Origin of the sequence: Aestuariimicrobium sp. T2.26MG-19.2B (genome assembly GCF_950101875.1) — a bacterium.
Classification (GTDB): domain Bacteria; phylum Actinomycetota; class Actinomycetes; order Propionibacteriales; family Propionibacteriaceae; genus Aestuariimicrobium; species Aestuariimicrobium kwangyangense.
Genome location: NZ_CATNLW010000001.1, coordinates 1,202,748 through 1,318,090, shown reverse-complemented (window position 1 = coordinate 1,318,090; position 115,343 = coordinate 1,202,748). Strand labels below are relative to the sequence as shown.

Genomic DNA, 115,343 nt, shown 5'->3' with positions numbered 1-115,343 from the left:
TGACAAGCTTGAAGTCCAAGCGGATGGTGCCAAGCAACTCACTAGCGAGCTTGCATCCGCGCTTGACCCGCTGATCTCGCTCGCGTCATCCATGAGGGAGCTGGCAGGACAAGCAGGTGCCGAGTTCCTATCACGCGCACTCGTGACCGGATCGGCCCAGCGAGCCTTGGCCGACGCTGGCTCCCCGCGGCCCCGACCCAAGCAGACAAGTACCGAGCTGGAATAACCGGCTCGGAATTGCAGCAGGCTGTCTTGAACGAAGTGGCACGCAATCCCTTTCTCGCGGAGGCTGTGCATGGCTAGGCGATTCATTGGAACGCTTCTTCGGCGTATCCTACTAATCCTGTTGGGATGCCTGTGGGGGACGACCGTGTTGCACGTACTCCTGTCGTTGATCGGAGTCGGTAATTCGCTTCTCTACCACGCAGATCCATTTCTGTGGCCCCAATGGCGTGGTGTCTTCCATCCAGCGACTTGGCTGCTGTGGGTGGCGGCTCTCGTGTTGAGCGTCTGGCTCTGGGTCGTGGTTGGCTGGCATCGGAAGGTGCTTGCGCCCGCCCTACTGTTGTGGGTGCTCGCGTTTGTGCCGATGGTTCGCGTGGAACCGGCACCGGGGGCGATGTACTTCCAGAACACCGCGGAGTATCAGCGAGCAGTCGCCCTCGTCCAGGAGTCCGGCGCGACCGAAGATACCCACGTGCCTATTCCCGCTGGGTTGTCCCGGCTATCCGGCGACGGCACGCTGGACGTGGACAAGGTGGGGTACTTCTTTCCGACGCTGACGGACTGGCGCGACGAAGATGCTCAAGGGGTGTGGTACTCGCGGGATGGGTCACCACCACTGGGGGGAGGCATGCGCACCGTCGCGTGTAGGTACCCAGTTCACCTCCGAGGGCACTGGTGGTACTGCTCGTGGTAACAGCGTGATCCATAGAGTTCCACAGGGGAGGCATGGATCGCGATTGAGTAAAAGACCGTAGGACAGCAGGTTTCGACATGGAAGGCCTGGCCGCTATCGGAATGAACTTCACTCATAGGCCGGGACGGCAGGATCAAAGACCCCCTCGCACACACAAACAGTGAGGGCAGCCATCAGCGAAGTTCCATACCCCTGGGGGTATGTCCGATAACCTCTATTATGTCACATCGGCGCCCGTCCGCCCGCTCGAGCGGGGACCACTCTCCTCTGAAGCAGAACGAGTGACGCGACCAGGCCCAGCCGCAGCCAGCACGGGATCGGCCGGATTCAGGAGTCACCCGATATCCGCCTCAGCATGCTCGCAAGCGAGATCACCACTTCGGTTGTGATCCCCGCTCGCATGCTGTCTGCGCTAGGCGGGTTGCTTGACCTTGTCGGCCGCAGCGGAGGCCTTCTTGGCCAGCCCGCGGACCGGGGCCAGCGCGACGTCGTCGTCAAGCTCGACACCGGCGGTGGCAAGACTGTGCTGGGCCTGATCATCGCCAGGAGTTGGCTGGCCGAGGGCAAGGGCCCGCTTGCCTACCTCGTGCCCAACAAGTACGTGGTCGACCAAGGCGGAGTGTCTTGCGGGCCGGGCTGATGCGTTCATTCTCGCTGCCCTCGACCCGGTCTCTCCAAGCATGCGTGGCACTAGATGGCTGCTGCAACTGATCCGGTGCGCCAACGCAGCCAATGGATAAGCGTCCGACCCCGCTCTTCTGAGCCTCCTGGCTCACGTATGGATTACCAAATAGTCCAACACCATGAGCGGCCCCTTCAGGAAATGCTCCTGGGCCTCCTCCGATGCCGGGCCACGCCGCTCTCGCTCGCGCCTATCTGCTCGTGAACCAAGGTTTTGACCTGGCAACGACATGAGTGGATACCAGCGATCCGCCTTCACTATCTTTCGAATCTTGCCAATGATTTTCACCGCGCCGTCGAACTCGTGGTTCCCCGAGATCCATCTTGGCTCTAGGGAGCCAACCACTTTCCACTCAGTCTCATCGTTCTCACCCACCACGACCGGCACCACGTCAAGGGTCTCCAAGAAGCTCGCCGCCGCATCGATTTCCGCGAAATCTATGCCGTCGAGGTCCCCGAATCCTAAGACATCCGCCGCGGGGCGCAGCCTCTGTAATGCCCTCACTGCCTCACTGAAACCGCCATTATTGAGCATTGCTCGAATGACATCCGGTACGAAGATCTCACAATCCCATTCGATCATGGACCCGATAGACGCCATTGGAAACTCGATGGCTGGCTGTTGAATCTCTATCCAATCGAGTTCATCCGACCTTTCATGCCCTGCTGCTATGAGGCGCTTGAGTCGGGCCAAATCGTGATCCGTAGTGTTGATTCTCCTCGCCGTCTGCGATCCACGACCTCCCTCTGCCCTCGCGACCTTAACGTCGACCCCCGCGCGGGCGTCACGAACGTCAGTGACAGTCTCCTCTCCGGATTCGCGCACGCCATCCTCCAGGTTCGCCATGTACCGGAGAAGCGATTCACTATTCAAGTACTGCGGATTGATCAGCATGTCGCCATCATGTCACTGCGCCCCCTCATAACGACGCACGCAGACGGAGGTCCAGCGCTGTAGGGCTGGATCTATGCGAACCCAATGGAGCCACGCGCCGCTTCACGGATAACCCCGAGCGTATGGCCCAGATGCTCGATTATGGCGATTCGCTGGTTACGCCTCGGTGTCAGAGGAGCCTGGGGATCCGTGGGGCATGTCGATCGGCAGGACCGCCGCCCATCTCCTCCTCGATGCGATGAGCTTCGGCCCTCGTGCGACATGGCTTTTCGCCGCACTCACACGTCCCAGCATCACCGCCATGCAGCAACCACGCCGCCCGCACCTGGGCCCTGTAGTAGTTCAGGTCGCCGATCACGCGGTGAAGGTCTCGCTTGAGCCGATCGCTCTCCCGTCGCTCTGCGTCGCGCTCTCTCATCCCGCCCGCAAGAGCTACGTGCGCCCTCCTCGCATGATCAAGAGATCTGCGGGCATGACTCTCCGCCGCCTCAAGGCGCTGCTTGAGCGAGCCCTCCGCGTCGTGCCCACGACAATCCACGCAAGGCTTGACGATCAACGGCGTCTTGGGACCAGCCCTCTCGATGTACGGCAGGCCACAGCAAGGACAGACCATCTTTCGGTCGTATGCCTGCTGGCCAGAATCGCCGACCCCGTAGGGATTTGTTCTTCCCACCAGACACCTCCAAGCTAGATCCTCTGCCTCTAGGTGAGCACGCCGCACTGACAAACTCCGCGGCAGCCACCCTCCTCGCAGCCGCACCTCGCTCCTTTAGACCATGACTAGCGTTGTGGGGCGCGGCGGTGTAGTGTCTTGCATGCAGACCCCCCCGCGACACGCGGATCAGGGGGTCTAGCTGTTTGTGAGCTAGATCTCTCGTGGGCCGCGGTGCGGGTCGCGCTCTCCCAAGTGCGTTGAGTACCACTCCCATGCGAACTGGTTGCCCTCGTATCGGTCGATGTGCACGTTCGCAGTCCAGGCCACCAGATCAGCCATCTGCACCAGCTGCGACGTCCTTGAGTCCATGTGGATGGCATCTTCAACTACTCGCCGATCGGCCAGCCTTAGGTTTCGATGAGTCGCCCGGTAGGAGGTATCGCTACCGTTCCCGTCCATGAACACCAAGGCGAGGGATCCCGTCTCGGCAAGCTCCCCTTCGAACTGCTGGATCAACGCCGAGTACGCATCGCGCCTGGTATTGGCGACGCCACCGACCCCCCGCCGCCAAACAGCTCCAACCCTCAAGTTCTCCGTGCAACGGAGAGTCTCCAAACACGCGAGAGCAACCTCCCGCCCGAAGTCCTTCCAATGCTCTATCCCAGCGTGTACATGGCGCTCTGGGATCCTGTCGGAGATTCGCCCGCGACCGTTGATGTAGTCGGTCGCATGCAACTCTTGGGTGATGGGCACTCCGAATTCCCGCCATAGCCGCTTCCGAGTGTCTAGCCAAGCTTGGAGCACCGATGACCAGCGGTCTGGTCGAAACTCCACCCACCCGTACACGACCAGCCCCGACTGCGGGTGACCAGAGTCATCGACGTACACCAAACGATCGAGATGATTCGGGCTCACCGAGACGAGCTTACCGAGCCTCGGACAAGAGATCCCACGCGCGTGGCCAACTGTTGACCCCCGTTAGGAGACTGCGGGACATAAGGGGGAAGTCACATCTCTCAGGTGGCTGCATTCACCAAAGGCTCCTTCAGAGATAGTCAGCCAAGTCGACGACGCAGGGGGCGGCCCACAGTGCCTCGGCCTGCTTGTGCTCCCCGTTCTTGCAGGCCGCTAACGGGCCGTCGGTGCCGGTGATGATCGCCCAATGGGGGCCGAAGTGGTCGCGCCACCACACCGACGGTCCCAGGAGCCCGTCGTTGCGAAGGTGTTCCCACGCCCGCCACAGCGCCTCGATCCGGTTCACCGCCTCGGGATGGAGCCACCACCTCGAGCACCACCGGTACTTCAACTCACCCAACGGCGGCCGCCAGTTGGGAAGCATCCACTCCCGCAACCACTCATCAGCCGACCCGTAGACCAAGGCCGGCGCCGCGCTCTCCGGCTCGGGCGTGACTGTCTCGTCGCTGGTGTCGTCGACGTCGTCGAGGAAACTCATCGGGTCCTCCCCCGCTTCTGCCGACGGTCCGGCCTTGCCGAGGCACGGTTCCCGGCGTGGCGGCCGCGGTGACTCTCTGCGGCAGCCTCCTCCACGAGAGTGAACCCGGGCGCAGCCTTGCGGGCCACCTGATCGGCTTCCTCCACCTCGGCCGCGGTCACGGAGGCGACCACCACCTGCTCCTCGTCCGCAGCCTGAGAACCAGCCAAGTCACTGGCAGCAATCCCCTGCTCCCGCCGCGCCTGCTCCCTCAACATGACCACCTTGGGATCGTCCGGATCCAAACCGTCGGCCTCCGCCCGGTCAGCACGCGCGCCCGCCTCATGCTCCTGGCTTTGCGCAGCGAGGTCGAAGGCCTCATCGGCCAGACCACTGGTGCGACGGGCCAGCCCGTCGTCGAACGCGGCCTTCACGTCCAGCCCAAACCGGCGTTGGGTCTCCGCCTCGATCCGCTGCGCCACCTGGGCTGCCATCGGATCCAAACCGATCGTCACCCGCACATGCCCGTAGGCCTGGATCCAATCGTCCTGCGACGCAGCCTCCCGCCACCCATCATCCGCGACCACCCGATAGTGCGGGCGATGCTCGGCGACGACCTTCCCCACATCCAACTGCTCGGCCTCCCGACCGACACTCTCGGTGTGGACCGTGGCGGTGCGGTCCTGCCACAGATCGTGGGCCTCACGCAGGTTCACCCCGAACCGTTCCTGGTATTGCTGCTCGATCCGGTTCGCCGCGTGCACGGCCATCGGGTCGACGTCCCGCATCCCCCGCGCGATGGCGTAGACGTCGGCCCACTCAGATGGGGTGGCCTGGTCTTCCCAGTCAGCCCACCCGACCCGCCGGTAGACGTCCCGCTGGCCACGGACCAACTCCTTGAACTGAGCCTCATCGGCCCGACCGGCCCACATCGCCTGGTCCCGACCCAAGCGTTCCTTGTCAGCGCTGCCTGTGGGGGTGAGCGGCTCGGGCCACCTCGTGAGCGTTCATCATGGTGATCCCTCCTGGTGATGTCCGGGTCAGCGGTCTGCTGACCCGTCGGCGGGTGCATCGGTGCCGGGGCAGTGATCGGCGCGAACGCCGCCTGCTCGTGCACCTGCCGGGGCGCCCGGAGATCGTCCTCCGACAACAGGCCCAGCTCGCCGCGCAGCACCACCACTGTGGCGTCCAATCTGCGCTGCACCTCATGGCGAACTCGTTGTGCCGCGACCAGTTCTCGGGCCGCCTCATGCGCATCCGCGATCGCGGGACTCATCCGCCCCAGCTGGTCGATCACAGCCCTCCAGCAAGCGAAGCACGTGCCCGTCCCACCACCGCGTGAGCCCCCGGCCTCTTCGCTGAAAGCTCACATCTGAGATATTCGGCGGGTCCGCCAGCCTCGACCGGATAGACTGGCCCCTCCTCAGGCCGGACAACCGGTGCCACCGACCTTGAGAGGAACGCCCGTGCTGCTCGTCGTGACGATCTTCGCCCTCGTGGCCGTCGTCGCGACCTTGGCGAGCAGCCGCATCGGACGACTGGTCTTCCTCGCCCCCGCGCTCGTCAGCATCGCCTCGGCCGTCTGGTTCGCCCTGCAGGGGCCCACGGTGGCGCACGGACGAGTGGTCACCGAGCACCTCGAATGGATGCCGGCCCTGGGGGTGTCCATCGACCTGCGTCTGAACTCGGTGAGCTGGCTGCTGGCGATGGTGGTGACCGGCGTGGGAGGGCTGATCTTCGCCTACTCCGCTTGGTACTTCGACACCGAGACCCTCGCCTCACGCACGGTGGGCCTGCTCACCGGGTTCGCCGCGAGCATGCTGCTGCTGGTGCTGGCGGACGACCTGATCGTGCTGACCGTCGGGTGGGAACTCACCACTGTCTTCTCCTACCTGCTGGTGGGCCTCAACCACCACTCCGCCACCTCCCGCCGGGCCGCGATGACCGCGCTCGTGGTCACCACCGTGGGTGGACTGTCGATGTTGACGGGCGTCCTGCTGCTGCGCTCGGTGACCGGAACCACCTCGCTGTCGCAGACCCTCGACCTCGCGCCCACCGGCGTGGCGGCGGGTTGGGCCGCAGCGCTGCTGCTGGTCGGGGCCCTCACGAAGTCGGCCATCGTCCCGTTCCAGTTCTGGTTGCCGGGAGCGATGGCGGCCCCGACCCCCGTCTCGGCCTTCCTGCACGCCGCCGCCATGGTCAAGGCAGGCATCTTCCTGGTCGCCATGGTGACGCCGATCTTCGTCGACCTGCCGTGGTGGCGTCCGGTGCTGGTGGGGCTCGGCGTGGTGACGATGCTGCTGGGTGCCCTGCGGGCCCTGCGCCAGGTCGACATCAAGGTGCTGTTGGCGCACGGCACCGTCAGCCAGTTGGGGCTGTTGCTGACCACCCTCGGAGTCGGAACCCCTGCCGCGGTGCAGGCAGGCCTGGCCCTGCTGGCCGCGCACGCCGTCTTCAAGGCGACCCTGTTCATGGTGGTGGGCAGCATCGATCGCCACACGGGCACCCGTGACCTGCGACGACTGGGAGGACTCGTCCGCTCGTTGCCCGTCACGGCCGTGATAGCGATCATCGCGGCCGCCTCGATGTCGGGCATCCCGCCGACCTTCGGGTTCGTGGCCAAGGAGTCCGCCCTGGCCGCGGCGCTGGAGGCGGCCCAGGAGCCAGGTCTGACGAGTGTCGGATGGGTCGCCCTTGTCGGGATCGCCGCCGGGGCAGTGCTCACCTTCGCCTACTCGCTGCGGCTGGTGGTCGGGGTCTTCTTCGGCCGGGTGCGCACCGCCATCGACCACACCCACGGGCCCCTCGTGGCACCCGCTCTGGCCCTGACCGTGGCCACCCTCGTCCTCGCCTTCACCGGCGAGGGCCTGTCGAGCCTGCTGCACGCCCACGTGGCCCGGACCCCCGGCGCCGACGCTCCCCACCTCGCCCTCTGGCACGGGGTCTCCGTGCCGCTGCTGATCTCGACACTGGTGCTCGTCGTCGGCGTCGGCGTGCACCGGGCGCGCGGACGCGGCCTGGCAGAACCCGTCGGCGACGACCCCTTCGAGCAGGGCTACACCTTGGCGCTGCGAGCGCTCGACCGGTTGGCGGTCGAGGTCACCGGACGCGTGCAGACCGGTTCACTGCCCCTGCACATCGGCACGATCCTGGTGGTGGTCGTCGCGCTGCCCGGCATGGCCCTGCTGGTGGGCGGGCTCCGTCTGGGTCCCGTGCGGTGGTCCGACTCGCTCGCCCAGGCGGCCGTCGTGGTGCTGATCCTGGTCGCGGCCGTCTACGCGACCCTGGCGCGCGGCCGGCTCAAGACGTTCATGCTGCTGGCCATCACCGGCTATGGAACGGCGCTCCTCTTCCTGCTGCACGGTGCGCCAGATCTCGCCCTCACCCAGTCGCTGACTGAGACAGTCTTCCTGGTGCTGCTGGTCCTGGTGCTGCGCCGACTGCCGAAGTACTTCACCGATCGGCCCCTGAAGGCGAGCCGCTACCTGCGGGCCCTGGTCAGCATCGCCGTGGGCACCTTGGCTGCCGTGCTGGCGATGGTGGCACTGCAGGCGCGTGCCGCTCCCCCGGTGTCGGAGAGTTTCTACGAGGAGGCCTACGACTTCGGCTACGGCCACAACATCGTCAACGTCACCCTGGTCGACATCCGCGCCTGGGACACCTTGGGCGAGATCTCGGTGCTGCTGGCGGCCGCCACCGGAGTGGCGAGTCTGGTCTTCGTCCGCCGACGGGCCTCGTCGCAGACGCTGCAACCCGACACCGAACCCAGCGGACGCCGCACCTGGCTGCGCGGTGCGCAACTGCTGGACGAGCACCGGGCCAGCCCCCTGCTCGAGATGATGACCCGGTTGCTGTTCCCGGTGATGATGCTGGTCTCGGTGTACCTGCTGATGGTGGGGCACAACCTGCCCGGTGGTGGCTTCGCCGGTGCCCTGGTGGCGGGAATCGCGCTGGCGATCCGCTACCTCGCCGGGGGACGGGCTGAACTCGAGGAGGCCGTACCGCTCGACCCGGGCAAGCTGCTGGGCGGCGGCATGGTGGTGGCCGTGCTGGGCGTGGTCTGGCCGGTGTTGATCGGCGGACGGATCGGACAGTCCTACGCGTTCGAGATCGACCTCGGCCCGATCGGCGTGGTCAAACTCGTCACCACCCTGGTCTTCGACATCGGCGTCTGGATGCTCGTGATCGGGGCGATGCTCGACTTCGTCCGTTCGTTGGGCAGCGGCATCGACCTGCACTCGGAGAAGAACGTGGCCCCGGTGCCGCGGTTCTCCAGCGACCGCAGCGTGCCCGGCCTGACCCCGGAGGTGGAGCGATGACCCCCAGTCTGATGCTCGCCATCGCCGGTGGGGGCCTGCTCGCGGCGGGCGTCTACCTGCTGACCGAGCGCTCCTTGATGAGGATCCTGGCTGGCATCATGCTGGCCTCCAACGGCGTCAGCATGCTCTTCCTGGTGGTCTCGGGCCCGGCCGGGCTGGCCCCCATCGTCGGCGAGCCGAAGTACCGCATCTCCGACCCCCTGCCGCAGGCGATGGTGCTGACCGCCATCGTGATCACCCTGGCCACCAGCGCCTTCCTGTTGGCGATGTCGTACCGGTCATTCCAACTGGAGGGCCATGACGAGGTCGCCGATGACGTCGAGGACAGGATCGTGCGGCGTCGTGCCGACCGCGACCTGACGAGCGAGTCGTACACCCAGCACGAGGCCGACGAGGTTCCCACCGACACCGAGACCGGCGGACTCGAGGCAGCCGAGGACGAACCGGCCCACGCCACCACCGATCCCACCAGCGAACCCGACTCCGGCAAAATCTCCGGCGCCACCAGCCCGACCACCCCCACCCAGCCCGGGGAGGCCCCCTGATGGACCTGACCAATCTCGTCCCGATCCCGGTGATCCTGCCCTTGGTGGGTGCGGGGATCACCCTGGCCGCGGCCCGGCGTCCACGCGTGCAGAGGGTTGTCTCGGGCGTCGTGCTGGGGCTGGTCGTGGTGGTCGCCCTCACGCTGTGTTTCGCCGCCGACCGGGTCGGGCCGATCGTGTTGTGGGTGGGCTCCTGGGACTCGTTCCTGGGTATCGCCCTGGTGGCCGACCGGTTGTCGTCGCTGATGTTGCTGGTCTCGAGCATCGTCACTGCCCTGGTGGTGATCTTCCCGTCACGCCGGGAGGTGACCGACTCCCCCGACGGGGTTCCGGTCTCGATCTTCCACCCCACCTACCTGGTGTTGACGGCGGGCGTCTCGAACGCCTTCCTCGCCGGAGACCTGTTCAACCTGTTCGTCGGGTTCGAGATGCTGCTGTTCGCCTCCTACGTGCTGCTGATGCTGGGGGCCACCCGCGAGCGGGTGAGGGCGGGGGCGACCTACATGGTGATCGGCGTGCTCTCGTCCACCCTGTTCCTGATCGCGATCGCAGTGGTCTACGGCGCCACCGGCACCGTCAACCTGGCCCAACTCTCCCAGCGGCTGGCCGACCTGCCGGCCAGCCTGCAACTGACGATCCAGTTGCTGCTGCTCGTGGTCTTCGCCATCAAGGCGGCCATCTTCCCGCTGTCGACGTGGTTGCCGGACTCTTACCCGATCGCCCCCGCGAGCGTCACCGCCGTCTTCGCCGGGCTGCTCACCAAGGTCGGCGTTTACGCGATCATCCGGCTGCAGTCGTTGCTGTTCCCCGACAGCCACCTGACCCCGTTGTTGCTGGTGGCCGCCATCGGATCGCTGCTCGTCGGCATCCTGGGAGCGCTCGCGCAGGGAGAGATCAAGCGGTTGCTCTCGTTCACCCTGGTCAGTCACATCGGCTACATGCTGATCGGTGTCGCCCTCGGTACCGAGGCGGGCATGGCCGGTGCCATCTTCTACGTGGCCCACCACATCCTCATCCAGACAGCGCTGTTCATCGTCGTCGGACTGATCGAGCGCGTCGGCGGGTCGACCTCGATGCGCAAATTGGGAGGTCTCTCGGCCGTACCGGTGCTGGCGGTGCTCTACCTGGTGCCGGCGCTGAACCTCGGTGGCATGCCACCCTTCTCGGGCTTCATCGGCAAGGTGTCCCTCATCCAGGCTGCCTTCGCCCAGGGCTCACCCCTGGCCATCGTGGCGGTGGTCGCGTCGGTCGTGACCAGCCTGTTGACCCTGATCGCCGTGATGCGTGTCTGGAACCGGGTGTTCTGGCGTCCATTGCCCGAGGGCGCCGACACCGGACGAACCCCCAGCCTTCGCACCGTCCCACGCATCTGGATCGCCGCGACCTCGGTGCTGGTGCTGATCACCATGTCGCTCACCGTGCTCGCCGGACCACTGACGGCCTACGCCCAACGAGCCGCCGCCGACATGCACGGTGGCAGCTACGTCGCCGCGGTCAAGGAGTCCCTGAGATGACGGAGAAGGGGGCGATGACAGAGAAAGGGGCGATGAGGGAGCGGCCCCCGCTCAGGCATCGGGTGAACCTGTCGACCACCGTGGGCCTGACGGTCATCTGGGTGATGCTGTGGGGTAGCCTCAGCCTCGGCACCGTTGTGTTCGGGCTCCTCACCGCGGTCGTCATCCAGGTGACCTTCCCCCTGCCCGACGTGGACGAACTCGAGCACTTCCGCCCGCTCGCCTTCCTGGCACTGGCCGCGCACACGGCCAGCGGCCTGGTCACCTCGTCCATCTCGGTGGCAGCGAAGGTGTTGGCCTTCCGGACGCCCACCCGCAACGCCATGATCCGGGTGCCGCTGCGCACCACCAGCCAGTTCGTGAGCTCGATCACGGCGGAGCTCACGACGCTGGTTCCCGGGTCGATCGTGATCGACGTCGACGACGGTGACCTGGTGGTGCATGTCTTCGACGCCTCCACACCGGAGGCGATCGACCGGGCCCGTCTCTCGGTGCGGCGTACCGAGGCGAGGGTGATCCGTGCGTTCGGGTCGAACCAGGAACGCGCCGAACTGCGCGAGGAGGGAGGAGCCTGATGGTCGTGCTGTTGTGGATCTCGGGGGTGATGTTCACCCTGGCGGCGGTGCTGACGGTGGTGAGGATCGTCCGCGGCCCCGGGGCCGCCAATCGGGTCGTCGCCACTGACGTGCTGATCGCAACCGTGGTGGGCGGATTGGTGATCGAGGCCGCCGCCAACCGTCACGCGTACACCATCCCGATCGTGCTGGTGCTCGCCCTGGTGGCCTTCTCGGGCACGGTCTCGATGGCCCGCTTCGTCGCCGGCCGCCAGGAGGTCTTCGACGCCTCCCCCGACGCCGAGATCAGCAGGGAACGAGGCATCCGATGACCATTCTGGTGGGGTGGCCTGGGGTGCTCGACGTCACCGGCGCGGTGCTGATCCTGCTCGGTGCGCTGCTGTGCCTGGTCGCAGCCATCGGCCTCGTCCGGCTGCCCGACGTGCTCAATCGCATGCACGCCGCGTCGAAACCGCAGACCCTTGGCCTCGTGCTGCTCTGCATCGGCCTGGCCCTGATCCTGCGCACGACCCAGGCCTCGCTGATGCTCACCCTGGCGGGCATGTTGCAGTTGGTCACCGCACCGGTCGCGACCCAGGTGATGGGACGAAGCGCCTACCGTACCCGGCAGCACGAGCAGTCGCTCATCGTCCAGGACGAGACCTGAACGTGCCGTTCTGGCTGCGACCCGGATCAGTCGCGGGCGGCCCACGGTTGATCGGGGACCGACCTCGCGAAGGTCTCCAGCACCTGCGCGGCTCCGTCGAGGGCCGACACCCGGTGGGTGCTCAGACCTTCCTCCAGTGAGGACGCGAGCCGGCGGACCTCCGGATCGGCCTTGAGGGAGTCGAGCAGGGTGGCCTCGACCATCGACCACATCCAGCGCTTCTGCTGCCCCGACCGGAACCCCGCCAGACCGCCGGGTTGCGCCTCACGGTACGCACGGTGATCCATCACGGCGGCCCACACCTCGTCGAGACCGATGCGTTCAGCTGCCGAACAGGTCAGCACCGGCACCCGGCGCTTGTTCGCGTCACCCGAGATCAGCTTCATGGCGATCGACAGTTCGCGGGCCGTCACCCGGGCCTCACCGGCGTTCTCACCGTCGGCCTTGTTGACGGCGATGACGTCGGCCAACTCGAGGATGCCGCGTTTGATGCCCTGCAACTGGTCGCCTGACCGCGCCAGGGCAAGCATCAAAAAGGTGTCGACCATGTCTGCGACGGCCACCTCGGACTGTCCGACACCGACGGTCTCCACGATCACCACGTCGTACCCGGCCGCCTCGACCAGCAACATCGCCTCACGGGTCGCCCTGGCGACACCACCCAGGTGATTGGCCGTCGGTGAGGGGCGGACGAAGGCCGCCTCGTGCATCGTGAGCTCGCCCATCCGGGTGCGGTCACCGAGCACCGAACCACCCGTGGCGGGGGACGAGGGGTCGACGGCCAGCACCGCGACGCGGTGGCCCTGCTCGATCAGCCGCAGCCCCATCGCGTTGATGAACGTGGACTTGCCTGCCCCGGGCACGCCGGAGATGCCGACGCGGATGCTCGAGGGGATCAGGACACGGGGCTCGTCCCTCGCCCCTGCATGATCACCGTTCTCGCGTGCGGGGTGATCGGATGTGGGTTGACCTGTCTCGGTCACCCGCAGCAGCAACTCGCGGGCGAACTCACGGTGGGCGGGGAGTTTCGACTCCACCAGGGTGATGGCCCGGGCCAGGTGCGCGCGGGAACCCGCGCGCACCCCGGCCACCAGGCCGTCCAGATCGATTCGGCGAGCCAAGTCAGCTCACCCTCACGCCTGGCTGTCGAGCCGCTCCCGCAACTCGGTCAACAGACGCTCGGCCGACTCGGGGATCACCGTGCCGGGCGGGAAGATGTCGTCGGCACCCTTGGCGCGCAGTTCGGCGAAGTCCTGCTCGGGGATGACGCCGCCCACGACGATCATCATGTCGTCACGGCCGAGCTTGTCCAGCTCCTCACGGAGAGCCGGCACCAGGGTGAGGTGACCGGCCGCGAGCGAGGAGACACCCACGACGTGCACGTCGGACTCGACGGCCTGGCGGGCGACCTCCTCGGGGGTCTGGAACAGGGGGCCGACGTCGACGTCGAAGCCGAGATCGGCGAAGGCGGTGGCGATCACCTTCTGACCGCGGTCATGCCCGTCCTGGCCCATCTTGGCGACCAGGATGCGCGGACGACGTCCCTCCTCGGCCTCGAACTCCTCGACGGCGGCGCGGGTGCGGGTCACGGCGGGGGTGTCGGCGGCTTCCTTGGAGTACACACCGCTGATGGTACGGATCTGCGCCGTGTAGCGGTCGAACACCTTCTCCATGGCCGACGAGATCTCACCGACCGAGGCCTGGGCGCGGGCGGCGTCGATGGCCAGCTTCAACAGGTTGCGCTCGGGATCGGTCGAGTCGGGGTTGGCCGCTGCCCAGGTGATCTTCTCCAACGCCGCCTGGGTGGCAGCCTCGTCCCGCTCGGCACGCAGCTTCTGCAGCTTGGCGATCTGCGAGGCGCGAACCGTGGCGTTGTCGACCTTGAGCACCTCGAGTGGGTCCTCGGAGTCGAGCCGGTACTTGTTGACGCCGATCACGGGCTGACGGCCCGAGTCGATGCGGGCCTGGGTGCGAGCCGCCGCCTCCTCGATGCGCATCTTGGGGATGCCCGCCTCGATGGCCTTGGCCATGCCTCCGGCCGCCTCGACCTCCTCGATGTGGGCCCACGCCTTGCGGGCCAGGTCGAGGGTCAACTTCTCGACGTAGGCCGAACCCGCCCACGGGTCGATCACCTTGGTCGTGTTCGACTCCTGCTGCAGGAACAGCTGGGTGTTGCGGGCGATGCGGGCCGAGAAGTCGGTGGGCAGGGCGATGGCCTCGTCCAGGGCGTTGGTGTGCAGCGACTGGGTGTGCCCTTGGGTGGCGGCCATGGCCTCGACACAGGTGCGGACCACGTTGTTGTAGACGTCCTGGGCGGTCAGCGACCAGCCGGAGGTCTGCGAGTGGGTGCGCAGGCTCATCGACTTGGGGTTCTTGGGGTCGAACTGCTTCACCAGGCGGGCCCAGAGCATGCGCGCGGCACGCATCTTGGCGACCTCCATGAAGAAGTTCATCCCGATGGCCCAGAAGAAGCTCAACCGCGGGGCGAACGCGTCGACGTTGAGTCCCACGGACTCCCCGGCGCGGATGTAGTCGACACCGTCGGCCAGCGTGTAGGCCATCTCGATGTCGGCCGTCGCCCCGGCCTCCTGCATGTGGTAGCCCGAGATCGAGATCGAGTTCCACTTGGGCATGTTGTGGCTGGTGTAGGCGAAGATCTCGCTGATGATCCGCATCGACGGGGTCGGCGGGTAGATGTAGGTGTTGCGGACCATGAACTCCTTGAGGATGTCGTTCTGGATGGTCCCCGCCAACTGCTCCGGCTTCACCCCCTGTTCCTCGGCAGCGACGACGTAGAGCGCCAGGATCGGCAGCACGGCACCGTTCATCGTCATCGACACCGACATGCGGTCGAGCGGGATCCCGTCGAACAGCTGGCGCATGTCGAGGATCGAGTCGATCGCCACACCCGCCATGCCGACGTCACCGGCCACGCGTGGGTGGTCGGAGTCGTAGCCGCGGTGGGTGGCCAGGTCGAACGCGACCGACAGGCCCTTCTGGCCGGCGGCGAGGTTGCGTCGGTAGAAGGCGTTCGACTCCTCGGCGGTGGAGAACCCGGCGTACTGGCGGATCGTCCACGGCTGGGAGGTGTACATGGTGGCGTAGGGGCCCCGCAGGAAGGGCGGCAGTCCCGGGTAGGTGTCGAGGTGGTCCATGGCGGCGTACGCGTCGCTGCCGTAGAGGGTCGACACCTCGATCTGCTCGGGGGTCACCCACCCCTCACGGCTGCCGGTCGCGGCGAGCAACTGCTCGAAACGCGCGGCGGCGTCGGCGCTCGGCTGACCGCCTCCCTCGAAGGGCACCTGGTCGAATCGGATGCTCACTGCTCCACTCCCTCTGCCTGCACGCCCAGTTGGTCGAGGACCGATGTCAGGAAGGCGACGACATCCATTCCCATGGCGACGGTTCCGTCGATCACCGAGGTGTCGTCGGCGCCGAGTTCCTTCAGGTTGCCGGCCAGGAAGACCTTCCCGGCTCCTGCCTGCTTCAATGCCTGCGCTGCCTCGAGCCCGTGTTCGGCATACACCTTGGCCGAGGAGCACAGCACCGCCACCGAACTTCCGGACGCCCGGAACGCCGCCACCACCTCGTCGACGCCGCCGTCCCCGGTGGGGGTGGAGATGCCTGCGATGTTGAACAGCGGGGTGGTGAACCCCTCGCGTGCGCCGAAGTCCCGGCGACTGCCCAGACAGGCCAGGAAGACCGACGGCTTGGCCGCGGAGGCCCGGTCGCGCAATGCCTCGAAGACCTGTGAGTCGCGCACGAGCGCCAACCCGGCCAGTGCGGGGGCATGGGGCCGCGGGGTCCGTTCGACGACCGGTTCGGTGGTCTGCGGGAACATCGAGACACCGGTGATCGGCTGGGCCCGGGTCGCCAACTGCTTGGCGCGCTTGGCGTTCAGGTCGGCGAGGGTGTCGGCGACCAGCCCGGAGTCGAGGGCTGCCACCATCCCACCGGCCACCTCGACCTGCTGGAACGCCGCCCAGGCTGCCTCGCCCAACTGGGCGGTGAGGCTCTCCACGTACCAGGAGCCGCCGGCTGGGTCGTTGACGCGGCCGATGTTGGACTCCTCGGCGAGCACGATCTGGGTGTTGCGGGCAACCCGCCGCGAGAACGGCGTCGGCAGCCCGATCACGGTGTCGAAGGGAAGCACTGTGATCGCCTCGGCACCGCCGATGGCCGCGCCGAAGCACTGGATGGTGCCGCGCAGCACGTTGACGTAGGGGTCGTCGCGGGTCAGCTGCCGGGCGGACGAGACCGCGTGCTGCCTGGCCCCCCGATGCTCCTCGGAGACGCCGAAGACCTCTCCGACCCGGTTCCAGACGGTGCGCAGGGCCCGCAGCCGGGCGATGGTGGCGAACTGGTCGGTGCCGGCGGTGACGCGGAAGTTGATGGCGTCGAAGGCCTCGTCGGCGGTGTGATCCTGGTCGATCAGGGCACGCACGTACTCGACCGCGCTGGCGATCGCCCAGGCCACCTCGTGCACGTCGCCCGCACCGAAGTTCGAGAACTGGTTGGCGTCGACCACGATGGCCCGCGACTTGGTGTAGCCGGCGAGGCGGGTGACGTACTCCCCCAGGTACGAGAGGTCTGCCGACGAACCGGTCAGCGCCGCCTGCCCGATCGGGTCGAGGCCCAGGTTCAACGACAGCGAGGAGTGGTCATGGTGCGTCCCCTCGTAGACGGCCAGCAGGGCGTCGGCGGCGGCGCGCTGGTCGGTGTGGCTCGAGACGTCGATCTTGGCGAGGTCGAGCAGCACGTCGGCCAGCACGGTCTCCAGGTCACCGGCTGCGATGGCGTCGGGGTCGACCCGCAGCCACAGCGACGTGGCTCCACGTTCGAGGTCCTCGAGGATCGCCTTGCGGGTGGTGTCGACGTCGGGATCCTCGTGCAGGGCACGCACGTCCCAGGCGTCCATGTCGCCACTGCGCACCGTCGTGCCCCGGGTGAACGGGGCTGCTCCCGGGTGACCGAGGGGCGGGTCGTCGTCCGATCGGGTGAACAGCGGCTCGATGTCGAGACCGTCGACGGTGTGGCTGACGAGGCGCTTGTGGCCTGCCTCCCAGTCGAGTTCCTTGCCCTCGGGGCGACCCTTGTTCAGCACCTTGAGCACGGCGTCCTGCCACTGCTGCTCGGTGGGGGTCTCGAAGACTCGTGCGAAGCCGGTGTCGCCGGCTTCGACCCCCGTGTCGGTGATCGGTGTGGTCATGTTTCAGCTCCACTGGTTGGTGACAGGGTCACGCTACCCAGCGCCGGTTCCCATCCATGGCTCGGGGTGGGAATTGCCCTCGTCGAGCCGCCTTCCGGTGCGGTTCAGGGCCGGACTGCCCGAGACCGTCGGGTCGTCCGCGATCCAGAACCTCCAGCCGAACAGGTCAGGGTCGGCACCCGCGGCGGGCACCCCGATCCGCGGTCCCGAGCGGATGCAGGCGGGGTCGAGCGGTGGCTGGGGCCACTGCCAGCCGAACTCGTGGTCGGCGTCGGCGAGACCGGGGCGCCAGGCAACGGCGTCGTCGGCGTGGACAATGCCCAGGGCGACGGTGAGTCTGGCTGGACCCCGGGCGAGGTCGCGGGGCGCGTGGCAGACCCCCGTCCGGGTGCGTCGGGCCAGGGCCACCTGCTGCCCGGCGATCACCTCACCGGCCCGGATCAGCAGGCCATGGCCCAGACCTTCGTCGCTGCAGACCAGGTTCACGCAGTGGTGCAGCCCCATGTGCCGGTAGACGTAGAGGTGACCGGACGGCCCGAACATCGTCTGGTTGCGGGGGGTGCGTCCGCGGAAGGTGTGGGCGGCGGGGTCATCGGCACCCCGATAGGCCTCGACCTCGGTGACGCGGATGGCGACAAGGGCACCGTCGCGCCACGTCGAGAGCACGCCACCGAGGGCATGCCTGGCCGCCACCAGGGGGTCGGCCAAGCGGGGGTCGGACGCTCGGGGGTCGCGGGTCATGGGCCAACATTCCCGCAAACTCGTCGCCAGATCAGCAATCGGGCCGTCGGGGGGCGGTGGGGCGACGCCTGGGGACGAGTTCCCGGGTTCCGTCGAGGGGGCACCGGTCCTCCTCCCGCACCAGTTGCCCTCCCCCCGCACCAGTTGCCCTCGTCCGGCCCACCTGCCCTCCCCCCGCACGATCTGCCCTCGTCCGGCCCACCTGCCCTCCTCACGCACCAGTTGCCCTCGTCCGGTCCACCTGCCCTGTCCCTGGACGGGGGCAAGTGCGCCCAACGAGGGCAACCAGCACCGAACAGGGGCAAGTGGGCGGCTGGTCCCAACACGGGACGAGGGCAAGTGCGCGGACGAGGACAAACAGGACCGACCAGGGGCGAACCAGGACCGGACGAGAGGGGGCAACGAGCCCACCCGATCAGGATGCGGCCACCGGATGGAAGGGATCGGAGTCCACGTTCAGGTGCCGCTCCTTGCGGGTGTCCAGCACCCGCGAGAGCACCAGGATCCCGATGGCGTAGAGCGGCACCAACCAGAGGGCACGGGCGAGCGTCAGCTGGTCGGAGACCCATCCCACCAGCGGGGGGCTGAGGAAGAACCCGAGCCGGGCCAACCAGCCGACCACGGTGACCCCGAGTCCGTGCGGGATGCCCTCCAGCTCGTCCGCGGCGCGGAAGGCGGCCGGGAACAGGGTGGCGATACCCCATCCCACCAGCGCGAACCCGATCACCGCGGTCACGGGATGGGGAACGAGCAGGGCCAGGCTCATCCCGACGATCGCCAGCAGTGATCCCACCCGGGCCGTCATGCGATCGCCCCACCTGTCGACCACCGGATCACCCAGGAATCGTCCGACCATCTGCGCCCCCTGCATGGCGATGAACGGGAGTCCGGCCACGAAGGGGGTGACGGTGAAGGTCGCGTTCATGAACAGGGCACCCCAGGAGTTGCCGGCGTCCTCGATCGAACCGGTGAACACGAGGACGAAGCCCAGGGCCACCACCACACCCATGGCCTTGGCCATGCCCCGGGGCAGCCGCGAACTGCGCTCGCTCAGCACCTCGCCCGCAGAGGCCGGGTGGGGCGAGGACACCATCCGCTCCGAGGAGTCGTGCCCGGGCAGGTGGTGGCGGAACGAGAGCAGGGCAAGCGAGGCGAACACCAGGAACCCGATGCCGCCCTGCCACAGCAGGGGTAGTCCCACCTGCGCCCCGAGCGCTCCCAGGAGTCCACCCACGACGGCACCCATCGACCACCAGCCGTGGTAGCTGTTCATGATCGATCGTCGGTAGCGCCGCTCGACCCGCATGCCGTGGGCGTTCATCGAGATGTCGGTGATGGCATCGCACGCGCTCGCGAACATCAAGGAGGCCATCAACCACAGCCACGACTGCGAGGCGTAGATGGTCAGGTGGAACAGGCTCGCGAGCACCTGCAACCCGACCGACAACCGGGCCGTCCCGAACCGACGCATCAACGAGGCGGCCGCCAGTCCGGCCAGCAGGCCGCCGATGGGCCCGAGACCGATCGCGAGACCGAACGCGGTGTTGGTCAGGTCGAGCTTGCGGACGAGCTCGGGGTAACGGGGCAGCACCATGCACATCGACGCGCCGTTGATGAAGAACACCAACGACACGGCCCATCGGGCGCGACGGTCCTCGGGGGCAGGGATGGAGCTCATCCGAGCAGTGTTCCATGTGCCGCCGCCCGGGATGAACGAGTGTTCAGTTCGGTCGATCGGTCACTCCTTGGACCCGCTTGGACCCATCCGGGAAGATGGACCCGTGGACAACATCGACCTCGGCTTCCTGGTGATCTCCGTGCTGGTCTCGGCGGTGTTGTTCGGTGTGGGCGCGATCGCCAACCGCTTCTACCGCGACCGCATCTACTCGGGCCTGGTGCCGGGCATGGTGCCACTGCCGGGCACGCCCGCGCCCGACGAGAAGGTGAAGGGACGATCCCGTGAGTACTCCGGTGAGGTGGCCGTCGCCTTCTCGCCACCACGCGGTCTACGTCCGGGACTGGTGGGCACCATCGTCGACGGCAAGGCCGAGATGCGTGACCTGTCGGCCACCATCGTCGACCTGGCGGTGCGCGGGCACGTTCACATCGAGGCGGTCGACACCGACCAGACCAGAGTGGACGACCCCACCAAGAAGGCCAGGGACTGGCGCATCAGCCGGGTCGCCCCTGGCCCCGCCGACCCGCTGTCGCCGTTCGAGAACGACGTGATGACCAGTCTCTTCCAGGGCGACTGGCAGCCTGCTCGCGTGGCGCATCGCACCCAACTGCTCGGGCAGCACCTGGTGGGGCACGCGGACGAGCAACCCGACTCGATCCTGATGAGCCAGTGGGTGCGAACCCGTGGTGACTCGATCCGGGCCCTGCGTGAGTCACTGTATGCCCAGACGGTCGCCAACGGCTGGTACGCCAAGCCCCCGACCCAGGCCGGGGTGGGCTGTCTGGGACTGCTCGGACTGGTGGTCGCGTTCGGGTTCGTCGGACTGATGCTGCTCACCCAGGTGTCGATCGTCACCCTCGTCTCCGGAGCCCTGATCATTGGATCGGCGCTGTGGCTGCGGTCGAGGCTCAGGCCGCGCGTACCCCGAACTGCCCTGGGCACGGCCGCGCAGATCCAGGCGCTCGGTTTCAAGAAGTACCTCGAGACCGCCGAGGCCAGCCAGTTCAAGGTCGAGGAGGCAGCAGGGATCTTCGGGCGCTACCTGCCCTACGCCATCGTGTTCGGGGTCTCGGGGCACTGGGCGAAGGTGTTCGGCGAGATCCGCGAGGCGGCGCTGGCCAGTGACGGCTACGACATCCTCGAGGGACTCATCTGGTTCGACCTCCTGGGCGGCGACAACCTGCTGTTCGGCACCATGGCGATGCTGGGAGACGGTGGCTTCGCCGACCTGTTCGACGGAGGTGGACTCGACGCGCTGGGCTCGATCGCAGACATCGGTGACCTGGCCGGTGGTCTGGGTGACTTCGCCAGTGGTGTCGGGGACTTCGTGTCGAACATCGACTTCGGCGACTTCGACTTCTGAGGCCAAGCCCCTACTCCGCTGTCGCCACCCCCTCGACGGCCCCCTCGGCCGGAACCCGGTCCGCGACCACGGTGCCCCGCCGCTCGCGCGCCGCGAAGGCCAAGGCGGCGAAGCCAAGACCCAGGGTGGCGGGAACCGCGAAGGCCGTGCTGAGGCTGGAGTGGTGCGCGATCAGTCCCAGCAGCGCGGGCCCGATCAGGAATCCTCCGTAGGCCAGCGTCGAGGCGATCGCGATGGCGTGGTCGGAGTGTCGTCCGCCGACCTCGCTGGCGGCGGAGATGCCGGCCGGGAAGACGACGGCCAGCCCTGCACCCCACAGGGCAGCCCCGAGGAAGCTGACCGAGATGTGCGGGGCGACGATCACCAGCACCACCCCGAGCGCCGTGCAGAGGCCCGACAGCCGGATGGCGTTGACCCGTCCGAACCTGGCGATCAGCAGCGAGCCGCTCAGCCTCGACACGGTCAGGAACAGGGCGTACACGGTGTAAGCACTCGCCCCGATCGAGGCGGTCGAGCCCTTGTCCTCGATCAGTTGCAGAGCGATCCAGTCGGCGGCCGACCCCTCACCGATGGTGGAGCAGAGCATCATCACCCCGATCAGCAGCACCGGCACCAGGATCCCGCGGGCCGAACTCTGCGGGCTGTCGGCATGGGACGCGGCCGTGTGCGCCCGATAGTCCGTCCAGGTCGACACGGCGACAAGGGTGAGCACGGCGACCACCGGCATCGCGACAAGGATGTGCGGGCCCAGCCCCACCCCCAACCGTGTGACCAGGGTGCCGGTGGCGGCGCCGAGCAACATGCCACCACCCCACATGCCGTGCAGGGCAGGCATGATCGTCCGGCCCGAGGCCGCCTCCACGGCTGCCCCCTGCACGTTGACGGTGACGTCCCACGCACCGAAGAAGAAACCGGCGAGTGCATAGAGTCCCGCGAACGCCCACACCTGGGTGACCTGGGAGAGGGTGGCGAAGATGCTGGACGCACCCAGCACGCAGATCACCGACATCTGCTTGGGGCTCAGCACCTTCAGCACGAACCCCGTGAGCGGCATCGAGACCAACGAGCCGAGGCCCAGGCACAGGAAGACCAGCCCGAGGGTGCCCAGATCGACGGCGAGGTGCTGCTTGACGGCCGGGATCCGGCTGGTCCAACTGCCGATCAGGGCACCGTTGAGGGCGAACACGGCGAAGACCGTGATGACGTCGCGACGAATGTGGGCGGGGCTCATGGGTGCTCCGAGCGGGTGAGGGAAGGGCGGGCCGACAGGAACCGGCCGGACTCCCCCAGACTACGGTCGTCTGCGCCCGTGGTCGGCGGGTATCAGCGCCGGCCTCGGCGCCACCCCCACAACGCTCAGCGCGCCCGCACGACTCTCTTCTCGTCCCAGACCGGGGTCTCGGACTCGAGCACCCGTCCGTCGCTGCCGAAGACCAGGAAGCGGTCGAACCCGCGGGCGAACCACCGGTCGTGGGTGACCGCCAGCACGGTTCCCTCGAAGGACGACAACCCGTGCTCCAGCGCCTCCGCCGACTCGATGTCGAGGTTGTCGGTCGGTTCGTCGAGCAGCAACATGGTTGCCCCACCCAATTCGAGCAGCAGGATCTGCAGACGCGCCTGTTGCCCACCCGACAAGGTCTCATAGGGCTGCTCGGCGGCCATCGCGAGCTCATAGCGGTCGAGCTTCCTGGCGGCCTCCTCCCGTGGCAGGCCGCCCCGGTGGTCGTCCCCGCGGTGCAGGATCTCGAGCAGGGTGCGTCCAACCAGTTCCGGCTTCTGGTTGGTCTGGGCGAACCATCCCGGACGAACCCGTTGCCCCAGCCTGGCCACGCCGGTGTGGGCCACCGGGGTGATCCGTTCGTGGTCGACGGCGGTGTTGGACGAGTCCGGCAGCGACCCTCCGCGGGCGAGCAGTCGCAGGAAGTGTGACTTGCCCGAGCCGTTGGAACCGAGCACCCCGACCCGGTCGCCGTACCAGATCTCGGTCGAGAACGGCTTCATCAGACCGGTCAGTTCGAGGTTCTCGCACACGACGGCCCGCTTGGCGGTGCGGCCACCACCCAACCGCATGGTGACGTTCTGCTTGATCGGCACCGCGGTGGGTGGCCCCGCCTGCTCGAACTTCGCGAGTCGGGTCAGGGCAGCGGCGTAGCGGGAGGCGTTGGCGTCATTGCTGGCGGCGCGAATCTTCATGGTGAGCACGAGTTGCCTGAGCTTGGCGTGCTCCTCGTCCCATCGCCGACGTAGTTCCTCGAGCCGGGCGAACCGTTCCGCCCTGGCCTCGTGGAAGCTGGCGAACGACTTCCCGTGCACCCAGACGGTGTTGCCGGCGGCCCCGAGTTCGAGGGCGGCCACCTTGGTGGACGCGTTGGCGAGCAGTTCGCGGTCGTGGCTGACCAGCAGCACCGTCTTCTGGGTCTGGCGCAGTTGTTCCTCGAGCCACTGCTTGCCGGGCACGTCGAGGTAGTTGTCGGGTTCGTCGAGCAGCAGCACCTCGTCATTGCCCCGGAAGAGCACCTCCAACGCCAACCGCTTCTGCTCCCCACCCGACAGGGTCGAGACCTCACGCCAGCGCACCCGGTCGTACCCCACGCCGAGGGCCGCGGTGCAGCAGGCGTCGAAGATCACCTCGGCGTCGTACCCGCCCGCATCGGCGTACTCGGCCAGCGCCGTGGCGTAGGCGAGTTGCACTGCCTCCGAGTCGTCGTCCATCAACTGCAGTTCGAGCCGATCGACCTCCTCCGCGGCGGCGCCGATGCGCGCGGGTGACAGGGAGAGCAACAGGTCGCGGACCGTGGTCTCGTCCCTGATCTGCCCGATGAACTGGCGCATCACCCCGACAGACCCGGACCGCGAGATGACCCCGTCGTCCGGATCCAGGTCACCCTGCACGATGCGCAGCAACGTGGTCTTGCCAGCTCCGTTGGGGCCGACCAGTGCGACGATGGCGCCCTCACCGACCCGGAACGAGACCCCACTCAGCAGCGGCCGCCCGTCGGGCAGCGAGAAGTCGACGCCCGCCAGATCGATGTAGCCCACCGCTGCACTGTAGCGACCAAGCCCGGGCTGGCTCCCCACCATCTTCGCCTGACCCGCTGCCCGACTGGCCACAGGTGGCCGGTTCGGCTGACCGGTCGGTCGGGCAGACTGGCACCGTGAACCAGGCGAGCCGACGACCGAGCACCGGCCGGCCACGCGCGCGTTGGCTGGTGCTGGCTGCGTGGGTGCTCGCCGTCGCAATCGGGCTCACCCTCGGCGCCCGAGCCCTCATCGGACGAGGCGAACAGCCCCTGTCCCAACCCGTGCTGACCGCTCCCCCGCGGCTCAGAACCACGCCCACGCCCCCCGCCGAGCCGGACTTCGGCACCTCCGCCACACCAGTCACGTTCCCGGCGGTGGTGGCCGACCAGCAGCCTCGTCCCTCGACCCTGCCCGACGGGTGGACGATCCTGCCGGGCGAACCGGAACTGTTCTCCGCTGCCGCTCCGGTGGTCTACGCCGACGGTGGCGTGGGCACTCTGATGGTCCTGGTGCAGCGCGCACCCGCCGGGACCACGGGGCTCGGCCGCTCGATGTCGTGGTCGACCAACCGAGGCAGCGTCGTCTGCGGACGGCACCTCACCCAGGACGTGCTGCTGTGCGCCTTCCGCACTGCCGACGACGGTCTGCTCGTCGTGCAGGGGCGCGGGACGACGCTCGACGCCATCGCCCGTGCCACCCAGGACCTGCAGTCCCGGCTGCCCGCCTCCTGAGGTCCGCTCAGATCCCGGGGATCGTCCCCAGTCCCAGGGCGTGGTGCACCAGTTCGATCGGATGGATCGTGTTCACCCCGGAACCCTTGCGGATCTGCCAACGGCAGGTCTCGGTGTCGCAGGTCGCAAGGTTCTCGTTCGTGGCCCGGATCATCTCGAAGACGGGCCGTCCCACCTCTTGGGCGATCGCGTACTTCTCGGCCTTCAGCCCGTAGGTGCCGGCGATACCGCAGCAGGGCTGTCCAGACTCCTCGACCACCACCCCGGGGATGAGTTGCATCAACGTCTTGGCCGGCATGCCCATGCCCTGCGACTTCACCTGACAGGGCTGGTGATAGGGCACCGTGACCTTGGTCTCCCGGAACTGGGAGGGGTCGAACTCCCCCGCGTCGTACAACTCGACCAGCAACTCGGAGATGTCGCGGATGCGGGTGCCCACCTTGGCGAGACGCTCGTCGTCGATGCCCAGGATGGTGTGGGCCTCATGCTTCAGCATGCCCGTGCACGAACCGGACGAGGACACGATCGTCAGCTCACCCGCCGACAGCAGGTCGTCGCACAGGGCCATCACCGACCTGCGGGCACCGTCGAAGAGCCCGTTGGACTGCTGGGCCAGACCGCAGCACCCCTGCTTGGGAACCAATACCTCGTAGCCCAGGTGTTCGAGCACCTCGATGGACTTCTTCGAGGTCTCCACTTCGAAGTAGCCCCCGGCGCAACCGGAGAAGAACACCACCGAGCCTCGCGTGACCGGGGTGGTCGACGGCTTGCGCTTGCGCAGCCACTGGGCCAACGTCTGCTTCTGGGCCGGCGGCATGGGAGCGTCCTTGGCGACCTTGAAGGTCGCCTGCACGAGACTGCGGACCAGACCGTTGCCCAACGCGGCATTGGCCAGCGGTGCAACCGGGTTCATCATGGCGCCCATCAGCGTCGTCTGGGAGATGAGCCGGTCGCGCAGCGGCATGTGCTCCTCCTTCATCACCGCCCGCGCCTGGGTGTTCATCTCGGCGATCTTCACCCCTTGGGGGCAGGCCTGGGTGCAGATGCCGCAGCTCGAGCAGTAGTCGATGGACATGTCGACCGACTCGCCGTCGCGGAAGCGTTCAGCCTGCGGACCCACGAACTTGGGCCCCGGGAACAGCGGGGTCACCCGCGCCACGGGGCACTGGGTCTCGCAGATGGTGCACTTCACGCAGTGGTCGAGCGTCATCCGGTTCAGCTGGTCGTGTTCGTGAGCCATCTCAGGCGCCCTTCTGTTCGCGGGGGGCGACCCCCTGCACCCCCGCAGGGGCGTCGGTCTGTTCGCGGGAAGTCTCGACGATCGCGTCGATGCAGCGCCGGGCAGAACCGAGGGCGATGCCCTCACCCGACTTCTCCTGCCAGCGGTACGCACCGGCCAGGATGGACCCTGCCGCGTGCAGGTTGGAGTAGACGACGGCACCGGTCTCGTCCACCGGCCTCTGCAGGCCATCGGTGCGCAAACCGACGGCGAACAGCTTCTGCGGGGCACCCCAGTAGTCCCCGTGCACGAGTTCCTCGATCGGGAGCACACCGTGGAGCGGAAGCCCCAGCGCGGTCTCGTGCAGCTGATCGTGGGAGTCGAGTTCGAGTGCCCCCGACTCGAACCCGCCTGGTGCGAACACGACGTGGTCGCAGGCGATGTCGCGGTCACCGCCGGCGACGTGCACCGTGACGGCGGTGACGCGCTGGTCACCGCCCGCGGACTGTTCGGACTTCACCCCCACCACGGACGACCCGAGCAGCAACCGTCCATGGCCCGCCTTGTAGGCGCGGGTGAGGGCCTGGTTGAGACGCATGCCCGGCACCGACGGTGGCTGCATGACGATCTCGAAGATGCGAACGCCCGATGCCCGCTCCAGCGTGCTGAGCACCTCGGGGTGGCGTTCCAGCCCGAGCACGGCGGGAAGCCCGAGCACCGCACCCTCGGGCAGGGCCTGTTCGCGCACATGGGTCGCGAGGCGGTCGGCGAACCGGCTCAGCGTCGCGGGCTCGTCGAGGGCGCGGGCGTAGACGACAGGGGATGAGTCGATCTCACCGGCACGGGCCAGAAAGTCAAGCGAGCTCCAGCTGGACTCGACCGGGCCCACGCCGTCGAGGGGGGTGCGGCCCAGGTTGGTGGCGATCAGTTGGGGATGGAAGTCCTTCAACTGTCGGATGCCCACGATGTGCAGGTGCTTGCCGGGTTCGGGCGCACCGGCCAGCATCGACACGGGCACGAAGGCGGTGGGCCGCCACGCCCCCACGGCCGTCGGCAACAGCGTGGGACGGCGCACGTCACCGCGCATCACCACCGCGCCGGGTGCATCGGCGGCCAGCTCCAGGAACTCGGCGACTCCCCGTTCCACGGCGTCGGCGCCGATGGTGCGGTAGGGGTGCTCCTCGGGGAGTTCATCGATGGCTGCGAGGGAGTCCGTGACCCGCTCGCTCCCTCGTTCGTCCGTGGCGCGGTAGCCGAGCACGTCAAGGGTTCCCTGGCTCAGCTGCATGCCACCCAGACCCTGGGTGACCAGGGTGACGCGGTGTCCGGCGCGATCCAGCGCGGTGGCCGCGTAGAGGCCGGCGAACCCGGCACCGACGACGACCACCCGCGATCCGGTGGGAGGGGTGGACATCAGACGATCTCCTTCTCGTCGGAGGGCAGGTGTTCGAGGTCGAACATGCCTTGGAAGATCCAGTTGTCGAGGGCCGTCTGGCGCACCTGGTCGCCGTACATGATGGGCCACAGCCCGATCCAGCGGTTGGCCAGGAACCGGCGCATCAACGCGGTGGCACGTGAGATGTCGACCATCTTCTCCTCGACGGCGATGCCAGTGGCGCGCATGGAACAGAACCCGCCCTGGCAGGGGCCCATGCCCAGTCGCAACTGCCGGCGCAGGTCGTCGAAGTTGGCAGTGGGCTGTTCGGCCATCAGCTCGGTGATCATGCCGCGGGTCATCAGCTCGCACTCGCAGATCACCTGGTCGTCGAGGTCGGCGTGGTCGTCGTCGCACGTGGCGGGCAGCTCGGCGTGTGAATGCGCCCGGCGGGAGCGTTCGTGCTCCCGCTCCTCGAGCCGATGGGTGACCACGTAGGTGGGCGCCGTCGCAGGGTCGATCTGGGTGGTGGCCGTCACGCAGGGACGATCCTCACCCAACTGCTCGCACATGGCGTCGACCATGCGTTCGGCCATCAACCGGTAGGTGGTGAGCTTGCCCCCGATGATCGAGATGATGCCGTGCACGCCGTCACGCTCGTCGTGGCGAAGGATGCTCATGCCACGGGTCATGTGACGGGTGTCGCTCGCGTGAGCCTTCGGGTCGTTGAACAACGGACGAGCGCCCGCCCACGCGTGCACGGCACGAGCCTGGCGGAAGCCCGGCACGAGCACCTCGCCCGCATCGAGCATCTGCTGCACCTCGGCGCGGGGGATCTCGAGCTTGTCGGGGTCAACGGCCCGCACGTCGGTCGTCCCGATGATGCTGACCGTGTGAACCGGCACCAGGATGTCGCCGTCGGCGGGATAGATGCAGCGGTTGACCACGGTGTTCACCAACCGGTGGTTCATCGCGATCATGATCCCTCGTCCGGGCACCACCTCGACCCCCTCGCAACCGGCGAGGTGGGCGATCTGTCCGGCCCACGGACCGCCCGTGTTGAGCACGAACCTGCAGTCGATGACGACGTCCTCACCGGTCTTCTCGTCGATCGCCTTGACGGCGGTGACGCGACGGTCATCGGTGACGATGTCGACGACGCGGTGATAGGTGAGCACGCTCGCCCCGTGCGCGATGGCATCACGGGCGGCACCCCAGACCATCTGCCAACCATCGACCGAGGCGTCCTGCACGGCGAACGCACGTTGCATGCGGGGGTTCAGCCGGGGCTCGCGGCGCAGGGCCTCGGCGACGCTGATCTCCTCCGCGGGCACTCGGGTGGCCTGGGCAGCTGGCAGGAACTTCTCCGCGTAGGCGGGGTCGTCGTCCGGGCCGACGATGAACAGCCCACCGGTGCGCTCGACGCAGTGGGGCTGGATGCGGGTGATGATGTCGTTCTCCTCGGCACACTCCGTGGCCGAGTGGGGATCGGAGACGACATATCGCCCGCCGGAGTGCAGCAGGCCGTGATAGCGACCCGTGGTCCCCTGACCGAGGTCGGCCTTGTCGAGCAGGATGGTCGCGTAGCCCCGCAGGGCGGCATCGCGGAGCACTCCCGCGCCGGTGGCCCCGCCACCGATCACGACGACGTCAGCACTGAGCTTCTTCATTGAACCCTCCTGCGACCGGTCCCCCCGCGGCGAACTGGTGCCGGCGATGGAGTCGAGCTTTGCGTACGAGCCTAGTCACCGACCCCCGGCGAGGCATCGGATGCGGGGAGCAGGGCAAGCACGTGCATCACCCCTCTGGGGTTCTGCACGATCGTGCAGAGGGTCTGACCATTGGTGCAGAGGGCTGCAATCACCCCCAGTGGACGGTTGCGCCGGGCGGCCCACTCCCGGCACAAGACGCACCGTGCGGTCACACCATCACCTCGGGGGTGTGGTGTGACCGCACGGTGTCGCTGTGGGTCGCTGGGCAGGACGTGGGCGTCCGGCCCCGTGGGCGAACGGTCAGCGGGTGATCTGGATCTCCTTGCCGGACTCGGCCGACTCGTAGATGCCGCGCAGGATGCGGATCATCTCGACTCCGTCGGCGACCGGGACGAAGGGCTCGGCCTCGCCCTTCACCAGTTCGACGAAGTGCCCGATCTCCTTCGAGAACGACGCGAAGTCGAAGCTCGGGTTCTGGATCTGCGGGTCGATGTTGAGGATGGTGTCGTACTTCTCGGTGACGAGCTTGAGCGCGGGCTCCAGCTCCGCCCCACCCTTGTTCCCGTACACCGCGACGAGCGTGGTCTCCCGGGGGATGTGCAGCGAGTAGGAGACGTCGGTGACGATCGAGGCACCGTTCTCGAACCGGATCACGGCGTTCACCAGGTCCTCGACCCCGTTGACGGCGGGGTCGTAGTCGGACGCCAACCAGCGGTCGAGGCCGGTGATGTTGGCCCGGTTGCCGATGGTCGAGTACGAGTTGGCGCTGATCGAGGTCACCTTGGGCTTGCCCATCAGCCACCAGGCCAGGTCGATGCAGTGCACGCCGATGTCGATCAGCGGGCCACCGCCGGAACGCTCGGGGTCGGCGAACCAACCACCGGGGTTGCCCGCACGGCGCAACATCGAGGCCTTCGCGTAGTGGATGTCACCCAGGTCACCCTCGTCGATGAACTTCTTCAACACGGTGGCGTTCTGTCCGTAGCGGCGCACCTGACCCAGTTCGAAGTGCAGACCGGTCTCGGCCACCACCTTCTCGAGCTCGAGGGCCTCGTCCACCGTCTTGCACAACGGCTTCTCGCCCAGCACGTGCTTGCCGGCGCGCAGGGCCTGCATGGCGATGGCGGCGTGGGAGTTGTTCCAGGTGCAGACGCTGACCGCGTCGATGTCGTCGCGGGCCAGCAGTTCCTCGACCGAGCCGTAGCTGTTGGCGAAGCCGTGGATCGAAGCCTTCTCGGCTGCCCGCTCGGCGACCTGGTCGGCGATCGCGACCAGCTCGACGTCGTCACGCTGCTTGTAGGCGCCGACGTGCATCTCGGAGATGTTGCCGGCGCCGATGACGCCGATTCCGACCTTGCTCATTCAGGGTGTCCCTTCGTTGGGGGTGATGGGTGGTGTGCGGGGACGAACCGAGCCGTGGCTCAGGCCTCGTCCAGGATGCGACGGGTGTTCTCCAGCGCTGCCTTGCAGGCCGGCAGGGCGTCCTCGATGCCCTCGAACTCGATGGTGATGAAGTCGTCGTAACCCGACTCCTTGACGACCTTCGCGACCGCGGGGATGTCGATGTCGCCCTGGCCGACGATGGCGCCGCGCAGGAACTGTCCGCCGCGGGTGCCGAAGAAGCCCAGGCCGGGATTCGTCTGACGGATGTAGAAGTCCTTGAAGTGGACGATGTTGGCGTAGGCGATGTTGTTCTTGGTCGCGACGACGGGGTTCTCGTCGAGGCAGAGGAAGTTGCCGATGTCGAGGGTGGTGCCGAAGTTGGGCTCGTCCACGGCGTGGATGACCCGGCGGACGCGCTCGGACCCCTGCACGAAGAACCCGTGGTTCTCGATGGAGGTCCTGACTCCCTTGGTCGCGGCGTACTGGGCGATGGTCTTGGAGTGCTCGACGATCACCGGGAGGGCCTGCTCGAACAGCGGCAGGTCGTCCCCGGAGTGGTTGCCGTGGCTCACGTCGTGGCGCAGCAGTCCGACACCCAACTCGGCGCACAGGTCGATGTGGGCCCTGACCCGGTCGAGTTCGGCCTCGATGCCCCGGGCCGAGCTCGACTGGCCACCCGCACCGGGAGCCTGACCGTCTGCGGTCTCGGGCTTGGTCCAGAAGGTGGCGGGGAGGGCGATCTGGGCGATCGGCAGTCCCGTCTTGTCCTGGGCGGCCTTGATGGCGTCGACCAGGGGGCGGTTGTTGGGCAGGTCGGACAGGTCGGACATCGGGTTGTCGCTGGCGAACCCAGCGGCGATCTCGATGTGGGCCGCGCCTGCCTCCTTTGCCCAGTCGAAGACCTCGGGCAGGCTCATGCGCCCGGTGCCGAGGTACTGGTGGAAGCTGTAAGAGCTGAATCCAACGCGCATGGTTCGACCCTAGTGGCGACGGGTGGCCCGTGGTGAGCTCGCGCAAACCGCGTGCGCGCTCGCCCGTCACGGTGCTGCTGCAGCCCGACTCCATGAGTGGTTCGGGCGCAGCAGTGGTTGGATGGAGGTATGCCACAGGTTCTTGCATATGCCACCTCGTCCAAGGACGGGATCTTCGAGAAGACCACCATCGAGCGGCGTGAGCCCGGCCCCACCGAGATCTTCTTCGAGGTGAAGTACGCCGGCATCTGCCACTCCGACATCCACACGGTGCGCGAGGAGTGGGGTCCCGTCGACTTCCCCATCGTTCCCGGCCACGAACTGGCCGGCATCGTCACCCAGATCGGCCCCGAGGTGACCAAGTTCACCGTCGGCGACAAGGTGGGCGTCGGGTGTTTCGTCGACTCCTGCGGGGAGTGCGAGTACTGCACCTCCGGTCAGGAGCAGTTCTGCTCGTCCACCGAGAAGCCCACGGTCTGGACCTACGGCGACAAGGGTCGTGACGGCAAGAAGACCGACGGTGGGTACTCCCAGGGCATCACGGTCGAGCAGAACTACGCCTGCCGCATTCCCGACGAGATCCCCTTCGAGGCCGCCGCTCCGCTGATGTGCGCCGGCATCACCACCTACTCCCCCCTCAAGCGCTGGGGGGCCGCCCCCGGCAAGCAGGTCGCCGTCGTCGGCATGGGTGGTCTGGGACACATGGGTGTGCAGATCGCCGCCGCGCTCGGCGCGGAGGTGACCGTGATCAGCCAGACCATGAGCAAGAAGGACGACGGGATCAAGTTCGGCGCCCAGCACTACTTCGCCATGAGTGACCCGGAGACCAAGAAGCAGTTGCGGGCCCGCTTCGACCTGATCCTGACCACGGTCTCGAACGCGGACACCGTCGCCGACCTGCTGCCGATGCTCAAGGTGAGCGGCGCTCTGGTGAACGTGGGACTGCCCGAGGAGCACGTCAAGGTCTCGTTCGGCGCCCTGTGTGGCGGCAACAAGATCATCGCCGGATCCAACATCGGAGGCATCGGCGAGACCCAGGAGATGCTTGACTTCTGCGCCGAGCACGGGCTGGCCCCGCAGGTGGAGGTGATCTCCGGTGAGGAGATCACCGGGGCCTACGACAAGGTGGTCAACTCCCAGGTGCGGTACCGCTACGTGATCGACACCTCGACCTTCTGAGTCGGACCGCCGTCCATACGGCGCCGATTGCTTACTCACGCCGCCCCGTGCCCTCACCGGCACAGGGCGGTCGTGCTCCAGTGGACCGGCAAGCTCACCCGTACGGCGGTGCGGGCATCAGTTGCACCCGGGGGCCCCTAGGGTTCTCGACCATGACCAACCCGAACCAGCCCCGAGGCCCGCAGCAGCAGGCATGGGGCCAGCCCCAGTCGGCACCCGCCCCCGCGTACCCCGGTCAGCCTGCGCCCCCCTTCCAGACACCCCAGCATCAGGCACCCCAGCATCAGGCACCCCAGTACCAGCCTTCCGCATGGCAGCAGGCCCCCGGGTGGCAGCAGCCCGTCTCGGCTCAGGCCTCACCGGAACAGGCCGTCCAGGGTGCCGGTCAGGGTTTCGTGGAGCTGACCGTGCAGGGCAACGCCTTCACCAGCAGCATGCTGACGCCCACGGTGACGATCGACGGCCACCGGATCACCACTCGCTACGGCCTCAACACCATCCCCGTGCCGGCCGGCCACCACCACATCGACGCCTCCAGCCAGTGGATGCGTACCTACGGGCAGGCGTCGCTCGATGTGACGGTCCGTCCCGGCGAGCACGTCCCGGTGTTCTACGCCTCACCCTTCCACCAGTTCACGACCGGCTCGATGGGCCACGAGCCCCAGAAGCGCAAGGGGCTGGGAGTGATGCTGGGCATCGTGGTCTCCCTGCCGCTCGTGATCTTCGTCCTGGGGCTCGCGGCATCCCTGGCCGGGTCCTGAAGCCCGTCAGCCGGGCTCACTGGATGCCGAACTCCCGCAGGGCCGTGAGTTCGGCGATGGCGTCCTGGTCACCGGTCTGCTCCACCGTCGCCGGGCGCGACCAGACGAAGAGGTCGAGCTGGGCCACCGGCGCGGTCACCACCGCGGCGGGTGCGCGATCGCCGTCAGCGCGGCGTCCACCGATCTGGTCGGTGAACTGCCGACCCCAGGCCGTGCCCGACCAGCGGTAGAGCTCGAGCAGCCATCGCTGGCCGGTGTCGGCGCCCCGGAGTTCGACCACGGGCCCAGGCGTCACCTCGGCCGAGTCCGGCACCCAGTTGAGCATCACGTCGAGCACGTGGTCGACGCCTCCAGCTGCCACCTCGTCAGCGATCGGTGACACCGCACCGCCAGCCGCAGTCTCTGCGTCGACCCGGTGCATGGTCGCCTCATGGGTCTGCATCCGCCGGGTGAAACCGACCGTCTGGTCGGGCCCGAACCAGCTCCACGCCTCCTCGTGCGGCTCCCGTTTGCGCAGCGCCACCAGCAGTCGACCGGTGGCCTCCTCGCGTTGGCGGAAGAGCTCGTCGACGTCGTCGGTGAACGGGGGGCGCGACTTCTCGTACGCCTCGACCTGCTCGCCCATCAGGTGGTCGCCGATCACCGCCGCCCAGAAGTCATGCACCTCGATCAGGTGCTTGAGCAGGTCGCGGGCCGTCCAGCCCGGGCAGGTCGGAACGGGGGTGTCGGGGTCGATCCGCTGCAGCACTTCGGCGAAGCGGGCCGCCTCGGCATCGACGACGGCCAACGGGTCGAAACTCAGGTCAGTGTCCATGGTTCGAAGCTACGTCGACGGAGCGACAATTTCCCGGGATGCACCATCAGGCGGCGAACCACTGCTTCACCCGGTTGATCCGCTGGTCCACCTGCTCGCTGGTGGCCTTGGCCAGGGGCGGCCCACCGCACTCACGTCTCAGGTCGGCATGCACGTGGCTGTGCGGGCGACCCGTCTGTCGCGCGAAGGCGCTGACCAAGGTGTTCAGCTCCTTGCGCTTGGTGGCCAGCGCCCGGTGCAGCGAGACCTCGTCGGGCACCTTCTGCTTCTGCTCCACCCGCTTGCGACGGGCGAGGTGGCGACGTTGCCGCTCGGCCAGCACCATCGCCATCTCCTGGTCGGGCTCCAGCAACCCGGGAAGCCCCAGGTAGTCGCGCTCCTCGTCGGTGACACCGTTCATGGTGTCCCCCTCGTCGGCGACGAAGCCGTACTGCTGGGAGTCGAAGAGCACGTGGTCGAAGGCTGCCCGTGAGGTCAGGGCCTCGAACTGGCCCAGCAGGTCGTCCGAGGCGGCCTCTGACTGGTTCGCCTGTTCGACCAGTGACTCCTCCCACAGTCCGTCCTCGTCACGGGCGGGCTTGCGGTCGAGCACGTGGTCGCGCTGACGCTCCAGCATGGTGGCGTGCGCGAGGATGATCGGCACGGTGGGGAGGAACACCGTGGCCAGTTCCCCGCGACGCCTGGCCCGGACGAACCGACCGACCGCCTGGGCGAAGAACAGCGGCGTCGAGGTCGAGGTGGCGTAGACCCCCACCGCGAGCCGGGGCACGTCGACCCCCTCGGAGACCATCCGCACCGCCACCAGCCACCGTTCGTCGGAGGCCGAGAACTCGTCGATCTTCTGGGACGAGCCGGGGCTGTCCGAGAGCACGACGGTGGGCTTGGCGCCGGTGATGGCCTCCAGGATGCGCGCGTACGCCCGGGCGACGGTCTGGTTCGTGCAGATCACCAGCCCACCGGCGTCCGGGACGTGGCGACGCACCTCGGTGAGCCGGTGGTCGGCGGCCGAGAGCACGGACTGGATCCACTCACCCTTGGGGTCGAGCGCCGTGCGCCACGCGTGCCCGGTGAGGTCTTTCGTGAGGGCCTCCGACAGGTTGGCCTCGATCTCGTCGCCCGCCTTGGTGCGCCACCTCATCGGCCCGCCGTAGTTCATGAACACCACCGGACGGACCACGTGGTCACGCAGCGCCTCGGCATAACCGTAGGTGTAGTCGGCCCGGGAGCGACGCCCGCCGTCGTCGTCCGGCTCGTAGGTGACGAACGGGATCGGGTTGTCATCGGAGCGGAAGGGGGTTCCGGTGAGCATCAGTCGGTGCCGTGCCCACTGGAAGGCGTCCCTGACGGCGTCGCCCCAACTGAGTGCGTCGCCAGCGTGGTGGATCTCGTCGAGGATGACCAGGGTGCGCAGGTTGGCCACCCGCGCCTGGAAGCCGAACATGTTCGCTGCCACGCCGGCGTAGGTGGTGGTGAGGCCCACGTACTGCTTGCTGCGACCCTTGCGCGACGAACCGCCCATCCCCGGATCGAGCTGGATGCCGGCCCTCGCGGCGGCGTCGGCCCACTGGACCTTGAGGTGTTCGGTCGGGCAGACGACGATCACCCGCTCGACGGTGCGGTCGTGCAGCAGTTCGGCGGCCACCCGCAGCGCGAACGTGGTCTTGCCTGCGCCGGGGGTCGCCACGGCCAGGAAGTCGCGGGGACATGACTCCAGGTACTGGCCCAGTGCCTCGGCCTGCCAGGCGCGCAGGCGATGGGCGGTGCCCCACGGTGCGCGCCCCGGGAAGGCCGGCGAGAGGTGGTCGAAGCCCGAGACCTGCCCCGGCTCGGCGACGCGCGGGGGGTGGGGTGGTGGCTCCAGTCCACCCGTGGCGCTGGGGTGGGCGGTGTCGTCCGCGGGCAGTTCGAGCATCGGAGTACCGAGGGTAACCGGCGGTGGTGACAATCCCCCAAACCCGGTGGCCGAGCCGCGGACGAGAGGGGTCGGCCACCGACAGCCGACTGTCATCGGGTTCGGGACGGCCCCGTCCGGCGGAGGTCTGCAGGGCGTCGGGGGTCGTTCCTGAAGAACTTTCTTGCCTCGGGAACAAAACCTGCCGGCCCCGGCGTTCTAGGATGTGTTCGGGTAGTTGAAACTTGAACAACCCAGCTCGCCACTTCAGTGACTTCAAGGAGAAACACCATGACCGCTCTCACCGATCTCAACGGCACCTTCGCCCTCGACCCCAGCCACACCCGCATCGGCTTCGTGACCCGCCACGCCATGGTCACCAAGGTGCGCGGCTCGTTCGACGAGTTCGAGGGCACTGCCTCGGGCAACGGCCAGGACGCCTCGAGCGCCTCCGTCAACGTCACCATCAACGCCGCCTCGTTCGACTCCCGCAACGAGCAGCGCGACGGACACGTCAAGAGCGCCGACTTCCTCGACGTCGAGAAGTACCCCACCATCACCTTCGCCTCGACCAATGTGGCCATCAACGGGAACGACCTGGTCGTGACCGGTGACCTCACCGTCAAGGACGTCACCCGTTCGATCAGCATCCCCTTCGAGTTCACCGGTGCCGCCACCGACCCCTTCGGCAACGAGCGCATCGGCTTCGAGGGCAGCACCAAGATCAGCCGCAAGGACTTCGGCCTCACCTGGAACGCCGCCCTCGAGACCGGCGGTGTGCTGGTCAGCGACGATGTGACCCTCGAACTCGAGATCTCGGCCATCAAGCAGGCCGCCTGAGTCCTGTCCGCGGAGCGGACCTGACACCCCCGGTTCCCCCGGTGCCGACGCACGTCGGTACCGGGGGAATCGTGCTTTACCACGTTGCAATGGCAAACACCGCTCAACCGAACCGGTTCTTGGGCAAAACGTCTGGAAAATCACACCTTTGCGCCCAGCCGACACCTTGATCGCGGTAGGCCCACCAGCGAAACTGAGGGCTAGCCGAAGGGGGCACCTCATGACTCATCCGATGGTCATCGAAGTCGTTGTTCCTCTGCCGGTCAAGGATCTCTGGGTCCTGTGCACGACCGAAGAGGGTTTGTCACAGTGGTGGTGGCCGCAGTTTGGTGACACGACGTACCAGATCGACCCACGCCCACTCCACCGCTATCGATTCGCCAGCGCCACCGCAGGCGTGGGTGTGCACGGTGACTACATCATCGTCGAGAAGTTCGGGGCCCTGGAGTTCAGTTGGGTGTGGGAGGACGACGGGCCCCAGGTCAGCGACCACGTGCGCCTGACCTTCACCCCGCACGGAAATCGCACCGTCGTCCGCGTCACCCACACGATGGTCGAACCACACCCGAGCACCCGCCACAAGTTCGAGCACTGCTGGCATGACGTGATCGCACGCCTGGTCAACTGCCACCCTCACTACGAGCTCGAGGTACGCGCCAGCTGAGCGTCTCGGGCGGATGACCTGGGCGAGCCCCCGCGTGAAGCCGGGGGATGCAACCGGGGCGAGAAGGTGGAACGCCCTAGGCTGGGCCCATGACGACACAGCTGGTGGGCGTGGTGGGTCGCGGCCTTCTCGCCCCGGACTCCCCGCACGCCCGCGAACCGAAGACCGCTCCCGGGCAGGTCATCAGCGTCGATGACCTGGGCTTCACCAGGGGCGACGGGGTGTTCGACGCCACTCGGGTCGTCACCGCCGACGACGGTTCATCGTCGGTTGACCATCTCGACCGGCACCTCGCCAGGTTCGCACGCAGTGTCGCGGGCATGGATGGCGACCCACTCGACGAGGGGCCGTGGCGTGAGCTCATCGGCCAGGCCGTCGAGGCGTGGACGACACCCGGCGAGGCGGTGCTGAAGATCATGTGGACGCGCGGCCTCGAGTCGTCGACCAGCGAACCGACCCAGGTGCTCACCATCACCCCTCTCAGCGAGGGAGCCATCCGCCTGCGCGAGGGCATCGCGGTCGCCCTGATGAGCCGCGGCACCAGCTCGGACGCCTACCGCGACGCCCGCTGGTTGCTGGGCGGGGTGAAGACGCTCTCGTACGGGATCAACATGGCCGTGAAGCGGGAGGCTGCACGGCGAGGCTGCGACGAGGTGTTGCTGACCAGCACGGATGGGTGGGTGATGGAAGGCCCCAATGCATCGTTGGTCACCCTCCACCTCGACGGTGGCCGTCCGGTGCTGCGCTCCACCCCGGTCGAGGGGACGGGCATCCTGCGCTCCATCACCCAGGAGGTGCTCTTCGAACGTGCCGCCAGCGAGGGCGTCGCGACGGAGCTCGTGCTGCAGACCCCCGAGGAGGTCAAGCGGGCCGACGCCGCCTGGTACCTGTCATCGGTGCGCGGCGCAGCCAGGGTCACCCGATTCGACGAACACCCTGTGGCCGGGTCGGACGAATGGACGGCCCGGATCCGGGGCTGGATCAGCTTCTGAGCCGACCTCACTCCTCGATTAGGTCGAGGTCATCGTCCTCGGTGTGCTCGCCGGGCACCTTGGCGATCATGGCGTAGAGCGCCCCGATGGCCACGGCGATGAGCAGACCCAGCACGATGTGGACGACGGTGACACGCATCGAGCCCAGTCCGATCTGGACCACCATGAGGATCGGGATCGACAACGCGTGGAAGAAGACACCCTTCCTCCCTGTCACCTTGGCATGACCGCGGGCGAAGGCAGCCGCCACGATCGAGACCAGGAACAGTGTGTAGGCCACCACCGCGTGCACACCCTGGAGTGCGGTCATCTGGGCAGCCACGGCGGCACCCAGCAGCACCTGCAGGCCGACGAGCGCAAGGGCGATGATCACGGTGATGCGCAGGCGACGGGTCGCGGGGGCGGCGACCACGGGGGTCGGGAGGGTGGTGTCAGTCATGCGGCCAGCCTATTGCAACGCGCCGATCCCCTTCGTGGCTGGCACCTCCCCCAGCTCGTGCAGTCGTCTCTCGATGTGCAGCCTCGCCCCATCGGTACGCGCCAACTGCAGTGCCTCCCGGTGGCATGCCAGGGCGGCTTGGTGGTCACCGGCTCGACGCAGCAGCTCTGCCCTGGCCAGCGCGACCTGCGGTGAACCAACCAGGTGCGGATCGGCGGCAACCCGTTCCAGGGCGACCAGCCCCGCCGGCGGGCCATCCCTCATGCCCAGGGCGATCGCCCGGTTCAGCGCGACCACCGGTGACCCCGTCGCCTGCAGCAGGGCGTCGTACCAGACCAGGATGGTCGCCCAGTCGGTCAGCTGGGGTGTCGGGGAGGTGCTGTGCACGACCGCGATCTCTGCCTGGGCCCGGTACGGTCCGGCTGGTTCGCCCGAGGTGGCTGACAGTTCACGGGACCGTTCGAGCGATTCGATCCCTGCCACGACCATTGGACGATCCCACAGGCTGCGGTCCTGCTCGTCCAGCGGGATGAAGGCACCGTCGGTGCCGGTCCTGGCGGGTCGTCTGGCGTGCTGGAGCAACAACAGCGCCCGCAGCCCGTGCACCTCGGGGTCGAGAGGCATCAGCCATGCCGTCAACTGCGCCAGCACGAGGGCCTCGTCGGCCAGGACGTCCCTCAGTCCCGAACCCTCGGTCGAGTCGTGGGCCTCCGTGAAGATCAAGTGGATGACGGCGAGCACCGCGTCGATGCGGTCGTCCAGGTCGTCGACGGGGGGCACCGCGAGCAGCAGGCCGTCCCGACTGATCCGGGCTCGCGTTCGCCTCAGTCGCTGGCTCATGGTCTGCTCCTGCACCAGGAACAGGCGTGCCAGCTCACGGGTCGAGAGGCCGTTGACGGTCTTGAGGGTGAGGGCGACCCGATCACCGATCGCGATGTCGGGGTGGCAGCAGGTGAACAACAGCCGGAGTCGATCGTCCGCGTAGCCACCACCGTCGTCGGCGAGGGCCGGGGAGCGCTCCTCGACCACCTGCGCACGTGCCAGCGCCCGCGCCTCGGCCGTCCGCCGTCGGATCACGTCGAGTGCACGTCGGCGGGCCACCGTGGTCAGCCAGGCGGCAGGCGACTCGGGCACGCCCTGCCGCCCCCAGGACACCAACGCCCGCTCCGCAGCGTCCTGCAGGCAGTCCTCTGCCAGTTCCCAGTCGGAGGTGGCACGCAGCAGGGTGGCCACGATCTGTGGCCGGTCCCTGCGCAGTGCTACCTCCAGCGCGGCGCGGACGAGGTCGGTCACTGGTCCTCGAAGGGCCAGAATGCCCTCAGTTCGATGACTCCGCGGTGCGCCATGGGGTGTCCCACGGCCACCTCGATCGCCTCGTCCAGGTCGGCGCAGTCGAGCACGTCGAACCCCCCGATGAACTCCCCGGCCTCGGTGAACGGGCCCTCGGTCACCAGCCGGGCGCCACCGCGCACCCTCACCGTGACGGCCTCGGGGGCCGGGCGGAGCGGGCTGCCGATGACATACCTGCCGTCGTCGTTCGCCTGTTGCCACCATTGCTCGACATCGGGGGCTCCCGCGATGTCGGCATCGCTGGGTGCGGTGGACGAGTGGGCGGGTTCCTGGCAGACCAACATCAAGTACTGCATGGCTGACTCCTCATCGTTGTGTGCTTGTGTCCCACTGACGATCGGGGATCCCCAGATCCGACACATCCGTCCCCGAAACTTCCGCGGCCCAAACTCCGTCCCCGACATTTCTGCGACCGACACTGCCACAGTGCTGTGCCGAGCACCCGGACGACGCGGTGACGCCGAGTGCGGCAAGCCCGGGCCGCCAGCCCACGGCCGGGGGAGCGCCGATAGTCTGTGCCCAACGCAGCTCAGCTCGAACCCTTGGGGGTAGGCATGAAAGACGCCGTTCTCTTCTCCGGATCCGCCCACCCCGCGCTCGCCGCCGAGATCGCGGACAGCCTCCGTCTGCCGCTGAGCAAGGCCAAGATCAGCCGGTTCTCCAACGACTGCCTGCAGGCCCAGCTCCTGGCCAACTGCCGCATGCGTGACGTGTACATCATCCAGCCACTGGTGCCCCCCACCCAGGAGCACCTGGTCGAACTGCTGATGATGATCGACGCCGCTCGCGGGTCGTCGGCCGCCCAGATCACGGCCGTGATGCCCCACTACGCGTATGCCAGGTCGGACAAGAAGGACGCCTCCCGCATCTCGCTCGGTGGCCGGCTGGTGGCAGACCTGCTGGTGACCGCAGGGGTGAGCCGCGTGCTGACGATGGCCTTGCACGCCCCCCAGGTGCACGGGTTCTTCTCGGTGCCCGTCGACCACCTCACGGCGATCGGGGAACTGGCGGCCCACTACCGCGGACGAGACCTCAGCAACCACGTCGTCATCTCCCCCGACCTGGGCAATGCGAAGACAGCCACCCAGTTCGCCCGGCTGCTGAACCTGCCGGTGGCGGCCGGCTCGAAGCAGCGGCTGGCCGACGACAAGGTGGTGATCGACTCCATCGTCGGCGACGTCGCAGGCAAGCGGGCCATCGTGCTCGACGACGAGATCGCCACCGGCGGTTCCATCGTCGAACTGCTCGATCGCCTGGCCGAGTTCGGGGCCATCGATGCCTCGGTCGCCTGCACCCATGGCCTGTTCACCGGGAGGGCCGTCGAGAGGTTGTCGAACCATCCGATGATCACCGAGGTGGTCACCACCAACACCGTTCCCAGTCCGCACGACTGGGACGCGCTCGAGGTGCGCAGCGTCGCGCCGCTGTTCGCCGACGCCATCCGTCGCATCCATGAGGGCCGGTCGGTCTCAAAGCTGTTCAAGGACGTCGACCCGGCCTACGCTCCCCCACCACCGGCTGACGGATTGTTCTGAGCCAGGCCGTCCCGCGTCGGCCCCAGGATCACCGACGGGAGACGAGGGGGCGGACGAACCACGGCGCCCCGGGAACCATCACCACAGCAACGACGACCAACCCCAGCCACGCCAGCGAGAGCCCTTGGGCGAACAGTCCCGAGCCGAGCACGACCAGCAGGGCGAGCAAGGTCAACGCCAGCAGTGCCGTCACCAGCACTCCCACCACCACCCACGCGGTTCGCCGCGAGCGCGCCATCTGGCTGCGGGCAGCGAGCACCGTGATCAGGGTCGGTCCGATGAGGCACCCGAAGACGATGCCGAAGGTGGCCGCCACCAGCCCGCTGAGGGTGCCGATGCGCAGCGCGCCATCCTCGCCGCCACTGAACGCGATCCTCAGCCAGAGCGCGACGCTCGCGCAGAGCGAGGCAACCGCCACCACCAAGGCCACCCGCAGCGCGATCCGCGCCATCGGCAGGGGCTCGACATCCCGCTGGGCGCCTGTGTCGCCATGGCGGCCCCCATGGCCGCGACCAGACCTGCCGCGGCCACCCGTGGTGCGGCGCGCCTGTTCTCGTCGTTCGCGTCGCTGTCGATAGGGGTCGGAGGTCTCGATCGACTCCAGTCCGCCGATCACGCTCGGTCGTCCCCCACCCGAACCGTCGCCGGTGAGTCATCGGGCACGGAACCCGCCGAGGAGCCGAACGGCCAGGCCGCCGTCATGGGTTGGGCCAGCCCCTCCTCGATGAAGTACTCGTGGCCGAAGGCCAACTCGAACACCTCGTCGGGCATCGAGAGCATCGACTGCACGTCGGACTGCGAGGCGTGGCACTGCAGCGCCGCACGTTTGCTGGCGATCACGTCAGTGATGTCGACGTCCCAGTGCAGGTCGGCCTCCAGGGTGCCCATCGGGTTGCCATCGTCGGCCGGGCCGTCCGGGTCCCAGTCGAGATCCATGCCGGCGGCCCGGGCCTCCTGGGCCCGCTGACGCTGCCGGTCGCGGTTGAAGGTGGCCTGCAGGACTCGAGGACGGCGGGCCGCCTGCTCAGCGGCCTGGTTCATCACGGTGTGCACCATGATGTGGTCAGGATGCCCGTAGCCCCCATGCCAGTCGTAGCCCACCAGCACCTCGGCGCCCTCCTCGTCGAGAACATCGGCCACCTTGCGGCCTGCCTCGACCGGGTTGGCACGGGCAAAGCTCAGGTCGTTGTGGTTCTGCTCCCACCCGGTCATGCCCGAGTCGGCATAGCCCAACCAGACGAGACGGTCCACACCGAGCACGCGCGCACTGGCCTCGGCCTCGAGGCGGCGAGCGGCCGCCACCTCGTCCGGGGTGGTGCACCCCTCGGGAGCAGTGCCGTGGTCACCGTTGGTGGCGCAGACCCACACCACCCGGTGACCGTGCTCCTTGGCCAGCACCATCGTCCCCGAGGTGCCGGACGCCTCGTCGTCGGGGTGGGCGTGAAGGAAGACCAGGGTTGCCATGAACCACCTTTCGAGCGAACGGCCTCACTCTAGTGGCGCATGGCAACCCTGCCGGGACTTCCCGAGGAGTCGCGCGATGCAGCGTTGCTGCACGTGGGGCTGTGTCTCAGCTGGCTGCCTGCTGGTGCATCGGCATCTCGACCAGCACCTCGTGCCAGTTCTTGACGTCGGGCCGCTGGCGCAGCAGTGCCCGGCGCTCGCGCTCGGTCATGCCCCCCCAGATGCCCCACTCGATGCGATGGTCGAGCGCCTCGGCGAGGCAATTGGCCCTCACCGGACAACCGACGCACACGGCGGCGGCGCGCTTCTGCTGCTTGCCTTCGGGGAAGAGGTCATCCTCTGCTCCCCGGCAACGAGCCAATTCAACCCACGAACTGATCTGGACAGTGGTCAAGGTGGCCTCCTCAGGTTGGATTGCGTCCCCGCGCCGTTGCGGCCGGACCCGCCTTGGAGTTGCTCTGCTCAATCAGCCAACCACGCGGCAGGGCCGCTGACAAGGGTTTCCCGTGACCTTTCTGTGACCTCACACCCCGGCTCACCCGGAGGGCATTTGGCATAGTCGCGCCGAAGATGCGGGGGAGCATCTACCCACACCCCGACGACGCTGTCAAGGTTTGGGAGAGCAATTCAACAGATCGTCAGCATTCGGGACGGACCCCTGGCGCGGGCCCGAACTCGACTCCCTTGAACACCGAGTTCTTCGCCCACTCGTAGTAGGCGCGCTGGCTGGCGCCGGCTCGGTCGTAGGGGTTGTCGAGGGCGCACCGCGAGACGTAGTAGCCGATCACCTCTGACATGGTCTCGGAGGACGACCCTCGTCCGTACTTGGAGAACCCCCCGTGGCGGGAGTACAGAGCACGGAAGCTGTCGAGGTCCGCCTGGTGACCGGCGGGCTTCATCTGGTGCATGTGTCCGAGTTCGTGGATCACGATGCGCACGAGTCGTCCCTTGTCGGAGGGGTACGCGGAGTGCCACTTCGCGAAGTCGAAGGTGAGCCGGCCCGGATTGGTCAGCCCCCAGTCACCCCAGGCCCAACTGCGGGTCGGGCCGGCATGGATGCGGATCACTCGTTGCCCGGAGTTCCTGCGCACGTCATCCAGGTAGCTGGTGCACGAGACCGCGTCGAGGGTCTCCCAGACGATCTTCACCAGCGGGCGATTGGCGGGGTCGGTCCATCCAGCACCCGTGAGCTGGAGACCGAAGGCCTGCTCCATCGTCGTGCGGGTGACGGCGGGTGTGGCGGAGGAGTGCCACGGGTGCCGCGCGGGACACGGCTCAGGGATGCCCGCCACCGGGGCGATGCTGAGCGGCGGCGCCACCGGCAGCGCGGTGGGGGGCGAGGGGAACCAGCCACCCAGCCCGAGGATGACGGCACTCACCAGACCGGCCACGAGGGCGTTCACGGTTGGGGCCTCCCTCGGGGGTGGGACGGTGGGGAATCAACGGTGGTGGAACTCCGCCCACCATCACCCTAAGAGTTTCTCAGGAACTTGGCTCGGGCACAACTCCGCGACCCAGGCGTCGGCCCCGGGGGCAAGGCCTTGGACGGCGGGGCGGCGCAAGATGACATCCCAGCGGTGCGACCATCGTCCGAACCACCACTCCACCCCGTGAGCCGCTGGCATACGCTGACCGACATGAGCCCCTTCGCCGTCGCCGAGCACCCCAGCCCCACCTCCCCCGAGGTGCGAGCAGACATTCTGGCGGCGCCGACCTTCGGGCAGCACTTCACCGACCACATGACCGTGGCCCAGTGGGATTCCGACCAGGGCTGGCACGACCAGGCCATCGTTCCCCAGGGGCCGCTGCAGCTGCACCCGTCCACGGCCGCGTTGCACTACGGCCAGGAGATCTTCGAGGGTCTCAAGGCCTACCGTCACGATGACGGGTCGGTGTGGATGTTCCGTCCCGAGATGAACGCGCGCCGCTTCCAGCGGTCGGCGGAGCGGTTGGCCATGCCGGCGCTGCCCGTCGAGGACTTCCTCACCTCGCTGCAGTTGCTGGTCGACCTCGACCGGGACTGGGTCCCGTCCCCCGAGGGTGAGCAGAACCTCTACCTTCGTCCGTTCATGTTCGGCACCGAGCACCTCATCGGCGTGCGCGCCTCGCACAGCTACACCTACTGCGTGCTGGCCACCCCCGCGGGTGCCTACTACTCCCAGCCGCTCAAGCTGTGGGTCACACCCAACTACTCGCGGGCGGCAGTCGGTGGCACCGGCGCCGCCAAGTGCGGAGGCAACTACGCTGCCAGCCTGAAGGCCGCCGACGAGGCCGGCGAGCACGGCTGCGGTCAGGTGCTCTGGCTCGACGGTGCGGAACATCGTTGGGTCGAGGAGTGCGGCACCATGAACATCATGTTCGTCACCTCCGATGGCGAACTGCTCACCCCTGCCACCAACGGCAACATCCTGGAGGGCGTGACCCGCGACTCCCTGCTGCAACTGGCCCCCGACCACGGTCTGCGACCGGTGGAGCGTGCCATCGAGTTCACCGAGGTGCAGCGTCGGCTGCTCGACGGCACCATCACCGAGGTCTTCGCCTGCGGCACGGCAGCCGTGGTCACTCCCATCACCGGGTTCCGCACTCCCGACGGTGGTGCCGACCTCACCGTGGCGGACGGCCAGGTCGGCCCGCTGACAGCCGCCATCCGCCAGCACCTGCTCGACATCCAGTACGGACGCGCCGCCGACCAGCACGGTTGGCTGGTGAAGGTCAGCGACTGACCAGTCGCCGCAGCGTCCGCAGAGTTCTCGACCGAAGCGGACGAAGCCGCTCGCGCACCCGACGCCCTGCCTCGACGGCTCGTGACCCCATCGAGCGGGTGAGTGGTGGGGGCACCACGGTGCTGCCGCCGGGCTCGGACGTGCCGGGCGCCAGGTAGCTCGCGTTTCCCTTGTACTCGACCTGGTTCCACTGGTCACCGCTGATGGTGGCCCGCACCCCGGAACCGTCTGCCCAGCGGTAGGCCAGTTGGTGGAGTCCCGACCGGGGTGGGTTGCCTCCCTTGAAGGTGTTGCCCAACGCCACGATGCTCGCCGTGGTGGCGGCGCCATCGGCATCGATCCACACCCGTTGGTTGGTGAGGTAGACGTAACACCCCAGCGCCGTCACGGTCGAGGAGCGGGTCCCGCTCAGCTGCACCCCCACGGCCCCCCTGACAGGGTCGAGCTCGGGGTGGGGAGGGTTCGACTCGAAGTAGACCGAGTGCAGGTGGATGGAGTCATGGTGGGCGGCCTTGATGCCCACGCTGTAGGCCTCGATGGCGCCCCCGAAGATCTTCACGTCAACGTTGTCGGCGAGGCTCAGCCCGATGCCGGCACGATCGTCGGGATCGACGCAGTTGATCCGCGGCGCGATCAGGGTGAGGTTGTAGGCACGCTCCACGCGCACCCCGACCCGGTTGCGATAGAGGCGCAGCCCGGTGAAGTGGCCGTACCAGAGGTCGAGGCACTCCAGGGCGAGGTCGAAACGCTGCAGGCTGACGTGCTCGAGGACCACCCTGCCGTGGACGACCATGCCGGTGCCCGAGCCGGAGCCCTCGATGCGCAGCTGCTTGAAGGTGGTGTTGTAGCGAGCATCGATGGCCGGGCCGTCGCTCACCCGGGTCAGCAGCGTGTTCGGGACGGGATCGCTGTCAGTCGACGTGTCGGCGATGCCGACACCCTGCCACTGCTGGTCGGGAGGTACCACCACGGTGCGGGTCAGCAGGAAACGGCCTCTTCCGAACAGGACGATGCCGTGGCTGCCCGCGGCGCGGCTGGCTGCCTGGATGGCGTCGGTGTCATCGGTCACCCCGTCGCCGACGGCGCCGTAGCGCCTGACGTCGTGCAGCACCCCGCCGCGGGTCTCGAGTTCGTCAAGCCTGGCCGACAGGCGCTGCAGTTCGGCGCGCAGGTCGTCCTGGCCGGGCGCCGGGTCGGCGTCAGCCATCAGCCGCCGGACTTGCGGCGGAAGACCCGCTTGCCGCCGGCCTGGCCATGCGGGCCACCGGCAACCTTCTGGTCACCCTGAGGTCCGGCGGCAGCCGAGGCGTGGTTGGACCGGTTCTTCTTCTCCAGCGCCAGCCGCATGGCTTCCTTGGGGTCGACCGGCGACGCCGTCTCGTCCCCGGGGTTGCTGCTGGTCGGCTGGTCGCTGCTCGTGGGCCTGTCGCTGCTCATGGCCCCACTGTGGCACAGACCCGCCCGGGGCAGGGTGGCTTTTCAGCTCAGGTCGAGCCGAGGCAGAGAGGGCCACCGCCACGCTGCCCAGGCGGCCCACGTCTCGTGTCCGGCCGGGGGATCGGGAATCGGGGCGTAGGCCAACTCGTCGGCACTGGGTGGGATGCAGGCCGCGAGATAACGGTCCTGGTCGGCAGCGCTCATCGGGAAGGTCTCGTGGGGCACCTCGAGCCAGCGCGCGTCGCAGCGGGCGCGGCGAACCTCCTCGTCCACCCACAGGTGGTGCAGCCGGAAGTCGGCCCCGGCCAGTCCGGCCAGGTCACGGATGGCCCATCTCTCCTCGGGTGACCAGCAGCCGAAGTCGAGGATCACCGACAGTCCCCCGCGCAGGGCCTGGAATCCGGTCCAGATCAGGCGTCCTTCGAGCACGTCACGCTTGCCGTCGACATCGGAGACACCGAACAGCGGCTGCATCCACTCGTCGGGGGTCAGCCTCAGCGCGCCCGTCCGGGTGGCCAGGTCGCGCGCCAAGGTGGTCTTGCCGCTGCCGGGCAGTCCGACGGTCAGGTGGAGGGTGACGGGCTCGCTGGTCATCGGTGACATGCTGCCACTCCCCGTGACAGGTTCGCGATCAGTTCTCCGGATGGCCGAAGTCCATCAGCGGCCAGCCGCCGATGGCCAGGTGCGACGCCACCCGGTGCACGTCATCGTCCGATGGCTGCTCGAGCACCACTCGCTGCACCATCCCGCGGATCTGTTCGGGGGTGACGGGCAGCACGCGTTCCTCGACGAGTCGCTGGGCGACGGCGTCGACCTCGGCCGGGGTGAGCCTGCGTCGCAGCACCTCCATCAGCGGCATCACGTCCTGGGCGGGCACGCCCTGGGGGTACCCAGCCGTCAGCCACCCGAGGATGCGGGTGATGACGTTGTCGGTCACAGCTGCGCCATGATCTGCTTGCCTGCCACGATGAAGGCGATGCCCAAGACGACGGCCACCAGCACGACGCCGAAGCACAGGGTGCTGAGCACCCGGCCCGACATCGACATGGTGCCCGTCTCGACGTGCCCGTCGGCGCTCACCGTGCGGCCCAGGGTGGTGGCTCGCATGCCCAGCGCGAAGATCGCCGGGACACCGGCTCCGAGCACGAGCGCGACGGCCATCACGGTGGCCAGGTTCCGGGCCATGGCGGCCACGTCGAACTGCATGAGCGTCATGCCAACACCTTCGCTTCGCTCGGGGCCCCACCGGCCAGTTGCGTGGCGGGGCCGGTCAGGCCACCGAGGGGACGAGCCGTAGGCACCAGGCCTCCGTCCCACTCGTCGTTCACGTTGTCGTGGTGGATCGGGTTGCGGCGGGCGCGGCGCAGGATCAGTAGTGAGGCGGCCACGAGCAGCACCACGACGGCAGCCTCACCTCCCAGACCGGGGACCAGTCGCACGAGCAGCTCGCAGAGGCCCCCCACCAACGCGGCAGCCGGCAGGGTGATCAGCCAGGCCACCACCATGCGTCCGGCCACCGACCAGCGCACGACAGCTCCGGACTTGCCGACTCCGGTGCCCAGGATCGAGCCCGTCGCGACATGGGTGGTCGACAGCGACATGCCGGCGTGGGACGAGGACAGGATGATCGCCGCCGAGGCGGTCTCTGCCGCCATGCCCTGGGGTGAGTCGATCTCGACCAGTCCCTTGCCGAGGGTGCGGATGACCCGCCAGCCGCCCGACCAGGTGCCAGCGGCGATGGCGACGGCGCACAGCACCTTGACCCACCACGGAATGCCCTGGGCGACGGTCCACTGACCCGAGGCGATCAGCGCGAGGGTGATCACACCCATCGTCTTCTGAGCGTCATTGGTGCCGTGCGCGAGCGAGACCAGGGAGGCGGAGCCGATCTGACCCCACCGGAAGCCGCGGGAGCGGGTGTGGTCGGGCACCTTCGCGGCGATCCGGTAGACCAGCCAGGTGCCGACCGCTGCCACCACTCCGGCGACCAGCGGCGCTGCGATCGCGGGGATGGCGACCTTCTCGAGAATGCCCTCCCACTTCACGGCCGAGGTGCCCAGACCGGCGATGGTGGCACCGATGAGTCCGCCGAACAGCGCATGGGAGGACGAGGAGGGAATTCCCAGGAGCCACGTGATCAGGTTCCAGAGCACGCCGCCGACGAGCCCGGCGAGTACGACGCCCAGCAGCACGGTGTGGTCGATCGCGAGTGGTGCGCCGGTGGGGTCCTGGATCTTGATGACGTCCTTGGTGACGGTGAGTGCCACCTGGATCGACAGGAACGCCCCGACCAGGTTGAGCACGGCCGACAGGCCGACAGCCGTGCGTGGCTTGAGCGCCCCGGTGGCGATGGAGGTGGCCATCGCGTTGGCGGTGTCATGGAAGCCGTTGGTGAAGTCGAAAGCCAGGGCGACGACGATCACCGCCCCCAGGATGATGAGAACTTCGGTCACACCAAAATGGTGCGCCCGCCGCGCCCGCGCCACCAAACCGCTGGGAAGCAATCCGGGGGGTTGTTTGCCCAGTGTTCATCTTGGGCGCAGCGATCTGTGACCAAGATCACCACCGTGGCGACGTCCGAGCCCAGCGTGGGGGCCACCAGAACAGCAGAGGGCCCCGCCGGACGGATCCGGCGGGGCCCTGCTGGACGAACGGTCGGCCTCAGGCGAGGTGCGACAGATTCGGTTCGATCGACCCGATCAGCGGACGAAGGTGGTTGTAGGCAATCCGCAACCCCTCGATGTTCTTCTCGGGGTCACCTCCCCACAGCGGGTCCTCGTGCTCGACCGAGAGGGTGCCGGTGTAGCCGACCTCGTAGAGCTTGTCGACGACCTTGGCCCAGTCGACGGTGCCACGGCCGGGGATCCGGTAGCGCCACCAGCCCATGTACCAAGGGTTGCCGCCCTTGTTGATGGTGCCGTAGAAGCCCATCTCGTTCCGCTTGCGCGGGAACAGTTCGAGGTCCTTGGCCTGGGCGTGCACGATGTACTCGGCGAAGGGCTCGATGGTCTCGACGGGGTCGATGCCGATCCACGTGAGGTGGCTCGGGTCCCAGTTGAGGAACAACCCCAACTCCTTGCACATCCACTCCCACAGTTCCGGGGAGTAGGCGATGTTTCCGGGGTAACCGTCGGGGTGCCAACCCTCCATCACGCAGTTCTCGATGACGACCTTGACGCCCTTCTCGCCAGCGTGGTCGGTGATCTCGGGGAAGACCCGCTCCGCCTCCCGCTGGTTCTCGTTGATCGACTTGGCCATGTCACGTCCGATGAAGGTGCCCGCGGTGGGCACCTCCAGGGCCGCGGCCATGTCGATCACCTTCTTGAAGTGTTCACGGATCTGGCCGCGCCGCTCGAGGTCACCGTTGAGGTTGTTCTCGTAGTAGGCCAGCGAGGTGATCTCGAGGCCCGTGCGCTCGCGGATGGCGTTGACCCGCTCGACCTCGGCATCGAGGTTCGAGACGTCGATGTGCGAGGCCTCGAAGTCGCGAGTGGCGGGGCCACCGGGCCAACAGGCCACCTCGAGAGTCTGGTAGCCCTGTTCGACCGCGTAGTCGGCGATCTGTTCGAGCGACCACGACGGCAGACAGGCCGTCAGGAATCCCAACTTCATGTGCGTGCCTTTCCCGATCCGTCAGAAGTTGACCGGCTGGCCCGACTTGGCCGAGGCGTAGATGGCCTCCAGGATCTGGGTCACGACCAGCGCCTGCTCGGGCTTGACCACCAGTTCGCTCTCGCCCTTGACGGCACCGTAGAAGGCCTTGGCCTCGTTGGTGGCGTCGTTCGCGGCGCCTGCTCCGGGGGAGAAGAACCGCGAGGTGTCCGACTTGGTGAGCACGGTGCGGCCGGCCACGACATTGTTGATGGTGGCCTGGTAGGCACCACCGTCGTGGTCGAGTTCGACGCCACCCTTGGTGCCGGCGAGGGTGACCGCGGCCTCACGCGAGTGCGCGAAGTTGATCGCCCAGGCCGCCTCGAGGAAGATCATGGCGCCGTTCTTCATCTTCACGTAGCCGAAGGCTGAGTCCTCGGTCGAGAAGTTGTCCTGCGGGAAGTCCGAACCGGCCTCGCCGTAGGGGATGTCGGCGATCTTGTGGAAGACCGACCCGTTGACCGACTCGACCTCGTAGTTGTCCATCAGCCACAGCGACAGGTCGAGGGCGTGGGTGCCGATGTCGATCAGCGGGCCACCGCCCTGCTTCTCGACATCGGTGAAGACGCCCCAGGTGGGCACGCCACGGCGGCGGATGGCGTGGGCCTTGCCGACGTAGATGTCACCGAGCAGGCCGTCGTCGACAGCCTTGCGGGCCATCTGCACGTCGTCGCGGTAGCGGTTCTGGTAGCCGATCGACAAGATCTTGCCGGTCTTCTTGGCGGTGTCGACCATCTGCTTGGCCTCGGCCGAAGAGATGGCCATGGGCTTCTCGCACAGCACGTGCTTGCCGGCCTCGAGGGCGGCACAGGTGATCTCGGCGTGGCTGACGTTCCAGGTGCAGACGTGGATCACGTCGATGGTCTCGTCGGCCACCACCTGCTTCCAGTCGTTGGTGGTGTAGCTGCCCTCGACGCCGTACTGCGCGATGTACTCGTCGCACTTCTCCTGCTCGAAGTCGCAGAAGGCGATGATGTCGACGTCGTCGGAGACCGACGCCAGGCCGGGCAGGTGCTTGCCTCGCGCGATGAAGCCGAGGCCGATGATCCCGACGCGGATCTTCTTGTCACTCATGAATGTCCTTATTGAGGGTGTGTTGACGGAACGTGTGTTGACGAAAGGTTTGGTGCTGGAGGGGGTGGTGGTGCGTGGGTGGGGCGGAGCGCTGCCGGTCCCGGGGGTGCTGGGACCGAACTCTCAGCGGTTCTGCAGGTAGGCGATCGACGCGACGACCTCGTCGAGGATGTCACCGTCGGTCTTGTCGAACTCGACCACCCAGGTCTTGTTCTCGGTCGCACCCAGCAGGGTGTCGAGGTCCATGCTGCCCTGTCCGAGCACCACGTTGGCGGGCTGCTCGTCGTGCTTCTCCCTCGAGAACTCGCGGGTGACGGGGGCGGGGCCGTCCTTGATGTGCAGGTGGGTGACGCGGTCACCCAGACGCTGCACCAGTTCGACCGGGTCGAGACCGGCCACCGAGACCCAGTAGGTGTCGATCTCGAGCACCACCTCGGGGTCGAGCAGGCTGACGAAGTAGTCGTAGGAGTTGACGCCGTCGAAGTCGGTGAAGAACTCGAAGTGGTGGTTGTGGTAGCCGACCTTGAGTCCCTCGGGGGCTGCCTTGCGGGCGGCCTCGTTGAGCTGGGTGGCCAGCTCCTGGATGCCTTCCTTGGTCGTCCACTTCTGGGGATCGAAGAAGGGCTGCACCAGCGTGGTGCCACCGACCTCCTTGAGGGCGGCGACCGAGTTGTCGAAGTCGCCCAGCAGGTCGGTGTGGGTGGTGGTCACCTTCAGTCCGCGCTTGGCGAGGGCGGCGGGCAGCCACTCCCGGAACTGGGTGATGCCGAAGGGCTCGACCTCGGTGATACCGGTGCCGGCCACGACATCGAGGGCGTGCTCGGCGTCGCGCTCGAGCTCCTCGCGGATGGTGTAAAGCTGCAGGGACAGATTGCTCATGGGTTCCACTCTTCCTTGACTGGATTCCTCCGCGCAGGAGGACGACGATGTTTCCTGACTCCATTCAAACAGAGTGGCCATTCAGTTTGTAGCGGGTCCAGCGTAAACGGTCAACCCTCGCTCAGCCCCTCGTCCCCACCCATGGAATGGACGGCCTGGCGGGTCCGCTGGAGGGCCACCTGCAGCCGCGCCCGGTCGCCCGTACCGCTGGCCAGGCTCGGGACGACGGGGAGGATCCGGACGGGATGGCCGGGGCTGTAGTGGGTGACCAGCGTCGGTATGTACTCGGCCCTCGACACCTCGAACCCACCCCCGGAACGCTCGGCCACCGTGAACCGCACCGTGATCCCCTCGTAGCCCCTGGGCACGTCGGTCAGGTGCTGGGCGACCAGGTTGCCCATGCCGTAGACCACCCAGGTGTGGTTGACCCTGGTGATGGGCTGCACCACGTGCACGTGCTCGCCCACGACCAGGTCGACATCGGACGACGCCGTCAGTCTGCGCACCAGTTCACGTTGCGCCTGGTTGGGGGCGGTCTGGTACTCGTCCCCACCGTGCATCGACACGACGACGAAGTCGGCCCCCGCCTGCCGGGCGCGGTGGGCCTGCGCGAGCAGGTTGTCGGCGTCCCACATCGACAGTGACCACTCCCGACCCTTCGGCAGCGGGATGCCGTTGGTGGCGTAGGTGCCCGAGACCAGGCCGATCCGCACTCCCTGCCGGGTGGTGAGGATCACCGGGGTGGCCCGGGCCGCTGCCGTGGGGAACGTGCCGACGGGTTGCACCCCGTGCTGGCGCAGCAGCTCATAGGTGTCCTTCAGACCGCTGAACCCCTGGTCGATGGAATGGTTCGAGGCCGTGGTGCAGGCGTCCCACCCCATGGTCGGGATCCACGCGGCGATCTGCCGAGGGGCGCGGAAGGTCGGGTAGCCGACGGGCGCCTGGCCGGGCTTGGCGAACGGCACCTCCTCGTGGCAGACGGCGAGGTCGGCCGACGAGATCACGGGCTTCATGGCCGCGAACATCGGGTCGAAGTCGTAGGTGTCGCCCTTGCCGGTGCGGCGATGGTCGTCGGCGGCGGAGAGCCACACGGAGTCGTGCCACAGCAGGTCGCCGGAGAACACCAGGGTGGCGGTGCGGTGCTGGGCGGTGGTCGACCCGGTGGGGCTCGCCGCCGGGGCGGTCGGCCGTGGGGACCGCTCGCCGACGGTCGTGCCTGCCGTCGACGGCCTTGTCGTCGCCGAACTCGGGCCGTCCAGCGGGATCCGCGCGCAGCCTGTGACGGCCAGCGCCCCGACCATGGCCGCGGCCAACCAACGACGGCTCCCGCGTGTCATCTCGTCGCTCTCCTCCCCGTCAGTGTTCGGGACCATCCTCGACCCCTCGTCCCTCACACGCCCCGGAGGCCCCACCGGTTGCCCGACTCGACGGCAACTTCTGGCCCACCCTCGGCCCGGACGACGGCGACTGCGACACTGGGGGCGTGCCAGCGACACCAGCCCTGCCTTCCGCCGACGCCGCTCCGCTCGCGGATGCCCCAGCCCGCGCCGTGGCCGCCAGCGGGTCGGTCCCCCGGCTGGGCATCCTGACCTCCGGAGGCGATGCCCAGGGCATGAACGCGGCCGTCAGGGCCGTCGTCCGCACCGCGCTCTCGATGGGCGCCGAGGCCTTCGCCATCTACGAGGGCTACCAAGGCATGATCGAAGGCGGCGACGGGATCAAGCAGTTCAGCTGGGACGACGTCGGCTCGGTGTTGCACCGCGGTGGCACCGTCATCGGCACCTTTCGCAGTCTCGACTTCAAGGAGCGTTGGGGACGCAAGAAGGCCGCCGCGAACCTGGTCGACCGCGGGATCGACCGGCTGATCGTGATCGGCGGTGACGGGTCCCTGTCGGGCCTCGACCTGTTCTCACGCGAGTGGCCGGGCCTGCTCGACGAACTGGTCGCCGAGGGGCGCATCAGCCAGACCAGCGCCGACGCCCACCCCGCCCTGATGATCGCCGGACTGGTCGGTTCCATCGACAACGACCTGGTCGGGACCGAGACCACCATCGGCGCCGACAGCGCCCTGCACCGCATCATCGACGCGCTCGACGCGCTCTCGTCCACCTCGGCCAGCCACCAGCGCCGCTTCGTGGTCGAGGTGATGGGACGACACTGCGGCTACCTGGCGCTGATGTCGGCGATCGCCGGCGGGTGCGACTGGGTGTTCGTACCCGAGAACCCGCCCGCCGACGGGTGGGAGGACAGGATGGCGGCCGCCCTCAGCCGTGGCCGAGCCCAAGGTCGCCGCGAGTCGATGGTGATCGTGGCCGAGGGCGCCCAGGATCGGCACGGGACCCCGATCACGGCCCGTCTGGTGGCCGATGTCATCAAGGACAAACTCGACGAGGACGCCCGGATCACCATCCTGGGGCACGTGCAGCGGGGCGGTCGTCCCAGTGCCTACGACCGGTGGGCCTCCACCTGGCTGGGGTACAAGGCCGTGCACCAGGTTCTCGCCGCCCAGCCGGGGGATGCGGGCACCGTGCTCGGCATCCGCGGCAACAGGGTGGCCGCCTTCGACCTGGTCGAGGCGGTCGAGCGCACCCGGCAGGTGCCGGTGCGCATCCAGGAGCAGGACTTCGAGGGGGCCATGCAACTGCGAGGGGGCTCCTTCCACGAGATGGCCGACATCTTCGACGAGTTGAACAATCCTGAGCACGTCGAGTCGTCCTCCCCCGACACCCAGCGGATCGCGGTCCTGCACGCCGGTGGACTGGCGCCCGGCATGAACACCGCCGCCGAGGCGGCGGTGCGGTTGGGCCTGAGTCGGGGATTCAGCGTGCTGGGGGTCCGCAACGGCTTCGACGGGCTGCGAGACGGCGACCTCACCGAACTCGGCTGGGGCGACGTCGAGGGCTGGATGGGCGAGGGCGGGGCCAACCTGGGCACCAAGCGCGACGTGCCCGAGATCGAGCACCTCTACTCCATCTCACGGGCCATTGAGGAGAACCGGATCTCGGCCCTTCTGGTGGTCGGCGGCTTCAATGCCTACGAAGGGGCCTGGCTGCTCAACCACGAACGCGACCGCTACCCCGCCTTCAACCTGCCCATCGTGTGCGTGCCCGCCAGCATCGACAACAACCTGCCGGGCTCGGAACTCTCGGTCGGCGCGGACACCGCCCTGAACGCCATCACCGAGTCGATCGACCGCATCAAGCAGTCCGGTACGGCGACGAAACGTTGCTTCGTGATCGAGACCATGGGACGCCAGTGCGGCTACCTGGCCGCCATCGGCGGACTGGCCGGCGGTGCGGAGCGGATCTACCTGCACGAGGAAGGCATCACCCTCGACGACCTGGTCACCGATCTGGAGTGGATGCGTGACTCCTTCGCGACCGGACGACGCCTGTTCCTGGCGGTGCGGAGCGAGGGCGCCAATGACCACTACACCACCGACTTCCTCGCCCGACTGTTCGACGAGGGGGGTGGCGACCTCTTCGACGTGCGCCAGTCCATCCTCGGTCACCTGCAGCAGGGCGGGAACCCGACCCCCTTCGACCGACTCCTGGCGGTCAGGCTGGTGAGCCGGGCGCTCAATGTCATCGGCGGACAGTTCGCGTCCGGGAAGCACGACGGTCTCTACGTCGGCCTCACAGCTTCCGGGATCGAGACCGGCAACCTGGCCCACTTCCACGAAGTGATGGACATGAAGCACCGGCGCCCACTGGAGCAGTGGTGGCTGGAACTGGGGCCGATCGTGCAGGCGACCGCGCACGGGCCGGGAGCGTAGAACCCTCGGACTAGGGTGGGCGTCATGACCCAGAAGATGAACGTCGAGAGCTTCAACCTCGACCATCGCACCGTGGCGGCGCCCTACGTCCGCGTGGCCGACACCAAGCAATTGCCCGGCGGTGACGTGCTCACCAAGTACGACGTGCGCTTCACCCAGCCCAACCAGTCGCACCTGGAGATGCCGACGGTGCACTCACTCGAGCACACCATCGCCGAGAAGATCCGCGACCACGTCGACAACGTGATCGACGTGTCGCCGATGGGCTGCCAGACGGGCTTCTACGTGCTCGTGGTGAACCAGGAGTCGCTCGGCGGATTCGAGGGATTCCTGACGACGCTCGAGCAGGCCCTCAACGACGTCGTCAACGCCACCGAGGTGCCCGCCGCCAATGAGGTGCAGTGCGGATGGGCCGCCTCGCACACCCTCGAAGGTGCACAGGCCGCTGCGCGGGAATTCCTGGGCAAGCGCGACGAGTGGGCCCGGGTCACCGCGTGAGTTCCTCCCCCCTCCCGGAGAACCCCGTCCACTCGAATCCCGGCCACTCGAATCCCGGCCACTCGAATCCAGGCCACTCGAACCCCGCCCGGTCGACGACAGCAGACCGGACGAGGGTCCGCGCCGTCATCGTGGCAGCCATGGAGTCGGAGTTCGCGCCCCTCCTGGCCCGTGGTGAGGTGACCGGCGACGCGGTGGAGGTCGGCGGCGCCCGGTTGCAGCCGGCCCGCCTGGCCGAGTCCGAGGTGCTGCTGGTCAGGTCGGGCATCGGTCTGGTCAACGCGGCCCTCGCCACCACCGCCGCGCTGCTGCGCCTGTCCGGGGAAGGACTCGAACCCGGCCTGGTCGTCTCGGTGGGGTCAGCCGGCGGGTTCGCCGGGGCCGTCTCGGTGGGTCAGGTGGCCGTCGGCAGCGAACATCGCCACCACCAGGCCGACGCGGTCGCCTTCGGTTACGTGCTGGGACAGGTGCCGGGCATGCCGGAGCACTTCCCTGCCGACCCCTCGGCCCTGGCCGCCGTGGCCGGGCTGGACGGGGTGGTCGTCGGACCCCACGCCTCGGCCGACGTGTTCGTGGCCGGTCCGCTGATCGAGAAGGTACTGGCTGACTTCCCCGGAACGGTCGCCGTCGAGATGGAGGCCACCGCCATCGCCCAGGTGGCGCACTCGTTCGGCATCGGTTTCGTCTCGGTGCGCGGTATCTCCGACCTGTGCGGGGTCGACGCAGCCGCCGACCATGCGGCCACGGTCGATCGGGTGAGCGCTGCGGCCGCCGAGGTGGTCCTGCGCATCCTGTCGTCCTGATCACCCGTTCCCGAACACCCGTTGCGAACACCCAAGGCCCGAAAGCCGGGGTGGAGGACGTCCGCGTGGTCGCTGCTCGGGTTTGTGCTGAGGGCTGACGGCTGTCGGCTCCCGAGAGCCTGATCGCTACGCTCGACGCGTGAAGATCATGTTCGTGTCGATGCACACCTCCCCCGTCGCCACCCCCGGGTCGGGGGACGCGGGAGGCATGAACGTCGTCGAATGGAACATCGCCACCGCCCTGGCTCGGCAGGGGCACGACGTCACCTTGGTCACCCGCAAGTCCAGCCCGGACGATGCCGACAGCACCGAGGTCGGCCCCGAGGGCGCACCCGGGCGGATCACCCTGGTGACGCTGCCCGCCGGCCCCCTGGCTCCCTTGGCGAAGTCGGAGATCGACGCCCACATCGACGAGTTCCGGGCCGGGCTCGCCGGGCTCGAGGCCCCCGGGATCGTCCACTCCCACCACTGGATGTCGGGGGTGGCCGCCCTCGACGTGGCCCGTGGGTGGCGGGTGCCGCACGTGCAGAGCTTCCATTCGGTCGCGGCCCTGCCGGGCTCCCCCTTGTCGAGCGGGGAACCCCCGGAGTCGCCAGCCCGCGTTCCCGGGGAGCGGGTCACCGCCCAGACCTCCGATGCCGTGGTCGCCATCTCGGCCGCGGAGGCCGGAACGGTGGTGCAACGCTGCGGGGCCAACCCCGATCGGGTGCACATCGTGGCCCCTGGCGTCGACCGCACCCAGTTCTTCCCACGCCCGGGCGGAGTGGTGGGACCGGATCGGGACGATCCCGGGTACGCCGTCTTCGCGGCGCGGCTGCAACCTCTGAAGGGGCCAGACCTCGCCATGCGCGCCCTCGCCCATGTCGAGAAGTGGCTTCGCCCACGGCTGGTGATCGCCGGCGACTACTCCGCCGACTTCGCCGACTACGGACGAGACCTCGCCGCGCTCGTGGGGCGGCTGGGGCTGTCCGAGGAGGTCGAGTTCGTGGGCGGTCAGGACCGCGAGTCGCTGGCCGAACTGATCCGCGGGGCCCGGCTGATGCTCGTCCCCTCGCACTCGGAGACCTTCGGGCTGATCGCGCTGGAGGCCGCCGCTTCCGGGGTGCCCGTGATCGCCGCCGCCGCGGGTGGTCTGCGCGAGGCGGTCGTGCACGGCGAGACGGGGCAACTGATGGACTCCCGCGACCCGGCCGAATGGGGCAAGGCAATCACGCACGTGCTCACCACCCCGGGGCTGCACGAGCGAATGAGTGTCGTCGCGCCCATCCACGCCCGTCGCTTCGACTGGAACCACACGGCCACCGCGCTGGTGGAGCTGTACGAGTCGCTCACCTCGCGGGCCCATGCCCACCCGACCTCGACCCAGGAGTCGTCCGTGACCCACCCCCTGCTCGACGACGTGCGACGTGTCGCCATCGTGCACGCCCACCCCGACGACGAGACGATCGCCACCGGTGCGCTGATCGCCCACCTGCGCGAACGCGGGGTCGAGGTGAGGGTGCTGACCGCCACCCGTGGGGAACGCGGTGAGATCGTGCCGGGAACCTTCGACGTCAGTGACGCCGACGCCCTGCACCACGCCGACGCCCTCGATGCCGAACGCGAACGTGAACTGGCGCGGGCGCTCGCCACCCTGGGGGTGGAACGCGCCGAGTTCCTCGGCCAGGGCAGCGCGCGGGTCGCGGGACTGCAGGAACGCGGCTACTCCGACTCGGGCATGCGCTGGGTCACCCCGTCGGTCGCCGGACCTGCCCTCGACTCCCCCGATCACGCGTTCAGCCTGTCGCCGGTCGACGAGGTCGCCGGCGACATCGCCGCCTGGCTCGAGTCGGTGCGGCCCGATCTGGTGATCACCTATGACGAACTCGGCGGGTATGGGCACCCCGACCACGTGCGTGCCCGTGAGGCGGTCGAGATCGCGACCCGGCGACTTCGTCTGCCGTTGGCCGAGGTGTTCCAGGCGGGCCACTCGGAGCGCTTCGGCGAGGGCTCGGTCGGTGAGGGGGTCGAGTGGCTCGACCTCACCGACAAGCTCGGGGTCGTGAAGCGAGCACTGGGCCAGCACCGCACGCAGTTGACCGTGGACGGCGACGACATCGTGCACGTCGGCGGTCAGCGCGAGCCGATCACCGTCCGCGTCGGGTTGCGCGAGGTCTAGGACGACGGGCCTTCGGGCTGGTCCGGGTGGCCGGTGCCGGTGTTGACCGGCCGGCTCTCTCCTGCGCGCTGCGTGAACTGGTGGCACTTCGTCCGCGCACGACGCCGATGAACTCCTCGACCAAGGGGTGGTCGTTGGTGACCAGCCACGCCAACCCGATGGTGGTGGGTTCGGCGTCGGACACCACCCGGTGCACGAGGTCCTTCCGGCCGCCGCTGCGTGCGATCGACATCGGCACCCGCAGCACGGCCGCTGACCAGGTGGCCAGCTCGATGCTCTCGGGGTCGGCGTCGGTGATCACGCGCTCGTCCACGAGGTCGTCCGAGCTGACCTCGTCGAGGGCTGCCAGCAGGTGGTCGCTGCTCATCCAGACCACGGGGACCTCGTCGTAGAGCGTGATCAGGTGCAGCCCCGAACGGTCGATGGGCAGGCGGACGAAGGCCAGGTCGACCCGTCCCTCGACCAATGCCCGCCGCTGGTCGTCCTGGGCGAGTTCCACCACCTCGAGTGACGACCGGAAGCGCTCAGCCCAGATGCGTCGCCACTTCGTGAGCGTCACCCCAGGCACGAATCCCACCCTCAGCCCGCGCCTGCTCACCCGGGGTCGGTCGACGGGTTCGGGGACGGCATCGCCGGGCTCAGTGGTCACCCGCCGAGGCTAACCGGTCTACGCTTCCCCGCATGAGCCAAACGATGAAGCCGGCCACTGCGGCGGCCAAGCTCGGCATCCACCTGCCCGCGGCACCCGAGGACTTCCAGAACACTCCGATCACCCGTGCCGAGGTGGACGAACTGCGCGCCAACCCGCCCCACTGGCTGGTCGATCTGCGCCGCAACGGACCCTTCCCTCGCGACGTGATGGCACAGAAGCTCGGGGTGTCGAAGTCGGGGCTGGCCCGCTCGGGCATCACTGAGGCCCTCACCAGCGACCAGATCGGTGAACTGATCGCCGACCCGCCGGAGTGGCTGGTGCACGAGCGTCAGGTGCACCGCAAGGTGACCATCGAGGAGAACCGCCTGCGCAACCGGGGCTGAAGCTCACCCCGGGGTTCGACAGGGTCGCTCCGCTCCCCTCTCAACCCACGAGACACCAGGCGGGTGCCTGCTCAGCCGACGTAGGGCTCGTCGTTGTAGTGGCGTTGCAGTCTCGCCAGTTCACGTTCCAGCTCGGCCCGCACGTGGGCGTACTGCGGGTCGTCGGCGAGGTTGACCAGCTCCTGGGGGTCGTTGACGAGGTCGATCAACTCCCACTCAGGGGGGTACACCTTGTCACTGGCCCCCTTCACCCCCAGCCCCGCGGCGTAGTAGTAGACGAGCTTGTGGGTCGGGGTCCGCACGCCGTAGTGGCTCCAGGCCCCGTGGCTGGGGTCGTCGTGCTCCCAGTAGCGGTAGTACACCGAGTCCGCGTGACCGGTGCCGGCTGCGGGGTCACCGAACAGGGGTGCGAAGCTCTCGCCCTGCTGCTGCGGGAGGTCGGCTGGCCCGAGACCGGCCAGGTCGAGGAAGGTGGCCGCGAAGTCGACATTGGTCAGCGACCTCGCCACCCGCGTGCCGGGGGCGATCACCCGGGGCCAGCGGGCCAGGAAGGGCATCTGCAACGACTCGTCGTAGATGAATCGCTTGTCGTACCAGCCGTGGTCCCCGAGGAAGAAGCCCTGGTCGGAGGTGTAGATGACCAGCGTGTCCTCGGCCACCCCTGCCGCGTCGAGGGAGTCGAGCACTCGTCCCATCGACTCGTCGATCGCCTGGATGCAGCCCAGGTAGTCACGCATGTAGCGCTGGTAGTTCCAGCGGGTGCGCTCCACCCGGTTCTCGTCACCCAGCAGTTCGGCGGGCACTTCTTCCTTGACGTCGGTGACCGTGAGGTCGTCCGAGACCCGCATGCGCGCCACCTTCACGGCCGTCGGCTTGGTCTCGTAGTCGTCGAACAGGGTGTCGGGTTCGGGGATGGTGCCGACCGGGTAGGCGTCGGCGTGGCGGGGGTGGGGCTGCCAGGGGCGATGGGGAGCCTTGTGGTGCAGCAGCAGGCAGAAGGGTTGGTCCGGCTCGCGCCCTGCGATCCAGTCGCAGGCCAGATCCGTGATCAGGTCAGTGGCGTAGCCCTCCACGTGGGACGAACCCTCGGCCGTGATCAGCTCGGGGTCGAAGTACTCGCCCTGACCCCGGAAGATGGCCCAGTCGTCGAACCCCTGCGGCAGGTTCTCGTCGGCCTCCCCGAGATGCCACTTGCCGAACAGGGCGGTGGCGTAACCCTTGCGCTGGAGCACCTGCGGGAAGGTGGGCAGGCGGTAGTCGAAGTCCTCGTAGATCGAGCGCACGCCATTGAGGTGCGAGTACGTACCGGTCAGGATCGTCGCGCGTGAAGGTGCGCACACCGAGTTGGTGCAGTACACCGCCTCGAACAACGCCCCCTCGTCAGCCAGCCGGTCGAGCTGGGGCGTGCGGTTGATCCTCGAGCCGTAGGCGCCGATGGCGTGGGCGGCGTGGTCATCCGACATCACGAAGACAATGTTCGGGCGTCTCATCGGGTTCGCGCGGCTCATGGCCCCCGATCCTAGGGTTGCTGCCATGAGTGACACCCCCACCACCGCCGGTCCGGTCATGCATGCTGACCAGATCGACATCACCGTCGATGTGGTCGAGCGGTTGCTCGCCGAGCAGTTCGGCCCACTCTTGGGCCCTCACCCGACCGTGACCCCGGTGACGGGCTCGGGAACGGTCAATGCCATCTTCCGGGTGGGTGACGAAGTCACGGCTCGGTTCCCCCTGCAGCCGGGAGCGGGCCCCGACCAGCTGCGCGACGACCTGACTTCGGAGCAGGCCGCCCTGGCAGAGTTGGCGCAGATCTCACCCGTGGCCACCCCTCGTCCGCTCGGGGTGGGCGAGCCGGGGCACGGTCACCCCCTGCCCTGGGCGGTGCAGACGTGGCTCGACGGGGTGGACGGGTTCCGGGCCGAGACCTCCATCGCTGGGTTCGCCGATGACCTCGTGAGCCTGGTCACGGCCTTCCGTGAGGCCGACACGCGCGGTCGTCCCTTCTGCGGCAGGGGGCGTGGGGGCAGCGTCGCCGACCACGGACCCTGGGTCGAGACCTGCCTGCACGAGACAGCCCGCTTCGTCGATTCCGAGACCATGGGACGGCTGACCCGCCTGTGGCACGGCTTCCGCGACCTGGGGTTCGCCTCGACGCCGCCGGTGATGGCTCACGGTGACCTCATCCCCGGCAACGTGCTGGTGGCCGAAGGCCGACTGGTCGGCCTGCTCGACGGTGGTGGCTTCGGACCGGCCGACCGGTCCCTCGACCTGGTCTCGGTCTGGCACCTGCTCGGCCCCGAGTGGTGGCAGTCGGTGCGCGAAGGCCTCGGCAGCGATGACGAGGAGTGGCAGCGCGGTCGGGCGTGGGCCTTCGAGCAGGCGATCGGGCTGTGGTGGTACTACCGCGCGAGCAATCCACAGATGTCGCGTCTGGGTGAGCGGACCCTACGACGGCTGCTGGTCGACCACCCTTGATCACCGCCGCTTCCAGGGCCTCCTGACCCTCGGCCTCCAGCGCCGGACCCTCAGCCCCGGACGTGAACAGGCCCCCGGAGCCTGGGCTCCGGGGGCCTGGTCGAACCACGTGGTGGTCGCGTCAGCAGCGAGGCTGCCTCATCGTGCGGTCACCAGCAGGGCCTCGTCGGCCCCGGAGTGGTTGTCGTACGAGACGACCATCACGCCCAGGGGCTTGGTGGCCGACGCGGCCGCCGGGTCGATGGCGAGCTTGACCTCCGCCTTCTGGCCCTTCGCCAGCTCGACCCAGTCACCGTCGCTGATCGCCTTGTTCCACGGGCTGTAGTGAGCCGTTCCCGAGAACTCGTCCCCGACGGAGCTGTCCTCGATGGAGTAGCTGGCCGCCGACCAGTCGAAGGCACCCGACGCCTGGGTCACACCCAGGTCACTGGCGTAGACCGGCAGCAGCACCGTCGAGGAGTCGGTCGGCGCCTGCGCGAGGAAGCCGGAGACCGACAGCCCCTTGGTGGCCACGTCGTAGATGAAGACCTCGGTCACACCGTTGGGGTCATCGGCACGGACGAGGCCGGAGTCGACCGCGAAGACGATCTTGTCGGCCTTGCCGTCCCGGTTGGTGTCGAGGACGACGTCGTACTCCAGCGTGGCCGCGTTCGAGAAGCGGGTCCACGAGTTCACGGCGAAGACCATCAACTGGTCCGACCCGTCGGCGAAGGACTGCACACCGGCAGCCCTCAGGTCGACGCCACCGTAGTAGGAGCTGGTGTCACCCTTCTTGTCGGTGACACCGAGGGTGTAGAAGTCGGCCGTGCCCGGCTGGGCCTGACCGTTCTTCACCTGGACGACAGCACTCGACCTGGCCAAGTCGAACTGGCCCTTGCTGGTGGCCGTCACCTGGCTGGTGGAGCGAGGCACCAGCAGGTAGGGCACCGCCAGGGTCTCGTCACCGGAGGTGGCGACAACCCGACCCGACACCTCGAAGAACGACCACTGACCGGGGCCAGCCATCGACGAGGGGATGTCGCTGGCGTTCACCGACAGGGTCACGTCGACCTTGACGGTCGCGCCGGCGGGAACCGTCACGGTTGCGGGCGAGATCGAGACCTTGGCCGGCTTCGACTGCGGGCTGGCCACGCTCGACAGGCTGAACGTGCGTGCCGTGGTGCCCTTGTTGGTCAGGCTGACCGACTTGGTCTTGACGTAGTCCTTGCTGAACTCGGCCTCCCCGAAGCTGAGCGAGGCCTCGGTCTGCCTGGTGTTCTTGGCATTCCAGGCGTCCCCGGAGGCGAGCACCGAGGTGTTGAGCAGTTGCTTGATGTCGACCAGACCGTTGCCCTCACGGGTGACGCGGTAGTCCGACAGCTTGGAGGCGTCGGAGGTGGACACGAGCGCGTTGCTGATCTCGACACCGCTCCACGTCGGGTGCGCCTGCACCGCCAGGGCAGCGACGCCGGTCACGTGCGGAGCAGCCATCGAGGTGCCCGACATGATGGCGTTGCCGTTGCCGGTACCCACCCCGACCGACGAGATCGACACTCCCGGGGCGGTGACGCCCGGCTTCAGGCTGGACGAACCGTTGGTGGGTCCACCCGAGGAGAACGAGGCTGCCTTGCCGAATCCGGGGTTGCTGATCTGGGCGGCTGCCATGGTCAGGGCCTGACCGGCAGCGGCGTTGAACAGCGGGCCGTCGGAGCTCCGCACCCCCACGAAGGGAATGGTGACGGTGTAGGCCGCTCCGGTGTCGGGGTTCTCGGTGATGGGGCCCTCGTAGGGGGGCAGGTCATTGGTGGAGTTCACCATGACCACCGCATCGGCACCGGCCTGCTGGCCGTAGATGGCCTTGGCGACCCGGGCGCAGGTACCACGGACGACGACGGCCACCTGGGCCGGAGCCGCAGGGTCGGCCGAGATGCCCGCGTTGGTGAACGACGCCGGTGAGCAACCCTCGGCCTCGTTCGCCGGGGTGGCGGGGTTGTCCTTCACCACGACGATGTTGAAGGGCGTGCTGGGGATGGTCGCGGCGTTGGCGTTGATCGCCTCGACCGTGTTGCCGTTGAAGCTGAGCTTCACCCCGGGGAAGGTGGCGGTCGAATCGCTGGCCGCAACCGAGATGACCCCCGACCCACTGGCGGGCGAACCGGTCATGTAGGGGTTGCCACCGGAGTTCCCTGCCGAGGCGACGACCACGACACCGGCAGCGGCGGCGTTGCTGGCAGCCACGGCCGAGGCGTCGTCGTCACGACCATAGGTGGAACCCAGCGACATGTTGATGACATCCATGTCGTTGGCGACGGCCCAGTCGATGGCCTCGGTGGTGACGTCGGTCGAGCCCGCGCAGCCGAACACGCGGACCGCGTACAGGTCCGCCTGCGGAGCGACGCCGGGTCCGACGGTCCATGCCTTGGTGGTGGTGGACGAGTCGTAGGGGCCGGTGTAGCTGGCCCCGTCCGCGGTCACACCGCCGCCTGCGGCGGTGCCGGCCACGTGAGACCCGTGACCCTGGCAGTCCAGCGGGTTGGGGTCTGGCTTGGGCACCGAGCCGGCCACGTTCGCGTTGTAGGCATCACCGACGAGGTCGATGCCACCCTTGACGCGCGGGGCGTTGGGCCCGAAGAGACTGGGATCGGCCGGCTTCGTCTCGTTGGCATGCGCGGCCTGATAGGCGGCCGCCGTGCCGGGACCACCGAAATCGGCGTGGGTGTAGTCGATACCGGTGTCGATGATGGCGACCTTGACACCCTTGCCGGTCTTGCCGGTGGACTCCCACGCCTGGGGGGCGCCCAGGTAGGGAACCGAGGTGGCGTTGTCGAAGGTGTACACGTGCACGGCGGTGACGGACTTCACCCCGGGCAGGGCAGCCAGGGAGGCGACGTCGCCACGCTTGACCTGCACCTTCACACCGTTGATGGCCGACTGCATCTGGGCCTCGACCCGTCCACCCTTGGCCTTGACGGCCTTGACCACTCCCTCCTGGGAGGCCTTGAGGCTGGAGCGCAGCTGGGCCTTCTGGCTCTTGCTGAGCTTGCCCTGGTTGGCCTCGACCACGGCGACGGGGTCGGCGGTCAACTGGACGACGACCTTGACGGTCGCATCAGGGTTGGCGGCTCCGGGGCGGAATTCGGAGGCCAGCTTGGCGCCGGCCTCGACTGTCTGGAAGTTCTTGACGTTGTTCGCTGGTTCGGCATGGGCAGTGGCGGGGAAGGCCAGCGCCAGGACGCCAGCTCCCAGCAACACAGGGAGTTTCTTGCGCACGGGTGCACCTCACGATTGGGACGACCACGACTAAAGGATGGGGTGAACCTAGGCCAGGGCTGTGTCCCATGTCCACGAATTCACACAATTCGGTGACACTGTTACGCCACCGACACCAACCCGTCCCACGTCGGGCCCACGCTCACGCGCTCCGAGAGCGCCGCCTCGACCACCACCCCCCTCCGGCAGGACGCGAGGGAGGTCACTCCTGCGCGAGCCGCTCCACGAACTCCGTGAGGTTGCTGCGCAACCTCATCACCTTGACCTCGCGGGTGATCGTCTCGTGGGGCTGCACCCGGGCCGGTTGCCGCAGGCCGCGCACGTACAACGAACAGCCGAGGTCGGCGCACAGGTAGTTGCCGCGGGAGTTGCCGGCACGACCCGCCGCGCCGGGTCGGGCCGCCGTCATCAGCGCAACGTCGGAGCTGGAGTGCACCGTGAGGCACAGGGAGCACATGCTCTGCCGCTTGACCCCCGACCCCTTGCTCGCCCGCAACACGAACCCGATCGGTTCGGAATCGTCCTCGGAACCGTGGACCGGGTGCTCGGTGACCAGGTACGAGGTACCCGAGCCGCTGGGGTCGACCCAACCCAGCAGGTCGAGGTCGTCCCAGGGTTGCGCATCGAGGTCGGGCAGCGAGAGCCGCTGCGCCACCCCCTTCGAGCAGTTGACGAAGGAGGCGCGGATCTCATCGGCGGTCAGCTTCTTCACGCGGTCCAGCGTGGCACATCGCGGCAACTGAATTCCGGGTCACGGTTTGAGTGGGGAGCGAAGCGATCTCTTCGCAACCACGTCACCCGGTGGGGCGGGCGAAGTTGCCCTGACCCCGGTACATCTCCACCGATTCGCGCAGCGCCTTGAGGAAGTAGGGCGGGAACTCCATGCCGTTGTGGTTGGCCCACAACAGGCGGGCCTCGAGGCGACCCAACTCACGGGCGTACAGCTCGATCTCCTGGTCGTAGCCAAGACCGACCACCACGCCGCCCATGTCGGCCTGGAACTGCTTGACGTAGTCGACGCCGACCAGCGTGAAACTCTTCGACCGCAACTGCTTCGCCAGGAACATCTGCCACGGGGCGAGCACCTGGTCCTGCACCATCTTGGTCGCAGACATCTGGTAGAAGGCGAAGTGCCCCGGTTCCTGCTGCTTGATGGGGTGGATCACGGTCCTGGCAATGGCGTGCTCCCCCATCCGGTCCAGTTCCTGGATCAGCGTCGAATAGGCGAGCACCGCTTGCCGCTCCGTCGAGGCGCCGGTGAGGTAGTAGAGGAAGCGACTCACTTCCTGGATGGGCTGCACGTGGGCCATGGCGCCCAGCAGGCGCATGCGCAACGGCACCGTCATGAAGGCCTGGGCGGGTTCGAGTCCCAGGTCGACCTGCAGTTGGTCGAGCAGGTAACCGTGCGCCATTTCCTGGTCGTACCAGACGTCCTGGTAGAAGAGACGGTCGACCTCGCTCACCTCGGGCAGGATCGTCAACAGTTCGAGCACATTGCGGTCGACCTCGAGTTCCACGCGCGCCAGGTAGTCGATCACTCCGGCGAACCGCTCCCGCACCAGGTCGGGACGATGGATCGTCCGGTCGGCGGACTCCAGGGGAATCGGCGGGTGGTTGTCACCCAGACGCAACACGTGGTCGGTCAGGGATCGTTCCGTGATCAGCTTGGCCACAGGCACACTGTGCCAGTTGCGGTGGCGGCTCTCCACACGCAGCGATGGTGCGGAAGCTCACACGCCCACCCCGGACGCCCTCTTGCGCTGCTCTGCCGGGTGAATGTGCTCGTCGGAACGAGCGCGGGTTCCGCACTGGGCGAACACCCACGAACGCCGTGGTCACCTGCACGGTGCCAAGCGACCACCGCCGTTGGTCACGGGTGGTCCGGGCACCTCCGCTGAGGGTAGGGTCGAATCACTGGACCACTGGCTGTCACCCGCCTCGATGATGTCGGGAGACCGGTGGTCTTCGGTTCAAGGAGGAATGGAAGCGATGCCAACACCTGCAACCCTGAAGTACGAGGGCGGCGAACTCGAGCTCGCCGGGATTGACGCAACCGCCGGGAACAACGGCTACGACATCTCAAAGGTGTTGGCCACGACCGGCAACACCACTCTCGACGTCGGATACGTCAACACCGCCTCGTGCCGTTCGTCCATCACCTTCATCGATGGCGACCAGGGCATCCTGAGGTACCGCGGCTACCCCATCGAACAGTTGGCCGAGGAGTCCACCTTCCTCGAGGTCTCGTACCTGCTGATCTACGGCGAGTTGCCCTCCCAGGAGCAGCTCGACACGTTCGCGGGCAAGATCTCGCGCCGCATGCTGCTGGACGAGCGCATGCGCGAACTGTTCCGCTGTTTCCCGCGCGGCGCCCACCCGATGCAGGTGCTGGCAGCCGGTGTGATGGCGCTCGGCTCCTTCAACCGCGACACCCTGTCGGTGGACGACCCCGAGCAGGTCGAGCAGGCAAGCCTGCGGCTGATGGGTTCCACCCCGACGTTGGCCGCCTATGCCTACAAGAGCTCGGTGGGTGAGCCCTTCCTGTACCCGCAGACGAAGCTGAACTACGTCGAGAACTACCTTCGCCTGTCGTTCGGCTCCCCCCAGGAGGAGTACGAGATCGACCCGGCGGTCGTCCGCGCGTTCGAGACCCTGTTCATCCTGCACGCCGACCACGAACAGAACTGTTCGACCTCGACCGTGCGCATGGTGGGTTCGGCCGATGCCTCGATCTACGCGTCGGTCTCGGCTGGCGTCAACGCCCTGTCGGGCCCGCTCCACGGCGGTGCCAACCAGGCGGTGCTCGAGATGCTCACCCAGTTGAAGCACCAGGGACTCGACGCCAAGACCTACGTCTCGCAGGTCAAGGACAAGAAGTCGGGCGTCAAGCTGATGGGCTTCGGTCACCGCGTCTACAAGAACTACGATCCCCGCGCCAAGATCATCAAGGGCCACGCGGACGAACTGCTGCGGGTCTCGGGCAAGTCGAATGCGCTGCTCGACATGGCACTCGAGCTGGAGGAGACGGCCCTCAAGGACGACTACTTCGTCTCACGTCGTCTCTACCCGAACGTCGACTTCTACACCGGTCTGATCTACGAGGCCATGGGCTTCCCCGCGAACTACTTCACCGCGCTGTTCGCCATGGGCCGCATGCCCGGATGGATTGCCCAGTGGCGCGAGGAGCGCAACGACCCGGCACGCAAGATCGGTCGCCCCCGACAGATCTACACCGGCGAGGTCGAGCGCAACTACGTGCCGATGTCCGACCGCTGACGCAGCTCAGCACCGGGGAACTCGTCCCCACCACGAACACCCTGTGCCCTCGGCACAGGGTGTTCGTCGGTTGAGGGCGTTCTTCGATCCAGGGTGTTTCCGTGTCAGGCCCGGAACGCGGGAGTGGCCCAGACCTCGCCGGTCTGACCGAACGCCAGCACCTCGAGCTGGTGCTCCGTCTGCATCTGCTGCAGGGTCTGGCGACCCCCGGCCATGATCGCGGTGGCAAGGACGTCCGCCGTGACGATGTCGCGGGCCTGCACCGTGACCTGCCTGAACTGGTGCTCCTGGGGCAGTCGCCAGATGTGTTCACCTCGTAGCGCCGTGCCCGAGGTCGCGACGGCGGGCAACTCCTCGGTCAGCAGGGCCTGGCTGACCAACTGGTGCTGGTCGTCGGGGTCGACGATGCCCGCGACCCACGGCCGTCCGTCGGCGTCGTGGCCGCGTGCCACCAGGTCACCACCCACGTTGAGGCACCAGTCGGGCAGCCCCTGCAAGAGATCGGCGGCCGCGTCGATGGCGAGGGCCTTCACCACGCCGTGCAGGTCGATGGTGCCGTCGAGGCGGTACGGATGGAACGCACCGTCGGTGAGTGTTCCCCAGTCGTGGGCCACCCAGTAGGCCGACCGGTAGGCGGGCGAGGCATCGGCGAACGCCAGCTCACGTCGGCTCACCCGACTCGCTTCTGACTGGGGTTTGTAGAGGCTGAACCGTTCGTCCATCTCGGAGAAGACCGACATCACCCGTAGGCCCAGGTCGGCGGGCACTCCTGCGGGAACCACGAGCGATCCGACGGTGCCCATGGTCTCGAAGACGACCCGGTCGGAGGTGACGTGGGAGGTGGTCACTGTCCCCCTCATTTCGCCTGGTCCAGGGCGCTCTGCAGGGATTGCAGGTAGGCCTCGGAGGTGTAGGTACCCCCCGAGATCGTGTTCACGGCCGCGGAGTTCGCCGCCAGCACCTCGCTGCGGAGCATCGGCACGGCCTGCTCGTCGATGCGGATGGAGTGGTGGTCGCCATCGGAGGAGACCTGTTCGGACAGGCCCGAGATCTTTCCACCCGAGACGGTCACGGTGACGGTGACCGATCCGTACTGGTGGTTGATCGTCTGACCGGTGTAGGTCCCGTCCTTCAGCCCGGACGAGGGAGTGCTCGCCTGACCGCTCGCGGACGGGGCGCTGGAACTCGGTGCCGCCTGGCTCGTCGTCGACTGGTCTCCCGACTGCCCCGTGGAGCCGGACCTGCCGGTCTGACCCGCCCCCGTCGCGCCGGATCCAGTGCTGCCGGACTGGGTCGTGGTCGACTGGGTGGTCGACGGCTGGGTGGCACCCAGGGTCTGTGAGTTGACGGTGCCGATGTTCCAGCCGAGCGCGAGAACCCCCGCCCCGGCCGTGACGGCTGCGATGGTTGATCGAGTACTCACCAGGAGAACCTTTCGTGGTGGATGTGGTCGGCATCGAGGCCTGCCTGCATGGCTTCCTCGGTCAGGGCGTCGGCCCAGGCCTGGGGTCCGCAGATGTAGAGGTCGGCCTGGGAGATCCAGCCGACGACGTGGGCCAGGTGCAGGGGACCGGCGCTGGCGGGGGCCCAGCTGGCCCCGCGTGATCCCGTGAGCACCACCAACTGGGCGCCCTTGGCGCGGCACAGCCGGTGGAACTCGGCGAGGTGGACCAGGTCGTCCTGGCGAGAGCCACGGGCGATCACGACTGCCCGGCCCGGCTCGACCTCCATGCCTTCCAGCAACGACTTCAGTGGGGCCAGTCCGACTCCGGCACCGGCGAGCACGACCGGGACGCGGGTGCGCACGTCCGGCGTGAGCAGCCCGAAGGGTCCCTCGACGCTCACCCTCGTACCCAGGCGAACCGCAGCCAAGGAGCGGGTGCCGGTACCCAGTCCACGAACGGTGATGCTGAGGCTTCGTCCGTCGGGCGCGGCCGACAGCGAGAACGGGTGGGCGTGCCACCACAGCCCCGGTGCCCAGAAGCGCCAGCTGAGGAACTGGCCCGGGCGCGCCCCCAGGTGGTCAAGGTTGCGGCCGGTCATGGTGATGCAGACGGAGTCGCGGCTGACGGGGCGAACCGAGGCGACGCGCAGTCCGTGCTCCAGTGAGCCGACCAACGGACGGACCACCCGGAAGGCCACCAGCGCCGCCGCGGTGGCACTCAGCAGCAGCACCCAGTAGTCGCGGACGACACCACCGGACAACAGCCCGCCCGTCGTGAACTGGTGGGGGATGGCCAGCCCGATCGCGGCGTAGCTGGTGACGTGGACGACGTGCCACACCTCGCGGGGGATGAGGCGCCGGGCGGCCGGGATGGACGTGAGTCCCACCAGGGCGGCGACGCCCGTGCCGACGATGGCCAGCACGACGTCGGGGGTGCTCCACAGGTCGGAGATCCCACCCGACCAACTGCCGGCCGTCACCGACCAGGCGGCGGTGAGGAAGAAGATGTGCAGGCCGAGGGTGATGAAGGTACTGGGCCCGAGCCGCTTGTGCAGCTCGAGCGCCCCGTCGTGACCGATCGCTCGGTCGACGAACGGGATCCGCGCGGCCAGCAGCAACATCAGCACCATCAGGGTCATGGCGACCAGACCTGCGATGGCGCCCAGACTGGTGAGCGCCTTGGCGATGCTGCCGAACCCGTAGTCCGATCGTCCGGCCAGGAAGACAGCCACGGACGCGGCGATCAGCACCCACCCGGTGACGGTGACCAGATCGGCCCTGGCCCGACGCAGCCAGCTGCGTCGGCGGGCACCGGGGAGGCTGGCCCCGTCTGACCGCCCCCAGGAGGGGCGGGGAGCGGCGGGCACCCGACCCTGACGCGGGGACGCCTGCTGTGAGGAAGGACGAACGGTGACTGACATGACTCGAGTTGACGCCCGTTGGCTGTGCGCGGGCTGTGTGTCAGCCGTGGGCGGCCTTCGAAGCCTGCGATCGGACGACGCGCAGGTGCAGACGAAGGCAGTGCGCGATGTCGTGCATCGCCGTCTGGGCGAGCGTCGTCAACGCCTCCGGAGCGATGCGAAGGAAGGGGCTCCCGCCGGGCCCTGAATGGCCTCCACGCCATTGGTGGTGCGCGGCCGACAAGGGGTCGTGTCCCCGCCGATCGGAAACATGTCCGCGTAGCGGAAAGTGGTCGCGATGGCAGGCATCAACCGGTTCCCCGGGTTGCCAGCGGTCACCAGTCGACACTCGGCGCGCGAGCCGCTGTCAGCCCCTCACGGTGCTCGCGGAACCCATCGGGCGGGTCACCGGCGGACATCAGTACCCGGGCATGTGGGAACCCGGACCACGAGCATTTGGGGGGATGCGCAAAATGGGGGGATGCGCGCGCTGTGATCCGGGTTCGACAACCATGTTAGGTGACACTTGCCCCGTTCGCGAACCCAGTCCCACCACCCGACTCTCTGAAAGAAGATGAAAGAAGTCTCACAAGGGGGGATGTGGTTGTGGAATTGGTCACATTCGCTTGAATCTCCGTGATCCAGCCGTGATGTGACCGTTTCGGGGCGCGCCGGGGCCGCCGGAGCTGGCATTTCGCAGGGGTCAGGCGCCGAGCCGATAGCCCAGCCCGCGCTGGGTGAAGATGACTCGCGGACCGTGCGCCTCGAGGCGACGGCGCAGCGACGACAGATGCACCTCGACGAGGTTCTGCCCGTACCCCTCGTATCCCCAGACGGCAGACATCAACTCCCCCTTGGACACCGTCAGCCCCGGGGTGCGTGCCAACCGCCACAAGAGTTTGCGCTCCGTCTCGGTGAGGGCCACCTCGGAACCGTCGCGGAGCACCCGGTGGGCACCGGGTTCGATCACGAGGTCGTCGACCGTCACGGCCGATCCCGAGTCCCCGTCCAACAGCTGGGCGACTCGCTCCACCATCGCCGCGGCCTCGAGCGAACGAGGCAGGTGAAGGTCTGCTGGCACCCTGGTGGCCCGGGAGCGGCCGGACGTCTTGCCCACGACCAACACCCTGACAGCGGTCTCGCCGCGCGCAGCCTTGAGTGCGGCGACGTCCGCCTCGGGCAGCGCGCCTTCGACGACGAGCACCTCGGGACGAAGGGCTTGGAGGGCCGGCAACAAGGGGCTGCCATCTGCCAGCCCGTGCGCCTGGTGCCCGTGGGAGCGCAGGCTGCTCACGAGGGCGCGACGATTTGCCATCGTGTCCCCCACCACCAGTACCCGCCCCACGGGGTACATCTTGCTCCTGTTGGGGCCATCACACCAGTGCCTGTTTTCGTGCTCACTAGGCATGGCGACCCGAACCGGCGTGACTGGGGCGGCTCCGGTCCCCCTGAGCGGAAATCGATGGCCACAGGGGCCGGGGAGAGTTGTCGGAGGGGGCGGCTATTGTCGACCGCAACGAGAGGATGCCAGCGATGCCCGACACCCCCCGAGCGCTCGGCGCAGCCCTTCGACCGGCTGTCGTCTGTCTGCTCGCCGTGACAGTCAGCCTGGCTGGGTGCAGCACAGTGCCGTCCGTCAAACCGAACCCCAGTCCCACCGCGGCACAGGCGACTCCCTACCAGGGCCCGGTCGCCGATCAGACGGTGACGGCGCTGGTGCAGGGGCTGGTGGCGGGGAATCTCGACAAGGTGCCGATCATCGGAGACGCCGCCTCTGCCAAGGGTGCGCGCGATGACTACGCGACGATCATGTCGGGCATGGACGGGCTGACTCCCTCGATCACCACCACCCCGGTGCGCTACCTGCCGGGTGGGGTCGCCCAGGTCGACCTGAAGCAGAGTTACGCGTTCGAGACCTCGAGTTGGCAGTTCACGACCACGGCGCGGCTGAACCTCAGCGAGGGCCGCTGGTTCGTCCAGTGGGACCCGAGCATCATCCACAGTGACCTGGACGAGCGGAACCGCCTGAGGCACACGCGCACCGTGCCGGGGCGCGCAGCCATCGTCGGCGCAGGCAACCAGACCCTGATGGAGGAACGCCAACTCTTCCGGGTCGGCATCGACAAGCAGAACCTGCCGGCGTCGCAGTGGGACTCCTCGGCCAAGGCGCTGGCGACCCTCGTCAATGCCAATCCAGGCGAGTTCGCCGCCCGCGTGAAGGCTGCCGGCGCCAAGGCCTTCGTCGCGGTCGCAACCCTGCGTCAGACCGACATCCCGGCCGGGATGACCGCCATCCCGGGAGCCGCGACCGTGGCGACGACCGGGGTGGTCGGGCCCAGCCGTACGTTCGCCAGGTCCATCCTGGGTGTGGTCGGCGAGGCCACCCCTGAGCAGATCAAGGCGAGCAAGGGATTGCTGCAGGTCGGCGACCTGGTCGGGCAGAGCGGCCTGCAGCGCCGTTATGACAAGCAGTTGCGCGGGTCGGTGGGGCACGTCATCTCGTTGGTGCCCCGCAAGGGGCTGTCCACCCCGGCCCCGAGTGACACACCGGACGTCGAGACCGACTTGTTCACCCAGGCGCAGGTGGAAGGCAAACCCCTGCAGGTCTCCCTCGACATCGATAGGCAGATGAAGGCAGAGGAGGTGCTCGCCACAGTGGCGCCGATCGCCTCGATGGTGGTCATCAAGCCATCGACCGGCGAGATCATCGCCGCTGCCAACTCCCCTGCTGCCGGGGAGAACCCGGATGCGACCTTCGGCCGCTATGCCCCCGGCTCCACGTTCAAGGTGGTGACCGCCCTGGCCCTGCTGCGCAAGGGGTACAGCGCGGGCACTCCGGTGAACTGCTCCCCGACCGTCACGGTCAACGGTCGCGTCTTCAAGAACTACTCCGACTTCCCCGCCTCCAGGGTGGGCACCATGAGCCTGCAGGACGCCCTGGCCCTGTCGTGCAACACCGCCATGATCCGTGCCTACACCAAGCTCGGGCCCGGCGACCTGGCCCAGGCCGCCTCGAGTCTCGGGCTCGGGAAGGACTACGACGCAGGCTTCTCGTCCTTCTTCGGGTCGGTGCCACAGGCACCGAACCTGACCACCAAGGCGGCCGACATGATCGGCCAGGGACAGGTCGAGGCCTCACCGATGGCCATGGCGGGGTTGGCAGCCTCGGTCTCGGCCGGACGGACCACGATCCCGTGGCTGGTGGCGACCAGCAAGCCGCGCCCCGCCGCTCCTCCGCTCACCAGTGGCGAGGCCGCCCAACTGCGCCAGATGATGCAAGCTGTCGTGTCGAGTGGCACCGCGCACGGCCTGCAGGGCCTGATGCTGGGTGCCAAGTCGGGCACGGCGGAGTACGGCTCCGCCAAACCCCCCAGGACACACGCCTGGATGATCGCCTACAACTCCAAGGACCTGGCGATCGCGGTCATGGTGGCCGACGGGGAGTCGGGTTCGAAGAGTGCGCTCCCCCTGATCAAGGCCTACCTGGCCCCCTGACCGTCCGACCCTCGATGGAGGACCCATGCATCTGGCATCCGTGGACGAGGCACGCGAACGACTGGACGCCGCCTCACGCATCGTGGTGCTGACCGGCGCCGGCATCTCGACAGCGGCTGGGATCCCCGACTTCCGCGGCCCCCAGGGCCTGTGGACCCAGGACCCCGACGCCGAACTCGTCTCGACACTCTCGTACTACCTCGAGGACGAGGATGTCCGGCGGACCGCTTGGCAGCGCCGCTTGGCCCAGGCGACGGACCACCACCAGCCAACCGACGCCCACCGTGCCCTGGTGGCCCTCGAGCACCAGGGCCGTTTGTCAGGGGTCGTGACGCAGAACACCGACGGTCTCCACCTCGACGCCGGTCACAGCCCGGCGGTGGTGCACGAGATCCACGGTTCGGCGCGGACCTGCAGGTGTGAGCGGTGCGGACACCGGCAGCCCATGGCACAGGTGCTGGCCCGCGTGGGCGCAGGCGAGGCGGACCCCCATTGTCAGCAGCCCGAGGGACGGGGGACCTGTGACGGCATCCTTCGGGCCACGGTGGTGCTCTTCGGTGAGATGCTCGATCCGCACGTGCTGCAGGCGTGCGTCGACGCCGTGGAGCGATGCGACCTGCTGGTTGCGATCGGCTCGACACTCGCCGTCAACCCGGCAGCTGCGCTGGTGCCCTTCGCCATCGGGAACGGGGCGCGGGTAGTGATCGTGAACAATGCGGAGACCGAACACGACGACCTCGCGCACGACGTGCTCCGCGGAGACATCCAGGACCTGGTGCCGCGCCTCGTGCGGTGACCCCCGGGAAACCGCCGTCCAACAGCGCTCGACGGGCCGGGGCCGCGCCCCGGCCCGTCGTCGTGCGCTCAGCTCCCCTGGACCTCGCGAACGGTGGCGGCTGACTCCTGGGCCTGTCCCTGCACCTGCTCCTTGGCGGCCTGACCCTCGTCCTTGACGCGGTTGGCGGCGTCACCGGCACTCGCCTTCACGGAGTCGACTGCCTCCTGAGCGGGTGCCTTGAGGTTCTGGGCCACATCCTTGGCGGCCTGCACCGCCTTCTCCTTGAGCGGCTCGACCTCATCCTGCAGGTGGGACACCGCCCGCTGCTCCTTCTCGGACGCAGGCACGAGGGACGACACGAGCAGACCCACCCCAAAGGCGACCAGACCTGCCGCCAGCGGATTGCCGCGTGCCTTGCGCTTCACGACGGAAGGCGCATGTGAGACGCGGTCGCCCATGTCGGAGAGGGTCTCGGACGCGCCCTCCTTGAGGTCACCGACCCGACCACCGTCATGGGGGTCGTCGGGAGATCCCATGATGGCGTCGCGAGCGCCGCTGACCGCCCCCTTCACCCGTTCCACCTGCCGGTGGGCCACGTTTCGGGGGTCGGCGGTGTCGACCAGCGCGTCGACGTTGTGGCTCAACTCCGAGCGGGTCTGGTCGATGTCGGATCGAATCTGGTCTGGATCATTGTTGATGGTCATCACATCTCCTGTCCTTGGCCCTTGATGGCGCCCGGTACCTTGCTCAATGTTTCGGTGGTCTGTTCCAGTCCCCGAATGCGTGCGAATTCGTGTTTGCCCTTCAGGAACAAAACTCCGGCGACAATGGCCCACACGATCGCAACGATCAATGCTGACCATTCCTTGCCCATGAACTGGCCCAGTCCCCACCATGCACTGGTCGAGACGAACCCGAGGAACATCAGGCCGCCGATGCCTGCGCCGGCGAAGAGGCCGATGCCCTTTCCTGCTTGGGTTCCGGACTGGCGAACCTCCGCCTTGGCCAAGGCCACTTCCTGACGCATCAGCGTGGACAGATTGCTCGCGACGTCGCCGAGCACCTCCCCGAGGCTGCGGCCGTCGTCGGTCTCGAGCGCGGGCCTGCGGCCCTGGTAACCCTCGCGCACCGCGTCGGTCACCGAGCCGCCCGACGGATTGAACTCCTCGCTCATCGCAGCCCCCCTCCCGGCCCGACCGGCTGGTCGGTGGTCAGGAATCCAGCCCCTCCCACCGGTTCGGGAGCGAAGGGAGCCGACTCCCTGACTGCCGGGTACTCCGACCTGCGCGCCTCGACGGCGCGCGCGCCATCACCGGAATCAAGGCTGGTGTTGGCCGCGACCGCACCTCGGGTCAGCCGGCCGGCAACCACCCCCGCGAGACCGCACAGGGCCAGGAAGGTGACGGGCTTGCGTCGGGCGAAAGAGGTCACCTCTGCCAGCACGTCGGCCGGTTCGCGCGTCTCGAGCCACTCGGCCGCCCTGCTCCCCTCGTGGGCAGCTTGGCGGGCGAGGCTGGTGAGCGGCCCGCTCTCGGTCGACCCTGACGCCATCCCGTGCATCTCCCGGGTCAGCGAGCGGAGCCCGGAGGCGAGGCTCTGCTGTTGGGTGCCCGCCTGCTCGCTGAGCTGCTGGGTCAGGGAGTCGAGCAGGTTCTTGGCGTGGTCCCTGGCTTCTGCTGCGACGTGGGCGGCTTCCGAGCGGGCGGTGTCGACCACCTGGCTGCCGGCATCGACGGCCGCGTCCTTGACGCGAGTGGCCTCCTCCTTGCCGACCTGCGTCGTCGAACGATCATCAGTGGTCCGATCCTGCGAACTGCCTGCGGGAGCTCCGGTGGCCGTTGTCGGCCACCCTCCACCATCGCCGCGGCTGGCTTCGGTCTGGACGAAGTCGCTGTCGGCGGTCGGGAATGGCTCCTCAGGTGCCCACTGGGTGTAGGCGGGATCGTTGTCTCGTGGGGTGTGTGTCATGGTGCAGCTCCTCGTTGCTCGCGGTCATCGATCCGGAGTCGGATGACCCGGAATCACAGCGTGAACAGCTGTCTCTCCACGGTAGGCACAAATGCGGCCAATGGGCGCGTTCACCGATTTTGAGTCCAAAAGGGTGGATGGGGGCCTGCCACTTCACCCTTTTGGATGATTCATCGCGCCGCCATCGAGGCGTAGCTTCCGAACAAGTCACTCCCACGGATCGGTCACTGCTGACCGACCCTCGGGGCGTCAGAGCGCTGCGCCATGTTGCCACCTGCAAGGAGGAATTCCATGTCCGGAATCAGACAGGTCGATCGGCGAGGTTCGAGCACCCCGGTCCGAGGAGGGGACCGCGTGGGTGCAGGGCGCCTCGCCGTCATGGGGGTGGCCGGGGCCATCGGGTTGAGCGTGGTCCTCGCCGCCTGCAACCCGGCGGCCAGCCGACCGGAAGCCGGATCCACGGGGTCCAGCACCGCAGCGAGCGGCTCGAGCACCGGGCCCTTCACCAAGCAGCCGAACGGCAGTTTGCGGATCAGCGGCTTCAACCCGTCCGATGAGGTGGGCAAGTCGCGCAGCGACTACGCCGCCTCCCAGTCCGCCGGTGTCAAGGTCAGTCAGGACACCACGAACTTCGATCCGCAGAAGTTCACCGCCCAGGTCGCGTCGGGCAACGTGCCGGATCTGATCCAGGCCGATCGTGCGATCATCGCCACCTTGGCCGACAAGAAGCTGGTGATGCCGCTCGACCAGTGCTACTCCGTGTGGGGCGTGAAGCCGACCGAGCAGTACTACCCCGCCGCGATCAACGACCTCACCTACCAGGGCAAGGTCTACGGCATCCCGCAGTTCTTCCAGGCCAGCATCATCATCGGCAACGACACGGTCCTCGGCCAACACGGCCTCAAGGTCAGCGACCTGGACACCTCTGACCCGGAGGGACTGGTGAAGGCCGCGGCCACCATGACCAAGAAGCAGGGCAACAAGCTGACCACGGAGGGGTTCGAGGGTGACATCCCCGGCAGCGCCGCCCTGTGGCTCAAGGTCTTCGGCGGGGGGATGTACGACAAGGACGGCAAGCCCACCCTCGACACTCCCGAGAACGAGAAGGCGCTGACCTTCATGAAGCAGCTCTCAGACGCCCAGGGCGGCTACGCCACCATCAAGTCCTTCAAGGATGCCCAGGACGTCTTCGGGGACAACAACGCCTACGTCGCTAACCAGGTCGGGGCCCAGGTGTGGGCCCAGTGGTACGTGAACGTGCTCACCAACACCAAGGACAAGGTGAAGATCTCGGGACAGGTGATCAAGGACAACCAGGGCAAGCCGCTGGGATTCGCTGGCGGGTCGGCCTTCGCCATCCCTAGCAAGGCGAAGAATCCCTCGGCCGCCTGCGCCTGGGCGGTCAATGCCACCTCGACCAAGGCGTGGGACGCAGCCGCGCAGGCGAGGCTGCAGACGGTGAAGGAGAAGAAGGGGCTGTTCACGGGCCTGTTCACCGGTTCCCCCGTGGCTGACCAGCAGATCCGCTCCGCCTACGTGAAGCCCACGGGCAACGCCGGCTTCGACCAGACCATCGAGACCACCTACGCGGCGCTCGAGAACACCGTCTCGACGGGCTCCTCGCCGGTGGGGCAGCAGGCGTCCAATGCGCTGAGCAATGCCGTCCAGAGCGCCCTCACAGGTTCGGCCTCGCCGTCGGCAGCACTCAAGCAGGCCCAGTCGACGGCGATGGAGGCGTGGGCCCAGTCCGCAGCAGGCAAGGGCAAGTGAGCACCACCGCCAAGCGACGACGGCGGGAGAAGTACCAGTGGCGTGAGGCTGTGGCCGGCTACCTGTTCATCCTGCCCTGGCTGATCGGCCTGGCCGTGTTCACCGTCCTGTCGATGGGCTGGAGCCTCAGGCTCAGCTTCCAGCACTACGACCTGGCCACCGCCACGGGCACGTCGGCAGGACTCGACAACTACCGCCAGTTGTTCAGCAACCCGCGGGTGGCGACGGCCCTGGGCAACACCTTCACCTACGCCCTGATGGCGGTACCCGTCGACATCTGCTTCGCGCTGCTGTTGGCCATGCTCCTGAGTCATCAGCGTCGGTTCACCGGTCCCTTCCGGGTCATCTACTACCTGCCGAAGATGACGCCGCCGGTTGCGACGGCGGCGGTGTTCCTGCTGCTGCTCAACGGCCAGTACGGGGCCATCAACCGCTTCCTCGGCTGGTTCGGCGTCGACGGGCCGACGTGGCTGGTCGACCCGCACTGGGTGAAGGTGTCGATCGTCATCATGACGCTGTGGGCCGTCGGGGGCACGACGGTCATCCTGCTCGCGGCCCTGCAGAACGTGCCCCGGGAACTGTACGAATCGGCCCAGGTCGACGGCGCGAACGGGCTGGCCCAGTTCCTCAGGATCACGGTGCCGATGATCAGCCCCACCCTCTTCTTCCTCGTCATCACCAACACGATCGGGGCGTTGCAGGTGTTCGACCAGGCATACCTGCTGTTCTACCGGGACGGGAACGCGGCCGCCCCCGACGCCGCGCTGTTCTACGGCGTCTACCTCTACCAACAGGCCTTCCAGCAGTTCAATTTCGGACTGGCGGCCGCCATGTCGTGGCTGCTGTTCGCCATCATCATGGTGATCACCGCGGTGCAGCTGAAGCTGGGGAATCGCTTCGTCCACTACGAGGGAGGCAATCGATGAGTGGGCCGGGGCTGAGCCCTTCGTCGGCTCTGGGACGCCGCTCCGCGGGGGTCGTCCGCCTCGTCCTGCTGCTGGCCTTCGCCGCGATGTTCCTCTACCCGTTCGCCTGGCTGTTGTCTGCGTCGCTGAAGCCGCGAGGTCAGGTGTTCGACAACCGGATCCCTCCTCGTACCTGGGTCTTCGGCAACTACGTGGAGGTCTTCCACCAGCTTCCGCTGTTGGCCTGGGTGTTCAACTCCGTGCTCATCGCCGTGCTCGCCGCCACCTTGGTGACGCTCTCCAGTTCTGCGGTGGCCTTCGGCTTCGCCTACTTCCGGTTCCCGGGACGCAAGGTGCTGTTCGGTCTGCTGCTGGCGACCATGATGCTGCCCGGCGCCGTCACCCTGATCCCCAACTACCTGATCTGGAAGTGGCTGGGCTGGTTGGGCACGAACGTCCCCCTGTGGGGAGGCACTCTGTTCGGCTCGGCGTTCTACATCTTCTTGATGAGGCAGTTCTTCCTCGGAGTCTCACGAGACCTGTTCGAGGCGGCCCGGGTCGACGGTTGTTCCTACTTCGGCCTGTTCTGGCGCATCGCACTGCCGCTGGCCAAACCTTCGGCCATCATCGTGTGGCTCTTCGAGTTCCAGGCCTCCTGGAACAACTTCCAGGGCCCCCTGATCTACCTCAACTTCGGAGACCCGTCCTCGTACACCGTGCCGCTGGGCATCAGCTACGCCATGACGATGTACTCCCCCACCGCCGGCGGTCACGGCGACTACCAGTACGTGATGGTCGCCTCATTGCTGGTCACCCTGCCGATGTTGGTGATCTTCGCCTTCGCCCAGCGTCACTTCATCGAGGGGATCGCGGCAGGCGGGGTCAAGGGCTGACCGACGCCGCGTCCTTGATGCGATGCGGTTGAATGAGGCACGTGGTGCTCGAAACATGGTGGCAGGTCTCGACCGGCAAGCTGATCCAGGCGGCGGTGGTGCTGCTGGCCGCCGCACTGGTCCGTGGCCTGGCGGTGCTGGCCGTCCGCAAGTCGATCGACGGCATGGTGCAGCGCACCCAGGCGAGGCTCGAGGCACAGACGACCCGCCGCACCATCGTTCCGGCTGCGTGGACGAGCGCCCGCCAACTCGCCCGCACCCGCACGCTCGGGTCGATGCTGAGCTCGACCATCACGGTCGTGGTCGTCACCATCGCCGCCCTCACCCTGATGAGCATCTTCGGGGTGCCGATGGGGCCACTGCTCACCTCGGCCGGTGTCGGAGGAGTGGCACTGGCGTTCGGGGCCCAGTCACTCGTCAAGGACTACCTGACCGGCATCTTCCTGATCGCCGAGGACCAGTTCGGCGTCGGTGACGTGGTCACTCTCGGCGCCGTCACCGGCACCGTCGAGGAGGTGACGCTGCGGGTCACCCGCGTCCGTGACGGCAACGGGCAGGTCTGGTACGTGCGCAACGGCGAGATCGTCACCGTGGGCAACACCTCCCAGGGCTACTCCAACGCGCTGGTCGACGTCGCGGTGCACTACACCGCCCAGGCGGAGGCGGTGATCGCGATCGTCCAGTCGGTCGTCGACGAGTTCGACGCCGACGAGACCTGGTCGAAGCACCTGCTCGAGAAGCCCACGGTGCTGGGCGTGGAGTCGATCCAGGGCGAGACCATGACGATCAGGGTCGCCGCGAAGTGTCTGCCCAACGAGCAGTGGGGGGTGCAGCGAGAACTGCGTGAGCGGTCGAAGCGGGCGCTCGACGAGGCGGGGATCCGTGGCCCCGGACTCGCGTGGCCACGCCACTGAGCTTTCGGGTCGAGCGGCGTTGGGTCGAGCAGGGAACGAACCGGACCTGACAGGATGGCGCCGTGAATCACAGTGCAGACGCCGACGACAGCGACCTGACCGGCTCGGACGAGGTCACCGAGCGCTCCCAGGGCATCTCGGCCGAGGAGGTGGCAGCCATCGTCGACCACCTGGAGTCGTCCGGGGTGACCTACCAGGTCAACGGTGGCTGGGGCGTCGACGCCCTGGTCGGGCGCCAGACGCGGGAGCACTCCGATGTCGACGTGTTCGTCGACGGCCTCGCCTTCGAGCAGGTGGCCGACTGGCTGCTGGCCCGCGGTTACGTCGAGGAACAGGACTTCATGCCGGTGGCCACCTGGTTCGTGCAGGTGACCGAGGACCGCATCAACCGCGTCGACCTGCACCCGATGGTGCTGGACGACGACGGCAACGGATACCAGTCGGGCGAGCTCGACCGGTACTTCCACCACCGGGCGGACCAGCGCACGACCGGCACCATCGCCGGCAGGCCGGTCGTGGTGGGCAACCGGGAACATCTGGTCAGTCTGCGGAAGGGCTACCCGCCGCGTCCGGTCGACCTGCACGACCTGATCGAGCTCGAGAAGTTGCGCGGGCTCGAGGTCGGACGAGTCGACCTCCCGGGCCACACCGACTGACGCCGGGCCGGGGCAGTCCACACCCAGACGGTGGTCAGCCGGGGGCCAACCCGAGGTCGCGGACGATGGTGGCGGCCGCCAGCTCGAGCAGCGGTCCGGCCTCGGTGAGGCAACGCTCGAGCGAGGGTTCGAGATCGGTGAGGGCCACGGCGCGCGCGAATCCGGCTGCGCGCAGTTGGCTGTCGCTCAGCGATCGGCGTCCACTGAGCACTCCCACGGGTACGCGGTGTCGGGCGGCGAGGTCGGCCACGCCCACCGGCGCCTTGCCTGCCAAGGACTGATCGTCGAGCGACCCCTCACCGGTCAGCACCAGGTCGGCGCCCTCCACGGCCGCGTCGGCACCCGACCAGTCGAGCACCACGTCGACCCCCCGACGCATCCGCCCACCGAGCACGAGCAGGGCCCACCCCGCACCGCCGGCCGCGCCAGCCCCCGCACGCTCACGTGCGCCTCGCCCCTGCGCACCCTCCAGCAGGTCGGCCAGCCGCGCGAGCTCCTGGTCAGCGCGGTCGACGTCCTCGGTGGTCAGCCCCTTCTGCGGGCCGAACACGTGCGCCGCCCCCGAGGGGCCCAGCAGGGGGTTGTCCACGTCGCTGGCCACCACCACCTCGACCTGCCCGAGGCGCGGGTGGAGCCCGGTCGTGTCGACGCTGGCGAGTCGGGCCAATCCGTCCAGGCCAGGAGGCACCTGCCTGCCATCCTCGTCGAGGAGGTCGACTCCCAGCGCCTGCAACAAGCCCGCCCCACCATCGGTGGAGGCCGATCCACCCAGCCCGACCACGAGCTGGCTGCAGTGCGCGTCGAGGGCGGCGGCCATCACCTCGCCGAGCCCGCGGGTCGAGGAGCGTCCAGCGGCGAGAACCGTTCGCCCGTCGGGGCCCGGGGGCAGGCGCAGGAGACCGCACGCGTCGGCCAGTTCGGCGACCGCCACCCCGTCACGCAGGGCGAAACCGGACTCGACCGGCTCGCCCGTGGGACCGGTGCAGGTCACGGGATGCCACTCGAAGCCGGCCGCCCGGGCGGCGTCGAGGGTGCCGTCACCCCCGTCGGCCACGGGGAGGGTCACCACGTCGGCACCCGGCAGCACCGACCGGGCACCCCGGGCCACCCGGGCATTCGCCTCGACCGCCGTCAGCGAGCCCTTGAACTTGTCCATGGCGACCACGACTCTCATGAGGTCATTCTCCCGGTTCCACCCGCCACGGGGTGATTCAGCGCCGCCGGGACGGTCGAACTAGACTTGCCCCTCGTGTCCCTCGCTCCCGCCCAGCAAGCCGCCATCGACGACCTGATCTCGTCCACACCGGTGATCAGGCGGCTGGGTGACCTGTTCGCCGCCGCGGGCCACGAGCTGTACCTGGTCGGGGGTTCGGTGCGCGACGTGCTGCTCGGGCACCTGGTCAACGACCTCGACTTCACCACCTCGGCGCGTCCGGGGCAGACCGAGAAGCTGCTCAAGCAGGTTGCTGACCACGTGTGGGACGTCGGACGCGAGTTCGGCACCATCACCGCCAGGGTCAGCGACCCGGCGGCCCCCGCCACCGCAGACCCTGCCGACCAGCCCCACGAGGCCGAGGCCGGTGCGGACCGACACTGGCTCATCGAGGTGACCACCTTCCGAGCCGACGCCTACCGCTCGGACTCGCGCAAACCGGAGGTCAACTTCGGCGACTCGATCGACGACGACCTGGTCAGGCGCGATTTCACGGTCAATGCCATGGCCATCGCGGTCTCGGATGACCACCCCACCTTCGTCGACCCGCACGGGGGACTGGCAGACCTGGCGGCGCGCCGCCTGATGACGCCGTTCGCCCCGGAGCGGTCGTTCTCGGACGACCCGCTGCGCATGATGCGCGCCGCGCGGTTCGCCAGCCAGCTGGACTTCCAGCCAGCAGGTCCGGTGATCGCAGCCATGACCAGCATGGCGGACCGCATCGAGATCATCTCGGCCGAACGTGTGCGGGACGAACTGTCTCGGCTGCTGCTCACCGCCCAGCCCGCCCGCGGTCTCGACCTGCTCTGCACCACGGGCATCGCCGACCACGTGCTGCCGGAACTGCCGGCGCTGCGTCTGGAGGTGGATGAGCACCACCGCCACAAGGACGTCTACCAGCACTCCCTGATCGTGCTGCAACAGGCCATCGAGCTCGAGCAGGCCCGCGGCCACCGTCCCGACCTGGTCAACCGCCTGGCGGCCCTGCTGCACGACGTGGGCAAGCCGTCCACCCGGCGGTTCGAGGACGACGGCCGCGTCTCGTTCCACCACCATGACGTGGTCGGGGCGAAGCTGGTCCGCAAGCGGCTGAAGGCGCTGCGATTCTCGTCCGAGGAGGTCAAGGCGGTCTCCAAACTGGTGGAGTTGCACCTGCGCTTCCACGGTTACTCCGATGGCCTGACCGGCGAGAACGCCGGCTGGACCGACTCCGCGGTCCGGCGCTACGTGCGCGATGCCGGCGACCAGCTCGAACACCTGCACATCCTCACCCGGGCCGACTGCACCACCCGGAACCAGCGCAAGGCGACCCGGTTGCGCCGTGCGTACGACGACCTTGAGGCCCGCATCGACGACCTGTTCGCCCGCGAGGAGCTGAATGCGATGCGCCCCGACCTCGACGGCACCCAGATCATGGCGTTGCTCGACCTCGCTCCGGGCCCACAGGTCGGGCGGGCCTACCAGCACCTGCTCGACCTGCGGATCGAGAACGGTCCCCTCGGCGAGGAGCGCGCGACCGAGGAACTGCGCCGCTGGTGGGAGCAGCAGGAATCCTGACCGACCGCGGCAACTACGATGAGCGGGTGACCCGCCCCTCCAGCGCCGACGGCAGTGCCCGACGCTGGGTGAGCGCTGCTGTGGGGCTGCTGCTGGTGGTCCTCGCCACCCTCGCAGGCTCCCCGCCGGCCCATGCGGACGACCCGATCGAGGTGGCCATCACGTTGACCTCGGTCTCCCCGCAGGTGGTGCCGAAGGATCCTGCGGCCCGGATCATGATCTCCGGCGAGGTCGTGAACACCTCCAAGGTCGCGATGAAGGGGGTGCAGGTCTCGTTCTGGCGCTCCCGCGACCCCATCTCCACCACCGCCGAACTGCAGCAGGCCGCCGCCAGCCCCTGGGACGTCCCCTTCGGTGAGCGGATGGGCGTCGACGGCACCGAACCCGACCTCAACCTGTTCAACATCACCACCGAGAACGAGCCGAGCTTCGGCCCCGGCGCGAAGGCGACCTTCACCGTCAGCGCCCGGGTCGACCAACTCGACCTGGGATCAGTGAGCGCGGACGATCCCAGCGGTGGCGTGCGCCTGGTGGGGGTCCACGTGCGCGGTACGCCCGCCGGAGGCACCAACCACACCGTGGGCAGGGCGCGCGTCTTCATGCCCATGTCGGCGCCCACCTCCGTCGACCGCGCGTCCATCGTGGTGTTGACCTCGGCCCCGTCGATGTTGCCCGACGGGACCTTCACCGACACCCACCTCGCCGGCGAACTGGGCGGCCGGTTGGGTCGACTGTTGGCCGAGGCGGCGCAACCGGGCGCCACCGTGCTGATCGACCCCTCGCTGTACGACGAGTTGACGGCGATGACCTCGGAGGGCGGTTACCGCCTCTCCAGTGGGCAGGTGACCACCGAGGGGGCACAACAGGCCAGTGACTTCCTGCTCGGGTTCGGGGCGTTGCAGTCGGTCAACACGGTCTACCGCCTGCCCTTCGGCAATCCCGACCTCGCCCTCGCGCACCAGTTCGACCAACCCGAGGTGGTCAGCCGGGCGGCGGCAGCCCTGCCCGCGAACCATCCCCTCAGTGGGTTGCCGGTCGCCGTCGTCCCTGACCGCAGCGTCGACTCGTCCATCGTGTCGTTCATCGCGCCCCTGCATCCCACGTTGCTGGTGCTCCGGAACAATCCGGGGCCGGAACGCCAGCAGGTGGGCGACCTGATGGTGGTGCGCACCGACACCCGGCTGGGGTTGGGCGGACCCGGGCCAGCGCCCAGCTCCACCGATCCGCAGCGGGTGGGCCGGGCCCTGAGTGAGCTGCTGCTCGATCCCTCACCCCAGATCGTCACCCTCTCCGACCAGGTACTGCCCGCCGTCGATCGCGCCATTCGTCCGCTCTCGACGCTGGTACCCCTGACTGCCCTGGAGGCGAGCTCCGGTCGGGTCGTGTGGCCGAATGCGGTCAAGGGCAATGTCGTCTCCGCCGACTGGTGGGCGCAGCTCGACACCACCGCACAACGGCTCACCGACGCCGGCGACCTGCGTGGTGATCTGGCCACGGGCAAGCGGCAGGCAGCGGCCGCCACCTCGCGAGCGGCCGCCTCCAGGTTCACCGCCGAGTCACGGGTGGCCTACCTCAGCGCCGTGCGCGGACTCATTCCCAGCATCGACAGCCAGAACGTGCGCATCGTCAGCGCCGAGAAGTTCGTCGTCTCCGAGGCCACCACCCGGTTGCCGATCACGGTCACCAACAACACCGACCAGCCGGTGGCGGTGCGCGTGGTCTTCATCTCCGAGAACCCACAGCGCATCTCGCTGCCTCCCACCGACGTGGTGACGGTTCCTCCCCACGGTTCGCACGCCTTCACCTTCACCGTCGAGGCCCACACCAACGGCGCCCTCACGGTCCGCGCGCGGCTCGAGACCTCGACCGGGGTGCCGGTGGGCGTCGAGCACCGATTCATCCTGACCGCCAACTCCCTGGGCCGGATCGGCTGGATCCTGATGGTCAGCTCGGGACTGGTGGTGTTGGCCGCGACCGCGCTGCGCATCCGTCAGGTGCGTGGCGAGCGCGGACGAGCCTCCCTCCCCGCCGTGGCCGGCGCACCGTCGGGTAGCGGCGAGGGGTTCGTGACCCCCCCTGACCTGGGAACACGCCCGCACCCGTGACCACCCAAACAGACCGCCGCCCAGCCATACTGGGGACGACCACCGGCAACCCGAGGACGCACCCATGACCCCACCTGACAACGCCCCCGGGCGGAGCGGGGACGGCTCCGGTGACTCCTGGGCGAGCGCGGACCGCACCGACCAGCAGGGCTACGTGCCACCGCAGTGGGACTCGTGGTCCGACCCGCCCGAGGCCTTCCCAGAGTTCACCCATCGCCCGCCCCGGGAGGGGCGCGCGCCGGATGAGGGTACGGTTCCCCCGCAGCCGGAGTCGTCGGACGATGAGGCGACCGAGGTCTTCCATGCCTTTCCCTCCCACTCTGGTCAGGGGCATCCGGGCCAGTCGCGTCCGGGCCAGGACGCGAGCGTGTTCAGCGGCACTGCGGCCACCACCGGGTCACTCGCGCAGCCTGACCCCTCGGACGAACCCACCGATCATGACCTGCCCGTGGGACTGCCCAGCGTGCGCGTGAACCAGATGATCGCCGACCGGTACCGGCTCGAGGAGGAGCTGACCCAGCGCCACCAGACCCTGACTTGGCGCGCCTTCGACACGAAACTGTCCCGGGCGGTGCTGGTGCACGCCATCGCGGCCACCGATCCGCGCCGCCATGCCGTGCTCGAGGCGGCCCGCCGGTCGGCGATCGCCACTGATTCGCGATTCCTGCGCGTGCTCGACGCCGTCTCGGACGATGCCCAGGACGGCACCTACATCATCTGCGAGTACGTGCCGGGGGAATCCCTCGAACGGCTGCTGGCTCAGGGACCACTGAGCGTGCTGGAGGCCGCGTGGGTCGTCCGCGAACTCGCCGATGCCCTGACCCCCATGCACGCGGCCGGTCTGTTCCACGGCATGCTCACCCCCGACACCGTGCTGGTCACGGCAACCGGCAGCGTCAAGATCGTCGGATTCCTGATCGATGCTGCCCTCGCCCCGGACGGCCATCCGACCGCCGCATGGTCGGACCGCGAGGAGGCCGATGTCAGGGCTCTGGGGCAGTTGCTGTACGCCTGCCTCGTGACCCGCTGGCCCACCATGGACGAGTCCGACCGCACGTGGTGGGGCCTGCGCGCGGCCCCCTTCGATGCGAAGGGATGGCTCACCCCCCGACAGGTGCGCGCCGGCGTCTCGCCGGCCCTCGACCAGGTCTGCGACCAGATCCTGCACGAGCGACCCAGGCTCGGCGGCGCTCCGCTGCGTTCCGCGGCCCAGGTCGACCAGGCACTCTCCCGGGTTCTCGGAACCGCTGAGGCCTCCGCCGACCTGGAGCACCGGGTACGCCACCCGCAGGCGCGCTCCGGCATCGATGACACCCTCAGCGACCTCACCGGCACCGGGCGGGTGCCGGTCGCCGCGGTCGGGGCCGCACCGACCCCGAGGTCCGCGGACACGCCCGACGAGTTGGAGGCCGGTCCGTCCACGCGTCTGCTCCCCGCCCATGACGGCGTCCACGGGCCGGACCACCCACGGACTCGTCCGTCGACCTCGCGTCCATGGCTGCGAGTACTGCTGGTGCTGGTGCTGGTCAGCGTCGTCGTGGGACTGGTCGCCGTTGCGCTCCACCGGACGGGCAAGCCGGGTGCAGGGCCGGTCACCACGCCTTCGCCCTCGGCCGCCAGGACACTGCCGATCTCCAAGGTGGACGACTTCGACCCGACCACCGACGGCGGCAACGACGAGGAGAACCCCAACCAGGTGGCCTTGGCTTGGGACGGCAAGCCGACGACTGCGTGGACCACCCTCACCTATCGCGGGAACCCGAAGCTGGGCGGGCTCAAGCCCGGGGTCGGTCTCGTGGTCGACCTGGGACAGTCGGTCACCGTCGGCAGCGTCCGGGTCACCCTGCAGGGCAGCCCCACGGCCATCGCCGTCATGGTGCCGCAGGGCAATGCGGCCTCGGTCACCGAACCCGACATGTCGAGCGTGAAGAAGTGGCGGCAGGTGGCCGTCAACGGTGAGGCGGGAACCTCGGTGACGCTGAGCCCAAGCAAGCCGGTGACCACCCGCTTCGTGCTCGTCTACCTGACCTCCCTGCCCAAGGTGGACGCGGGGCGCTACCGGGCAGGCATCTCGGAACTCCAGGTGACCACGTGATCTCGCTGCTGCACGAACTGGCCGAGATCACCGACGCCGACCTGTTGGCCCGACACGTCGCCGGTGACGAGCACGCCTTCGAGGTGCTGTTCACCCGACACCGTGACCGCCTCTGGGCGGTCGCGCTGCGCACCATGCGCAACCCGGACGAGGCTGCCGACGCCCTGCAGGAAGCGATGATCTCGGCCTTCCGACGAGCCGACTCGTTCCGCGGACAGGCTGCGGTCACGACCTGGCTGCACCGGATCGTGGTGAATGCCTGCCTCGACCGCATGCGCCGCAACAAGGTGCGCGCCACCCAACCGATGCCGGACAACCCCGACCACGATCCCACCCTGGCCGTGGCCGGCGACCTGCAGGACGAGTTCAGTGACAAGGAGACCGCGGCCGACGTGGCCCGAGCCCTGGCTTCGATCAATGCCGACCAACGGGCGGCGCTGGTCCTGGTCGACATGCAGGGCTACTCGGTGGACGAGGCAGCCGCCATGCTCGGTTGCGCGCCAGGCACCGTCAAGAGTCGTTGTTCGAGGGGACGAGCCAGACTGGCTCCCCTGTTGGCGCACCTGCGCGAGGATGGCTGAGATGACCCGCCCTGACCACGATCCTGCACCCGGTTCCGGCCCGATCCCCGACCGGGACGCCCGATCCGACCGCGGCCCGAAGATGCCCTCCGAGGCGGATGCTGCAGGACTGGCGAGTCGTCCGATCCTGGTGACCCGCACCGACCTGCTCGAGGCCGAACCGCTGCCCCCGCTCAAGAGCCCACGAGAACGCATGCTGCGGGCGCTGGTGATCGTGGTCGTCTTCGGGGTGCTCGGATTCCTCGGCGGACGTGACACCTGGTGGTTGATCTTCGCCGGGGTGGTCGTGTGGGGCATCTACTGTGCCAGCGTGTGGTGGGACGCACGAGCCTTCGTCCAGGCCAAGGGCCGCACCCTGGCCGTACGCAACCACCTACGGATGCATGAGATCGACGCCGCGGACGTCGCCGGGGTGCGCTACCAGTTCAACGGACGACGACCCGACTTCACGGTGCAGACCCGGCAGGGGAAGTCGATCTGGGTGCCCTGCTCCCGTCTGGAACGGGGCCACTCGACCTTGTTCGCATGGGTGGGATGGTTCGCCCCGACCGCGGAACTCGACCAGAAGTCGCAGCGCTACTTCGACCACCTCGTCGCCGAGAAGCTGATCTGATGCCGCCGACAGCCGGGGAACCAGACGTCGGTCGGTGCTCGTCCAACAGGGCGAGACGCTGCTCCGTCCGACCCCCGGCTGGTCACCGAGGCCTCGGTGCTGGGGGCCGGACGTGGCGACGCGAACCGTCAGGAGAATCATGAGCACGAACGCTGACTGGGTCGGTGAGGTGCTGGGCGCCGAACCCACCCCTGCCATGCCGGACGAGGTGCAGGCCCGCATCGTCGCCGCCCTGCGCGACGAGGTTGCCCACCGCAACGCCGGCGAACTCGCAGCGGAGGCCAAGCAGGCCTTCGACGAGGTCGACCGCCGATCGTCCCTGGGGAGCTTCTCGCCCAATCCCCCCAGCCACTACGACAAGCCGGGGCTGGGGATGCGCGAGCTGAAGGACGCGTGAGCGCCCACTGGTTCCGTCGTCCCTGTGTGCCCGCGTTTCGTCCCCACGGGCCCGGGTTTCTTCCCAGTTGCCCTGGTTCCGTCCCAGTTGCCCGCGAACGGCGCACTTGCCCTGCCCCCGAACGGGGGCAGGTGCACCGCACGAGGGCAACGGGTGCGGTTCTGGGGCAACTGGTGCGGTTCAGGGGCAACGGTGCGCTTCGGGGGCAAGTGGTCTGGTCCGTGGGCATCAGTACGGAGCCCGACACAGGGATCGGCCCCCGCCACCCGAAGGTGACGAGGGCCGAGCCGCTTGCCTGTCGTGCTCACCCGCTCCCGCGGGCAGCCGAGCTCACTTCACGTCGTCGTCGACCCAGTCGAAGGTACGCGTGACGGCCTTCTTCCACAGGCGGTACTGACGGTCGCGGTCCTCGGGGTCCATGTTGGGCTCCCAGCGCTTGTCCTCGGCCCAGTTGTCGATGACGTCCTGCTCGCCCGACCAGTAACCGACGGCGATACCGGCGGCGTAGGCGGCGCCCAGCGCGGTCGTCTCGGCGACCACCGGACGAACCACCGGCACCCCGACCATGTCTGCCTGGAACTGCATGAGGGTCTCGTTGGCGGTCATGCCACCGTCAACCTTGAGCTCCTGCAGCTTGGCACCCGAGTCGGCCTCCATGGCGTCCAGCACCTCGCGGGTCTGGAAGGCGGTGGCCTCCAGCACGGCGCGGGCGATGTGGCCACGGTTGACGTAACGGGTCAGGCCCAGGATGGCGCCACGGGCGTCCGACTTCCAGTAGGGAGCGAACAGACCCGAGAAGGCGGGGACGAAGTACGCGCCGCCGTTGTCCTCGACGCTGGCCGCCAGTTCCTCGATCTCGGGAGCCGACGAGAACATCTTCAGGTTGTCGCGCAGCCACTGCACCAGCGACCCGGTCACCGCGATCGATCCCTCGAGGCCGTACACGGTCTCAGCGTCGCCGATCTTGTACACCGGAACCGTCAGCAGGCCGTTGGTCGAGGGGACGATCTCGTGCCCGGTGTTCATGATCATGAAGCAGCCGGTGCCGTAGGTGTTCTTCGCCATGCCCTTCTCGAAGCAGGCCTGACCGAAGGTCGCCGCCTGCTGGTCACCGAGGATGCCGGCGATCGGCACACCCGGGAGCAGACCCTGGGATCGTCCCTCGCCGTAGACCTCGGAGCAGGACTTGATCTCGGGGAGCATGCTCATCGGGATCGTCATGTCCTTGCAGATCTCCTCGTCCCAGCTGAGGGTCTTGAGGTCCATCAGCATGGTGCGGGAGGCGTTGGTGATGTCGGTGATGTGCAGGCCACCGTCGACGCCACCGGTCATGTTCCACACGACCCAGGAGTCGATGGTGCCCATCACGAGCTTGCCTGCCTCGGCATCGGCGCGTGCGCCCTCGACGTTGTCGAGCACCCACTTCACCTTGGGGCCACAGAAGTAGGTGGCCAGGGGCAGACCGACACGATCGCGGTACTTGTCCTGGTTGCCGCCGCCGAGCTCCTCGACGATCTTCTGGGTGCGGGTGTCCTGCCAGACGATGGCGTTGTAGACGGGCTCGCCGGTCTCCTTGTTCCAGACAACGGTGGTCTCACGCTGGTTGGTGATGCCGACCGCGGCGATGTCGTTGTGGTTGACCGAGGCCTTCGACAAGGCCATGCCGACGACCTCGCGGACGTTGTCCCAGATCTCCTTCGGGTTGTGCTCGACCCAGCCGGCGCGCGGGAAGATCTGCTCGTGCTCCTTCTGGCCCGAGGCCACGATCTGGCCGGAGTGGTCGAAGACGATCGCTCGCGAGCTGGTGGTTCCCTGGTCGATGGCCAGGATGTACTTGGTGTCGCTCATTGACTCTGTTCCTCTTCCTTGAGTGAGTGTCGTGCTGAGTGAGGGTTGTGGTTCGAGTTTCCGTGCCGTCTGCCCTCGGGTCGGCGGCTCGGAGGTGGTGCCGGTCGCTGCCGTCACAGGTCGACGGCAACGGTTGGTCGTCCGGTCAGGGAAGCAGCACGTGGCTCAGGGCACCGGCGAGCAGACCACCGATGATCGGGCCCACGACGGGAACCCAGGAGTAACCCCAGTCGGAGTGGCCCTTGCCCTTGATGGGGAGCAGAGCGTGTGCGATGCGGGGTCCGAGGTCACGGGCGGGGTTGATGGCGTACCCGGTGGGGCCACCGAGGGAGGCGCCGATGCCGACGATCAGCAACGCGACTCCGAGCGCTCCGAGCCAGCCGAGGTTGGCAGGGCCGGTCTCACCGTTGGAGCTGAACTTGCCGGCGCCGATGACCACGAAGACCAGGACGAAGGTGCCGATGGCCTCGGTGATGACGTTCCACATGTAGTTGCGGCTCTCGGGGCCGGTCGAGAAGACACCCAGCTTGAGGGCGGGGTCCTCAGCGGCATCGAACTGCTCCTTGTAGGCCAGCCAGCACAGCACGGCGCCGAGGAAGGCACCGACCATCTGGGCGGCGATGTAGGTGAGAACGGTGCCGACCGACATCTTCACCCCGGAGGCGAGCAGGCCAAGCGTGACGGCCGGGTTGAGGTGACCGCCGGACTTGTACGAGACGAGAACACCGGCGAAGACTGCAAGTCCCCACCCGAAGTTCACCATCAGGAAGCCGGTGCCCTTCCCCTTGTTGAGGGGAAGGATGTTGTTGGCGACGACGCCGCCACCGAGGAGGAGCAGCATCGCTGTGCCCACGACCTCGGAGAGGAAAATTGTTCCCACGGGAATCTCCCTTCGGTGCCTCAGCACCTGTGAACGCGCCTGGGGCGCGGGTCAATGCGGATGATCGGAACGGATCGATCGGGGTGAGCTGCACATCGCTGTGGGGCCCGGGTGGCGAGTCAGGGAGATTGGCAGTGGTGCCCACCCCCATGGCGCGACACCATGATGTTGCGCTCAGTCAATCGACTGTTGCACGATTGCGCCATGCTCCTGCACGAACGTGCAGGTGCACCCCAAGGGGTGAGCGAATTTGTCCGACGAGCTCTATTCGGTGGCCCAGCTCTATTACGTGCAGGGCGAGACGATGGACTCCATCGCGCGCCAGTTCCGCACGTCCCGATCCACCATCTCGCGACTGCTGAAGGAGGCCCGCGAAACAGGGGTGGTCGAGATCCAGGTGAGGGAGCACGACTCGTCCTCGGGAACGCTGGCCTCGACCCTGCGCCAACTGTTCGGGGTCAAGGTGACGGTGGTGCCCGTCAAGGGCCAGGCGACCGAGGTGATGCGGCTCGACCGCGTGGCCCAGGTCGCCGCGCACCAACTGAACTCGATGGTGCTGGACGGCCACACGGTCGGTGTGGCCTGGGGGACGACCCTGGCCGCCATCGTCAGTCACCTCAACCCGCGGGAGCACTCGGGGGTGACCCTGGTGCAGTTGAACGGCGGTGCCAACGGCATGACCACCGGCATTCCCTACGTGAGCTCGATCATGGCCCGGATGGCCGAGCTGTGGGATGCCCAGATGCTGTTGTTCCCGGTGCCCGCCTTCTTTGACTACCCCGAGAGCCGGCAGGCCATGTGGCGCGAGCGCAGCGTCCAGAGCGTCCGCGCCGTTCAGCGCTCCGCCGACGTGGCCGTCTTCGGGGTCGGGAGCATGACCGCCGGGGTACCGAGCCACGTGTACTCCGCCGGTTACCTCAACGAGGACGACATGGTGAGCCTGCGCGCCGACAAGGTGGTCGGCGACATCTGCACGGTGCTGTTGCGCGAGGACGGCTCATGGCGCGACGTCTCGCTCAACCAGCGGGCGTCGGGCCTCACCCCCGGTGAACTGCAGGCGATCCCGCGCAGGTTGTGCGTCGCGGCCGGGGCGGCCAAGGCACTTCCCCTGCTGGCCGCGCTGCGGGCCCGGGCCGCGACGGAGGTCGTGGTGGACGACGCGGCCGCCCGGGCACTGCTGGAACGCCTCTGAGAGTGGGCGCCGCCGCCGAACCCCCTCAGGCGCGACCGGAGCGGAGCAGAACCTGCAGGACGTGCATCTGAATGGTCGATCGCGTCCCGAATGGGCTGGGATGGGCGGTTCAGGTGCACTGGCTGCACTGCCCACGCCACCGCGCGAGCCACGCCCTGGCCACGCCCTGGCCGCGCCCGGCCGGAGGGTCGGGGTGGAGGGCTGGAGGGGCCGGGGGCTGGCGCGCTGGCCGCATCACCTGAACTGCCCGTGCGCCCCGTCACGATGTGGAACGCTCGAACCATGAACCAGCCGTACCTGCACGCCGACGTGTGCGTGCTCAATGCTCCCCTGCAGGCGTGGTCCCAGCGTGACGGCCAACTCACCGGTCAGGGAGCACAGGGTGTCTACGTCGGTGACGAGCGGGTCATTTCGCGGCTCCTGCTCGAGGTGGCCGAACGCACCGTAGCACCCACCTCCACCCACGTGCCGGGTGGGCCGACAGCCCGGTTCCACGCCATCGTCCGCACACCCGAGTACGGGGTCGACCCGGCGATGTGGCTGCAACGCACCCGTGAGGTGAGCAACGACACGCTCACCGAGACGATCACCGTGCGCTCCTCGGCCACGGTCGAGACACCGCTGGGGCTGGTCATCCGGTTGGTGCCCGACACGAGCACCATGGAACAGATCAAGCAGGGTCTCGCCGGGGCACCGGTCGACCTCAGCACGCTGGCCCGAGAGGGCGAGGGGTTGGTCTGGTCATGGCGCGACGACTCCACCAAGGCCTCACTGACGGGCCCCTTCGAGGTCGAGGGCTCCGAGCTGGTGGCCCGGGTCACGGTGCTCGTCCCACCACGCGGTGAAGCAAGCTTCTCGTTCACCCTGTCGGTCACCGACACCGGCGCACCCTTCGGCGCCACCACCGCCGCTCCCCTGGAACTACCGGAGACCCGCTCCGAAACGGCACTCGACCGGCTGCTCACCACCAGCCTGCGTGACCTCAACGGGCTCCGGATGGCCGAACCGGACCGTCCCGACGATGCCTTCTTCGCCGCCGGTTCGCCCTGGTACTTCACCCTGTTCGGCCGGGACTCGCTGATCAGCGCGAGGTTGGTGCTCGACCACGACCCGTCGATCGCTGCCTCGACCCTGCGCGTGCTGTCGCGCCGTCAGGGCACCGCCACGAATGTCGACACCGCCGAACAGCCGGGCAAGATCCTGCACGAGGTGCGCCGGGTCACCCTGAACCTCGACCAGACCACGAGCCTTCCGCCGGAGTACTTCGGGACCATCGACGCCACTCCCCTGTGGATCATGCTGCTGGTGGACCTCGCCGCCACAGGCGAGGACGTCCGAGAGTTCGAACCCGCCCTCAGGGCGGCGCTCACCTGGCTCCGTGACCACTCCGACGCCGATGGCGACGGCTTCCTGGAGTACCGCGACGAGTCCGGGCACGGCCTGGCCAACCAGGGGTGGAAGGACTCCGGTGACTCGATCCGCTGGGCGGACGGATCGGAGGCGACGGCCCCGATCGCCCTCTGCGAGGTGCAGGGCTATGCCCATGCCGCCGCAGTCGGCGCCGCCGGACTGCTCGAGAACTGGGGCGATGACGATGCCGCCGCCGAGTGGCGCGAATGGGCCGAAGCGCTCAACCGCCGCTTCCGGGAACACTTCTGGGTCGCCGACGAGCTGGGCGCCTACCCTGCCCTCGCGCTTGATGCCGACAAGAGGCCCGTCGACGGGGTGGCCTCGAACATGGGACATCTGCTCGGCACGGGCATCCTCACCAGCGACGAGGCCCGCACCGTCGTCGACCGGCTGCTGCACGAGTCGATGTCGTCCGGGTATGGCATTCGCACCCTGTCGACGACGAACGCCGGCTACTGGCCGATGGGCTACCACGTCGGATCGGTCTGGACCCACGACACCGCCTTCATCATCGACGGCATGCTGCGCGAGGGTTTCACCGACGAGGCGGAGCAGGTGGCGGCCGAGTTGCTGCGCGCGGCCGAAGGCTTCGAGTTCCGGATGCCCGAGCTCTACGGCGGGCAGCCGTCGACGGAGATCTTCCCTCCCCACCCCTACCCGGCGAGTTGTCGTCCGCAGGCGTGGGCGGCGGCCTCGGCCATCGTGGTGGCCAGAGCCCTCGCCGACTGACCCGACCCTCAGCCCAGCAGGGTCAGCACCAGCAGCGCCACGTTCAGGGTCACGATCGCCGCGGCCACCAGCCACGCGAGCCACGTGAGTGGACGAGGGTTGGCGAACCCTCCCATCACCCGACGGTCGCTGGTCAACCGCACCAGCGGTACGAGTGCGAACGGCACTCCGAGGCTCAGCACCACCTGCGAGAGCACCAGCGCCCGGGTCGGGTCGAACCCGGAACCGAGCACCAGCAGGGCCGGTACAAGGGTCACGAGCCGGCGCCAGACCAGCGGTACCCGCACCCGCAGCAGTCCAGCCATGATGGTCGCGCCGGCGTACGAACCCACCGACGTCGAGGCCAGTCCCGAGGCCAGCAATCCGATGCCGAACATCAGCGCGATGACCGGACCCAGTGCCTCGCCGATGGCCGCGTGGGCGCCCGGGATGGTGTCGGTCCCGCCCACCCCCTGCAAGCTGGTGGCCGCCAGCACCAGCATGGCGATGTTGACCGTTCCCGCCACCACCAGCGCAGAGACGACATCGACCCGGGTGGCGTGCAGCAGCCGCGGCGTCTCGGCTGGGCTCGGAACCACCTGGAAGTGGTCGCGGGTGAGACCCGAGTGCAGATAGATGGCATGCGGCATCACGGTGGCCCCGAGCATGCTGGCGGCGAGCAGCACCGAGTCGCGTCCGTCGAACCGGGGCACGACTCCCGCGGCGGCGCCCGGCCAGTCGATGGGTGTGATCACCAGCCCGGCGGCGAAACCGACACCGATGATCGCCAGCAGACCCGCAACCACGAACTCGAAGCGGCGCTGCCCCCTGGACTGAACCAGCAACAGCACCATCGACACCGCCCCCACGACTAGACCCCCGACCAGCAGGGGAAGCCCGAACAGGATGTTCAGCGCGACCGCTCCGCCGACCACCTCGGCCAGGTCGGTGGCCGCCGCGACCAACTCGGCCTGGGCCCAGTAGGCCAGTCGGCCGCGCCGTGGCAGCCGGTGCCCGATCAGCGACGGCAGGGTCTCACCGGTGACGAGTCCGAGCTTGGCCGACAGGTACTGGATCAGCACCGCCATCAGGTTCGCTGCCACCAGCACCCACAACAGCAGGTAGCCGTGGTTGGCGCCGGCCGTCAGGTTGGCGGCCACGTTCCCGGGATCGACATAGGCGATGGCCGCCACGAACGCGGGGCCCAGCGACCACCACAGCCCGCGCCGAGGGCGGGACGAAGGGGTGGTCACGGTCGAGGTCACAGGCGAAGTCTGCCCCACGGCCCGTGCCCGGGCGTTGACCTGCGCGGGCGACGACGCGAAGGGATCAGCCCGGTGTGAGGGTCACCGTCAGCGAGTCCTCGTCCACCACGGCGCTCGCCCCGACGACCTGCAGCCACCAGCCAGGGTGGGTCGCGGACCTCAGTGGCTCACCGAACTTCAGGCGCACCGTGCCGTCGTCCGCACGCGTTGACCCGATGACCTCGGCGTTGGCCGTGAGCCTCGCTCCCGGCAGGCCGAGCGGTGACAGTTCCAACCCGAGCGGCAGCATCCAGCCGGTGTAGGGCTTCAACCTCAGGTGCTCCCCGACCACGGCCCGGCCGTTGAGGGAGACCTCGGCATCCATCTCGTAACCGGAGATGTTCCACAGGTGCAGGATCCGCGACTCCCGGTCCGAGAGGGTGGTGGTGCCGAACAGGCCGGGGAACTCGGAATCCAGAACCAGGCCGCGCGAGACGCCCAGTCGATCGAGGGCTCGTCCGAACCAGGTGGGCAGGCCCGGCAGCTCGGCGGTGAACAGTACGACCCGTCCGGCGCCGACGGCGACGTCGAGCCCGCACGCGTCGCCCGAACCGGCCAACGTCAGCACCACCTCACCGCGGGAGACCTGAAACGGCTGCGCCCAGCCGACCCGCACCTCGGCCTCGGGCGCCGCCCAGCCTTGGGAGACGACCGAGGGATGGGACCGGTGGCCCTCGCTCACGGGCTCCCCCGGCCTCACTCCCAGGGCGTCGGCGAGGATCGTGCACGGACGACCGGCCAGGTCGAACTCGGGCATCCGTCCCAGCAGCAGCAACGACCCGCCGCGTTCGCAGTGGTCGACCAGCCAACGCTGGGTCGACTCCGCCAGGTGCTGCGACACGGCGCACATCACGGTCACCGGCCGTCCATCGACCTGGCGGGCGAGGTCGCGCTGCACGTCGACGGCGTCGAACCGGTGGCCGCGCATCATGGCCGGGCGAGCCAGGGCGCGCCGAGGACCCGCTCCGCGCCAGCGCGCCAGGTCGGCCACCACGCGGGTCATCACGGCCGAGTGGGGATGGGCGTACTCGGTGGCATAGGAGTCGAGGACCAACCCCAGGGAGAGGTCGTCGAGTTCCTCGGTCGAGGTGCCCAGCCAGGGTTCCATCGTCCGGGCGAGGTGGGCCGCCCGCGCGGTGGGGGCGAACGTCGGTCCCCGCGTGCCCTCCGGTGTGATCGGCGCCGCGAACCCGTGGCGTTCACCGGTGAAGGCGATCCGGTCGTTCCCGTCACCCACCGGGGTCTGCAGGGGCGGGTTGATGCCTCCGGCCATCAGGTAGTAGTTGAGCATCCGATTGCCCTGGGCGAGGAAGAGCCGGGTCTTCAACTCGACCGTGTGCGGGTCGTAGTTCTGGTCGAAGCCGCCCCCGTAGTCGCCTGTGCCCGCCTCGAACTCCAGCGAGGTGATCGGCTGGTCGGCGTCATGGACGGCCGCCTGGTAGGCGTTGAGCACATACAGGTCGGGGGTCGTCCCGAGGGTGAGGTTGCCCACGTAGTGGTCGGAGCCCGAGAGGTATCCGGGGCGTCGCGCGTAGGTGTCGACCAGTTGCGAGATCCCGATGGGGAACGGCTGCCCCGAACCGTCGGCGGTGCCGTGGATGTTGACCAGGAAGGGGACGCCGACCACGCCCGACTCCTCGGCCATCGCGCGCAGGGCGTCGACGTAGCGGGCGAATCGTCCCCGCATGAACGCGGCCAGGTCGACCCGCAGGTCGCCGGCCCACCGCTCGTCCGGGGATCGGACGGCCTCGTTCCAGGCCGCGTGGTCATCCGGATCATCGTCCAGCAGACCCGGGTACCGCTCGCTGGCCTGCTCCCCGTGTCGATGGCGCACCCAGCCGCGGAAGTCGTCCAGCAGGTGCTCGGTGAGGTCTGGGGAGTTGGTGACCCAGGCCAACATGCCGATCTCGTTGTCGAGTTGCACGGCGATCACGGGGCGCCGTGGGGCTTCGGGAGCGGAGCCGCCACCGGCGGTGTCGACGTGCAGCCTCGCGGCCAGCACGGGCATCACCGCCTCGTACCACCGCCTGGTCTCGGCCAGGAAGGCCGGCGCCAGGTAGTCGACCGTCGCGGTCGTGGACGGTTTCGCGTCCCATCCCACCGGGACGATTTCGGGGTGCTCGCGGTACAGGCGGTACGGGAGCCCCTCGTTCTTCAGCTCCGCCATCTGGAAGGGACCGGGTCGGGCGATGAACCAGAGCCCGCGGTCGGCGCACAGGTCGATGAAGGCGCCGACGTCGAGTTGAGGGTCGGTGCGTCCGGTGACGTCGAGGGAGCCGTCGGCGAGTTCGTGCACCAGCCACGGGATGTAGCTGGCCACCGTGTTGCACCCCGACTCCACCAGCAGGTCGAGTCGTTGCTCCCACTGGTCGCGGGGGACCCTGAAGTAGTGGATCTCGCCGGCCACCACCACCCGCGGTTCACCGTCGACCAGCAGCCGACGCCCACGCGCCTCGATCACGCCCCGACCTCCACCACGACTGCAGCCCCGGCACGGAACGGCGCCGCCTCGACCGACCATCCCGGCGTCCGGTAATGGTTGTCGAGAGGCTGACCGACCATGGGCTGGCCGTCGACGGTCACGGCTCTCACCCCCGCACCGGTGCCGCGCACGCGGTAGGTGACGGTGAGGTGCCCGTCGGTGACCGGCACCCTCGCCACCAGACCGTCGAGGGCCGCCGGCAACACGGGGTCGAGCTCGACCCGGTCGCCCCGTCGGCGCACCCCGAACAGGTTCTCGGTGACCAGACGCAGGAACAGTCCTGGCCCCGAGGAGTAGATCCGCCATCCGCCCTCGAGCGGCACCTCACCGGCCATCAGGTCCGGGTAGCGACGCTCTGCCTCCCAGCGGTCGGCGAAGTCCGCGTCGGAACTGGAGTAGTAGCAGGTGGTCTGCCGCGGACGAGCCTGCGGCAGCCGGTCCGTCAACGCAGCCGGGCACACCAGCAGCAGGGCACGCCAGAACTCCTCGGCGCGCCCCATGGTGGCCAGGGCCTCGGCGTAGCGCAGGTGTGCATGGGTGTACATCAGTCCGATCTCCCGGCCCCAGAAGGTCGCACCCTCGGCGCGCTGGAAGATCTCCATGGGCCCACCGCGGTACTGGGCCGGACGATCGAACAGGCGGGCCCCATCGGGACCGAGCAGGTGGTCGGCGATCAACTGCAGGTGGTGATCGGCCTCGTCCGGGGTCAACTGCTGGCCTGAGATGGCGTGGATCCAGGGCAACACACCGTGGGTCAGTCCGGTGCGGCTGTCGCGGGGGTGCACCAGCAGTTCCACGGGCCCACCCGGGGTGTGCCCCGGTTCGGGGAAGACGCCGTAGCCGGCCAGTTCCCCGTCGACCAGCAGCAGTTCGCGCAGGTCGTGGAGGGTGGCACCGGCGAGGCTCGCGGAGCGCTCGGCCAGGCCGAGCAGCGCCCGGTCGTCGCCGGCGACCCCTCGCACACCCTCGGCGAGGTGCCGCAACGCCTCGGTCTGCAGCACCGAGGTCCATGTCGAGACCATCTGGTGGGCCAAGGCCGGGTCGGCCGGCTGGAGCGAGTCGTTCCAGTCACCGTGACCGTACGCCGGCAACGAGGAACCCGGCACCAGGTGTTCGCCGATGTGATCCAGGGCCCGTGACAGGTGCTCGGCCACGGGGCGCGGTCCGGTGGGCCCCGCCTCGCCCGAGAACGGCACGAGTACGTCCAGGAAGTCGCGGTCACCGGTCAGTCTGAGGTAGTCGCCCACGGCCAGCACCGGCCAGAGGACCACGTCGCCGTGGCTCTCGAACTGGGCCCAGCGCCCACCCGGGGGCAGGAAGTCGAAGGCCTGCGGCCAGTCGCCGCGCTCGTTCTGGGCGGCGAGGAGGTCGAGCAGGGTCGTGCGCTGGGCCTCGTCCGCGGCCAGGGCCGTGAGCAGCCCCACCGGGCCCTGGCTGACATCACGCGTGCCCCAGCCACCCCCGGAGAACTGCTCCAGCCCGCGCGGGCTCAGGTGGTGGATCAGCGCGTTGTGGGCGAACCAGCGCAGCGTCGAGTCGAGCACACCGACCTCCCTGCCGGCAATCGCGTCCGGGCCCAGGGCCGGGGGCGTGACCCCCAGGCGCGTGGTCACGGTGCGCCAGGGGTCGGGCAGGTGATCGGCGGCCGCCCGGGCCAGTTCGGTAGCGACCACGTCGAGGGTCAGCGACAGGTCGATCTCGGTGACCGCCCCGAACTCGGCCACCAGCCAGGGCTGGCGTCGGCTGACCCCGTCGTCGAAGAGCAGCTCGTCGCCCCCGAAGGCGGCGGCGCCGTCGGATCGCCAGTGGGAGGTGAACGACCGGTCACCGAGGGCCACGGTCACGCCGGTCCCGTCGGGGGACTCGGTCACGTCCACCTCGAGCGGGGCCGGCACCTGACCCAGGTCGTCGCCCAGGGCGACGTGGCAGGCGACCAGCACGCGGCTGGGCGAGCCCTCGATCACCCGCAGCGTCAGCGGCAGGTGGTGCCGGTCGGTGGGCGCCTCGGCGATCACCTCGAGCAACAGGTCATCGGCCCGGTACAGCCAGCGGGCGCGGTCGGGACGCAGGGCCCACGCGCTGGGCTCGACCAGCAGTCGCGCGCCTTCGCCCCGGTCGATGAAGATCCGCAGTCCGTGCGCCTGCATCAATCCCAGGTAGGTGCGCCTGGCCGAGATGGCCACCCCTTGGTTGACGTGCCCCTGCGAGACCTGCGAGGCGAAGACCCCGGCCATCCACACCGTCGAGGTGAGCAGGTCGGTGTCGGGGGCCAGTGCGCTCCCGGTGCGCAGCATGTGACCGTGCGGACGAAGCACCGCCCGCTCCTTGGCGGCCAGGGTCACGACCTCCGCCTCGGCACCCTCACCGATCTGGAAGGACCACAGCCCTCCCTTCGGGTCGGACTCGACCAACGCCCGATCAGCGCCGAACAGCCGGTGGACCTCGGGCTCGTCCAAGTCGTCGCAGACCAGCGGCGGATGGTCGAACAGGCTGGTCGCGGGTGCCTCGGGCTCGCCGGTGTCGGGGTCCCTGCGGTGGCGTCCGTCACCCACGAGATCGTCGGTCGCACCCTGCGCCAGCCCCTCGGCGAACACGAACGCAGCCTCTGCCAGGGAGCGGTCGGCCGAACTGGTGGCGGCCGGGTGGTCGGGCACCAACACCCCGAAGAAGCCACTGGTGGTTTGCCGACCGGGCACCAGGGTCAGTGGGGCAGCACCGAGGGCGACGAGCGTGTGTTCCCCCTGCAGGCGACGCGAGGGCAAGCCGCCCGAGAGGTCGAGTCGTGCTCGTCCACTGGCGGTCGAGGTGAGCTGGCGGCCATCGGTGGCCCACTGTTCACCGACCCCCAGGGCTCCGATCAGGGCCCACGGCACCTGCTTGCCGGGCATGTTCTGGCGGACGGCGACCGCGGTCCCGTGGTCGGGCAGCTCGACGGGAGTGAGGTCGAGGTACTGGCTGACGTAGAACTCGTTGAGGCGCAGCACCTCGTAGGGAGCCAGTGCCACGTCCTGGGTGTGCAGCAGCGAGACCTCGACATTCTCGACCCCCTCGACCGCCAGCCCCACGCGCCAGACCCAGGCCAGGACGTCTGGCGAGAAGTGGAGTGACACGCGGTACCGCACTCCCAGTGCGGTGCCGGTCACGACCGGCGGCTCACCCTGGACCCGGGCACCCGTTCCCGATCCGAGCAGCGGCACGACCAGGTCGTCGCGCCGCAACCAGAGGTTGCCCAACCCGGCCTCCAGTTCGCTGGCCGGGTGCTGCAGCAGGCTCAGGCCCGCGACGTCAAAACGGCTCAGGGCACCGGTGGAGGCGAATTGCGCAGACATGTCCTGACAGGTCAGGAAGTGCGGGACCCCACGGCCCTGCTGAGGTCGCACGGCGGGGGGTGGGCCGGCCTCACTGCCGGTGCTGTCGATGCTCACCCCGTCGTGTCTACCGACCATCTGGGCTTGTCGCAAGCGATTCAGCGATGAATCCCCGCGAAAGTGACCTCGCTTGGAATCACGATTCGTGATCTTTCATGAAAGTGTTTTCACGCCGACCGTGAAAGCCATTTACATGTGGACGATCGCTGTCCCCGGGGGATTTCTCGTGGTTAGCTGACGCCACCGACCACTAGGAGACCCACAATGAAGTCACGGTCAGCTCTAGCTGCGTTGTCGGTGATGGTCACGACCACCCTCGCTGTTGCGGGATGTTCGGGACAGGTCAAGACGACGCAGAACGACCCAGCCGGATCGACCGGCCCGGTGAACTCCGCCGGCACCGACAAGATGATCGACACCCTGACGCTTCCCGCCGAGGTGCCCGACAACGTCGCGGGCATCGAGAACTACAACCCCTGGGCGCCCAACGTCACCTCGAAGAACTACTTCTACGAGCCGCTGATGATCCGCAGCTCGGTGAACTGTGAGGTCGTGCCCTGGCTCGCCACCGACTACAAGTGGGACTCGGCCTCCCAGATCCACTTCACCATCCGCGACGGCGTGAAGTGGTCCGACGGCCAGCCCCTCACGGCCGACGACGTGGCCTTCACCCTGAACCTGCGCAAGCAGTACGCCGCCCTGGACGACATCGGCCTGTGGAACGACACCTTCGGAGCCCACGCCGACCAGGTCACAGCTGAGGGGAACACGGTCACCATCAAGTTCTCGGGCAACGCCGCGGCCAAGTTCGACTCCCTGATCACCACCAAGATCATCCCCAAGCACGTCTGGGAGAAGGTGGGCGACCCGACCAAGTACGTGGAGAAGAAGCCCGTGGGGTCGGGTCCCTTCCAGGTGAAGTCGTACAACGGACGCAAGCTGGTGCTGGAGCGCCGCGCCGACTACTGGCAGGCCGACAGGGTCAAGGTCAAGAACCTCGTCCTCGAGGGCAACTACGACGCGACCAACGCCGCGCTGAAGCTGACCGCCGGCCAACTGGACGCCTACTGGGGTGAGATCCCCAACCCCAAGGTGTCGTTCCAGGACAAGAACCCCTCCCTGAACCACTTCTGGTACGCCCCGGCGGGCTCCACCGTGCTGACCCCCAACACCCAGAAGGCCCCGTTCAACGACGCAGCCTTCCGTGAGGCCTACTCCCAGGGCATGGACAAGGACCAGATGTCGGCCAAGGCCACCTACTCGGTGATGAAGCCGGCCAGCCAGACGGGCCTCAAGCTGCCCTACGCCGAGAACCTGATGCCCGATGCGCTGAAGAACCAGGACACGGTGCTGAAGTACGACCCGGCCAAGGCGAACCAGATGTTCGACGACGCCGGCTACAAGGTGGGTAGCGATGGCTTCCGCACCACCAAGGACGGCAAGCCGTTGACGATCCAGTTCTCGGTGCAGGCCGGCTGGATCGACTACCAGGCCGCGGCGGACGTCATCGTCCGCGACCTGAAGGCGATGAAGCTCAACGCCAAGGTGGTCGCCTCGCCGCCCGATGCCGTCGACCTGAAGAAGAAGCAGGGCGACTTCGACATGATGCTGGAGTACCTCAACGGTGCCTGCGAAGTGGCGCGCAACCTGGGCTCCAAGCTCGCCAGTGACCAGATCCCGACCAAGACGACGGTGATGTCGAACGTCGAGCGCTGGAAGGATCCCAAGACCGACGGGATCGTCAAGCAGTTGTCCGGCGCCACCGATCCGGCCGAGCAGAAGAAGCTGGTGGGTGAACTGGTCGACGTGATGATGACCCAGTACCCGGTCACCCCGCTGTTCTACGCCCCCGCCCGCATGATCTACCGCACCGACCATGCCGTCGGGTGGCCGTCGGAACAGGACCCGTACGCCACCAACAGCGACATGCTGCTGATCATGACCCACCTGAAGAGCGCGAAGTAACGCGCCGGCGGATGGTCGTCCGAGTCGCCCCCCAGACCCGGACGACCATCCGCCCCACCCTCCCGCGAGGACGCCGGAGGGGACACCGTGAAAGGGGGCGCACGTGCGCTACTTCCTTCGACGCCTGGGGTACTTCTTCCTCACCCTGTGGGCCGCCGTGACGTTGAACTTCCTCATCCCGCGGCTGCAGCCGGGCGACCCGGCCGAGATCATGGTCAAGAAACTGGCCGGCAAGGACGCCGAGCTCGATCCGGCCAAGGTCGCCGCCATGCGCGCCATGCTGGGCGCCCCCGACGGAAACCTGTTCCAGCAGTACCTCGCCTACCTCAAGCAACTGCTCAGCGGGAACCTGGGCGTCTCGTACACCTACTTCCCCTCACCGGCCACCGAGGTGATCGGCAAGGCCCTGCCGTGGACGCTCATCCTGGTCGGGGTCACCCTGGTGCTGAGCTTCCTGATCGGTACCGTCCTGGGCGCCTTCGCCGCCTGGCGTCGCAACTCCACCTTCGACTCGGTCGCCACCCTCGGCTCGACCTTCCTGGGCAGCCTGCAGTCCTTCTGGGTGGCGCTGCTGCTGCTGTTCGTCTTCGGCTACATGCTGGGCTGGTTCCCGACCGCTGGCGGCTACGACGAGTCGACCCCCGGCGCCAACTGGGCGTTCGTGCAGGAGGCCGTGATGCACTCGGTGCTGCCCGCGGCCGTGCTGATGATCCTCGGCCCGATCGGCTGGATCATGCAGATGCGCGGCACCATGATCATGAACCTCGGCGAGGACTACATCCGGCTGGCCCGCGCCAAGGGTGTCCCCGACGGCCAGATCGCGATCCGCTACGCGGCCCGCAACGCCCTGCTCCCCTCGATCACTGGGCTGGCGATGGCAGTGGGCGGCATCCTCGGCGGTCAGATCCTGATCGAGCAGACCTTCGACTACCCCGGTCTCGGACGCCTGATGGGTCAGGCCGCCACGGCCAAGGACTACCCGCTGCTGCAGGCACTGCTGCTGTTGACGATCACGGCCACCCTGGTCGCCAACCTGATCGCAGACCTCACCTACGGCATCCTGGATCCCCGCGCTCGAAAGGCCGGCGCATGACCAACCCCACCCAGCCCACTGCTGACGCCACCTCGACCCTGCACGAGCAGGCCGGTGAGGCCGACCTTGACGCCGTCGCCAACCCCTCCAGCGGTCGGCGTGCCCGCGGCGGGTCGAACGGCCCGTCGTGGTTCCAGATCATCTGGGCGTCGAAGAAGGCACGCGTCGGCATCGTCCTGCTCGGTCTCTACGTCCTGGTCGCCCTGCTGGCACCCGTGATTTCCCCTCATGACGCGGCCGACACCACCTTCAACCCGGTCGAGCTGCCCAGCGGTGCCCACTGGATGGGCACCACCACCCAGGGCGCCGACATCTTCAGCCAGATGATCTACGGCACCCGCACCTCACTGATCGTCGGCCTGTTCGGTGGCCTGTTCGCCACCGCCCTGGCCCTGCTGATCGGCCTGATCTCGGGTTACCTCGAAGGCACCTGGATCGACGACATCCTGTCGTTCGTCACCAACGTCGCCCTGGTGGTGCCGGTGTTGCCCCTCATCATCACGCTGATGGCCTACTCCGAGGTGCGCAGCATCTGGTTCACCATCTTCATCATCGGCATCATCAGCTGGGCCGGACCCGCCCGCGCCAAGCGGGCGCAGATCATCACCCTGCGCAACCGCGACTGGGTGACGGCGGCCAAGTTCGCCGGGGACGGCACGGGCACGATCGTCTTCCGCGAGATCCTGCCCCAGATGACCTCACTGGTCGCGGCCGGGTTCTTCGGGGCCGCCAACGGCGCCATCGGCGCCGAGGCTGGTCTGTCGTTCCTGGGTCTGGGCAACACCGAATCGGTCTCGTGGGGAACCATGCTGTACCAGGCCCAACTGCAGGGGGCACTCGCCCAGGGCCTGTGGATCTGGTTGATCGTTCCCGGCCTCGCGCTCGCCGGGCTGATCTTCTCCCTGACCCTGGTCAACTTCGGGATCGACCTGATCTCGAACCCGCACCTGCGAGAGGACGGCTGAGATGGCCCTGCTCGACGTGGACGACCTCGTCGTCCGGTACAGCCCCAAGCTGCACGCCCCCCTCAACGCCGTGGACGGTGTCACCTTCTCGATCGCCGAGGGCGAGTTCGTCGGCCTGATCGGTGAGTCCGGCTCGGGCAAGTCGACGCTGGCCAACGCGATCCTGCGTCTGACCGAGCGTCCCGGCCGGATCGCCTCGGGCACCATCACCTTCAACGGCACCGACATCACCACGAAGTCGGCGGACGAACTTCGTCCCGTGCGCTGGCGTGACCTGTCGACGGTCTTCCAGAGCTCGATGAATGCTCTCAACCCGGTGGTGCGGATCGAGCCCCAGTTCCGTGACGCCATCGAACTGCACTCCTCGCTGCGCGGCGGTGCCGTCGTCGAACGCATCAAGGAACTCTTCGACCTGGTGATGATCGACCACCGCTACATCCGGGCCTACCCGCACGAGTTGTCGGGAGGCATGAAGCAGCGCGTCAACCTGGCCCTGGCCCTGGTCAACGACCCGAAGTTCGTGCTGCTGGACGAGCCCACCACCGGTCTCGACGTGGTGGTGCAGCGCTCGATCCTCGAGAACATCCGCGAACTGCAGCGCAAGCAGGGATTCGCGGTGCTGTTCATCAGCCACGACATCGGCACTGTGATGGACCTGTCCGATCGCATCCTGGTGATGTACGCGGGCAGGATCGTCGAGGAGCACACCACCGCTGACCTGCTGGAGCGTCCGCTGCACCCCTACACCAAGGGACTGTTGGGCTCCTACGGCGACCCCCGAAGCGAAACCGTGCGCATCACCTACGTGCCCGGTCGTCCGCCGGATCTCTCCCAACCCCACCAGGGGTGCCTGTTCGCGCCCCGGTGCCCCGAACGGATCGAGCGCTGTCTGAGCGTCGAACCGCCCCTCCTCCCCCTCGTCCCCGTCCTGCCCCTCAACCGCGGGCCGCTGGAGCCGGTGCCGGCCCAGCCGTTCGTGGGGTCGGTGATGACGCCGCGGGTGGCCTGCCACGTGGCGCAGTTGCAGGCCACCGCACCGGACACCCCCGGGCTGCCCGCCCCCACCCGTACCTTCCAGGGCCCCGAATTCGTCAAGACCATCGACGAGAGCGAGGGCGCCCTGGCCAGCGAGGTCTTCCTCGAGGTGAAGGGGGTCTCGAAGGTCTACACCAGTCGGCAGGGGTTCTCGACACGGGAGTTCACCGCCGTCGACGACGTCAGTTTCGAGTTGCGGCGGCGCATGGTGGCCGCCCTCGTCGGGCAGTCCGGGTCGGGCAAGTCGACCCTCGCCAAGCTGATCACAGGTGTCGAGAAGCCGACCTCGGGCGAGATCGTCTTCCATTCCTCCGAGGGCCCGATCGACGTCGCCGGGTTGTCGGGGTCACGGTTGTCGCGCTACCGAAAACTCGTGCAGATGGTCTTCCAGGACCCCTACTCGTCACTGAACCCGAACAAGACGCTGCAGTACATCCTCTCCCGTCCGCTGAAGAACCACCGTGGCCTGCGTGGCGCCGAGGCCAGGGCCGAGATCGACTCCCTGCTCGAACGGGTGGCGCTCACTCCTCCCGACCGGTACCGGGGTCGCTACGGCTACGAACTGTCCGGTGGGCAGCGGCAACGGGTGGTGATCGCGCGGGCCTTGGCGGCCAAGCCCGAACTCGTGATCGCCGACGAGCCCATCTCGAGTCTGGACGTGTCGATCAGGGCCGAGATCCTCGAGTTGTTGCACCAACTGGTGCAGGGGTCCGATGTCGGCATCCTCTACATCACCCACGACCTGCTGTCGGCTCGCATGCTGGCCGATGAGGTGATCGTCCTGAACGGGGGAAAGGTGGTCGAGCAGGGCAAGGCGATCGACGTCATCCGCAACCCCACCGATGCCTACACCCGCACCCTGCTCGAGGCCATCCCGAACCCGTTCGCCGCCCATCCCCCGGTGGAGGCAGCCGGCTGAGCCAGGCCCACCAGTGCACGTCGGCGCTCGGGTCGGCTCGTCGTCGGCGCCCGTCCCTATGCTGGGCACATGTCGCCCGATCCCGTGCAGTCCCCCGTCACCGTCTACACGGTGGCGCAGCGCGCCGGGGTGTCGATCGCGACGGTGTCACGCGTGCTGCAGGGATCGGTTCCCGTCACCCCCGACACCAGGCAGAAGGTGCTCGACGCCGTCGAGGATCTGGGTTACGTCAATCTCAGGACCGGACGAGCCGTTGGCCTCAAGCTCGAGACCCACGCCCTGGTGATGCCCTCGCTGGGCGGCACCTACTTCACCGACCTGGCGATCGGTTTCGAGTCGACCGCCGACGAGTTCGGGCAGTCGGTGTCGGTCCTGTCGACCGATGCCGTGGAGGACCCTGCGAGCCGGGTGCTCGACCTGGCCACGAAGGTCGACGGCATGGTGATCACCACGGGCACGGTCGGCGACGACGTGATCGAGCAGATCTCGCCGAAGGTGCCGCTGGTGCTGGTCGCCCGCAGCCAACTCGAGGGCTGCGACGCGTTCACCAGCGAGAACATGGAGCCGATGGTCGAACTGGTGCGCCATGTCCTGGGGCACGGCCGTACGAAGCTCCGCTTCGTCGGTGACCACACCCGCAGCCGCGACGTCTCGCGTCGCTACGCCGGCTTCCTGCAGGCTGTCAGCGAGGCGGGTCTGGGTGACCCCCACGGGCCATTCCAGGTGTGGATGAACGAGGAATCAGGACGAAGTGTCGCCCTCGACGTGCTGGAGCAGATCGGCGACATCGACGCCCTCGTCTGCGCCAATGACGAGTTGGCGCTGGCGTTGATGCAGTCCCTGGCCCAGCACGGCGTCCGTTGCCCCGACGACGTGGTCATCACCGGTTGGGACGACACCATGGCCTCCCGCTACATCGTGCCGGGGCTGACCACGGTGGCCCAACCGACCCGCGAACTGGGACGGGCCGTCTCGGTGCGGTTGCACGAGCGCATCGCGCAGCGGTCGCCGGCCCAGCCGATGGTCAGCCTGCCGAGCACCATCCGGGTGCGGCAGTCCTGCGGCTGCCTCTGAACGTCCACGCTGCGGTGGTGCCCGCTGCGGGAGCTCACCCCTTGGTGGTGGGAACCCGGAGCCAGACGGTGGTCTCAGCCGGCAACTGGTCACCGTCGAGTTCACCGGATGCCAGCACCACCTGGGAGTCGGGCAGGTCGATCGAGGCCTCCGAGAAGTTGGCGAGGCACTCCCAGCCCCCGGGGCGAGCGAAGTGCAGCACCCCCGGCGCCGAGTCCTTGAAGACCAGTTCCTCGGAGGTCTGCAGTTCGTGGCGCAGGCTCACGGCTTCCACGTAGAAGTTGAGCACCGAGTCGGGGTCGGCCGTCTCGGCCTCCACCGAGAAGTCGCCCCAGCTCGGTGGTTGCGGCAGGTGGGACCCGTTCGTACCGAACCCGAAGGACGTGCCGTCGACGGTCCAGGGCAGCGGCACGCGGCACCCGTCTCGTCCGACATCGACACCGGGAGAGCGGAAGAAGGTGGGGTCCTGGCGCTGGTCGTCCGGGATCCCGACCACCTCGGGCAGACCCAACTCCTCACCCTGGTAGAGGTAGGCGGCGCCCGGCAACGCCAGCAGCGCCGCCGTCGCGGCACGGGCCCGACGCAGACCTCGTGGCAGGTCGACCACCGGGTCGTCCCCACCCGAGAGCTTGTGGCGGGTTCCCTCGAGATCGGAATCGGGCAGTCCGAACCGAGTGACGTGGCGCACCATGTCGTGGTTCGAGAGCACCCAGGTGGACGAGGAACCCGACCGCGCCGCCAGTTCGAGGTTGTCGGTGATGATCCGACGCCATGCCCCGGCCTCGAACGGCGCCTTCAGCAGGTCGAAGTTGAACGCCTGGCCCAACTCGGACGGCGAGGCGTAGGCCACCCGTGATGCCGCCGGCACCCAGGCCTCGGCCACGGCCACGCGGGGAGGGCTGTACTCGTCGAACACCTTGCGCCAGCCGCGGTAGATCTCGTGCACGGAGGGGAGGTCGCTCAGTCTGGGGTGGGTCGCCCAACTGAGGCCGTCCTCGTCGCGACCGCGGGGCAGGGGCTCGGAGAGGTCCTTCTTCAACAGGTTGGCGACGTCGATCCGGAACCCGTCGACCCCCCGGTCGGACCAGAACCTCAGGGTCTGCTCGAAGTCTGCGATCACCTCGGGGTTGTCCCAGTTCCAGTCGGGCTGGGCGGGGTCGAACAGGTGCAGGTACCACTGCCCGTCGGGCACCTGGGTCCACGCCGGACCGCCGAAGGAGGCCCCCCACGGGGTGGGCGGCTCGTCATCGGGCGAGTCCCGGAAGATGTAGCGATCCCGCTCCGGCGACCCGGGCCCGGCCGCCAGGGCAGCCTGGAACCACGCGTGACCCGAACCGGAGTGGTTCGGAACGATGTCCACGATGATCCGGATGCCGTTGGTGTGCAGCGTGTCGACCAGGGTGTCGAAGTCGTCGAGGGTGCCCAACCGGGGGTCCACATTGCGGTAGTCGTCGACGTCGTAGCCACCGTCGGCCAGGGCTGAGGGATAGAAGGGGGACAGCCAGACGGCGTCGATACCGAGCCGGACGAGGTGGTCGACCCGTGAGGTGATGCCGGCCAGGTCGCCCAGACCGTCGCCGTTCGCATCGGCGAAACTGCGGGGGTAGATCTGGTAGACCACCGCTTGGCGGTACCAGTCCGCGTCGGTGACGGCGGCGGGATTCATGGCTGTGTGCCCTCCTCGATGACGGCTGACGCTTCCCCATGGGGGCTGCGGTGTCGCCCCAAGGTTATCGAATCGTGACCAAACCGGGCCGTGAAAGCCGTCCC

Annotated in this window: 98 protein-coding genes (1 of these 98 only partly in view); 44 read left to right on the top strand and 54 right to left on the bottom strand. The window is 68.2% G+C overall.

What is annotated here, in order from left to right:
• Positions 1 to 226, top strand: the 3' end of a protein-coding gene (locus tag QQZ11_RS05835) for a DUF4304 domain-containing protein (RefSeq protein WP_022908762.1). Its footprint begins 272 nt before the window's first position; the window shows 226 of its 498 coding nt (coding positions 273-498); its start codon lies off the left edge, out of view; its stop codon occupies positions 224 to 226.
• 1,114 nt (positions 227 to 1,340) lie between these two features.
• Positions 1,341 to 1,559, top strand: coding sequence for a hypothetical protein (locus QQZ11_RS05830; RefSeq protein ID WP_157438828.1), 219 nt, complete (start codon positions 1,341 to 1,343; stop codon positions 1,557 to 1,559).
• 132 nt (positions 1,560 to 1,691) lie between these two features.
• Here QQZ11_RS05830 and QQZ11_RS05825 read toward each other — a convergent pair whose 3' ends face one another.
• The 4 genes from QQZ11_RS05825 to QQZ11_RS05810 form a co-directional block, all read right to left on the bottom strand.
• On the bottom strand, positions 1,692 to 2,495 hold the full coding sequence (locus QQZ11_RS05825) for a DUF6414 family protein (protein WP_022908765.1): 804 nt from the start codon (positions 2,493 to 2,495) through the stop codon (positions 1,692 to 1,694).
• Positions 2,496 to 3,360: 865 nt separating this feature from the next.
• Entirely contained in the window at positions 3,361 to 4,038 is a 678-nt protein-coding gene (locus QQZ11_RS05820) for a DUF3800 domain-containing protein (protein WP_281166925.1), read from the bottom strand.
• Positions 4,039 to 4,195: 157 nt separating this feature from the next.
• Entirely contained in the window at positions 4,196 to 4,603 is a 408-nt protein-coding gene (locus tag QQZ11_RS05815; RefSeq protein ID WP_022908767.1) for a DUF4913 domain-containing protein, read from the bottom strand.
• On the bottom strand, positions 4,600 to 5,370 hold the full coding sequence (locus QQZ11_RS05810) for a hypothetical protein (protein ID WP_284549208.1): 771 nt from the start codon (positions 5,368 to 5,370) through the stop codon (positions 4,600 to 4,602). The genes QQZ11_RS05815 and QQZ11_RS05810 overlap by 4 nt, the downstream gene beginning before the upstream one ends.
• A gap of 678 nt (positions 5,371 to 6,048) precedes the next feature.
• On the opposite strand from QQZ11_RS05810, the gene QQZ11_RS05805 reads away from it, so the two are divergent.
• From QQZ11_RS05805 to mnhG, 6 genes are read left to right on the top strand one after another with little or no spacing between them, the layout of a single operon-like run.
• Complete coding sequence (locus tag QQZ11_RS05805; RefSeq protein WP_284549207.1) at positions 6,049 to 8,901, top strand: Na+/H+ antiporter subunit A; 2,853 nt, start codon at positions 6,049 to 6,051, stop codon at positions 8,899 to 8,901.
• Positions 8,898 to 9,446 carry a Na(+)/H(+) antiporter subunit C gene (locus QQZ11_RS05800; protein ID WP_022908771.1) on the top strand — a complete coding sequence of 183 codons (549 nt, stop codon included), beginning with the start codon at positions 8,898 to 8,900 and terminating at the stop codon, positions 9,444 to 9,446. Before QQZ11_RS05805 ends, QQZ11_RS05800 begins: the two co-directional genes overlap by 4 nt.
• On the top strand, positions 9,446 to 10,960 hold the full coding sequence (locus QQZ11_RS05795; RefSeq protein WP_022908772.1) for a Na+/H+ antiporter subunit D: 1,515 nt from the start codon (positions 9,446 to 9,448) through the stop codon (positions 10,958 to 10,960). Before QQZ11_RS05800 ends, QQZ11_RS05795 begins: the two co-directional genes overlap by 1 nt.
• Before the next feature lie 14 nt (positions 10,961 to 10,974).
• On the top strand, positions 10,975 to 11,535 hold the full coding sequence (locus tag QQZ11_RS05790; RefSeq protein ID WP_284549206.1) for a Na+/H+ antiporter subunit E: 561 nt from the start codon (positions 10,975 to 10,977) through the stop codon (positions 11,533 to 11,535).
• On the top strand, positions 11,535 to 11,846 hold the full coding sequence (locus QQZ11_RS05785; RefSeq protein WP_022908774.1) for a monovalent cation/H+ antiporter complex subunit F: 312 nt from the start codon (positions 11,535 to 11,537) through the stop codon (positions 11,844 to 11,846). Before QQZ11_RS05790 ends, QQZ11_RS05785 begins: the two co-directional genes overlap by 1 nt.
• A complete protein-coding gene (gene mnhG, locus QQZ11_RS05780) occupies positions 11,843 to 12,181 on the top strand; it encodes a monovalent cation/H(+) antiporter subunit G (RefSeq protein ID WP_022908775.1) in 339 nt (112 codons plus the stop codon). The genes QQZ11_RS05785 and mnhG overlap by 4 nt, the downstream gene beginning before the upstream one ends.
• 26 nt (positions 12,182 to 12,207) lie before the next feature.
• Here mnhG and meaB read toward each other — a convergent pair whose 3' ends face one another.
• From meaB to QQZ11_RS05755, 5 genes are all read right to left on the bottom strand, one after another.
• Entirely contained in the window at positions 12,208 to 13,302 is a 1,095-nt protein-coding gene (gene meaB, locus QQZ11_RS05775) for a methylmalonyl Co-A mutase-associated GTPase MeaB (RefSeq protein ID WP_026377566.1), read from the bottom strand.
• A gap of 12 nt (positions 13,303 to 13,314) precedes the next feature.
• Complete coding sequence (gene scpA / locus QQZ11_RS05770; protein ID WP_022908777.1) at positions 13,315 to 15,504, bottom strand: methylmalonyl-CoA mutase; 2,190 nt, start codon at positions 15,502 to 15,504, stop codon at positions 13,315 to 13,317.
• The gene (gene mutA / locus QQZ11_RS05765; protein WP_022908778.1) at positions 15,501 to 17,390 is read right to left on the bottom strand and encodes a methylmalonyl-CoA mutase small subunit; all 1,890 of its coding nucleotides are present in this window, start codon (positions 17,388 to 17,390) and stop codon (positions 15,501 to 15,503) included. The genes scpA and mutA overlap by 4 nt, the downstream gene beginning before the upstream one ends.
• Before the next feature lie 33 nt (positions 17,391 to 17,423).
• Positions 17,424 to 18,131 carry a DNA-3-methyladenine glycosylase gene (locus QQZ11_RS05760; RefSeq protein ID WP_284549205.1) on the bottom strand — a complete coding sequence of 236 codons (708 nt, stop codon included), beginning with the start codon at positions 18,129 to 18,131 and terminating at the stop codon, positions 17,424 to 17,426.
• Between the two features lie 415 nt (positions 18,132 to 18,546).
• Positions 18,547 to 19,809, bottom strand: a complete 1,263-nt coding sequence (locus tag QQZ11_RS05755) for an MFS transporter (RefSeq protein ID WP_284549203.1) — start codon at positions 19,807 to 19,809, stop codon at positions 18,547 to 18,549.
• Between the two features lie 103 nt (positions 19,810 to 19,912).
• On the opposite strand from QQZ11_RS05755, the gene QQZ11_RS05750 reads away from it, so the two are divergent.
• Positions 19,913 to 21,172 carry a DUF2207 domain-containing protein gene (locus QQZ11_RS05750; RefSeq protein WP_284549201.1) on the top strand — a complete coding sequence of 420 codons (1,260 nt, stop codon included), beginning with the start codon at positions 19,913 to 19,915 and terminating at the stop codon, positions 21,170 to 21,172.
• Positions 21,173 to 21,182: 10 nt separating this feature from the next.
• On the opposite strand, the gene QQZ11_RS05745 is transcribed toward QQZ11_RS05750, so the two are convergent.
• Both QQZ11_RS05745 and QQZ11_RS05740 read right to left on the bottom strand, forming a co-directional pair.
• Entirely contained in the window at positions 21,183 to 22,403 is a 1,221-nt protein-coding gene (locus QQZ11_RS05745; RefSeq protein ID WP_022908782.1) for an MFS transporter, read from the bottom strand.
• 125 nt (positions 22,404 to 22,528) lie between these two features.
• Positions 22,529 to 24,211: an ABC-F family ATP-binding cassette domain-containing protein gene (locus QQZ11_RS05740; protein ID WP_022908783.1), complete on the bottom strand. Its 1,683-nt coding sequence runs from the start codon at positions 24,209 to 24,211 to the stop codon at positions 22,529 to 22,531.
• A gap of 116 nt (positions 24,212 to 24,327) precedes the next feature.
• On the opposite strand from QQZ11_RS05740, the gene QQZ11_RS05735 reads away from it, so the two are divergent.
• Positions 24,328 to 24,924, top strand: a complete 597-nt coding sequence (locus tag QQZ11_RS05735) for a hypothetical protein (RefSeq protein WP_284549200.1) — start codon at positions 24,328 to 24,330, stop codon at positions 24,922 to 24,924.
• 7 nt (positions 24,925 to 24,931) lie between these two features.
• On the opposite strand, the gene QQZ11_RS05730 is transcribed toward QQZ11_RS05735, so the two are convergent.
• The 5 genes from QQZ11_RS05730 to QQZ11_RS05710 all read right to left on the bottom strand — a co-directional run bounded on the left by QQZ11_RS05730 (position 24,932) and on the right by QQZ11_RS05710 (position 31,584).
• Entirely contained in the window at positions 24,932 to 26,164 is a 1,233-nt protein-coding gene (locus tag QQZ11_RS05730) for an anaerobic glycerol-3-phosphate dehydrogenase subunit C (RefSeq protein WP_284549199.1), read from the bottom strand.
• 1 nt (position 26,165) lies between these two features.
• Positions 26,166 to 27,557: a glycerol-3-phosphate dehydrogenase subunit GlpB gene (glpB, locus tag QQZ11_RS05725; protein ID WP_284549197.1), complete on the bottom strand. Its 1,392-nt coding sequence runs from the start codon at positions 27,555 to 27,557 to the stop codon at positions 26,166 to 26,168.
• A complete protein-coding gene (gene glpA, locus QQZ11_RS05720) occupies positions 27,557 to 29,188 on the bottom strand; it encodes an anaerobic glycerol-3-phosphate dehydrogenase subunit GlpA (protein WP_022908787.1) in 1,632 nt (543 codons plus the stop codon). Before glpA ends, glpB begins: the two co-directional genes overlap by 1 nt.
• Positions 29,189 to 29,530: 342 nt before the next feature.
• A complete protein-coding gene (locus QQZ11_RS05715) occupies positions 29,531 to 30,592 on the bottom strand; it encodes a Gfo/Idh/MocA family protein (RefSeq protein ID WP_022908788.1) in 1,062 nt (353 codons plus the stop codon).
• A 59-nt stretch (positions 30,593 to 30,651) separates the two neighbouring features.
• Complete coding sequence (locus QQZ11_RS05710) at positions 30,652 to 31,584, bottom strand: sugar phosphate isomerase/epimerase family protein (protein ID WP_284549195.1); 933 nt, start codon at positions 31,582 to 31,584, stop codon at positions 30,652 to 30,654.
• Between the two features lie 129 nt (positions 31,585 to 31,713).
• Between QQZ11_RS05710 and QQZ11_RS05705 the strand changes: the two genes are divergently transcribed.
• Together QQZ11_RS05705 and QQZ11_RS05700 are read left to right on the top strand one after the other, a co-directional pair.
• On the top strand, positions 31,714 to 32,763 hold the full coding sequence (locus QQZ11_RS05705) for an NAD(P)-dependent alcohol dehydrogenase (RefSeq protein ID WP_284549193.1): 1,050 nt from the start codon (positions 31,714 to 31,716) through the stop codon (positions 32,761 to 32,763).
• Positions 32,764 to 32,915: 152 nt separating this feature from the next.
• Complete coding sequence (locus tag QQZ11_RS05700; RefSeq protein WP_284549191.1) at positions 32,916 to 33,524, top strand: hypothetical protein; 609 nt, start codon at positions 32,916 to 32,918, stop codon at positions 33,522 to 33,524.
• 16 nt (positions 33,525 to 33,540) lie between these two features.
• On the opposite strand, the gene QQZ11_RS05695 is transcribed toward QQZ11_RS05700, so the two are convergent.
• Positions 33,541 to 34,338 carry a maleylpyruvate isomerase family mycothiol-dependent enzyme gene (locus tag QQZ11_RS05695; protein ID WP_022908792.1) on the bottom strand — a complete coding sequence of 266 codons (798 nt, stop codon included), beginning with the start codon at positions 34,336 to 34,338 and terminating at the stop codon, positions 33,541 to 33,543.
• Positions 34,339 to 34,384: 46 nt separating this feature from the next.
• Complete coding sequence (locus tag QQZ11_RS05690; RefSeq protein WP_022908793.1) at positions 34,385 to 36,250, bottom strand: DEAD/DEAH box helicase; 1,866 nt, start codon at positions 36,248 to 36,250, stop codon at positions 34,385 to 34,387.
• 270 nt (positions 36,251 to 36,520) lie between these two features.
• On the opposite strand from QQZ11_RS05690, the gene QQZ11_RS05685 reads away from it, so the two are divergent.
• The 3 genes from QQZ11_RS05685 (at position 36,521) to QQZ11_RS05675 (ending at position 38,725) form a co-directional block, all read left to right on the top strand.
• Positions 36,521 to 37,069 (top strand): YceI family protein, encoded by a 549-nt coding sequence (locus QQZ11_RS05685; RefSeq protein ID WP_284549189.1) that lies wholly within the window; start codon positions 36,521 to 36,523, stop codon positions 37,067 to 37,069.
• Between the two features lie 220 nt (positions 37,070 to 37,289).
• Complete coding sequence (locus tag QQZ11_RS05680; protein WP_084707571.1) at positions 37,290 to 37,733, top strand: SRPBCC family protein; 444 nt, start codon at positions 37,290 to 37,292, stop codon at positions 37,731 to 37,733.
• A gap of 89 nt (positions 37,734 to 37,822) precedes the next feature.
• Complete coding sequence (locus tag QQZ11_RS05675) at positions 37,823 to 38,725, top strand: aminotransferase class IV (RefSeq protein ID WP_284549187.1); 903 nt, start codon at positions 37,823 to 37,825, stop codon at positions 38,723 to 38,725.
• A gap of 7 nt (positions 38,726 to 38,732) precedes the next feature.
• Here the strand turns inward: QQZ11_RS05675 and QQZ11_RS05670 are convergent, their stop codons facing one another.
• The 3 genes from QQZ11_RS05670 to QQZ11_RS05660 are packed head-to-tail and all read right to left on the bottom strand — an operon-like array spanning position 38,733 to position 40,810.
• Positions 38,733 to 39,164, bottom strand: a complete 432-nt coding sequence (locus tag QQZ11_RS05670; RefSeq protein ID WP_284549185.1) for a hypothetical protein — start codon at positions 39,162 to 39,164, stop codon at positions 38,733 to 38,735.
• 9 nt (positions 39,165 to 39,173) lie between these two features.
• On the bottom strand, positions 39,174 to 40,457 hold the full coding sequence (locus QQZ11_RS05665; RefSeq protein ID WP_022908798.1) for an RNA polymerase sigma factor: 1,284 nt from the start codon (positions 40,455 to 40,457) through the stop codon (positions 39,174 to 39,176).
• Entirely contained in the window at positions 40,454 to 40,810 is a 357-nt protein-coding gene (locus QQZ11_RS05660) for a YciI family protein (RefSeq protein ID WP_022908799.1), read from the bottom strand. The genes QQZ11_RS05665 and QQZ11_RS05660 overlap by 4 nt, the downstream gene beginning before the upstream one ends.
• Positions 40,811 to 41,068: 258 nt before the next feature.
• Here QQZ11_RS05660 and QQZ11_RS05655 point away from each other — a divergent pair, with 258 nt between their 5' ends.
• Positions 41,069 to 42,049, top strand: coding sequence for a ribose-phosphate diphosphokinase (locus QQZ11_RS05655; RefSeq protein ID WP_022908800.1), 981 nt, complete (start codon positions 41,069 to 41,071; stop codon positions 42,047 to 42,049).
• A gap of 28 nt (positions 42,050 to 42,077) precedes the next feature.
• Here the strand turns inward: QQZ11_RS05655 and QQZ11_RS05650 are convergent, their stop codons facing one another.
• The 4 genes from QQZ11_RS05650 to QQZ11_RS05635 form a co-directional block, all read right to left on the bottom strand.
• Positions 42,078 to 42,665, bottom strand: coding sequence for a hypothetical protein (locus tag QQZ11_RS05650; protein WP_284549184.1), 588 nt, complete (start codon positions 42,663 to 42,665; stop codon positions 42,078 to 42,080).
• Positions 42,662 to 43,513 carry a PIG-L deacetylase family protein gene (locus tag QQZ11_RS05645; RefSeq protein ID WP_022908802.1) on the bottom strand — a complete coding sequence of 284 codons (852 nt, stop codon included), beginning with the start codon at positions 43,511 to 43,513 and terminating at the stop codon, positions 42,662 to 42,664. Before QQZ11_RS05645 ends, QQZ11_RS05650 begins: the two co-directional genes overlap by 4 nt.
• Before the next feature lie 106 nt (positions 43,514 to 43,619).
• Positions 43,620 to 43,907, bottom strand: a complete 288-nt coding sequence (locus QQZ11_RS05640; RefSeq protein WP_022908803.1) for a WhiB family transcriptional regulator — start codon at positions 43,905 to 43,907, stop codon at positions 43,620 to 43,622.
• Positions 43,908 to 44,151: 244 nt separating this feature from the next.
• A complete protein-coding gene (locus QQZ11_RS05635; protein ID WP_284549183.1) occupies positions 44,152 to 44,916 on the bottom strand; it encodes a hypothetical protein in 765 nt (254 codons plus the stop codon).
• A 207-nt stretch (positions 44,917 to 45,123) separates the two neighbouring features.
• Between QQZ11_RS05635 and QQZ11_RS05630 the strand changes: the two genes are divergently transcribed.
• Entirely contained in the window at positions 45,124 to 46,236 is a 1,113-nt protein-coding gene (locus QQZ11_RS05630) for a branched-chain amino acid aminotransferase (protein WP_342395061.1), read from the top strand.
• On the opposite strand, the gene QQZ11_RS05625 is transcribed toward QQZ11_RS05630, so the two are convergent.
• The 10 genes from QQZ11_RS05625 to QQZ11_RS05580 form a co-directional block, all read right to left on the bottom strand.
• Complete coding sequence (locus QQZ11_RS05625; protein ID WP_284549182.1) at positions 46,226 to 47,443, bottom strand: glycosyl hydrolase family 28-related protein; 1,218 nt, start codon at positions 47,441 to 47,443, stop codon at positions 46,226 to 46,228. The two genes, QQZ11_RS05630 and QQZ11_RS05625, sit on opposite strands and share 11 nt — an antisense overlap.
• Positions 47,443 to 47,673, bottom strand: a complete 231-nt coding sequence (locus QQZ11_RS05620) for a DUF5302 domain-containing protein (RefSeq protein WP_284549180.1) — start codon at positions 47,671 to 47,673, stop codon at positions 47,443 to 47,445. Before QQZ11_RS05620 ends, QQZ11_RS05625 begins: the two co-directional genes overlap by 1 nt.
• Positions 47,674 to 47,715: 42 nt before the next feature.
• Entirely contained in the window at positions 47,716 to 48,267 is a 552-nt protein-coding gene (locus QQZ11_RS05615; RefSeq protein ID WP_284549179.1) for an AAA family ATPase, read from the bottom strand.
• A 37-nt stretch (positions 48,268 to 48,304) separates the two neighbouring features.
• A complete protein-coding gene (locus QQZ11_RS05610; RefSeq protein WP_022908809.1) occupies positions 48,305 to 48,610 on the bottom strand; it encodes a DUF3349 domain-containing protein in 306 nt (101 codons plus the stop codon).
• Positions 48,607 to 48,888, bottom strand: a complete 282-nt coding sequence (locus tag QQZ11_RS05605; protein ID WP_051139589.1) for a hypothetical protein — start codon at positions 48,886 to 48,888, stop codon at positions 48,607 to 48,609. The genes QQZ11_RS05610 and QQZ11_RS05605 overlap by 4 nt, the downstream gene beginning before the upstream one ends.
• A complete protein-coding gene (locus tag QQZ11_RS05600; RefSeq protein WP_022908811.1) occupies positions 48,885 to 50,126 on the bottom strand; it encodes an inorganic phosphate transporter in 1,242 nt (413 codons plus the stop codon). Before QQZ11_RS05600 ends, QQZ11_RS05605 begins: the two co-directional genes overlap by 4 nt.
• Before the next feature lie 208 nt (positions 50,127 to 50,334).
• Positions 50,335 to 51,285 (bottom strand): sugar phosphate isomerase/epimerase family protein, encoded by a 951-nt coding sequence (locus QQZ11_RS05595; protein WP_022908812.1) that lies wholly within the window; start codon positions 51,283 to 51,285, stop codon positions 50,335 to 50,337.
• Between the two features lie 21 nt (positions 51,286 to 51,306).
• Complete coding sequence (locus QQZ11_RS05590; RefSeq protein ID WP_022908813.1) at positions 51,307 to 52,398, bottom strand: Gfo/Idh/MocA family protein; 1,092 nt, start codon at positions 52,396 to 52,398, stop codon at positions 51,307 to 51,309.
• Between the two features lie 123 nt (positions 52,399 to 52,521).
• Positions 52,522 to 53,277, bottom strand: a complete 756-nt coding sequence (locus tag QQZ11_RS05585) for a sugar phosphate isomerase/epimerase family protein (RefSeq protein ID WP_284549177.1) — start codon at positions 53,275 to 53,277, stop codon at positions 52,522 to 52,524.
• 110 nt (positions 53,278 to 53,387) lie between these two features.
• Positions 53,388 to 54,650, bottom strand: a complete 1,263-nt coding sequence (locus tag QQZ11_RS05580; protein ID WP_284549175.1) for a CapA family protein — start codon at positions 54,648 to 54,650, stop codon at positions 53,388 to 53,390.
• Positions 54,651 to 54,826: 176 nt separating this feature from the next.
• Between QQZ11_RS05580 and QQZ11_RS05575 the strand changes: the two genes are divergently transcribed.
• The 4 genes from QQZ11_RS05575 to QQZ11_RS05560 all read left to right on the top strand — a co-directional run bounded on the left by QQZ11_RS05575 (position 54,827) and on the right by QQZ11_RS05560 (position 60,511).
• Positions 54,827 to 57,052 carry a 6-phosphofructokinase gene (locus QQZ11_RS05575; RefSeq protein ID WP_284550173.1) on the top strand — a complete coding sequence of 742 codons (2,226 nt, stop codon included), beginning with the start codon at positions 54,827 to 54,829 and terminating at the stop codon, positions 57,050 to 57,052.
• A 24-nt stretch (positions 57,053 to 57,076) separates the two neighbouring features.
• Positions 57,077 to 57,550, top strand: coding sequence for an S-ribosylhomocysteine lyase (locus QQZ11_RS05570; protein WP_022908817.1), 474 nt, complete (start codon positions 57,077 to 57,079; stop codon positions 57,548 to 57,550).
• Positions 57,551 to 57,681: 131 nt separating this feature from the next.
• Positions 57,682 to 58,353: a 5'-methylthioadenosine/S-adenosylhomocysteine nucleosidase gene (gene mtnN, locus QQZ11_RS05565; RefSeq protein ID WP_284549174.1), complete on the top strand. Its 672-nt coding sequence runs from the start codon at positions 57,682 to 57,684 to the stop codon at positions 58,351 to 58,353.
• A 148-nt stretch (positions 58,354 to 58,501) separates the two neighbouring features.
• The gene (locus QQZ11_RS05560; RefSeq protein WP_284550172.1) at positions 58,502 to 60,511 is read left to right on the top strand and encodes a glycosyltransferase; all 2,010 of its coding nucleotides are present in this window, start codon (positions 58,502 to 58,504) and stop codon (positions 60,509 to 60,511) included.
• On the opposite strand, the gene QQZ11_RS05555 is transcribed toward QQZ11_RS05560, so the two are convergent.
• Entirely contained in the window at positions 60,480 to 61,160 is a 681-nt protein-coding gene (locus QQZ11_RS05555) for a LysR substrate-binding domain-containing protein (protein WP_284549173.1), read from the bottom strand. The genes QQZ11_RS05560 and QQZ11_RS05555 overlap by 32 nt on opposite strands.
• A gap of 32 nt (positions 61,161 to 61,192) precedes the next feature.
• On the opposite strand from QQZ11_RS05555, the gene QQZ11_RS05550 reads away from it, so the two are divergent.
• Positions 61,193 to 61,546: a DUF5997 family protein gene (locus QQZ11_RS05550; RefSeq protein WP_284549172.1), complete on the top strand. Its 354-nt coding sequence runs from the start codon at positions 61,193 to 61,195 to the stop codon at positions 61,544 to 61,546.
• Positions 61,547 to 61,617: 71 nt separating this feature from the next.
• Here QQZ11_RS05550 and QQZ11_RS05545 read toward each other — a convergent pair whose 3' ends face one another.
• Positions 61,618 to 63,054: a sulfatase family protein gene (locus tag QQZ11_RS05545; protein ID WP_284549170.1), complete on the bottom strand. Its 1,437-nt coding sequence runs from the start codon at positions 63,052 to 63,054 to the stop codon at positions 61,618 to 61,620.
• Between the two features lie 25 nt (positions 63,055 to 63,079).
• Here QQZ11_RS05545 and QQZ11_RS05540 point away from each other — a divergent pair, with 25 nt between their 5' ends.
• Positions 63,080 to 64,021: a phosphotransferase gene (locus QQZ11_RS05540; RefSeq protein ID WP_284549169.1), complete on the top strand. Its 942-nt coding sequence runs from the start codon at positions 63,080 to 63,082 to the stop codon at positions 64,019 to 64,021.
• A gap of 138 nt (positions 64,022 to 64,159) precedes the next feature.
• On the opposite strand, the gene QQZ11_RS05535 is transcribed toward QQZ11_RS05540, so the two are convergent.
• The 3 genes from QQZ11_RS05535 to QQZ11_RS05525 all read right to left on the bottom strand — a co-directional run bounded on the left by QQZ11_RS05535 (position 64,160) and on the right by QQZ11_RS05525 (position 68,943).
• Complete coding sequence (locus tag QQZ11_RS05535; RefSeq protein ID WP_284549168.1) at positions 64,160 to 67,270, bottom strand: S8 family peptidase; 3,111 nt, start codon at positions 67,268 to 67,270, stop codon at positions 64,160 to 64,162.
• Between the two features lie 202 nt (positions 67,271 to 67,472).
• Positions 67,473 to 67,982: an FBP domain-containing protein gene (locus QQZ11_RS05530; protein ID WP_284549166.1), complete on the bottom strand. Its 510-nt coding sequence runs from the start codon at positions 67,980 to 67,982 to the stop codon at positions 67,473 to 67,475.
• Between the two features lie 82 nt (positions 67,983 to 68,064).
• Complete coding sequence (locus QQZ11_RS05525; protein WP_284549165.1) at positions 68,065 to 68,943, bottom strand: GTP-binding protein LepA; 879 nt, start codon at positions 68,941 to 68,943, stop codon at positions 68,065 to 68,067.
• 316 nt (positions 68,944 to 69,259) lie between these two features.
• Here QQZ11_RS05525 and QQZ11_RS05520 point away from each other — a divergent pair, with 316 nt between their 5' ends.
• The gene (locus tag QQZ11_RS05520; protein ID WP_026377582.1) at positions 69,260 to 70,546 is read left to right on the top strand and encodes a citrate synthase; all 1,287 of its coding nucleotides are present in this window, start codon (positions 69,260 to 69,262) and stop codon (positions 70,544 to 70,546) included.
• Between the two features lie 104 nt (positions 70,547 to 70,650).
• Here QQZ11_RS05520 and QQZ11_RS05515 read toward each other — a convergent pair whose 3' ends face one another.
• The 4 genes from QQZ11_RS05515 to QQZ11_RS05500 all read right to left on the bottom strand — a co-directional run bounded on the left by QQZ11_RS05515 (position 70,651) and on the right by QQZ11_RS05500 (position 74,705).
• Positions 70,651 to 71,394, bottom strand: coding sequence for an FAD:protein FMN transferase (locus tag QQZ11_RS05515; protein ID WP_284549164.1), 744 nt, complete (start codon positions 71,392 to 71,394; stop codon positions 70,651 to 70,653).
• An 8-nt stretch (positions 71,395 to 71,402) separates the two neighbouring features.
• Positions 71,403 to 71,969, bottom strand: a complete 567-nt coding sequence (locus QQZ11_RS05510; RefSeq protein WP_284549162.1) for an FMN-binding protein — start codon at positions 71,967 to 71,969, stop codon at positions 71,403 to 71,405.
• Entirely contained in the window at positions 71,966 to 73,411 is a 1,446-nt protein-coding gene (locus QQZ11_RS05505) for a ferredoxin reductase family protein (protein ID WP_284549161.1), read from the bottom strand. The genes QQZ11_RS05510 and QQZ11_RS05505 overlap by 4 nt, the downstream gene beginning before the upstream one ends.
• A gap of 682 nt (positions 73,412 to 74,093) precedes the next feature.
• Positions 74,094 to 74,705 (bottom strand): winged helix-turn-helix transcriptional regulator, encoded by a 612-nt coding sequence (locus QQZ11_RS05500; protein WP_169512667.1) that lies wholly within the window; start codon positions 74,703 to 74,705, stop codon positions 74,094 to 74,096.
• A gap of 218 nt (positions 74,706 to 74,923) precedes the next feature.
• Between QQZ11_RS05500 and QQZ11_RS05495 the strand changes: the two genes are divergently transcribed.
• Both QQZ11_RS05495 and QQZ11_RS05490 read left to right on the top strand, forming a co-directional pair.
• Positions 74,924 to 76,885 carry a penicillin-binding transpeptidase domain-containing protein gene (locus QQZ11_RS05495; RefSeq protein WP_284549160.1) on the top strand — a complete coding sequence of 654 codons (1,962 nt, stop codon included), beginning with the start codon at positions 74,924 to 74,926 and terminating at the stop codon, positions 76,883 to 76,885.
• 25 nt (positions 76,886 to 76,910) lie between these two features.
• The gene (locus tag QQZ11_RS05490; protein ID WP_284549159.1) at positions 76,911 to 77,681 is read left to right on the top strand and encodes an SIR2 family NAD-dependent protein deacylase; all 771 of its coding nucleotides are present in this window, start codon (positions 76,911 to 76,913) and stop codon (positions 77,679 to 77,681) included.
• Between the two features lie 68 nt (positions 77,682 to 77,749).
• Here the strand turns inward: QQZ11_RS05490 and QQZ11_RS05485 are convergent, their stop codons facing one another.
• The 3 genes from QQZ11_RS05485 to QQZ11_RS05475 are packed head-to-tail and all read right to left on the bottom strand — an operon-like array spanning position 77,750 to position 79,631.
• Positions 77,750 to 78,367, bottom strand: a complete 618-nt coding sequence (locus QQZ11_RS05485; protein WP_022908835.1) for a DUF3618 domain-containing protein — start codon at positions 78,365 to 78,367, stop codon at positions 77,750 to 77,752.
• Positions 78,367 to 78,837: a phage holin family protein gene (locus QQZ11_RS05480; RefSeq protein ID WP_022908836.1), complete on the bottom strand. Its 471-nt coding sequence runs from the start codon at positions 78,835 to 78,837 to the stop codon at positions 78,367 to 78,369. The genes QQZ11_RS05485 and QQZ11_RS05480 overlap by 1 nt, the downstream gene beginning before the upstream one ends.
• Positions 78,834 to 79,631 carry a hypothetical protein gene (locus QQZ11_RS05475; protein WP_284549157.1) on the bottom strand — a complete coding sequence of 266 codons (798 nt, stop codon included), beginning with the start codon at positions 79,629 to 79,631 and terminating at the stop codon, positions 78,834 to 78,836. Before QQZ11_RS05475 ends, QQZ11_RS05480 begins: the two co-directional genes overlap by 4 nt.
• 354 nt (positions 79,632 to 79,985) lie before the next feature.
• Here QQZ11_RS05475 and QQZ11_RS05470 point away from each other — a divergent pair, with 354 nt between their 5' ends.
• From QQZ11_RS05470 to QQZ11_RS05450, 5 genes are all read left to right on the top strand, one after another.
• Complete coding sequence (locus QQZ11_RS05470; RefSeq protein ID WP_284549156.1) at positions 79,986 to 81,401, top strand: hypothetical protein; 1,416 nt, start codon at positions 79,986 to 79,988, stop codon at positions 81,399 to 81,401.
• Positions 81,398 to 82,327, top strand: a complete 930-nt coding sequence (locus tag QQZ11_RS05465) for a carbohydrate ABC transporter permease (RefSeq protein WP_284549155.1) — start codon at positions 81,398 to 81,400, stop codon at positions 82,325 to 82,327. The genes QQZ11_RS05470 and QQZ11_RS05465 overlap by 4 nt, the downstream gene beginning before the upstream one ends.
• Positions 82,324 to 83,199: a carbohydrate ABC transporter permease gene (locus QQZ11_RS05460; protein ID WP_284549154.1), complete on the top strand. Its 876-nt coding sequence runs from the start codon at positions 82,324 to 82,326 to the stop codon at positions 83,197 to 83,199. Before QQZ11_RS05465 ends, QQZ11_RS05460 begins: the two co-directional genes overlap by 4 nt.
• Positions 83,200 to 83,240: 41 nt before the next feature.
• Positions 83,241 to 84,113, top strand: a complete 873-nt coding sequence (locus tag QQZ11_RS05455) for a mechanosensitive ion channel family protein (RefSeq protein WP_022908841.1) — start codon at positions 83,241 to 83,243, stop codon at positions 84,111 to 84,113.
• A gap of 62 nt (positions 84,114 to 84,175) precedes the next feature.
• Positions 84,176 to 84,769: a nucleotidyltransferase domain-containing protein gene (locus tag QQZ11_RS05450; protein ID WP_284549151.1), complete on the top strand. Its 594-nt coding sequence runs from the start codon at positions 84,176 to 84,178 to the stop codon at positions 84,767 to 84,769.
• A 34-nt stretch (positions 84,770 to 84,803) separates the two neighbouring features.
• Here the strand turns inward: QQZ11_RS05450 and QQZ11_RS05445 are convergent, their stop codons facing one another.
• Positions 84,804 to 85,943 carry a glycerate kinase gene (locus QQZ11_RS05445; RefSeq protein ID WP_284549149.1) on the bottom strand — a complete coding sequence of 380 codons (1,140 nt, stop codon included), beginning with the start codon at positions 85,941 to 85,943 and terminating at the stop codon, positions 84,804 to 84,806.
• A gap of 75 nt (positions 85,944 to 86,018) precedes the next feature.
• Here QQZ11_RS05445 and QQZ11_RS05440 point away from each other — a divergent pair, with 75 nt between their 5' ends.
• The 6 genes from QQZ11_RS05440 (at position 86,019) to QQZ11_RS05415 (ending at position 93,330) form a co-directional block, all read left to right on the top strand.
• A complete protein-coding gene (locus QQZ11_RS05440) occupies positions 86,019 to 87,539 on the top strand; it encodes a CCA tRNA nucleotidyltransferase (RefSeq protein ID WP_284549146.1) in 1,521 nt (506 codons plus the stop codon).
• Positions 87,518 to 89,644, top strand: coding sequence for a DUF6049 family protein (locus QQZ11_RS05435; RefSeq protein ID WP_284549144.1), 2,127 nt, complete (start codon positions 87,518 to 87,520; stop codon positions 89,642 to 89,644). Before QQZ11_RS05440 ends, QQZ11_RS05435 begins: the two co-directional genes overlap by 22 nt.
• A 64-nt stretch (positions 89,645 to 89,708) precedes the next feature.
• Positions 89,709 to 91,739, top strand: coding sequence for a protein kinase family protein (locus tag QQZ11_RS05430; RefSeq protein WP_284549142.1), 2,031 nt, complete (start codon positions 89,709 to 89,711; stop codon positions 91,737 to 91,739).
• Positions 91,736 to 92,320: an RNA polymerase sigma factor SigM gene (gene sigM, locus QQZ11_RS05425; protein ID WP_284549140.1), complete on the top strand. Its 585-nt coding sequence runs from the start codon at positions 91,736 to 91,738 to the stop codon at positions 92,318 to 92,320. Before QQZ11_RS05430 ends, sigM begins: the two co-directional genes overlap by 4 nt.
• A gap of 1 nt (position 92,321) precedes the next feature.
• Positions 92,322 to 92,933 carry a hypothetical protein gene (locus QQZ11_RS05420; RefSeq protein ID WP_284549139.1) on the top strand — a complete coding sequence of 204 codons (612 nt, stop codon included), beginning with the start codon at positions 92,322 to 92,324 and terminating at the stop codon, positions 92,931 to 92,933.
• 139 nt (positions 92,934 to 93,072) lie between these two features.
• On the top strand, positions 93,073 to 93,330 hold the full coding sequence (locus QQZ11_RS05415) for a hypothetical protein (protein ID WP_022908849.1): 258 nt from the start codon (positions 93,073 to 93,075) through the stop codon (positions 93,328 to 93,330).
• Between the two features lie 330 nt (positions 93,331 to 93,660).
• On the opposite strand, the gene glpK is transcribed toward QQZ11_RS05415, so the two are convergent.
• Together glpK and QQZ11_RS05405 are read right to left on the bottom strand one after the other, a co-directional pair.
• Positions 93,661 to 95,178: a glycerol kinase GlpK gene (gene glpK, locus QQZ11_RS05410; protein ID WP_284549138.1), complete on the bottom strand. Its 1,518-nt coding sequence runs from the start codon at positions 95,176 to 95,178 to the stop codon at positions 93,661 to 93,663.
• A gap of 145 nt (positions 95,179 to 95,323) precedes the next feature.
• The gene (locus tag QQZ11_RS05405) at positions 95,324 to 96,064 is read right to left on the bottom strand and encodes an MIP/aquaporin family protein (RefSeq protein ID WP_084707654.1); all 741 of its coding nucleotides are present in this window, start codon (positions 96,062 to 96,064) and stop codon (positions 95,324 to 95,326) included.
• A 298-nt stretch (positions 96,065 to 96,362) separates the two neighbouring features.
• Between QQZ11_RS05405 and QQZ11_RS05400 the strand changes: the two genes are divergently transcribed.
• A complete protein-coding gene (locus QQZ11_RS05400; protein WP_084707655.1) occupies positions 96,363 to 97,250 on the top strand; it encodes a sugar-binding domain-containing protein in 888 nt (295 codons plus the stop codon).
• A 282-nt stretch (positions 97,251 to 97,532) separates the two neighbouring features.
• A complete protein-coding gene (locus QQZ11_RS05395) occupies positions 97,533 to 99,389 on the top strand; it encodes a glycogen debranching N-terminal domain-containing protein (RefSeq protein WP_284549136.1) in 1,857 nt (618 codons plus the stop codon).
• Positions 99,390 to 99,397: 8 nt separating this feature from the next.
• Here QQZ11_RS05395 and QQZ11_RS05390 read toward each other — a convergent pair whose 3' ends face one another.
• The 3 genes from QQZ11_RS05390 to QQZ11_RS05380 form a co-directional block, all read right to left on the bottom strand.
• A complete protein-coding gene (locus QQZ11_RS05390; protein ID WP_284549134.1) occupies positions 99,398 to 100,633 on the bottom strand; it encodes an Nramp family divalent metal transporter in 1,236 nt (411 codons plus the stop codon).
• Between the two features lie 64 nt (positions 100,634 to 100,697).
• Positions 100,698 to 103,133 carry a beta-galactosidase gene (locus QQZ11_RS05385; RefSeq protein ID WP_284549133.1) on the bottom strand — a complete coding sequence of 812 codons (2,436 nt, stop codon included), beginning with the start codon at positions 103,131 to 103,133 and terminating at the stop codon, positions 100,698 to 100,700.
• Complete coding sequence (locus QQZ11_RS05380; protein ID WP_284549131.1) at positions 103,130 to 106,579, bottom strand: GH36-type glycosyl hydrolase domain-containing protein; 3,450 nt, start codon at positions 106,577 to 106,579, stop codon at positions 103,130 to 103,132. Before QQZ11_RS05380 ends, QQZ11_RS05385 begins: the two co-directional genes overlap by 4 nt.
• A gap of 243 nt (positions 106,580 to 106,822) precedes the next feature.
• Here QQZ11_RS05380 and QQZ11_RS05375 point away from each other — a divergent pair, with 243 nt between their 5' ends.
• The 5 genes from QQZ11_RS05375 (at position 106,823) to QQZ11_RS05355 (ending at position 113,573) form a co-directional block, all read left to right on the top strand.
• The gene (locus tag QQZ11_RS05375) at positions 106,823 to 108,487 is read left to right on the top strand and encodes an ABC transporter substrate-binding protein (protein ID WP_284549129.1); all 1,665 of its coding nucleotides are present in this window, start codon (positions 106,823 to 106,825) and stop codon (positions 108,485 to 108,487) included.
• A 103-nt stretch (positions 108,488 to 108,590) separates the two neighbouring features.
• On the top strand, positions 108,591 to 109,580 hold the full coding sequence (locus QQZ11_RS05370; protein ID WP_022908857.1) for an ABC transporter permease: 990 nt from the start codon (positions 108,591 to 108,593) through the stop codon (positions 109,578 to 109,580).
• On the top strand, positions 109,577 to 110,545 hold the full coding sequence (locus tag QQZ11_RS05365; protein WP_284549127.1) for an ABC transporter permease: 969 nt from the start codon (positions 109,577 to 109,579) through the stop codon (positions 110,543 to 110,545). Before QQZ11_RS05370 ends, QQZ11_RS05365 begins: the two co-directional genes overlap by 4 nt.
• 1 nt (position 110,546) lies before the next feature.
• On the top strand, positions 110,547 to 112,499 hold the full coding sequence (locus tag QQZ11_RS05360; RefSeq protein ID WP_284549125.1) for an ABC transporter ATP-binding protein: 1,953 nt from the start codon (positions 110,547 to 110,549) through the stop codon (positions 112,497 to 112,499).
• Positions 112,500 to 112,568: 69 nt separating this feature from the next.
• Positions 112,569 to 113,573, top strand: coding sequence for a LacI family DNA-binding transcriptional regulator (locus QQZ11_RS05355; RefSeq protein ID WP_284549123.1), 1,005 nt, complete (start codon positions 112,569 to 112,571; stop codon positions 113,571 to 113,573).
• A gap of 34 nt (positions 113,574 to 113,607) precedes the next feature.
• Here the strand turns inward: QQZ11_RS05355 and QQZ11_RS05350 are convergent, their stop codons facing one another.
• Positions 113,608 to 115,239 (bottom strand): glycoside hydrolase family 13 protein, encoded by a 1,632-nt coding sequence (locus QQZ11_RS05350; protein WP_284549121.1) that lies wholly within the window; start codon positions 115,237 to 115,239, stop codon positions 113,608 to 113,610.
• Between the last annotated feature and the right edge of the window lie 104 nt (positions 115,240 to 115,343).

Bases quoted from the DNA above. Each gene is read 5' to 3' on its own strand.
- QQZ11_RS05825 (WP_022908765.1), bottom strand. From the start codon at position 2,495: ATGCTGATCAATCCGCAGTACTTGAATAGTGAATCGCTTCTCCGGTAC.
- QQZ11_RS05570 (WP_022908817.1), top strand. From the start codon at position 57,077: ATGACCCAGAAGATGAACGTCGAGAGCTTCAACCTCGACCATCGCACC.
- QQZ11_RS05680 (WP_084707571.1), top strand. From the start codon at position 37,290: ATGACTCATCCGATGGTCATCGAAGTCGTTGTTCCTCTGCCGGTCAAG.
- QQZ11_RS05645 (WP_022908802.1), bottom strand. From the start codon at position 43,513: ATGGCAACCCTGGTCTTCCTTCACGCCCACCCCGACGACGAGGCGTCC.
- mutA (WP_022908778.1), bottom strand. From the start codon at position 17,390: ATGACCACACCGATCACCGACACGGGGGTCGAAGCCGGCGACACCGGC.
- QQZ11_RS05710 (WP_284549195.1), bottom strand. From the start codon at position 31,584: ATGCGCGTTGGATTCAGCTCTTACAGCTTCCACCAGTACCTCGGCACC.
- QQZ11_RS05695 (WP_022908792.1), bottom strand. From the start codon at position 34,338: ATGGACACTGACCTGAGTTTCGACCCGTTGGCCGTCGTCGATGCCGAG.
- QQZ11_RS05445 (WP_284549149.1), bottom strand. From the start codon at position 85,943: ATGAGAGTCGTGGTCGCCATGGACAAGTTCAAGGGCTCGCTGACGGCG.
- QQZ11_RS05595 (WP_022908812.1), bottom strand. From the start codon at position 51,285: ATGAAGTTGGGATTCCTGACGGCCTGTCTGCCGTCGTGGTCGCTCGAA.
- QQZ11_RS05690 (WP_022908793.1), bottom strand. From the start codon at position 36,250: ATGCTCGAACTGCCCGCGGACGACACCGCCCACCCCAGCGCCACGGGT.
- QQZ11_RS05730 (WP_284549199.1), bottom strand. From the start codon at position 26,164: ATGGCTCACGAACACGACCAGCTGAACCGGATGACGCTCGACCACTGC.
- QQZ11_RS05755 (WP_284549203.1), bottom strand. From the start codon at position 19,809: ATGAGCTCCATCCCTGCCCCCGAGGACCGTCGCGCCCGATGGGCCGTG.
- QQZ11_RS05615 (WP_284549179.1), bottom strand. From the start codon at position 48,267: ATGACCAGCGAGCCCGTCACCCTCCACCTGACCGTCGGACTGCCCGGC.
- QQZ11_RS05520 (WP_026377582.1), top strand. From the start codon at position 69,260: ATGCCAACACCTGCAACCCTGAAGTACGAGGGCGGCGAACTCGAGCTC.
- QQZ11_RS05715 (WP_022908788.1), bottom strand. From the start codon at position 30,592: ATGAGCAAGGTCGGAATCGGCGTCATCGGCGCCGGCAACATCTCCGAG.
- QQZ11_RS05580 (WP_284549175.1), bottom strand. From the start codon at position 54,650: ATGGTCCCGAACACTGACGGGGAGGAGAGCGACGAGATGACACGCGGG.
- glpK (WP_284549138.1), bottom strand. From the start codon at position 95,178: ATGAGCGACACCAAGTACATCCTGGCCATCGACCAGGGAACCACCAGC.
- QQZ11_RS05430 (WP_284549142.1), top strand. From the start codon at position 89,709: ATGACCCCACCTGACAACGCCCCCGGGCGGAGCGGGGACGGCTCCGGT.
- QQZ11_RS05700 (WP_284549191.1), top strand. From the start codon at position 32,916: ATGACCAACCCGAACCAGCCCCGAGGCCCGCAGCAGCAGGCATGGGGC.
- QQZ11_RS05495 (WP_284549160.1), top strand. From the start codon at position 74,924: ATGCCCGACACCCCCCGAGCGCTCGGCGCAGCCCTTCGACCGGCTGTC.
- QQZ11_RS05785 (WP_022908774.1), top strand. From the start codon at position 11,535: ATGGTCGTGCTGTTGTGGATCTCGGGGGTGATGTTCACCCTGGCGGCG.
- QQZ11_RS05490 (WP_284549159.1), top strand. From the start codon at position 76,911: ATGCATCTGGCATCCGTGGACGAGGCACGCGAACGACTGGACGCCGCC.
- QQZ11_RS05420 (WP_284549139.1), top strand. From the start codon at position 92,322: ATGACCCGCCCTGACCACGATCCTGCACCCGGTTCCGGCCCGATCCCC.
- QQZ11_RS05705 (WP_284549193.1), top strand. From the start codon at position 31,714: ATGCCACAGGTTCTTGCATATGCCACCTCGTCCAAGGACGGGATCTTC.
- QQZ11_RS05685 (WP_284549189.1), top strand. From the start codon at position 36,521: ATGACCGCTCTCACCGATCTCAACGGCACCTTCGCCCTCGACCCCAGC.
- QQZ11_RS05460 (WP_284549154.1), top strand. From the start codon at position 82,324: ATGAGTGGGCCGGGGCTGAGCCCTTCGTCGGCTCTGGGACGCCGCTCC.
- glpA (WP_022908787.1), bottom strand. From the start codon at position 29,188: ATGAAGAAGCTCAGTGCTGACGTCGTCGTGATCGGTGGCGGGGCCACC.
- QQZ11_RS05560 (WP_284550172.1), top strand. From the start codon at position 58,502: ATGTTCGTGTCGATGCACACCTCCCCCGTCGCCACCCCCGGGTCGGGG.
- QQZ11_RS05810 (WP_284549208.1), bottom strand. From the start codon at position 5,370: ATGCGGGACGTCGACCCGATGGCCGTGCACGCGGCGAACCGGATCGAG.
- QQZ11_RS05795 (WP_022908772.1), top strand. From the start codon at position 9,446: ATGGACCTGACCAATCTCGTCCCGATCCCGGTGATCCTGCCCTTGGTG.
- QQZ11_RS05675 (WP_284549187.1), top strand. From the start codon at position 37,823: ATGACGACACAGCTGGTGGGCGTGGTGGGTCGCGGCCTTCTCGCCCCG.
- QQZ11_RS05790 (WP_284549206.1), top strand. From the start codon at position 10,975: ATGACAGAGAAAGGGGCGATGAGGGAGCGGCCCCCGCTCAGGCATCGG.
- QQZ11_RS05350 (WP_284549121.1), bottom strand. From the start codon at position 115,239: ATGAATCCCGCCGCCGTCACCGACGCGGACTGGTACCGCCAAGCGGTG.
- QQZ11_RS05480 (WP_022908836.1), bottom strand. From the start codon at position 78,837: ATGAGCGAGGAGTTCAATCCGTCGGGCGGCTCGGTGACCGACGCGGTG.
- QQZ11_RS05375 (WP_284549129.1), top strand. From the start codon at position 106,823: ATGGTCACGACCACCCTCGCTGTTGCGGGATGTTCGGGACAGGTCAAG.
- QQZ11_RS05605 (WP_051139589.1), bottom strand. From the start codon at position 48,888: ATGACGCTCATGCAGTTCGACGTGGCCGCCATGGCCCGGAACCTGGCC.
- QQZ11_RS05400 (WP_084707655.1), top strand. From the start codon at position 96,363: ATGGACTCCATCGCGCGCCAGTTCCGCACGTCCCGATCCACCATCTCG.
- QQZ11_RS05800 (WP_022908771.1), top strand. From the start codon at position 8,898: ATGACCCCCAGTCTGATGCTCGCCATCGCCGGTGGGGGCCTGCTCGCG.
- QQZ11_RS05585 (WP_284549177.1), bottom strand. From the start codon at position 53,277: ATGAGCAATCTGTCCCTGCAGCTTTACACCATCCGCGAGGAGCTCGAG.
- QQZ11_RS05660 (WP_022908799.1), bottom strand. From the start codon at position 40,810: ATGCAGTACTTGATGTTGGTCTGCCAGGAACCCGCCCACTCGTCCACC.
- QQZ11_RS05475 (WP_284549157.1), bottom strand. From the start codon at position 79,631: ATGACACACACCCCACGAGACAACGATCCCGCCTACACCCAGTGGGCA.
- mnhG (WP_022908775.1), top strand. From the start codon at position 11,843: ATGACCATTCTGGTGGGGTGGCCTGGGGTGCTCGACGTCACCGGCGCG.
- QQZ11_RS05545 (WP_284549170.1), bottom strand. From the start codon at position 63,054: ATGAGCCGCGCGAACCCGATGAGACGCCCGAACATTGTCTTCGTGATG.
- QQZ11_RS05745 (WP_022908782.1), bottom strand. From the start codon at position 22,403: ATGAGCCCCGCCCACATTCGTCGCGACGTCATCACGGTCTTCGCCGTG.
- QQZ11_RS05670 (WP_284549185.1), bottom strand. From the start codon at position 39,164: ATGACTGACACCACCCTCCCGACCCCCGTGGTCGCCGCCCCCGCGACC.
- QQZ11_RS05655 (WP_022908800.1), top strand. From the start codon at position 41,069: ATGAAAGACGCCGTTCTCTTCTCCGGATCCGCCCACCCCGCGCTCGCC.
- QQZ11_RS05485 (WP_022908835.1), bottom strand. From the start codon at position 78,367: ATGACCATCAACAATGATCCAGACCAGATTCGATCCGACATCGACCAG.
- QQZ11_RS05415 (WP_022908849.1), top strand. From the start codon at position 93,073: ATGAGCACGAACGCTGACTGGGTCGGTGAGGTGCTGGGCGCCGAACCC.
- QQZ11_RS05500 (WP_169512667.1), bottom strand. From the start codon at position 74,705: ATGGCAAATCGTCGCGCCCTCGTGAGCAGCCTGCGCTCCCACGGGCAC.
- QQZ11_RS05815 (WP_022908767.1), bottom strand. From the start codon at position 4,603: ATGAGTTTCCTCGACGACGTCGACGACACCAGCGACGAGACAGTCACG.
- QQZ11_RS05360 (WP_284549125.1), top strand. From the start codon at position 110,547: ATGGCCCTGCTCGACGTGGACGACCTCGTCGTCCGGTACAGCCCCAAG.
- QQZ11_RS05590 (WP_022908813.1), bottom strand. From the start codon at position 52,398: ATGAGTGACAAGAAGATCCGCGTCGGGATCATCGGCCTCGGCTTCATC.
- QQZ11_RS05365 (WP_284549127.1), top strand. From the start codon at position 109,577: ATGACCAACCCCACCCAGCCCACTGCTGACGCCACCTCGACCCTGCAC.
- QQZ11_RS05625 (WP_284549182.1), bottom strand. From the start codon at position 47,443: ATGGCTGACGCCGACCCGGCGCCCGGCCAGGACGACCTGCGCGCCGAA.
- QQZ11_RS05620 (WP_284549180.1), bottom strand. From the start codon at position 47,673: ATGAGCAGCGACAGGCCCACGAGCAGCGACCAGCCGACCAGCAGCAAC.
- QQZ11_RS05505 (WP_284549161.1), bottom strand. From the start codon at position 73,411: ATGTCAGTCACCGTTCGTCCTTCCTCACAGCAGGCGTCCCCGCGTCAG.
- QQZ11_RS05540 (WP_284549169.1), top strand. From the start codon at position 63,080: ATGAGTGACACCCCCACCACCGCCGGTCCGGTCATGCATGCTGACCAG.
- QQZ11_RS05395 (WP_284549136.1), top strand. From the start codon at position 97,533: ATGAACCAGCCGTACCTGCACGCCGACGTGTGCGTGCTCAATGCTCCC.
- glpB (WP_284549197.1), bottom strand. From the start codon at position 27,557: ATGTCCACCCCTCCCACCGGATCGCGGGTGGTCGTCGTCGGTGCCGGG.
- QQZ11_RS05550 (WP_284549172.1), top strand. From the start codon at position 61,193: ATGAGCCAAACGATGAAGCCGGCCACTGCGGCGGCCAAGCTCGGCATC.
- QQZ11_RS05355 (WP_284549123.1), top strand. From the start codon at position 112,569: ATGTCGCCCGATCCCGTGCAGTCCCCCGTCACCGTCTACACGGTGGCG.
- QQZ11_RS05760 (WP_284549205.1), bottom strand. From the start codon at position 18,131: ATGACCCGCGACCCCCGAGCGTCCGACCCCCGCTTGGCCGACCCCCTG.